The sequence below is a fragment of the Streptomyces sp. NPDC104313 genome, assembly GCF_055583985.1.
In genome coordinates this window covers 558,620-673,449 of sequence record NZ_JBVJMW010000001.1, presented here as the reverse complement: position 1 = coordinate 673,449, position 114,830 = coordinate 558,620, and the positions used below count along the sequence as shown (strand labels likewise).

General features: G+C 70.4%; 98 protein-coding genes, 3 tRNA genes and 4 pseudogenes (2 of these 105 running past the window's edge). 45 read left to right on the top strand and 60 right to left on the bottom strand.

What is annotated here, in order from left to right; all coding sequences use genetic code 11:
* Window positions 1-155, top strand: partial view of a DUF6243 family protein gene (locus ACZ60Q_RS03025; RefSeq protein WP_469627463.1) — the 3' portion only. 67 nt of this gene lie to the left of the window's left edge; the window shows 155 of its 222 coding nt (coding positions 68-222); the start codon falls outside the window, past its left edge; the stop codon is at window positions 153-155.
* A gap of 157 nt (window positions 156-312) precedes the next feature.
* On the opposite strand, the gene ACZ60Q_RS03020 is transcribed toward ACZ60Q_RS03025, so the two are convergent.
* From ACZ60Q_RS03020 to ACZ60Q_RS03000, 5 genes are read right to left on the bottom strand one after another with little or no spacing between them, the layout of a single operon-like run.
* Window positions 313-684, bottom strand: a complete 372-nt coding sequence (locus ACZ60Q_RS03020) for a hypothetical protein (protein ID WP_469627460.1) — start codon at window positions 682-684, stop codon at window positions 313-315.
* Between the two features lie 9 nt (window positions 685-693).
* Window positions 694-1,104: a hypothetical protein gene (locus tag ACZ60Q_RS03015; protein ID WP_469627457.1), complete on the bottom strand. Its 411-nt coding sequence runs from the start codon at window positions 1,102-1,104 to the stop codon at window positions 694-696.
* 29 nt (window positions 1,105-1,133) lie between these two features.
* On the bottom strand, window positions 1,134-1,517 hold the full coding sequence (locus ACZ60Q_RS03010; protein WP_469627454.1) for a hypothetical protein: 384 nt from the start codon (window positions 1,515-1,517) through the stop codon (window positions 1,134-1,136).
* Window positions 1,514-1,765, bottom strand: coding sequence for a hypothetical protein (locus ACZ60Q_RS03005; protein WP_469627452.1), 252 nt, complete (start codon window positions 1,763-1,765; stop codon window positions 1,514-1,516). The genes ACZ60Q_RS03010 and ACZ60Q_RS03005 overlap by 4 nt, the downstream gene beginning before the upstream one ends.
* Entirely contained in the window at window positions 1,762-2,022 is a 261-nt protein-coding gene (locus ACZ60Q_RS03000) for a hypothetical protein (protein ID WP_469627450.1), read from the bottom strand. The genes ACZ60Q_RS03005 and ACZ60Q_RS03000 overlap by 4 nt, the downstream gene beginning before the upstream one ends.
* Window positions 2,023-2,115: 93 nt before the next feature.
* On the opposite strand from ACZ60Q_RS03000, the gene ACZ60Q_RS02995 reads away from it, so the two are divergent.
* From ACZ60Q_RS02995 to ACZ60Q_RS02970, 6 genes and pseudogenes are all read left to right on the top strand, one after another.
* Window positions 2,116-2,955, top strand: a complete 840-nt coding sequence (locus ACZ60Q_RS02995; protein WP_469627447.1) for a helix-turn-helix domain-containing protein — start codon at window positions 2,116-2,118, stop codon at window positions 2,953-2,955.
* Window positions 2,952-3,161, top strand: coding sequence for a DUF397 domain-containing protein (locus ACZ60Q_RS02990; RefSeq protein ID WP_469627444.1), 210 nt, complete (start codon window positions 2,952-2,954; stop codon window positions 3,159-3,161). Before ACZ60Q_RS02995 ends, ACZ60Q_RS02990 begins: the two co-directional genes overlap by 4 nt.
* A gap of 119 nt (window positions 3,162-3,280) precedes the next feature.
* Window positions 3,281-3,490 (top strand): DUF397 domain-containing protein, encoded by a 210-nt coding sequence (locus ACZ60Q_RS02985; protein WP_469627441.1) that lies wholly within the window; start codon window positions 3,281-3,283, stop codon window positions 3,488-3,490.
* A 117-nt stretch (window positions 3,491-3,607) separates the two neighbouring features.
* Window positions 3,608-3,991: pseudogene (locus ACZ60Q_RS02980) on the top strand (UTRA domain-containing protein); the annotation flags it as partial.
* Window positions 3,992-4,342: 351 nt separating this feature from the next.
* Window positions 4,343-4,585, top strand: coding sequence for a hypothetical protein (locus ACZ60Q_RS02975; RefSeq protein WP_469627438.1), 243 nt, complete (start codon window positions 4,343-4,345; stop codon window positions 4,583-4,585).
* A gap of 259 nt (window positions 4,586-4,844) precedes the next feature.
* A complete protein-coding gene (locus ACZ60Q_RS02970; RefSeq protein WP_469627435.1) occupies window positions 4,845-5,054 on the top strand; it encodes a DUF397 domain-containing protein in 210 nt (69 codons plus the stop codon).
* 77 nt (window positions 5,055-5,131) lie between these two features.
* Here the strand turns inward: ACZ60Q_RS02970 and ACZ60Q_RS02965 are convergent, their stop codons facing one another.
* The gene (locus ACZ60Q_RS02965) at window positions 5,132-6,196 is read right to left on the bottom strand and encodes a cobalamin-independent methionine synthase II family protein (RefSeq protein WP_469627432.1); all 1,065 of its coding nucleotides are present in this window, start codon (window positions 6,194-6,196) and stop codon (window positions 5,132-5,134) included.
* Between the two features lie 394 nt (window positions 6,197-6,590).
* On the opposite strand from ACZ60Q_RS02965, the pseudogene ACZ60Q_RS02960 reads away from it, so the two are divergent.
* A pseudogene (locus tag ACZ60Q_RS02960) lies at window positions 6,591-6,701 on the top strand (short chain dehydrogenase); the annotation flags it as partial.
* A 99-nt stretch (window positions 6,702-6,800) separates the two neighbouring features.
* On the opposite strand, the gene tgmC reads toward ACZ60Q_RS02960, so the two are convergent.
* The 4 genes and pseudogenes from tgmC to ACZ60Q_RS02940 form a co-directional block, all read right to left on the bottom strand.
* A complete protein-coding gene (tgmC, locus tag ACZ60Q_RS02955) occupies window positions 6,801-7,970 on the bottom strand; it encodes an ATP-grasp peptide maturase system methyltransferase (protein WP_469627429.1) in 1,170 nt (389 codons plus the stop codon).
* Window positions 7,925-8,470, bottom strand: a pseudogene (locus ACZ60Q_RS02950) (MvdC/MvdD family ATP grasp protein); the annotation flags it as partial. The pseudogene ACZ60Q_RS02950 and the gene tgmC, both read right to left, overlap by 46 nt.
* A 116-nt stretch (window positions 8,471-8,586) precedes the next feature.
* Window positions 8,587-9,351, bottom strand: a complete 765-nt coding sequence (locus ACZ60Q_RS02945) for a hypothetical protein (RefSeq protein ID WP_469627427.1) — start codon at window positions 9,349-9,351, stop codon at window positions 8,587-8,589.
* A gap of 183 nt (window positions 9,352-9,534) precedes the next feature.
* Entirely contained in the window at window positions 9,535-10,428 is an 894-nt protein-coding gene (locus ACZ60Q_RS02940) for an NADP-dependent oxidoreductase (RefSeq protein WP_469627424.1), read from the bottom strand.
* Window positions 10,429-10,498: 70 nt separating this feature from the next.
* Here ACZ60Q_RS02940 and ACZ60Q_RS02935 point away from each other — a divergent pair, with 70 nt between their 5' ends.
* The gene (locus ACZ60Q_RS02935; protein ID WP_469627421.1) at window positions 10,499-11,077 is read left to right on the top strand and encodes a TetR/AcrR family transcriptional regulator; all 579 of its coding nucleotides are present in this window, start codon (window positions 10,499-10,501) and stop codon (window positions 11,075-11,077) included.
* Window positions 11,078-11,090: 13 nt separating this feature from the next.
* Here ACZ60Q_RS02935 and ACZ60Q_RS02930 read toward each other — a convergent pair whose 3' ends face one another.
* Entirely contained in the window at window positions 11,091-12,269 is a 1,179-nt protein-coding gene (locus ACZ60Q_RS02930) for a PP2C family protein-serine/threonine phosphatase (RefSeq protein WP_469627418.1), read from the bottom strand.
* 456 nt (window positions 12,270-12,725) lie between these two features.
* Between ACZ60Q_RS02930 and ACZ60Q_RS02925 the strand changes: the two genes are divergently transcribed.
* Entirely contained in the window at window positions 12,726-13,982 is a 1,257-nt protein-coding gene (locus ACZ60Q_RS02925; protein WP_469627415.1) for an arginine deiminase, read from the top strand.
* Between the two features lie 222 nt (window positions 13,983-14,204).
* Here the strand turns inward: ACZ60Q_RS02925 and ACZ60Q_RS02920 are convergent, their stop codons facing one another.
* Window positions 14,205-14,570, bottom strand: a complete 366-nt coding sequence (locus tag ACZ60Q_RS02920) for a hypothetical protein (RefSeq protein ID WP_097955513.1) — start codon at window positions 14,568-14,570, stop codon at window positions 14,205-14,207.
* Window positions 14,571-14,762: 192 nt separating this feature from the next.
* Window positions 14,763-15,278: a hypothetical protein gene (locus ACZ60Q_RS02915; protein WP_469627412.1), complete on the bottom strand. Its 516-nt coding sequence runs from the start codon at window positions 15,276-15,278 to the stop codon at window positions 14,763-14,765.
* 836 nt (window positions 15,279-16,114) lie between these two features.
* Between ACZ60Q_RS02915 and dusB the strand changes: the two genes are divergently transcribed.
* The 4 genes from dusB (at window position 16,115) to ACZ60Q_RS02895 (ending at window position 22,856) form a co-directional block, all read left to right on the top strand.
* Window positions 16,115-17,263 carry a tRNA dihydrouridine synthase DusB gene (dusB, locus tag ACZ60Q_RS02910; RefSeq protein WP_469627409.1) on the top strand — a complete coding sequence of 383 codons (1,149 nt, stop codon included), beginning with the start codon at window positions 16,115-16,117 and terminating at the stop codon, window positions 17,261-17,263.
* 560 nt (window positions 17,264-17,823) lie between these two features.
* Window positions 17,824-20,535, top strand: coding sequence for a pyruvate, phosphate dikinase (gene ppdK, locus ACZ60Q_RS02905; RefSeq protein WP_469627406.1), 2,712 nt, complete (start codon window positions 17,824-17,826; stop codon window positions 20,533-20,535).
* Window positions 20,536-21,163: 628 nt separating this feature from the next.
* Entirely contained in the window at window positions 21,164-22,216 is a 1,053-nt protein-coding gene (locus ACZ60Q_RS02900; RefSeq protein ID WP_469627403.1) for an ArsR/SmtB family transcription factor, read from the top strand.
* A 232-nt stretch (window positions 22,217-22,448) separates the two neighbouring features.
* The gene (locus ACZ60Q_RS02895) at window positions 22,449-22,856 is read left to right on the top strand and encodes a VOC family protein (RefSeq protein WP_469627400.1); all 408 of its coding nucleotides are present in this window, start codon (window positions 22,449-22,451) and stop codon (window positions 22,854-22,856) included.
* A 75-nt stretch (window positions 22,857-22,931) separates the two neighbouring features.
* Here ACZ60Q_RS02895 and ACZ60Q_RS02890 read toward each other — a convergent pair whose 3' ends face one another.
* Window positions 22,932-24,098 carry an alkaline phosphatase PhoX gene (locus ACZ60Q_RS02890; RefSeq protein WP_469627397.1) on the bottom strand — a complete coding sequence of 389 codons (1,167 nt, stop codon included), beginning with the start codon at window positions 24,096-24,098 and terminating at the stop codon, window positions 22,932-22,934.
* A 222-nt stretch (window positions 24,099-24,320) separates the two neighbouring features.
* On the opposite strand from ACZ60Q_RS02890, the gene ACZ60Q_RS02885 reads away from it, so the two are divergent.
* Window positions 24,321-25,112 (top strand): TSUP family transporter, encoded by a 792-nt coding sequence (locus tag ACZ60Q_RS02885; RefSeq protein WP_469627394.1) that lies wholly within the window; start codon window positions 24,321-24,323, stop codon window positions 25,110-25,112.
* Window positions 25,113-25,124: 12 nt separating this feature from the next.
* Here ACZ60Q_RS02885 and ACZ60Q_RS02880 read toward each other — a convergent pair whose 3' ends face one another.
* From ACZ60Q_RS02880 to ACZ60Q_RS02865, 4 genes are all read right to left on the bottom strand, one after another.
* On the bottom strand, window positions 25,125-25,757 hold the full coding sequence (locus ACZ60Q_RS02880) for a class F sortase (RefSeq protein WP_469627391.1): 633 nt from the start codon (window positions 25,755-25,757) through the stop codon (window positions 25,125-25,127).
* Between the two features lie 82 nt (window positions 25,758-25,839).
* Window positions 25,840-26,385 carry a hypothetical protein gene (locus tag ACZ60Q_RS02875; RefSeq protein WP_469627388.1) on the bottom strand — a complete coding sequence of 182 codons (546 nt, stop codon included), beginning with the start codon at window positions 26,383-26,385 and terminating at the stop codon, window positions 25,840-25,842.
* A 459-nt stretch (window positions 26,386-26,844) separates the two neighbouring features.
* The gene (locus ACZ60Q_RS02870) at window positions 26,845-27,315 is read right to left on the bottom strand and encodes a DUF5990 family protein (protein WP_469627386.1); all 471 of its coding nucleotides are present in this window, start codon (window positions 27,313-27,315) and stop codon (window positions 26,845-26,847) included.
* 79 nt (window positions 27,316-27,394) lie between these two features.
* Window positions 27,395-28,207, bottom strand: coding sequence for an aminotransferase class IV family protein (locus tag ACZ60Q_RS02865; protein ID WP_469627383.1), 813 nt, complete (start codon window positions 28,205-28,207; stop codon window positions 27,395-27,397).
* Between the two features lie 137 nt (window positions 28,208-28,344).
* Here ACZ60Q_RS02865 and ACZ60Q_RS02860 point away from each other — a divergent pair, with 137 nt between their 5' ends.
* The 3 genes from ACZ60Q_RS02860 to ACZ60Q_RS02850 all read left to right on the top strand — a co-directional run bounded on the left by ACZ60Q_RS02860 (window position 28,345) and on the right by ACZ60Q_RS02850 (window position 29,896).
* Complete coding sequence (locus tag ACZ60Q_RS02860) at window positions 28,345-28,974, top strand: NADPH-dependent FMN reductase (protein ID WP_469627380.1); 630 nt, start codon at window positions 28,345-28,347, stop codon at window positions 28,972-28,974.
* A 71-nt stretch (window positions 28,975-29,045) separates the two neighbouring features.
* A complete protein-coding gene (gene cutA, locus ACZ60Q_RS02855; RefSeq protein ID WP_469627378.1) occupies window positions 29,046-29,387 on the top strand; it encodes a divalent-cation tolerance protein CutA in 342 nt (113 codons plus the stop codon).
* A gap of 8 nt (window positions 29,388-29,395) precedes the next feature.
* The gene (locus tag ACZ60Q_RS02850; RefSeq protein WP_469627376.1) at window positions 29,396-29,896 is read left to right on the top strand and encodes a gamma-glutamylcyclotransferase family protein; all 501 of its coding nucleotides are present in this window, start codon (window positions 29,396-29,398) and stop codon (window positions 29,894-29,896) included.
* Window positions 29,897-30,013: 117 nt separating this feature from the next.
* Here the strand turns inward: ACZ60Q_RS02850 and ACZ60Q_RS02845 are convergent, their stop codons facing one another.
* Window positions 30,014-30,850, bottom strand: a complete 837-nt coding sequence (locus ACZ60Q_RS02845) for a SanA/YdcF family protein (RefSeq protein WP_469627373.1) — start codon at window positions 30,848-30,850, stop codon at window positions 30,014-30,016.
* 407 nt (window positions 30,851-31,257) lie between these two features.
* On the opposite strand from ACZ60Q_RS02845, the gene ACZ60Q_RS02840 reads away from it, so the two are divergent.
* The 4 genes from ACZ60Q_RS02840 to ACZ60Q_RS02825 all read left to right on the top strand — a co-directional run bounded on the left by ACZ60Q_RS02840 (window position 31,258) and on the right by ACZ60Q_RS02825 (window position 37,361).
* On the top strand, window positions 31,258-32,607 hold the full coding sequence (locus ACZ60Q_RS02840) for a deoxyguanosinetriphosphate triphosphohydrolase (RefSeq protein WP_469627370.1): 1,350 nt from the start codon (window positions 31,258-31,260) through the stop codon (window positions 32,605-32,607).
* 126 nt (window positions 32,608-32,733) lie between these two features.
* Window positions 32,734-33,993 carry an NAD(P)/FAD-dependent oxidoreductase gene (locus ACZ60Q_RS02835; RefSeq protein WP_469627367.1) on the top strand — a complete coding sequence of 420 codons (1,260 nt, stop codon included), beginning with the start codon at window positions 32,734-32,736 and terminating at the stop codon, window positions 33,991-33,993.
* Between the two features lie 151 nt (window positions 33,994-34,144).
* Window positions 34,145-36,064 (top strand): DNA primase, encoded by a 1,920-nt coding sequence (dnaG, locus tag ACZ60Q_RS02830; protein WP_469627365.1) that lies wholly within the window; start codon window positions 34,145-34,147, stop codon window positions 36,062-36,064.
* A 205-nt stretch (window positions 36,065-36,269) separates the two neighbouring features.
* Window positions 36,270-37,361, top strand: coding sequence for an RNA polymerase sigma factor (locus tag ACZ60Q_RS02825; RefSeq protein WP_469627363.1), 1,092 nt, complete (start codon window positions 36,270-36,272; stop codon window positions 37,359-37,361).
* 19 nt (window positions 37,362-37,380) lie between these two features.
* Here ACZ60Q_RS02825 and ACZ60Q_RS02820 read toward each other — a convergent pair whose 3' ends face one another.
* The 4 genes from ACZ60Q_RS02820 to ACZ60Q_RS02805 all read right to left on the bottom strand — a co-directional run bounded on the left by ACZ60Q_RS02820 (window position 37,381) and on the right by ACZ60Q_RS02805 (window position 43,094).
* Window positions 37,381-39,309 carry an ABC transporter ATP-binding protein gene (locus ACZ60Q_RS02820; RefSeq protein WP_469627360.1) on the bottom strand — a complete coding sequence of 643 codons (1,929 nt, stop codon included), beginning with the start codon at window positions 39,307-39,309 and terminating at the stop codon, window positions 37,381-37,383.
* Window positions 39,309-41,042, bottom strand: coding sequence for an ABC transporter ATP-binding protein (locus tag ACZ60Q_RS02815; protein ID WP_469627357.1), 1,734 nt, complete (start codon window positions 41,040-41,042; stop codon window positions 39,309-39,311). Before ACZ60Q_RS02815 ends, ACZ60Q_RS02820 begins: the two co-directional genes overlap by 1 nt.
* A gap of 228 nt (window positions 41,043-41,270) precedes the next feature.
* Entirely contained in the window at window positions 41,271-42,722 is a 1,452-nt protein-coding gene (locus ACZ60Q_RS02810; protein WP_469627355.1) for an FGGY family carbohydrate kinase, read from the bottom strand.
* A 66-nt stretch (window positions 42,723-42,788) separates the two neighbouring features.
* Entirely contained in the window at window positions 42,789-43,094 is a 306-nt protein-coding gene (locus ACZ60Q_RS02805) for a YtxH domain-containing protein (protein WP_469627352.1), read from the bottom strand.
* Between the two features lie 182 nt (window positions 43,095-43,276).
* Between ACZ60Q_RS02805 and ACZ60Q_RS02800 the strand changes: the two genes are divergently transcribed.
* From ACZ60Q_RS02800 to ACZ60Q_RS02775, 6 genes are all read left to right on the top strand, one after another.
* Window positions 43,277-43,349 (top strand) — tRNA-Asn (locus ACZ60Q_RS02800).
* A gap of 5 nt (window positions 43,350-43,354) precedes the next feature.
* A tRNA-Asn gene (locus ACZ60Q_RS02795) sits at window positions 43,355-43,427 on the top strand.
* Window positions 43,428-43,661: 234 nt separating this feature from the next.
* A tRNA-Ile gene (locus ACZ60Q_RS02790) sits at window positions 43,662-43,735 on the top strand.
* Window positions 43,736-44,992: 1,257 nt separating this feature from the next.
* Window positions 44,993-48,643: a laminin G domain-containing protein gene (locus ACZ60Q_RS02785; protein ID WP_469627349.1), complete on the top strand. Its 3,651-nt coding sequence runs from the start codon at window positions 44,993-44,995 to the stop codon at window positions 48,641-48,643.
* A gap of 206 nt (window positions 48,644-48,849) precedes the next feature.
* Entirely contained in the window at window positions 48,850-55,272 is a 6,423-nt protein-coding gene (locus ACZ60Q_RS02780) for an RHS repeat domain-containing protein (protein WP_469627346.1), read from the top strand.
* Window positions 55,273-55,315: 43 nt separating this feature from the next.
* The gene (locus tag ACZ60Q_RS02775; RefSeq protein WP_469627343.1) at window positions 55,316-55,717 is read left to right on the top strand and encodes a hypothetical protein; all 402 of its coding nucleotides are present in this window, start codon (window positions 55,316-55,318) and stop codon (window positions 55,715-55,717) included.
* Between the two features lie 1,109 nt (window positions 55,718-56,826).
* Here ACZ60Q_RS02775 and ACZ60Q_RS02770 read toward each other — a convergent pair.
* Window positions 56,827-57,684, bottom strand: coding sequence for an NAD(P)-dependent oxidoreductase (locus tag ACZ60Q_RS02770; RefSeq protein WP_469627340.1), 858 nt, complete (start codon window positions 57,682-57,684; stop codon window positions 56,827-56,829).
* Between the two features lie 76 nt (window positions 57,685-57,760).
* Here ACZ60Q_RS02770 and ACZ60Q_RS02765 point away from each other — a divergent pair, with 76 nt between their 5' ends.
* A complete protein-coding gene (locus ACZ60Q_RS02765) occupies window positions 57,761-60,898 on the top strand; it encodes an AfsR/SARP family transcriptional regulator (RefSeq protein ID WP_469627337.1) in 3,138 nt (1,045 codons plus the stop codon).
* A 267-nt stretch (window positions 60,899-61,165) separates the two neighbouring features.
* On the opposite strand, the gene ACZ60Q_RS02760 is transcribed toward ACZ60Q_RS02765, so the two are convergent.
* The 9 genes from ACZ60Q_RS02760 to ACZ60Q_RS02720 form a co-directional block, all read right to left on the bottom strand.
* Complete coding sequence (locus ACZ60Q_RS02760) at window positions 61,166-61,372, bottom strand: hypothetical protein (protein ID WP_469627334.1); 207 nt, start codon at window positions 61,370-61,372, stop codon at window positions 61,166-61,168.
* Window positions 61,311-62,645 carry a condensation domain-containing protein gene (locus ACZ60Q_RS02755; RefSeq protein WP_469627331.1) on the bottom strand — a complete coding sequence of 445 codons (1,335 nt, stop codon included), beginning with the start codon at window positions 62,643-62,645 and terminating at the stop codon, window positions 61,311-61,313. The genes ACZ60Q_RS02760 and ACZ60Q_RS02755 overlap by 62 nt, the downstream gene beginning before the upstream one ends.
* A 93-nt stretch (window positions 62,646-62,738) precedes the next feature.
* Window positions 62,739-62,957 carry an MbtH family protein gene (locus ACZ60Q_RS02750; RefSeq protein WP_469627328.1) on the bottom strand — a complete coding sequence of 73 codons (219 nt, stop codon included), beginning with the start codon at window positions 62,955-62,957 and terminating at the stop codon, window positions 62,739-62,741.
* A gap of 190 nt (window positions 62,958-63,147) precedes the next feature.
* Entirely contained in the window at window positions 63,148-65,484 is a 2,337-nt protein-coding gene (locus ACZ60Q_RS02745) for an MMPL family transporter (RefSeq protein WP_469627326.1), read from the bottom strand.
* Between the two features lie 116 nt (window positions 65,485-65,600).
* Complete coding sequence (locus ACZ60Q_RS02740) at window positions 65,601-65,870, bottom strand: hypothetical protein (RefSeq protein ID WP_469627323.1); 270 nt, start codon at window positions 65,868-65,870, stop codon at window positions 65,601-65,603.
* On the bottom strand, window positions 65,867-66,220 hold the full coding sequence (locus ACZ60Q_RS02735) for an ArsR/SmtB family transcription factor (RefSeq protein WP_469627320.1): 354 nt from the start codon (window positions 66,218-66,220) through the stop codon (window positions 65,867-65,869). The genes ACZ60Q_RS02740 and ACZ60Q_RS02735 overlap by 4 nt, the downstream gene beginning before the upstream one ends.
* Before the next feature lie 89 nt (window positions 66,221-66,309).
* Complete coding sequence (locus tag ACZ60Q_RS02730; RefSeq protein ID WP_469627992.1) at window positions 66,310-66,867, bottom strand: DedA family protein; 558 nt, start codon at window positions 66,865-66,867, stop codon at window positions 66,310-66,312.
* Between the two features lie 196 nt (window positions 66,868-67,063).
* On the bottom strand, window positions 67,064-67,852 hold the full coding sequence (locus tag ACZ60Q_RS02725; protein WP_469627318.1) for a thioesterase II family protein: 789 nt from the start codon (window positions 67,850-67,852) through the stop codon (window positions 67,064-67,066).
* Between the two features lie 177 nt (window positions 67,853-68,029).
* Window positions 68,030-68,791, bottom strand: a complete 762-nt coding sequence (locus ACZ60Q_RS02720) for a 4'-phosphopantetheinyl transferase family protein (protein ID WP_469627316.1) — start codon at window positions 68,789-68,791, stop codon at window positions 68,030-68,032.
* Window positions 68,792-69,039: 248 nt separating this feature from the next.
* Between ACZ60Q_RS02720 and ACZ60Q_RS02715 the strand changes: the two genes are divergently transcribed.
* From ACZ60Q_RS02715 to ACZ60Q_RS02700, 4 genes are all read left to right on the top strand, one after another.
* The gene (locus tag ACZ60Q_RS02715) at window positions 69,040-70,248 is read left to right on the top strand and encodes a GNAT family N-acetyltransferase (RefSeq protein WP_469627313.1); all 1,209 of its coding nucleotides are present in this window, start codon (window positions 69,040-69,042) and stop codon (window positions 70,246-70,248) included.
* 448 nt (window positions 70,249-70,696) lie between these two features.
* Window positions 70,697-70,888 (top strand): hypothetical protein, encoded by a 192-nt coding sequence (locus tag ACZ60Q_RS02710; protein WP_469627311.1) that lies wholly within the window; start codon window positions 70,697-70,699, stop codon window positions 70,886-70,888.
* A gap of 29 nt (window positions 70,889-70,917) precedes the next feature.
* Window positions 70,918-71,598 carry an ABC transporter ATP-binding protein gene (locus ACZ60Q_RS02705; protein WP_469627309.1) on the top strand — a complete coding sequence of 227 codons (681 nt, stop codon included), beginning with the start codon at window positions 70,918-70,920 and terminating at the stop codon, window positions 71,596-71,598.
* Window positions 71,598-74,201: a hypothetical protein gene (locus ACZ60Q_RS02700; RefSeq protein WP_469627306.1), complete on the top strand. Its 2,604-nt coding sequence runs from the start codon at window positions 71,598-71,600 to the stop codon at window positions 74,199-74,201. Before ACZ60Q_RS02705 ends, ACZ60Q_RS02700 begins: the two co-directional genes overlap by 1 nt.
* A gap of 359 nt (window positions 74,202-74,560) precedes the next feature.
* Here ACZ60Q_RS02700 and ACZ60Q_RS02695 read toward each other — a convergent pair whose 3' ends face one another.
* The 5 genes from ACZ60Q_RS02695 to ACZ60Q_RS02675 all read right to left on the bottom strand — a co-directional run bounded on the left by ACZ60Q_RS02695 (window position 74,561) and on the right by ACZ60Q_RS02675 (window position 81,819).
* Window positions 74,561-77,896 carry a S8 family peptidase gene (locus ACZ60Q_RS02695; RefSeq protein ID WP_469627304.1) on the bottom strand — a complete coding sequence of 1,112 codons (3,336 nt, stop codon included), beginning with the start codon at window positions 77,894-77,896 and terminating at the stop codon, window positions 74,561-74,563.
* 290 nt (window positions 77,897-78,186) lie between these two features.
* Window positions 78,187-79,398 carry an ABC transporter permease gene (locus ACZ60Q_RS02690; protein ID WP_469627301.1) on the bottom strand — a complete coding sequence of 404 codons (1,212 nt, stop codon included), beginning with the start codon at window positions 79,396-79,398 and terminating at the stop codon, window positions 78,187-78,189.
* Entirely contained in the window at window positions 79,395-80,189 is a 795-nt protein-coding gene (locus ACZ60Q_RS02685) for an ABC transporter ATP-binding protein (RefSeq protein ID WP_469627990.1), read from the bottom strand. Before ACZ60Q_RS02685 ends, ACZ60Q_RS02690 begins: the two co-directional genes overlap by 4 nt.
* 41 nt (window positions 80,190-80,230) lie before the next feature.
* A complete protein-coding gene (locus tag ACZ60Q_RS02680; RefSeq protein WP_469627299.1) occupies window positions 80,231-81,295 on the bottom strand; it encodes a peptidoglycan-binding protein in 1,065 nt (354 codons plus the stop codon).
* On the bottom strand, window positions 81,292-81,819 hold the full coding sequence (locus ACZ60Q_RS02675) for a hypothetical protein (protein WP_469627296.1): 528 nt from the start codon (window positions 81,817-81,819) through the stop codon (window positions 81,292-81,294). Before ACZ60Q_RS02675 ends, ACZ60Q_RS02680 begins: the two co-directional genes overlap by 4 nt.
* A gap of 125 nt (window positions 81,820-81,944) precedes the next feature.
* On the opposite strand from ACZ60Q_RS02675, the gene ACZ60Q_RS02670 reads away from it, so the two are divergent.
* Together ACZ60Q_RS02670 and ACZ60Q_RS02665 are read left to right on the top strand one after the other, a co-directional pair.
* Window positions 81,945-82,625 (top strand): response regulator transcription factor, encoded by a 681-nt coding sequence (locus tag ACZ60Q_RS02670; protein WP_469627293.1) that lies wholly within the window; start codon window positions 81,945-81,947, stop codon window positions 82,623-82,625.
* Window positions 82,622-83,839, top strand: coding sequence for a sensor histidine kinase (locus tag ACZ60Q_RS02665; protein ID WP_469627290.1), 1,218 nt, complete (start codon window positions 82,622-82,624; stop codon window positions 83,837-83,839). Before ACZ60Q_RS02670 ends, ACZ60Q_RS02665 begins: the two co-directional genes overlap by 4 nt.
* 55 nt (window positions 83,840-83,894) lie before the next feature.
* On the opposite strand, the gene ACZ60Q_RS02660 is transcribed toward ACZ60Q_RS02665, so the two are convergent.
* The gene (locus tag ACZ60Q_RS02660; RefSeq protein ID WP_469627287.1) at window positions 83,895-84,635 is read right to left on the bottom strand and encodes an SDR family NAD(P)-dependent oxidoreductase; all 741 of its coding nucleotides are present in this window, start codon (window positions 84,633-84,635) and stop codon (window positions 83,895-83,897) included.
* 97 nt (window positions 84,636-84,732) lie between these two features.
* Here ACZ60Q_RS02660 and ACZ60Q_RS02655 point away from each other — a divergent pair, with 97 nt between their 5' ends.
* A complete protein-coding gene (locus tag ACZ60Q_RS02655; RefSeq protein ID WP_469627285.1) occupies window positions 84,733-85,353 on the top strand; it encodes a TetR/AcrR family transcriptional regulator in 621 nt (206 codons plus the stop codon).
* A 51-nt stretch (window positions 85,354-85,404) separates the two neighbouring features.
* On the opposite strand, the gene ACZ60Q_RS02650 is transcribed toward ACZ60Q_RS02655, so the two are convergent.
* The 5 genes from ACZ60Q_RS02650 to ACZ60Q_RS02630 form a co-directional block, all read right to left on the bottom strand.
* Window positions 85,405-85,965: a hypothetical protein gene (locus tag ACZ60Q_RS02650; protein ID WP_469627282.1), complete on the bottom strand. Its 561-nt coding sequence runs from the start codon at window positions 85,963-85,965 to the stop codon at window positions 85,405-85,407.
* A 190-nt stretch (window positions 85,966-86,155) separates the two neighbouring features.
* Window positions 86,156-86,716, bottom strand: coding sequence for a hypothetical protein (locus ACZ60Q_RS02645; protein ID WP_469627279.1), 561 nt, complete (start codon window positions 86,714-86,716; stop codon window positions 86,156-86,158).
* A gap of 62 nt (window positions 86,717-86,778) precedes the next feature.
* Entirely contained in the window at window positions 86,779-89,079 is a 2,301-nt protein-coding gene (locus tag ACZ60Q_RS02640) for a hypothetical protein (protein WP_469627276.1), read from the bottom strand.
* A 38-nt stretch (window positions 89,080-89,117) separates the two neighbouring features.
* A complete protein-coding gene (locus ACZ60Q_RS02635; RefSeq protein ID WP_469627272.1) occupies window positions 89,118-89,612 on the bottom strand; it encodes a hypothetical protein in 495 nt (164 codons plus the stop codon).
* Between the two features lie 256 nt (window positions 89,613-89,868).
* The gene (locus ACZ60Q_RS02630; RefSeq protein WP_469627269.1) at window positions 89,869-90,486 is read right to left on the bottom strand and encodes a GNAT family N-acetyltransferase; all 618 of its coding nucleotides are present in this window, start codon (window positions 90,484-90,486) and stop codon (window positions 89,869-89,871) included.
* Between the two features lie 206 nt (window positions 90,487-90,692).
* Here ACZ60Q_RS02630 and ACZ60Q_RS02625 point away from each other — a divergent pair, with 206 nt between their 5' ends.
* Window positions 90,693-91,958 carry an MFS transporter gene (locus ACZ60Q_RS02625; RefSeq protein WP_469627266.1) on the top strand — a complete coding sequence of 422 codons (1,266 nt, stop codon included), beginning with the start codon at window positions 90,693-90,695 and terminating at the stop codon, window positions 91,956-91,958.
* 102 nt (window positions 91,959-92,060) lie between these two features.
* Here the strand turns inward: ACZ60Q_RS02625 and ACZ60Q_RS02620 are convergent, their stop codons facing one another.
* From ACZ60Q_RS02620 to ACZ60Q_RS02610, 3 genes are all read right to left on the bottom strand, one after another.
* On the bottom strand, window positions 92,061-93,443 hold the full coding sequence (locus ACZ60Q_RS02620) for a carboxyl transferase domain-containing protein (RefSeq protein WP_469627263.1): 1,383 nt from the start codon (window positions 93,441-93,443) through the stop codon (window positions 92,061-92,063).
* On the bottom strand, window positions 93,436-95,013 hold the full coding sequence (locus tag ACZ60Q_RS02615) for an acyl-CoA synthetase (RefSeq protein ID WP_469627260.1): 1,578 nt from the start codon (window positions 95,011-95,013) through the stop codon (window positions 93,436-93,438). The genes ACZ60Q_RS02620 and ACZ60Q_RS02615 overlap by 8 nt, the downstream gene beginning before the upstream one ends.
* Window positions 95,014-95,145: 132 nt before the next feature.
* On the bottom strand, window positions 95,146-96,369 hold the full coding sequence (locus ACZ60Q_RS02610; protein ID WP_469627257.1) for a nitrate/nitrite transporter: 1,224 nt from the start codon (window positions 96,367-96,369) through the stop codon (window positions 95,146-95,148).
* Window positions 96,370-96,484: 115 nt separating this feature from the next.
* Here ACZ60Q_RS02610 and ACZ60Q_RS02605 point away from each other — a divergent pair, with 115 nt between their 5' ends.
* Window positions 96,485-96,916, top strand: a complete 432-nt coding sequence (locus tag ACZ60Q_RS02605) for an Lrp/AsnC family transcriptional regulator (RefSeq protein WP_469627255.1) — start codon at window positions 96,485-96,487, stop codon at window positions 96,914-96,916.
* A 44-nt stretch (window positions 96,917-96,960) separates the two neighbouring features.
* Here ACZ60Q_RS02605 and ACZ60Q_RS02600 read toward each other — a convergent pair whose 3' ends face one another.
* From ACZ60Q_RS02600 to ACZ60Q_RS02590, 3 genes are all read right to left on the bottom strand, one after another.
* On the bottom strand, window positions 96,961-98,532 hold the full coding sequence (locus tag ACZ60Q_RS02600; RefSeq protein WP_469627253.1) for a GAF domain-containing protein: 1,572 nt from the start codon (window positions 98,530-98,532) through the stop codon (window positions 96,961-96,963).
* Window positions 98,533-98,581: 49 nt separating this feature from the next.
* Window positions 98,582-99,619 (bottom strand): rod shape-determining protein, encoded by a 1,038-nt coding sequence (locus ACZ60Q_RS02595; protein WP_469627250.1) that lies wholly within the window; start codon window positions 99,617-99,619, stop codon window positions 98,582-98,584.
* Between the two features lie 130 nt (window positions 99,620-99,749).
* Complete coding sequence (locus tag ACZ60Q_RS02590) at window positions 99,750-100,319, bottom strand: hypothetical protein (protein ID WP_469627246.1); 570 nt, start codon at window positions 100,317-100,319, stop codon at window positions 99,750-99,752.
* Between the two features lie 124 nt (window positions 100,320-100,443).
* Between ACZ60Q_RS02590 and ACZ60Q_RS02585 the strand changes: the two genes are divergently transcribed.
* Window positions 100,444-101,289: an SCO2400 family protein gene (locus ACZ60Q_RS02585; protein ID WP_469627243.1), complete on the top strand. Its 846-nt coding sequence runs from the start codon at window positions 100,444-100,446 to the stop codon at window positions 101,287-101,289.
* 28 nt (window positions 101,290-101,317) lie between these two features.
* On the opposite strand, the gene ACZ60Q_RS02580 is transcribed toward ACZ60Q_RS02585, so the two are convergent.
* Window positions 101,318-101,749, bottom strand: a complete 432-nt coding sequence (locus ACZ60Q_RS02580; RefSeq protein ID WP_469627240.1) for a MarR family winged helix-turn-helix transcriptional regulator — start codon at window positions 101,747-101,749, stop codon at window positions 101,318-101,320.
* Between the two features lie 129 nt (window positions 101,750-101,878).
* Between ACZ60Q_RS02580 and ACZ60Q_RS02575 the strand changes: the two genes are divergently transcribed.
* The 4 genes and pseudogenes from ACZ60Q_RS02575 to ACZ60Q_RS02560 all read left to right on the top strand — a co-directional run.
* A complete protein-coding gene (locus tag ACZ60Q_RS02575) occupies window positions 101,879-102,898 on the top strand; it encodes an NADP-dependent oxidoreductase (protein ID WP_469627987.1) in 1,020 nt (339 codons plus the stop codon).
* A 100-nt stretch (window positions 102,899-102,998) separates the two neighbouring features.
* Complete coding sequence (locus ACZ60Q_RS02570; RefSeq protein WP_469627237.1) at window positions 102,999-103,427, top strand: organic hydroperoxide resistance protein; 429 nt, start codon at window positions 102,999-103,001, stop codon at window positions 103,425-103,427.
* 147 nt (window positions 103,428-103,574) lie between these two features.
* The gene (locus tag ACZ60Q_RS02565) at window positions 103,575-104,384 is read left to right on the top strand and encodes an EI24 domain-containing protein (protein WP_469627234.1); all 810 of its coding nucleotides are present in this window, start codon (window positions 103,575-103,577) and stop codon (window positions 104,382-104,384) included.
* Window positions 104,381-104,473, top strand: a pseudogene (locus tag ACZ60Q_RS02560) (LysE family translocator); the annotation flags it as partial. The gene ACZ60Q_RS02565 and the pseudogene ACZ60Q_RS02560, both read left to right, overlap by 4 nt.
* Window positions 104,474-104,552: 79 nt before the next feature.
* Here ACZ60Q_RS02560 and ACZ60Q_RS02555 read toward each other — a convergent pair.
* Window positions 104,553-105,464 carry an SGNH/GDSL hydrolase family protein gene (locus ACZ60Q_RS02555; RefSeq protein ID WP_469627231.1) on the bottom strand — a complete coding sequence of 304 codons (912 nt, stop codon included), beginning with the start codon at window positions 105,462-105,464 and terminating at the stop codon, window positions 104,553-104,555.
* Window positions 105,465-105,864: 400 nt separating this feature from the next.
* Between ACZ60Q_RS02555 and ACZ60Q_RS02550 the strand changes: the two genes are divergently transcribed.
* Complete coding sequence (locus ACZ60Q_RS02550; protein ID WP_469627228.1) at window positions 105,865-106,359, top strand: DUF3145 domain-containing protein; 495 nt, start codon at window positions 105,865-105,867, stop codon at window positions 106,357-106,359.
* Window positions 106,360-106,521: 162 nt separating this feature from the next.
* Here the strand turns inward: ACZ60Q_RS02550 and fabF are convergent, their stop codons facing one another.
* From fabF to ACZ60Q_RS02525, 5 genes are all read right to left on the bottom strand, one after another.
* A complete protein-coding gene (gene fabF / locus ACZ60Q_RS02545; RefSeq protein ID WP_469627225.1) occupies window positions 106,522-107,784 on the bottom strand; it encodes a beta-ketoacyl-ACP synthase II in 1,263 nt (420 codons plus the stop codon).
* A 76-nt stretch (window positions 107,785-107,860) separates the two neighbouring features.
* Window positions 107,861-108,109 carry an acyl carrier protein gene (locus ACZ60Q_RS02540; RefSeq protein ID WP_266733232.1) on the bottom strand — a complete coding sequence of 83 codons (249 nt, stop codon included), beginning with the start codon at window positions 108,107-108,109 and terminating at the stop codon, window positions 107,861-107,863.
* A gap of 63 nt (window positions 108,110-108,172) precedes the next feature.
* Window positions 108,173-109,204, bottom strand: coding sequence for a beta-ketoacyl-ACP synthase 3 (locus tag ACZ60Q_RS02535; protein WP_469627222.1), 1,032 nt, complete (start codon window positions 109,202-109,204; stop codon window positions 108,173-108,175).
* A 9-nt stretch (window positions 109,205-109,213) separates the two neighbouring features.
* Complete coding sequence (locus tag ACZ60Q_RS02530) at window positions 109,214-110,128, bottom strand: ACP S-malonyltransferase (protein WP_469627219.1); 915 nt, start codon at window positions 110,126-110,128, stop codon at window positions 109,214-109,216.
* Window positions 110,129-110,217: 89 nt separating this feature from the next.
* Entirely contained in the window at window positions 110,218-111,417 is a 1,200-nt protein-coding gene (locus ACZ60Q_RS02525) for a PucR family transcriptional regulator (protein WP_469627215.1), read from the bottom strand.
* A 182-nt stretch (window positions 111,418-111,599) separates the two neighbouring features.
* Between ACZ60Q_RS02525 and ACZ60Q_RS02520 the strand changes: the two genes are divergently transcribed.
* A complete protein-coding gene (locus ACZ60Q_RS02520) occupies window positions 111,600-112,259 on the top strand; it encodes a pirin family protein (RefSeq protein WP_469627212.1) in 660 nt (219 codons plus the stop codon).
* 15 nt (window positions 112,260-112,274) lie between these two features.
* Here the strand turns inward: ACZ60Q_RS02520 and ACZ60Q_RS02515 are convergent, their stop codons facing one another.
* The 3 genes from ACZ60Q_RS02515 to ACZ60Q_RS02505 form a co-directional block, all read right to left on the bottom strand.
* Window positions 112,275-112,988 (bottom strand): DinB family protein, encoded by a 714-nt coding sequence (locus ACZ60Q_RS02515; RefSeq protein WP_469627210.1) that lies wholly within the window; start codon window positions 112,986-112,988, stop codon window positions 112,275-112,277.
* A gap of 117 nt (window positions 112,989-113,105) precedes the next feature.
* Window positions 113,106-113,513 carry a hypothetical protein gene (locus ACZ60Q_RS02510; RefSeq protein ID WP_469627208.1) on the bottom strand — a complete coding sequence of 136 codons (408 nt, stop codon included), beginning with the start codon at window positions 113,511-113,513 and terminating at the stop codon, window positions 113,106-113,108.
* A 134-nt stretch (window positions 113,514-113,647) separates the two neighbouring features.
* Window positions 113,648-114,830: the 3' portion of an MFS transporter gene (locus ACZ60Q_RS02505; RefSeq protein WP_469627205.1), read on the bottom strand. 236 nt of this gene lie beyond the right edge of the window; the window shows 1,183 of its 1,419 coding nt (coding positions 237-1,419); its start codon lies off the right edge, out of view; the stop codon is at window positions 113,648-113,650.

Here is a 114,830-nt window from a genome sequence, read left to right as displayed (position 1 = left end):
AGCAGGGCGCGGGTTCCGCGCGAGGCGCCGACCGCAAGGCCGCCGAGGACAAGAAGCAGGAGCTGGTGCGCAAGATGCGCGAGCGCGCCGAGACCCAGGCGGCCACCCCTGCCGCCGAGCCGGGCGAGCAGGACGCGTCGCCCGCGCAGAGCTGACGCCTGAGCATCACCTCGTAGGACGGTGGGCCCGGATCATCCGTGATCCGGGTCCTTCGTCGTGAACCGGACCCGGCCGGCTCCCGTGCGGCTTCTGCCCGCCCGTACACCGGTACGCCCGCCCGCCCGCCTGCCTGCGCGTACGCCCGTCCGTCCGTCACCGGCGGAACAGGTGCGGGTGCCGCCGCGCCAGCTCCCGCGTGATCGCCTCGTCGGTGGGGTCCACGACCTCCCAGTCGTGCCCCGACGGGTGCCCGGCGAACAGGCCACAGGCCGCGTCCGCGTTCCGGGGGTCGCGGACCGCGCACCAGGGGAGTGGCACCAGCCGCACCTGTCCCGCGCGCCACCGCGCCCAGGCGGCGCTTCCCGGCCGCCCGCCCTCGTCCCACAGCATCGTCGCGTGCGCCTCGTCGTGGCCCTCCCCGAGTTCGCAGAGCAGATGTCCGGCCTCCGGGCGGCGAGCCGGGACCGACAGGGCGAGCACATGCTCCGGGGGCGGCAGTGACGCGACGGCGGTGCACTGGTGCATGGGGACGGGTCACCCTTCGGGGGAGTCGCCTGACAGGAGCCGCTCGGCGATCAGGTCGCCGAGTGGGTCGGTCACGTCCCAGGAGTGGGGCGCGGGGTGGTGGTCGGAGAAGGAGCACTGGCGCACGATGTCCGTATCGAGTCGGCGCAGGAGTGCGGGGCACCAGGGCACGGTGTCGGCCCGGTGGGTGCGTTCGGGTCCGTCGCCGGTCCAGAAGAACCACAGGGCGGGTGAGTCGGGTGTCCGGCCCGGCCGGAGGAAGGCGGCGTGTTCGGCGTGCGGGCCGGGATGCCCGCCGGCGTGCTCGCCGAGTTCGCACAGGACGTACGGCTCCGGGTCCTCGGGGTCGTCCACCCCGGGGGCGAGGAGCCGGAGCACGGCATCGGGAGGCAGAAGCGTGACGGCGGTGCACTGGAGCACGGTGTTCAACTCCGGTTCGGGTGGCGGGACTACCGGTCGGCCGGGTGGCCACGCCACCCGGCGAGCGTCAGGCTGAGCCCGACGGCGGGATCGAGAACGGTGAACAACGCGGGAAAACCCGCCTCCAGGGCCCGTATCGCCTGGTCCTGGTGCGCGCCCTCCGTGGCCCAGCGACGCAACTCCTCGGGCGCGCCCGAGCCGTGAAAGCGCACCGGGCGCACGTCGCCGGGCGGCAGCGTCACGGGATCGGTCACGGCAGGCAGCCCATGGCAGTTGGCCAGGCGCAGCGCCTGCCGCCGGAGCCAGAGGAGGACGAGCCGCCGGTTCCGTACGAGGACGACGCCGCCGAGCGAGGCGAGGCGCTGCCCGTCGGACAGGGTGACCTCGGCCGCGTAGACCGCCGCGCGCGTCATGCGGACCGCCCGGGTCCGCCGTGCCGGATCAGTTCCCGCAGCCGGTCGGCTGCCGCCTCGACCTCGGCCACCACGGCGGCACGGTGCGCGAAACGATCCTGGATGGCCGCGTCCAACTCGGCGCAGAACAAGGCCCGGTAGGCGGGGTCGGACTCGATGAGTACGAGTTCGGCGAGCGGCGGGGCGGCGGCCCGGTGACGGCGTCGGGTGAGCCGGACCCGTAACCGGGCGAGGGGGCTCGGGGTCACAGGACCTCACCCCGGCTACGGGCGTTGAGCCGCGCGGTACGGGCGCGAAGCTGCTCTATCAGGACTGCGGGCCGCACCTGGCCCGGCTCGGCCTCCCACTCCGCGCCGCCCCCTACGGGCCGCAGCGACCAGTAGGGGCCGGCGACCCCACGGAACTCCCCCACGCGGTCGGCGCGGCTGGTGTCGACCAGGAGGGTTCCGAGGGCGGGGAGGGCAGGGGGTTCCTGATTATTCGGGCATACGTTCTCGCCGTACATCGATCGCTCCTCTCCGTAGCCATTTGGCTACCGGGGCGATTCAGCGTGACCTAGGGTCGAAACGTCTTCAACGTGGGTATCTAGGAGGGCACGTTGGTAAACATCAAGGAGCTGAACCCCGAGGCCAGCCTGCAAGCGGCCTTCGGTGCTCGTCTGCGCAGGATGCGCGAGGAGCGTGGCTGGATCCAGGACCATGTGGCCGAGCTGGTCGGCTGCTCGGGCAGGCATATCTCGGCGATCGAAACTGGCCGCAAACCGGCGACTCTGCCTTTCGCGAGGAAAGCGGACCGATTATTTGATCTCATCGGTTCGAGCGAGTCGTTCGAGCGCCAGTGGCAGGAGATGAAGCACGGGAACCTGCTGGAGGGCTTCCCGGAGTACGTGGGGTACGAAGGCCGGGCGGTGGAGATCAGGCTGTTCGACGTAGGTCTCATTCCCGGCTTGTTGCAGACACCGGAGTACGCGAGAGCTGTCGCCTACGGGCATGTCCAGCGCGGGTCCATCACCACAGAGCAGGCCAACGAGCGTGTCGCGTTCCTGGCGGAGCGGCAGGCGGCGCTGGTGCGGTCACGACCGCCCATGGTGTTCGTCGTCATGGACGAGAGCTGCCTGCACCAGGCGGTCGGCGGACCGGAGGTCATGGCCGCCCAGCTCCAGCGGCTGGAGGAGATGGCCACGCTGTACAACTGGATCATCCAGGTTGCGCCGTTCAGTCTGGGTGCACGCAGAGCGTTCTACCTGCCGGTCAATCTGCTTACTCTTGCGGACCGGTCCATCGTGGCGTACGCCGAGTCTCAGGCGCAGGGGCGCGTTGAGCGCGAAACCTCGTTCGTGGTGCCCATGCTCACGGCCTACCATCAGTTCCAGGGCGAGGCGTTGTCGAAGGCGGCGTCTGTGGCCAAGATCCGCCAGCTGCGAAAGGGCACTCCGTGATGACCGAATCCCTCCGTTGGTTCAAGTCCTCGTACAGCGACAACGGCGGCAACTGCGTCGAGGTAGCGGCCAACCTCGCCGCCGCGCATGGGTTTGTCCCCGTCCGTGACTCCAAGGTCGCGGGCGGCCCGGTGGTCGCCGTCCCCGTCACCGCCTTCGCGGCGTTCGTCGCGGGCGTTCAGGGCGGGACGTTCGACACCGTCTGAGGAACCGAGCAACCGGATGCCCCACCGTGCCGCGCAGGGTGGGGCATCCTGCTGGGGCCCTCTGGTGCCCGCCAGGCCGCATCGTGCATGGTGGTTCTTCCTGCGCTGAAGGGACACTCGTGACGACCGAATCCCCCCGTTGGTTCACGTCTTCGCACAGCTCGAACGGCGGCAACTGCATCGAGGTCGCCGCCAACCTCGCCGCCTCGTGCGGCCTCGTCCCCGTCCGTGACTCCAAAGTCGCGGGCGGCCCGGTGGTCGCCGTCCCCGTCACCGCCTTCGCGGCGTTCGTCGCGGGCGTTCAGGGCGGGACGTTCGACACCGTCTGAGGAACCGAGCAACCGGATGCCCCACCGCGCCGCGCACGGTGGGGCATCCTGCTGCTCGGAGAGAAGGGGCGCTCTTTGATGACCACCACCGACACCAGCGGGCGTGAGCCCGAACCCCAACCGCTTGTCCGTCGAGGGATTCAACGTCTCGCGTACGAGCGTTGGGGAACTGGCCGCTCGCTCTGGGAAGCGGAGCTCGCAGGGAGAGAGCTAGTGGTGGATCACCTGGAGATGCGCGAGGGTGACGCCTCGGAGAACGCGGCACGCGTGCTCGGCCTTGACGGCGAGCGCGTCTGGATCAGGAGCCGCCGGTTCGTCCTCGACGGGAAGCCGGTGCTGCTCTCGACGTCGTACCTCCCGGCGTCGCTGGTCGAGGGTTCGGCGATCACCGAACCGGACACAGGGCCTGGTGGGATCTACGCTCGGCTCGCTGAACTGGGCCATGGTCCCGTCCACTTCCGGGAGGAGATCCGCTCGCGCATGCCGCTGCCCGAGGAGGCAGCCACCTGACGTGAAGGGCCGCACGCCGTGCCCCCTTTGGGGCGAATGCACTGCTCCGTCCGCTGTGCGGCGGCAGGGTTTGTGAGTCGATCACGGTCTTGTCGGAGGCTGTGCTGGTTTGTGGTCACGGTCATGTCGGGAGGCCGGGGTGAGTTTGTCGCGGGCGGAGCTGTATGCCGCGATCCGGAGGGACAAGCATCTTGATCCGGAGGTGTCGCAGCGGACGTTGGGCGTACCGGTTCACCCAGACCCAGCGCAAGCGGCACCGCAGCTGACCCTCAGTGCCTGTGCGCCACTACTGTTTGCCTGTCGTCGTCCGGGGTGGTCCCGGTCTGACTGAGGGGTGGGGCAGTGGAGAAGACCTTGTTCGAAGAGGTGTTTCGCAGGAGATCGCATCCAGTGCTGCGTCTGCTGGGCAACTTGGCACTCTGGGCGGCTCAGCTCACCTTCGTCTTCATCGTGATCACGCACTTCCATAGCGCGTGGCGGTGGGTTGTCATCCCGCTGACGCTCTTGGCGATGGTGGCCGATGGCCGAGGCGTGGCTTCGGCAGTGCGGGACCTTCGGCGGCGCGGTGCCGCCCCGGCGTCCTGACCGGAGGTCTTGAACACTCACTCACAGATGACCGCGGCGGCCTCCCTGACGGGAGGCCGCCGCAGCCGTTCCTGGTCCGGCCGCCGGGTCCCAGTGCCGGCCGGACCAACACCCCGTTCTCGTCCAGGCACCGCGGGCACTGGTCCGGCCCGGTCATGAAGTCAGAAAACTTTCGTCGACTGGAGCCCAAAAACGTCCTGAGAAACACACGGCCCGTGCCATCGTGCATGGTGATGCTTCCTGCGGTGAAGGGACACCCGTGATGACCGAATCCCCGTGCTGGTTCACGTCCTCGTACAGCTCGAACGGCGGTGCCTGCATCGAGGTCGCCGCCAACCTGGCCGCCACGCGCGGCATCGTCCCGGTCCGTGATTCCAAGGTCGCGGGCGGCCCCGTGGTCACCGTCCCCGTAACCGCGTTCGCGGTGTTCGTGGCCGGCGTCCAAGGCGGGACGTTCGACACCGTCTGACGACGAACCGAGCAACCGGATGCCCCACCGTGCGCGGCACGGTGGGGCATCTCGGCGACGCGGCAGGGCAGGGCAGGTCAGAGACCCAGCGCCTCCCCGGCCAGGGCGGTGCCCCTGACCCGTGCCTCGATCTTGGCGAAAGCGAGTTCGCGTGAGGTGGAGGCGTCGTCGGCGAAGGGGGCGAAGCCGCAGTCGTCGCAGGTGCCCAGCCGGTCCACCGGGATGTAGCGCGCGGCCAGGAGCACCCTGTCCCGTACCTGCTCGGGTGTTTCGACTGAGGGGTCGATGGGATCGGTCACCCCGATGAACACCCGTGCATCCGGGGGCAGGTGCTCCTGGACGGTGCGCAGGACCCGGTCGGGGTCTGCCTCACTGGCCAGCTGGAGATAGAAGTTGCCCACCTTGAGCTGGAAGAGCTTGGGCAGCAGCTCCGCGTAGTCGATGTCGAGGCTGTGGGTGGAGTCCTGGTCGCCGCCGGGGCAGGTGTGCACGCCGATACGGGCGCGTTCCTCGGGACTGAACCGCCCCAGGACCTCGTTGTTGAGGGCGATGAAGTCGTCCAGCACACCACCGCTGGGGTCGAGCTTCAGCGACAGCCGGCCTTCGGTGAAGTCGAGCTGGACGACGTGTGCGCCGGCGTCGAGGCAGCCGCGGATGTCGGCCTCCGCCTCGTCGGCGAGATCACGCAGGAAGTCCTCGCGGGAGTATCCGTCGATGGGTGCCGCCGGGTACAACAGGCTGAGTGCGGACGGCGCGATGACCGCTTGCTTCACCGGCTTGTCGGTGAGCCGCTGCGCCGCGCGCAGGTAGGTCTCTGCCCGCACTTGGTAGCGGAAGGGGCCTTCGGTGATGCAGGGGAGCTGACGGGTGTGTCCGTCGGCGAAGGGGATGACGACGCCGTCCGGTGACAGCGTGCTCAGGCCTGCCACCGGGTACGTGGCGAAACTGGGCTTGCCCTGTTCGCCGTCGACCAGAACGGGGCTGCCCGTCCGTTCCAACTGCGCCAGAGTGTCCGCGACGGCCTGCTCCTGCTGCTTGGCGAGGTCGCTGTCGTCCAACTGGCCCCCCGCGTGCGCGGTGAGGGCTTGCCCGAGTGCGGAGGAGCGCGGAAGGCTGCCGATGGGCTCGGTGGGGATAGTCATGCTCGGTAGGCTAGGAAAGCTTCGGTTCCGGCATCGGCAGAATCTTGGTTCTCCGACATCGCCGACGATTTTGGTGCAGGCTTCCGGAATCACGCAGGCCGAGCTCATCGACCGAGCCGGAACCGTCCGGTCTCACGAGCGCGGAAGGTCCCTGACCGCTGGCGCGGACGCACTCGCCCGCGACTTCCTGACACGTGCCCCGCCGGCGGACCGGTAGACCTGCCGAGTCATGTCACCGGCCGGCAGGGCCCCCTTGTCCAGAGGGCCGTCAGGGGCCCCGAGGTGTCGAACCGGTCCCCGCCGACCCGTGCCGGGTGCGGCGTGATGCGGGTGACCTGCCCGCGCGTCGTGCTGATCCCGATCGTGGCGAAGGGTGTCCGTCCGGGGCGCCGGCAACCTGTCCCACCCGGGAGTCGCGCCCACAAGCCTGCTCGCCGCCCGCCCCGAGGAAACCCTGGGGGTGCACGTCATCCGCGCCCTGTCCGCTCGCGGCGTTCGTCGCGGGCGTTCAGGGCGGGACGTTCGACACCGTCCGACGACGAACCGAGCAGCCGGATGCCCCACCGTGCCGCGCACGGCGGGGCATCCTGACAGCGCCGCCTGATCAGACGAGGTCGTGCTGCCAGCGGAGCGCGGGGTGGCCCTCGATCCAGTAGACGTGGGCCTCCTTCGTGACGCGGAGCCGTACCTCGGTGATGTCGGGGCGGTCCGCGGCCTGCCAGGCGGTGAGGGCCTGCTCGATCGCGTCCCACAGCGCCATGGGGCCGCCTTGGTGGACCGTCCAGGTGCCGTCGTTCTCCGTGAACGAGGCGAAGGACTCGTGCTCCGGGTCGAAGAGGTACAGCAGCCGGTTGCCCTCCAGTGATGTGGCGCGGGTGAAGCGCGCCCCCGGAGAAGCGAGTTGAGCGAGGAACGCGGGCATCCAGTCCTCCAGCAGGAGAGGGGACACCTTGGTCTCGCGCTCACTGTCGGCATAGGCCGTGCGGGCCGACAGGTCACCACCGATGGGCGCCTCCGTCTGGGACCGGGCTTGCATGAAGGAGCTACGGCCGATGATCGCGCCCTCGGCGGTACCGTCCTCAGCGACGGTGACCTTTGCCAGGCCGGTGCCGTAGTGCCAGGAGCCGCCGACCGTGGTGAGGACGATGCCGCCCGGCCTGGTCTGCCTGATCCAGGCGTAGGGGATGCGGCGTACCGCGCAGGTGGCGATGGTGCGGTCGTACGGGGCACGGCGAGGGTGGCCGAGGAGCCCGTCGCCTGTGACGGTCCAGGTCGAGTATCCGGCGGTTTCCAGGGCGGCGTCCGCCCGGGCCGAGACGCTGGGGTCCACTTCGACCGTGGTGACGGAGTCCTCCCCGAGGCGGTAGCACATGAGGGCGGAGGAATAGCCGGTTCCCGTGCCGATCTCCAGGACCTGGTGACCGTCCTCCACCTCCAGCTTCTCCAACATGTCCACGACGGTGACCGGGGTGGTGGACGAGGAGGTCGGGGAGCCGGTCACGAGGTCGCTGACCTGGTCGGCGGTGAGACGTCCGTCGAGCTGGGTGGTCAGGGACTCGTCACGGTAGGCGATCCGTACCCACGCGGCCGGGTCGCTCCCGGCCTCGGTCACCGGCTGCCACCGGCCACCCTCTGCGGGCAGGAACACACCCGGGTTCAGGAACAGCTCGCGGGGAACGGCCTCCACAGCCGCCCGCCATGGGGAGCTGGTGAGGACGCCCGCCTGCGTCAGGCGTCCGGCCAGCGCACGCCGCTCCTGGGCGGTGTCGGACATGGGGCGACTCCTTGCGTCAGCAGTTCAGCGAATGCGGCGGACATCGCGAGGCCGGTGGACTCCTCCAGCCACCCCCACTGTCCGTTCGGGTTCAGCTCCAGCCACCAGAGGCCACCGGCCTCATCGACGGCGAAGTCGAAGCTTCCCGAGACCAGACCGAAGTGGTCCAGGTACGCCAGGAGCGCCTTCTCCACACGATCGGGCAGGTCCACCACGCGGTAGGACAGGGCTGAGTAGTCCTTGCGCCAGTCCAGCATCCCGGACTCGATCCGTACGGTGAACACCTCGCGGCCGACGACCAGCACGCGAAGATCGGCAACCTTGTTCACCACGGCCTGGAAGAGGTGCGGCACCACAGCCACGCGCTCGTCGATCTCTGTCGCCGTCACCAGGCCGGCCCACCCGGTGAGGGGAACACCAGCTCGCTGGTAGGGCGTCCACCGGAGCGTCTTGAAGATCACCTGATCGTGACTGCCGACGAAGGACCGCAACTCGTCCGGGCAGACCGGACTCACCGTCGGACCCGACGCCCCGGCCGTCACCGCCGTACCGCCGTCACCGCCGTACCGCCGTCACCGACGGCTCGGCCCCCGCCGACCCGTCGGGACGGCGGGCCTCACTTCACGACGACGTTGTCCCCGGGCGACGTCGACGGCCCGGTGGTGGTGTTGCCGTAGTACACCCAGCGCCAGGTGCCCGTCTTGGAGGCTTTCACGGTGGTCTTGAGGGCGCCCGAGCCGTTCGCCTGCACCTTCTTCACCGTGGTGTAGGAGGCGGCATCGGAGGGCTTGAACTGGAGGCTCACCGTGCGGTCCGCGTAGGAGGCGTACTTCCTGGTCTCCCAGTTGGCCCGCGTGACCTTTCCGGTCACGGTGATGGTCCTGCCCTTGGAGACCGGTTCGGGCGAGGCGTTGACGGTCAGGCGGGAGTTGCGCTTGACGTGCACCGTCAGACCCTCGTCGTCGGTGTCACCGCCGCCGCCCTTGAAGCGCACCTCGGCCGCGACCTTCCAGGCCCCGGCCTCGCTGTTGCGCATGTCGTAGAGACTCGGGTCGAAATACATCGTCTCCTTGATGTCGCAGACGCCCAAGCTCACCTTGATGCAGTCGCTCGTCTCGATGGCGTGCCACAGTTGGTCACCCACACCCTTGCGGTACAGGTACGCCATCGACCACTTCCACTGGTGCTTGGTCGTGATCCGGAAGGAGGCGGGCACCGCGACCTCCTTCGATGTCCCGATCACGATCGGCTTGCCGCCGTTCACCTGGACACGGGTGAACGAGACCCCACCCTCGGCCGCCCCGGCCGGTACCGCCGCCACCGCCGTGAACACCGCCGCCGCACCTCCGGCCACGACGACTCTCCAGACCTGCTTTCCCACCTGATCCCCGATCTCCGTACGGAAAGGTGCCGAAGACTCATCCCTTCGGCGCCTTACAGACATCCGGCATCCACACAGGGTTGTACACCCGCCATCACCGTGGGGCGTCGGGCAAGCCCGTCTCTCGGATCACGTCTGCTCGCTATCCCACTCCGCTCGCGGCCGACGGTGGAACTCCGGCCGTCAGATGACGATGACGCGGCGGCCCCGCGTGTGCCCCGCCCGGCTGTCGATGTGCGCGGTGGCCGCCTCGGCGAGCGGGTAGGACTTCTCCACCGGGATGTGCAGCCTGCCGCGTGAGATCAGCGCCGCCGCCTCGGCCAGTGCGTCCGGCACGCTCCCCGCCACGCCGGAGAACCGGACGCCGAACTCCGCCGCGTCCAGGTCCGCGATGCTGACCACCTTCCCCGGGTCACCGGTCAGTTCGACCAGTTCGCGGAGCACGCCCGAGCCCGCCAGATCGAGCGCGGCGTCGACGCGGCCGAGCAGCCGCACCCGCTCGACCCAGCTCTCGCCGTACGTCGTGGCGAGCGCGCCCAGGCCGCGCAGGTACTCCTGGTTGGCGGCGCCGGCCGTGCCGATGACCGTGACGCCCCGGTCGCGGGCGATCTGCGACACCGCCGAACCGACCCCGCCGGAAGCACCGTTGACCAGCAGTGTCTGACCGGGGCGGACCCCGACCTCGCGCAGGACGCGCAGGGCGGTCTCCACCACGGACGGGTAGCCGGCCGCCTCCTCGAACGTCAGGCCCTCAGGCATCCGGGCCCACGCGGACAGCACGGCGAACTCGGCGTACGTGGCGGAGCCTTCACCGAACACGTGGTCGCCGACCTCCACTCCCTCCACGCCCTCGCCGACCTCGTCCACCACTCCTGCGGCGTCGAGGCCTACTCCTGACGGCAGTTCGACCGGATGGGCTCCGAGGACCTGGCCTTCGCGGATGCGCCAGTCGACGGGGTTCACCCCCGCGGCGCGTACACGGACGCGTATCCGGCCGGGGCCCGCGTGGGGTTCCTCGGCGTCGATGAGGTGCAGGACGTCCGGGCCGCCGAACGCGGCGAAGCTCACTTTCTTCATGCGCTCGACCGTAACACTAACCGTTAGTATTACGGAGTCGTTGTTGTTTTGTATTTGGTAGCGTTCGCGCATGACCGAGCCGCCCGGACGCCGCGAGCGCAAGAAGGCCGCGACCCGCCAGAAGATCGCCGACACCGCTCTGCGGCTCTTCCTGGAACGCGGGTACGACGCCGTCGGTATCCGAGAGGTGGCGGCCGAGGCGGACGTGGCCGTCACCACGCTCTTCTCCCACTTCGCCTCGAAGGAGGCGTTGGTCTTCGAGCAGGACCAGGGCTTCGAACAGGGCCTCGTCCGGGCGGTCGCGGACCGGACGCCGGACGAGGCGCTGATTCCCGCGCTGCGGCGCGAGGTCCACGCCCTGGTGCGCCACTGCACGGCGCCGGAGGCCGCGCCGGTGTGGAACATGATCGAGTCGTCACCACCCCTGCGGGAGTACGAGGAGTCGATGCGGCTGCGCCACGCGGAGTCGCTGGCCGCCGCCATCGCCGCCGATCTCGGCGTACCGGAGACGTCGACAGCCTGCCGGACCATCGCGAGGTTCGTGATCGACGGCTACGCGCTGGCCCGCGAGGCGGCTGATCCGGGGGCCGCGGTGGACGAGATCTTCCGGATGATCGAGGCGGCATGGGGGGCTGCCCGCCTCGCCTGAGGAGCGTCCGGGCTCAGGCGTCCGACCGGCGGGCCCCGTTGCGAGGGCCGTGCCAGTCCAGACACAGGACGGTGGCGTCGTCCTTCGGTGGTCGACCGCCATAGGCGTCGGCCACCGCGCCGACCAGGGCACGGACGACCTCGCGCGGGTGCTCGGCCGCGGTCCGCAGCAGGAGGCCGGGCAGGTCGACTCTCTCCGCTTCGCGTTCCTGCATTCCGTCGGTGAACAGCACGAGACGGTCACCGGGGCGCAGGTCGATGTCCTGTACCCCGTACGGGCCCTGAGCGGTGAACCCGAACGGCATGTTGACGACCAGGTCCAGCTCCTCGACCGCGCCGTCACGCAACCGGAGCGGCCCGGGGTGGCCGGCGTTGACCAACTGGGCGCCGCTCCCGTCGAGGGCGATGCGGAGCAACTGGCCCGTGGCGTAGGTGTGGCGCCCGTGGTCGAGGAGGGCCTGATGCGTGTGGTGGGCCTGTTCGGCGAGGCCCGATCCGGCGCGGCGGGCGCCGCGCGAGGCGTTCACGACCAGGGTCGCGGTGAGGGAGGCGTCGACGTCGTGGCCCATGGCGTCGGTGACGGACAGATGCAGGGTGTCGTTGTCGAGGCTGTAGTCGTAGGTGTCGCCCGCGATGTCGGATGCCGGGACCAAGGCTCCGGCGAGGGCGAATTCGCCTGCCTCGCAGGAGGCGGCCGAGGGGAGGAGCTGCCGCTGGATCTCCGCCGCCAGACTGACCGACGTCGTGCGGTTCCCCCAGTGGTAGAGGTCGGTGAAGCGACGGTCGGTGACGATGATGTACGCCAGTGCGTGCGCGGCCTCCTCGACCTGTTCCAACACGCCCTCGGTCACGACGTCGAGGAACAGCTCCAGCACGCCGATGGTGTCACCGCGGTTGGTGACCGGTGCGAGCACGCGCCGCCCCAGCTCGTCGTCCTCCGCCAGCACCGGCTTCTGGGCACGCAGAACCTTGTCGTAGACGCCGCTGCCGGCCAGGGGGACTCTCTCGGCCCGGTGCTCCTGGGAGACGCCGGCCGTGTCGTTGACCCGCAGCAGACGGTTGCCGACCACGTCGACGAAGAGGAAGGACACGTACCGCGCCCCGAACCGGGTCCGCAGATTGCGTGCCACGACATCGAGCGAGTCCACCGGGGCCGCGTTCTCCGCCGCCGCCAGCACCTCAGCCAGTCCCATCCGGTCATGCGTCACCACAGCCTCCAAAAGTAGAGAGTGCTTATGCCCGCTGACGCCTCTCTCATTGCCCCGGTCGGGGAATCCGGGTGGCTGCGGCGAGTGGCGGCGCGTGGTGGCGACCGGGGCGCGAAGTCTCGGATGCGCGCGGGACGAACCGAGTTCACCTGCGGTGTGCGGCTCCGCGAGCAGGCCTGGTGCACCACTCCGCCGGTGGCGATATCGGTCGTATCGCGCCATAAGGTTGCTAGCTTTCGCTGGTCGGCTGGGTCGTCGCCGGGTTCGCGGCGCCGGCCACGGGCTCGATCCAGCTCCGGGAGACCCCGCATGTCCAGCTCCGAGCGACCCCGCACGTCCAGCTCCCAGCGACCCCTACGTCCTCGGTCCGGGCGCCCCCCGCGCGTCCTCGCTCCGAGCGACCCCGCACACCTTCTGCCGGCACCGAGCGAAAGGCCCCTCGTGAACAGCACCACCCCCGCTTCCGCCCTCGGCGTCCACTCCGAGGTGGGACATCTGCGCAAGGTCCTGGTCTGCGCCCCCGGACTGGCCCACCGGCGGCTGACCCCGACCAACTCCGGCGATCTGCTGTTCGACGACGTGATGTGGGTGGAGAACGCCCAGCGGGACCACGCCGACTTCGTCGCCCAGCTCACCGGGCGCGGCGTGGAGGTCGTCGAACTGCACGAACTGCTCGCCGCCACGGTGGCTGTGCCCGAGGCCCGGACGTGGCTCCTGGACCGGAAGATCACCGCCAACGAGGTGGGCCTCGGCCTGATCGACGACACCCGCGCCTTCCTGGAGACCCTGACACCGCGGCACCTCGCGGAGTACCTGATCGGCGGGCTCGCCACCGCCGACCTCCCCGACGCGTTCCGTTCGGGGTACGTGGCGCTCGCCCGCGAGGGGGCCGGGGCGCGGGAGTACCTGATGCCGCCGCTGCCCAACACCCTGTACACCCGTGACACCACCTGCTGGCTCTACGGCGGAGTGACGCTGAACCCGCTCTACTGGTCCGCCCGGCGCGACGAGACCCTCCTGATGAAGGCCATCTACACCTTCCACCCCGACTTCCGGGGCAGCGACGTCTGGTGGGGCGACCCCGAGAAGGAGTGGGGCCAGGCCACGTTCGAGGGCGGGGACATCATGCCCGTCGGCAACGGCGTCGTCCTCATGGGCCTGAGCGAACGGACCTCCCGCCAGGCCATCACCCAGGTCGCGGCCGCCCTGTTCGAGCAGGGGGCGGCCGAGCACGTGATCGTCGCCGGGATGCCGAAGCTGCGCTCGGCGATGCACCTCGACACGGTCTTCACCTTCGCGGACCGGGACATCGTCACGCTGTACCCGCGCATCATGGACGGCGTCCGCGCCTTCTCGCTGCGGCCGTCCGACCTGGCGCCCGGGATCGAGATCACCGACGAGGGCAGCACCCCGTTCACCGAGGTCGTTGCCCGCGCTTTGGGCCTTCCCCGGCTCAGGGTGATCGAGACGGGCGGTGACGTCTACGCCTCGGAGCGCCAGCAGTGGGACAGCGGCAACAACGCGGTGGCGCTGGAGCCCGGCGTGGTCTTCACCTACGACCGCAACACGCAGACGAACGCGCTGCTGCGGAGGGCCGGGGTGGAGGTCATCACCATCGTCGGCGCGGAGCTGGGCCGGGGCAGGGGCGGCGGGCACTGCATGACCTGCCCGCTGATCCGCGACGCGGTGACGTTCTGACCGCGGGACCGCCGCACGCCGGGCACCCCGCTTCCTGGCTCGGCCCACCCGGTGGGCCGAGCCAGGTCAGCCGTCCGGCGGTGGACGCCGAGAGCTGCGCCTGCCGGAGCCCTCGCACCGGATCGCACGGGGAGGCCGGGCCCCGGAGGTACCAGGGGCGCACCCGTGAGGGCCCGAGGCGGTTTCCCGTCTCGGGCCCTCACGGGTCCATACCGCCTGCGCTCACCGCCCTGCGGAGGCCCCGAGCTGCTTGATCTTCTCGAACGGGTAGCCGCCGACGATCCCGATGATCAGGGCGTACCCGGCGAAGGCAGCGAGCCCCCAGGTCGAGATCGACCGGCCGCCACCGCTCATGATGACGATGCCCAGGGGAACCAGCGGCGCGGCCCCGAGTGCGGCGACACCGGTACACCAGAACGCCACCAGGTCGTTGGCCCGCTTCCGCAGTGCGGGGTCAGCCTTCACCTCGGCCGGGACCTCGTAACCGACGGCCCCGTCGCACACCTTGCCCCGGTAGCCGGTGCGGGCTGCCAGCGAACTGACGACTACCAGCAGGAAGAAGCAGCCGAAGAGGAACAGGTAGGCCATGTGCACCTCGTGCTCTGTCGTGCCCTGCCGCAGGTCCGTCGCGCTGTTCCCGGCCGACGCGCGACGACAGTTGCGGCACCTCGCCGCGCTGTCGGAACATCCCCGTACATCCAGTATGCGGATGTCCCTGCGGGCTTGCGAGACGCGCGTCCGACGCCGCGCGCTGATCCACCGGGAGCGGCGGGACGGCCCTCAGCGGACGTACTTGATGATGAAGGCGATGACCATGTTGACGGCCTTGTCCTTCACCCACCCGGGCAGGAACTTCCAGACGACGCCGCCGATCTCCCCGCCGATGCATCCGATGACGGCATTACGGACGTAGGTCTTCTTGCTGGACGCCTTGCCCGCCCCGATATCGCTCAGCACGGAGGTGGGAATGGAAGCCAGCGCACCCTTCGCGCACCAGGCGGCGGCCGCGATGGCCGCGGCGGCGATCGGGAACGCGCGGGGCTGCACGCTGCCGGAGGATCCCCGGCTCATGGCCCTTTCCAGTTCGGCCATCGCCTCCGGGCCCATGCCCTCCTCGATGAACTGCCGCTGCTCGGTGGTGAGCGGCGGTACTTCCTCTGCTGCCGCCAGTGCCGTCGCCCGCTGCTGCGCCGGGACGGCGGCCGTGGCCGTAGGCGCCACGGTGGCGAGCAGAGCACCGCTGGTGAGGACGGCGATGGCGGACAGCGCGATGCCGCGCGTGCTGGTTCTGCGCATGAAGATTTCCCCCACTTGTGGATGAACAGGCCCTCGCTGCTTCTCAATTGGCGAGGCTGCCTTTCTTGCGCCGCCCACGGGTCAGGCGGTCGGCGTCGCAGAAATCCTTGCATTGCGGGAGGGTGGCACGGAAAGCGGCCGGGGGTGAAAAGAATCATCGAAGGAGTGGGCAACCCGGCTGCTTTAGATTTCGTCGTCTGGTTGGTCACGGCCGGGAAACTCCGCTTCCTTCGGTGGATACTCCGTCAAATTCCTTACCTGGTCGTCGATATGACGCAGAGAGGGTTCTGTGTGGTCGGGCGGTACGCGTCGCGCTGCCGACGACAGCGGCGACGGGAGTGAAACCGGGCAGCACGGGACAGCCCGTACCGGACCGGATACGCGCGATGCCGCTGATCGCGTCGCCCGGCAGCTCCCAGTGACAGCCCGCCTGCCCGTCCGCACCCGGCCGGAGCGGCTCACCAGGACCGTCCCGGGTCCACCGAGTGCGCCGCGCATCGTCGGATTCCGCCGTCCGTCTGCGCACTCCTTATGCGGCTTGGCGAAGAGATCCGGGAACCTTCTCGCGCCTGGTCAGCCGGGTGATCGCTCTCCGATTCGGGCGGCCCGCACATGTTCAGTTGTGGAGGAGACAGGTGAGCAGGCGAATCGGTGTCCTTCCGTTTGCCCTTCTCGCCTGTGCCGAAGAACTCGGGATCGTCATCCCGTCGCGGCCAGGGCGGGCGATTCCGTCGAAGGCGTTCCGATGACGAGGATCAGGACGATTGAGCCGCCACGGGGCTGCCCTCAGGCATCCGTGCGCCCGCGTCCCGCGCCACGTACGCGACAATGGAGCCATGACCACGCTCGCCCCCGCCCTCCCACAGCTCCGCATCGGCCCGCACACCGTGCTGCCGCCGGTCGTGCTGGCCCCGATGGCCGGCATCACCAACGCCCCGTTCCGGACGCTGTGCCGGGAGTTCTCCGGGGGCAAGGGGCTGTTCGTCAGCGAGATGATCACCACGCGGGCGCTGGTCGAGCGCAACGAGAAGACCATGCAGCTCATCCACTTCGACGCGACCGAGACCCCGCGCTCGATCCAGCTCTACGGAGTGGACCCGGTCACCGTCGGCAAGGCGGTCCGGATGATCGTGGACGAGGATCTGGCCGACCACATCGACCTGAACTTCGGCTGCCCGGTCCCCAAGGTCACCCGCAAGGGCGGCGGCTCCGCGCTCCCGTACAAGCGGCACCTGCTGCGGGCCATCCTCAGGGAGGCCGTCTCGGGAGCCGGGGACCTCCCCGTCACCATCAAGATGCGCAAGGGCATCGACGACGACCACCTCACCTTCCTCGACGCCGGCCGCATCGCCGTCGAGGAGGGCATCACCGCTGTCGCCCTGCACGGGCGCACCACCGCCCAGCACTACGGCGGCACCGCCGACTGGGACGCCATCGCCCGGCTCAAGGAGCACGTTCCGGAGATTCCCGTGCTCGGCAACGGCGACATCTGGTGCGCGGACGACGCCCTGCGGATGATGCGGGAGACCGGCTGCGACGGCGTCGTCGTCGGGCGCGGCTGCCTGGGGCGGCCCTGGCTCTTCGCCGACCTGGTGAGCGCCATGGAGGGCCGCGAGGCCCGGCACGCGCCCGCCCTGCGCGAGGTCGCCGACGTCATGGTGCGCCACGCGACGCTGCTGGGGGAGTGGATCGGCGACGAGGTGCGGGGCGTGATCGACTTCCGCAAGCATGTGGCCTGGTATCTCAAGGGCTTCGCGGTCGGCTCCGAGATGCGCAAGAAGCTGGCGATCACCTCCTCGCTGGAGGAGCTGAGCGGCCAGCTGCGCGAACTGGACCTCGACCAGCCCTGGCCGGACGGCGCCGACGGGCCGCGCGGGCGGACCTCGGGCAACAACCGGGTCGTCCTGCCGGACGGCTGGCTCAAGGACCCGTACGACTGCGCGGGCGTCAGCGCCGACGCGGAGCTGGACACCTCCGGCGGCTGATCCCGCACCGGCCCTCCCCGCACAAGACCTCAGCCCCCTCCCCCCGCATGCCCACGCCCGGCGCGGCGTGGCGCTCCGGCGTGTCCGGAGACCCGGTCCGGCGTCGGAGCCCGCGCGGGCGCGGACCTTCGCCCGTAGCCTGAAGGAGGTGGACCTCGGGGTCCTCGGCGACTGCCCGATCCGTCCGGATCCTGAAATCCGGGGTCCGAAACGAGCGTGATTCACGCCACCCTTGATCGGGGTTGCGCTCAGATGAGCGATTTCGACATGACTGCACTTCCGGAAGGCGTGGCACTCAGTGCCACCTCGCTGAATTCGACAAGTGAACTCACTTGTCGATGAGGCTGCTCACATGAGCGGTCAGGGTCAAGTTTCGGCCATACCGCATTCAGGAGGTGAAGGCGGAACGTCAGATGCTTCGGCCGGGCGAGCCTTTCGATCTGCTGGCGGACGGGTGGTTGCGGCCGTATGACGACCAAGTGGACGTACCCATCCACCTTCGATCTGGGTATGTTCCTCGCCGTCAGGGCAGCCACCGCGTCCTCGAGGAGTCGAGACCCGTGTCGGAAAACAATGATCCCCAGAAGTTCGTCTACGACTTCACCGAGGGCAACAAGGATCTGAAGGATCTTCTGGGCGGCAAGGGTGCCAACCTCGCCGAGATGACCAACCTCGGGCTGCCCGTCCCTCCGGGCTTCACGATCACCACCGAGGCCTGCAAGGTCTACCTGGACAGCGGCGACGCGCCGACCGCGCTGCGCGAAGAGGTGAGTGCGCACCTCGAGGCGCTTCAGGAGCGCATGGGCAAGCGGCTCGGCCAGGCCGACGACCCGCTGTTGGTCTCCGTCCGCTCCGGTGCCAAGTTCTCCATGCCCGGCATGATGGACACGGTCCTGAACATCGGTCTCTCCGACGCCTCGGTGGCCGGTCTCGCCACCCAGTCCGGCGACGAGCGCTTCGCCTGGGACTCCTACCGCCGGCTTATCCAGATGTTCGGCAAGACCGTCCTCGGGGTCGACGGCGACCTCTTCGAGGAGGCGCTGGAGGCGGCCAAGGACGCGAAGAAGGTCACGGTCGACACCGACCTCGCCGCGGCCGACCTCAAGAAGCTCGTCCAGCAGTTCAAGAAGATCGTCGAGTCCGAGGCCGGACGTACGTTCCCGCAGGACGCCCGTGAGCAGATGGACCTGGCCATAAACGCGGTCTTCGACTCGTGGAACACCGACCGGGCCAAGCTCTACCGCCGCCAGGAGCGCATTCCCGGCGACCTCGGCACGGCCGTCAACGTCTGCTCGATGGTCTTCGGCAACCTGGGCCCCGAATCCGGCACGGGCGTCGCCTTCACCCGCGACCCGGCCAGCGGCCACCAGGGCGTCTACGGCGACTACCTCCAGAACGCGCAGGGCGAGGACGTCGTCGCCGGTATCCGCAACACGGTGCCGCTCGCCGATCTGGAGTCGATCGACAAGAAGTCGTACGACCAGCTCATGCAGATCATGGAGACCCTGGAGAACCACTACAAGGATCTCTGCGACATCGAGTTCACCATCGAGCGCGGCCGGCTCTGGATGCTCCAGACCCGGGTCGGCAAGCGCACCGCCGGCGCCGCCTTCCGGATCGCCACCCAGCTCGTGGACCAGGGGCTGATCGACGAGGCCGAGGCCCTCCAGCGCGTCAACGGCGCCCAGCTCGCCCAGCTGATGTTCCCGCGGTTCGACGACGAGGCGAAGACCGAACTGCTCGGCCGGGGCATCGCCGCGTCCCCGGGCGCCGCTGTCGGCAAAGCCGTCTTCGACTCCTACACCGCGATCAAGTGGTCCCGCTCCGGCGAGAAGGTCATCCTGATCCGCCGCGAGACCAACCCCGACGACCTCGAAGGCATGATCGCCGCCGAGGGCATCCTGACCTCGCGCGGCGGCAAGACCTCGCACGCGGCGGTCGTGGCGCGCGGCATGGGCAAGACCTGCGTCTGCGGTGCCGAGGACCTGGAGGTCGACACCAAGCGCCGCCGGATGACGGTCGGCGGCAAGGTGATCGAGGAGGGCGACCTGGTCTCCATCGACGGCTCCACCGGCAAGGTCTACCTGGGCGAGGTGCCCGTCGTACCGTCCCCGGTCGTCGAGTACTTCGAGGGCCGGATGCACGCCGGGGCCGACGACGCCGACGAACTGGTCGCCGCCGTGCACCGGATCATGGCGTACGCGGACCGGGTGCGCCGACTGCGCGTGCGGGCCAACGCCGACAACGCCGAGGACGCGCTGCGGGCCCGCCGCTTCGGAGCCCAGGGCATCGGCCTGTGCCGCACCGAGCACATGTTCCTCGGCGAGCGCCGCGGGATGGTCGAGAGGCTGATCCTCGCGGACACCGACGACGAGCGCGAGACCGCGCTGGCCGCTCTCCTCCCGCTCCAGAAGGCCGACTTCATCGAGCTGTTCGAGTCGATGGACGGACTGCCCGTCACCGTCCGCCTGCTGGACCCGCCGCTCCACGAGTTCCTTCCCGACATCACCGAACTGTCGGTCCGCGTCGCGCTCGCCGAGTCCCGCAAGGACGCCAACGAGAACGACCTGCGCCTGCTCCAGGCGGTGCACAAACTGCACGAGCAGAACCCGATGCTGGGTCTGCGCGGGGTGCGCCTGGGCCTCGTCATCCCGGGCCTGTTCGCCATGCAGGTACGGGCCATCGCCGAGGCCGCCGCCCAGCGCAAGAACGCCAAGGGCGACCCGCGCGCCGAGATCATGATTCCGCTCGTCGGCACGGTCCAGGAGCTGGAGATCGTCCGCGAGGAGGCCGACCGGGTCATCACCGAGGTCCAGGCGGCCACCGGCACCGACCTCAAGCTGACCATCGGCACCATGATCGAGCTGCCGCGCGCCGCGCTGACGGCGGGCCAGATCGCCGAGGCCGCACAGTTCTTCTCCTTCGGCACGAACGACCTCACCCAGACGGTGTGGGGCTTCTCCCGCGACGACGTGGAGGCCTCGTTCTTCACCGCGTACCTGGAGAAGGGCATCTTCGGGGTCTCCCCGTTCGAGACGATCGACAGGGACGGCGTCGGCGCGCTGGTCCGCAGCGCCGCCGAGGCCGGCCGGGCCACCCGCCCGGACCTCAAGCTCGGCGTCTGCGGTGAGCACGGCGGTGACCCGGAGTCCGTGCACTTCTTCCACGAGGTGGGCCTGGACTACGTCTCCTGCTCGCCGTTCCGCATCCCGGTCGCCCGCCTGGAGGCGGGCCGGGCCGCAGCCGAGTCCCGGGGCAGTGACAGCCGCTGACCCGGACTCACCGGGTCGGGGCCGTGGAGACGGCCCGGACCCACCGGTCGGGGCCGCACGAACAGCCCCGACCTCCGGGGCCGCCCGAACCCGAGCCCGGCCCTCACCGGCTCACCGGTCCGACGGCGGCCCCGGAACACCGAGAAGCGGCGGCACCCTGTGCGGGGGTGCCGCCGCTTCGCCTGTGCCGCCCGTTACGGTTCCGTAGGGAAGTGGCGTGTGCGGAAATGACGGGCGGTGCGTGTAAGTCATCAAAAGCGCGCACAAATGTCGTGCGGAGAATGTGGCGCAGAGCACATTGCTTCGTTCAGCTCGCAAAGAAATGCGGGTGACGGGCCGGGGACCGGGGTGCGGTCCATGGATCCCCACCCATGGACCGCACCCGGCTTACCCCCGTCGGGTACGGAGCCGCACCGTCGCCCACCGCCGCCGAACACACAAAGCCCCCCACGGCCTTCACGTGCTCATCCGGTGGGCACCGGATGCGTACCCGACGACGTACAGCTTTTCGGGTGGAGCGGAACGGGGCGAGACCTTTCACTTCTGGCCGAAACCCCGTGGTGACCTCCTGTGACGGTCCGCATACCCTTTGGGTGGGGGCATTGCGGATGCAACAGGTGGGGGAGTAGTGCTGCGTATCCATGTGTCCAGGCTGGACCTTTCGCGGGTGCGGATGGCCACGAGGCCGGACGCGCTGTGGGAAACCATTCTCAGCTTTCACCGGATCAGGGACCGGCGCGCATCGACGGTGTTCGGAAAATGGCGTTCGGAATCCCGGGCGCGGTTGAATGGTGAAGCACAGCTGCTGGCGGCGGTCGTCCCGCCCCGCGGCTATTTCCCGGATTTTCTGACGCCCTCCCCGGAGGGCGCCGAACCTCTCGGGCTCGACATCGGAATGGAGGCGCTGCGCGACACTCCGGCCGACCGCGTCCACGCGGAGCTGAAGCTGCTGGCCGACGGGCGGATACGCCGGCGGGCCGGCCTGCCCGCCGGCCCGCGTCAACGGGACCCCGGAGCGCGGAGAGCGAGCGCGGCGCTGCCCGCCGCGCTCCTGGAGGGCCGTGCCGAGCCGCTCGCCCGGCTCATCGGGGCCCTCCGCAGCTACCACCACGCGGCCGTTGAGCCCTACTGGCCACACATTCGGGCCAGCGTCGAGGCGGACCGGGCCGTCCGCGGCCGGGCCCTGCTGGACGGCGGGGTGGACGGGCTCCTGGCCGCGCTGCCGCCGATGATCCGGTGGCGTCCGCCCGTGCTGGAGGCGGACTACCCATGCGACCGCGATCTGCACCTGGACGGGCGCGGGTTACTGCTCCAGCCGTCCTTCTTCTGCCGGAGCACACCCGTGGTCTACCGCGACCCGTCGCTCCCGCCGGTGCTCGTCTACCCGGTGGCGACCCCCGGAGCCCCGGTCTTCGCCGAGCCGGGCCCCTGGCTCGGCCGGCTCGTCGGACACACCCGCTCGGCCGTCCTCTCCTCCATCGGCAACGGCTGCACCACCAGCGAACTCGCCCGCCGGGCCGGGGTGTCGCTGGCCTCCGCGAGCCAGCACGCCTCCGTGTTGCGCGAGGCGGGCCTGGTCCTGACGCTGCGCCACGGCAGCTCGGTCCTGCACACGCTGACCCCGCTCGGCGGCTCCCTGCTGCGCGGCGGAGCCCCGCTCGCCCTGCCCGAGGGAGCCTGACGGGGCCGAGGGGACCTGACGGGGTCCGAGGAGATACGGCACGCCCGAGGAGACCTGGCGTGCCCGAGGGGGGCCGGCGGCCCGAGAGGCCGCTGTCCGGAAGCCGTTGTCAGTGGTCCGTGCGAATCTTCTGCCGTACGCCGATGAGTTCCGCACGGCTCGGCCGTCCAACCATCGAAAGCGCCGCACGGACCACCGCGGGCGCCACAGCACAGAGGAACAGGAAACGACCATGGCGCAGATGATTTTCGTGAACCTGCCGGTGAAGGACCTGGAGACCACCGTGGGCTTCTTCGGGAAGCTCGGCTTCACGACCAACCCGGCTTTCAGCAACGACAAGACCGCGTGTCTGGTCATCAGCGACACGATTTTCGCGATGCTGATGACGGAGGAGCGCTTCAAGGACTTCACCAAGAAGGACGTCGTCGACGCGTCGAAGGCGACCGAGGTGATCCTCGCCCTCAGCGCCGACAGCCGCGAGAAGGTCGACGAGATCGTCGACGCGGCGCTGGCCTCCGGCGGGTTCCCGGCGGGCGAGACGCAGGACATGGGCTCCATGTACGGCCGCTCGTTCCAGGACCCCGACCACCACATCTGGGAGGTCATGTGGATGGACCCGGCCGCCGTAGGCCAGGCCTGAGCCCGGGACGGTACGCCGGGCCGGCGCGGCAGTTCGCGTCGGCCGGCCCGCCGCCCGATCCGGAAGGCGGGCCCGTCAGCCGCGGAAGGGCCCCTTCACCTCGTACGTGATGCCGCCGGAGGAGCTTCCGCTCGTACCGCGCTGCGAGGAGAAGTAGAGCCGGCCGCCGTCCGGCGAGAACGCGGGCCCGGTGATCTCCGAACCGGACTGGCCGGTGATCCGCAGGAACGGGGCCACCGTGTCGTCCGGCGTGATCAGGCAGATCTCCATGTTCCCGCCGTCCTCCGCGATGTAGAGGTCGCCGGACCCGGACCGGGTGACGTTGTCCACGCCGGTCAGTGGGGCGGAGCCGCCGCTCACCAGGGAGTCGTCATAGGCGAGCGAGATCGACGAGGCGTTCGCGTCGTACGCCCACACCCGGTTGTCGCCCTTGGTGGTGAACCAGCAGGTGCCCGCCGCGTAGAAGCAGCCCTCACCGCCGTTGAACACCTTCGCCCCGGACACCTGGTGCCGGGTCTGGGTGGAGGAGCCGGCCGGGTCGGGCACGTTCGCCCAGGTCACCGGTCCCGAGGCGGAGGTGCCGGCCACCAGCACCTGGAGTGTGCCGCTCGACAGGTTCCCCCAGGTGGCGGGCCGGAAGCGGTAGAAGCGGCCGTCGCTCTCGTCCTCGGTGAGGTAGACGTACCCGTGGTCCGGGTCGGCGGCGGCGGCCTCGTGCTTGAAACGGCCCAGCGCCGGACGCCGTACCGCCGCGTTCACGCCCCAGGGATCGGTCTCGTACACATACCCGCGGGTGACCTCCTCGCAGGACAGCCAGGTCTTCCACGGGGTGGCGCCGCCCGCGCAGTTGTTGTTCGTATCGGCGAGGATCCGGTACGCGGACGTCACCGTCCCCGAGGAGTCGAACCTCACCGCGCTCGCCCCGCCCCCGCTGCCCGGGGACACCTCGGCGTTGGAGACGTAGATCCAGCCCGGGCCGTCCGCGTACGTCGCCCCGCCGTCGGGCGCGCTGTGCCAGCGGTAGGAGGTGCCGGGCACCGTCTGCCCGGAGCGGGCGACGACACGGCTGGTGAAGCCGCTCGGCAGCTGGATCCCGTCGCCGTTGGCCGCCTGGAGCGAGCCGTACGGGCCGGGGGCCGGCTGGGCCGGGTCGGCGAAGGCGGCGCCCCGCCACAGCGTGCCGCCGAAGGCGGCCGCCGAGCTGCCGATCACCGCGGTGCGCAAGAAGGTCCGACGTTCCACGATCACTCCACGCATGAGTGTGGGACCGCCGCTCCGGACGGACCGGCGGGTCACGCCGTCAGGACTGTAGGAGTACGGAGTTGACGGAGCGTCACGTGTAAGTGAACGGGCGGCGGAGGAGTTGCGCAGGCCGCATTCCGGGCGGCGGTTCCGGGGCCCTGTGAGGGGCCAGGCAGAAGGGCCAGCGAGAAGGGATCGGCGACCGGCGTCTAATGTCGGTCCGTGCCTGACATAACCCTGACCATGCTGGTGCTCCTCTGCCTCGCCGCAGCCGCCGCGGGCTGGATCGACGCGGTGGTGGGCGGCGGCGGACTACTGCTCCTGCCCGCACTGCTGCTCGGCCTGCCGAACGTCCCGGCGGCCCAGGTGCTCGGCACCAACAAGGCCGTCGCGATCGTGGGCACCTCGGGTGCCGCGGTGACCTTCCTGCGCAAGGCCCCGGTGCGGGTGGGGCTGGCGGTGCGGGTCGGGCTGATGGCGCTCGCCGGGTCGATGGCCGGGGCGTTCTTCGCCGCCGGGATCAGCAGCGATGTGCTCCGCCCGGTGATCATGGTCGTGCTGCTGGGGGTCGCGGCCTTCGTGCTGCTGCGCCCGTCCTTCGGGGCGCCCGCGGCGGGCGACGGCACGGACCGGCCCGTCACCCGGGCCCGGATCGTCACGGCGATCGTGCTGGTCGGCGGCGGTATCGGCTTCTACGACGGGCTGTTCGGGCCGGGCACCGGCACCTTCCTGGTACTGGCCCTGAGCGCCGTGCTCCACCTGGACCTGGTGACCGCGTCGGCCACCGCGAAGATCGTCAACGTGTGCACCAACGCGGGGGCGCTGGCGATGTTCGCGTACCAGGGCAGCGTGCTGTGGCAGCTCGCGGCCGTGATGGCGCTCTTCAACCTGGCGGGCGGGATGATCGGGGCCCGGATGGCGCTGAGCCGGGGCAGCGGCTTCGTCCGGGCGGTGCTGCTGACCGTGGTGTTCTCGCTGGTCGCCAAGTTGGGCTTCGACCAGTGGAACGCGTAGGGGGCGCCGGCCTCAGCGCACCTCGGTGAGGTGCGCGTACGCCACCACGTTGCCCTGGTAGCCGGTCTCCTTCGAGAAGCCGCCGCCGCAGGTGATCAGCCGGAGCGAGGCGTGCGGCGAGTCGCCGTAGACCCGCTGGTCGGGGAAGTCGTCGTTGTCGTAGACCTCGATGGCGTCGATCGAGAACACGGCCGTGCGCCCGTCCTCGCGGACCACCTCGATCCCGGTTCCCTTGGTCAGGGCTCCCAGGGCGTAGAAGACGGACGGGCCGTCCGCGTTGTCCACATGTCCGGCGACGATCGCGGTGCCCCGCGCGCCGGGCGGGACGCCGCCCTCGTACCAGCCCGCGAGGTTGCGGTCCCCGTCCGGCGGTACGTCGAGGCTGCCGTCCGCGGCCAGCCCCAGCCGCGTCATCGGCGCGTCCACCTCGATGCTCGGGATGCGGATGCGGACCGGCTCGGAGGGGTTCAGCGGCTCGGCGACCGGGGAGCCGGGCTGGAGCTGGGGCCCGGCGGCGAAGGCCTGGGCGCCGGAGGGCTGCGGCGGGATCAGCTGGCCGCCGGGCCCGTTCTGGATGAGCCAGATGCCGCACAGCACGGCGATGCCCACCAGCCAGCCCTTGGCCTTCTGCGCGCTCGGTGACACGGCGTCGTCCTCGGTCGGTGGTCCGGGGCGGGCGGGGCGCGCTCGGGGACGCGCCCCGCCCGGTCAGGGGGGAAGCGGGGGTTCAGCTTCCTTCGGCGCCCTCGGAGCGGCGGCGCAGCAGCCACAGTCCGCCGACCGAGGCCAGGCCGATCACGCCGACGCCGAGCGCGACCTGTGTGGAGTTCGGTTCGACGCTGCCGCCGACCCCGGTCCGTACATGGCCGGACGGGCGGTCGTGGATGGGCTTCTCGTGCTTGCCGCCGCCGATCACTTCCAGGTCGCCGACGGCGTCCTTGCCGTTGTCACAGGAGACGATGATCTCGTAGCTGCCGGGACGGGTGTCGTGCGGCACGGTGAACCGGCCGACCACGACATCCTTCTCGGCGCCGGGGCGTAGCTCGAAGTCCCCGGCGTCCAGGGAGTTCGCGTCGCCGATGCCCGAGCCCTTCTTGCCGCAGGCGGTGGTGTTCACGGTCACGGTGGCACCGGGGGGCGCGGTCGCCGGGGTGATCTCCAGACGGCCGAAGTCACCCGCGTACGCGGACGGAGCGGCGGCGGTGAGACCGAACGCGATGACGGTGAACGCGGCACCGACGGTGCCGGTCACGAGGCGGGCAGGACTGCGCATGGGGATCCTCCGGGCAGACGGCGCGAGCGGGTGTGTCCTGTCCCCGAGCCAACGGGGGCCCGGCCCGCCACGCCTTCTGACGTGCGGTCAGCTTTCACCCGTACGGACCGGCGCGGCACCCTTGCCGGAATGGATCGTCGCAGGTCGTGGCGGTGCGGCTGGGCCGTTCGGTCCGCGCTGCCGGGCCGGGTGCCGATCGGGTGAGGCGCGAACATGAGGTGTGACGCAGGTCACATGAATGACCTTGTGGGCCCCGGGCACACGTAGGACACCCCCCACGGGGCGGATCCCCCCCCCGCCCCCCACGGCACCCGCCCCCTGCGGTCCACTCCCCCCTGGACCGGAGGGGGCGGTGTCGGATCCGCCCCCGGTCGCTCCCGCCTCCGGCGGCTCCCGGGGCCCGGGCGCTCCCGCCTCCGGCGGCTGGTCGCTCCCGGGCTCCACTCGCGCCCGGCTCCCTCAGGCTCCGCTCACCCCGTCCGTGGCGCTCCAGGCGATCTGCGGCGGCCGTACCCGGGCGCACAGCGGCTGCCCCTTGGCGTCGGCCAGCCCGAGCCGCCCGGTGAGGTGTCCGGAGCGCGCGGCGGCTTCGAGGACGTCCGGGTCGATGTCGTCGAACATCAGTTTGGCGCGCCGGAACATGGTGAAGACCCCGGCGTCGTCCACCGTGCCCCACGACAGATAGACGAACCGCCCGCCCAGCCGGTTCTGGACGTAGGGCCCCGCCACCTCGATTCCGTCCGCCGTCGCGGTGGCCGTGCAGTCGAGCACCCACGAGGCGGACGGGGCGTCCCCGGGGTGCAGGCCGAGCAGCTCGCCCGGCCGGTCCTTGCGCTGGACGCCGACGTGGATGTTCGCGTACCCGGGGAAGTCGCTGTCCGGGCCGCAGTCACGGCCGGGGAGGGCTGAGGCCTCGATATGAATCTGCATGCCCCCATGGTCCGGCACGGCCGGAACGGGCGCCCCGCCCTTTGGCGCGGGGCGTCTCGCGCGGGTGCTCCGGGGCGTCTCACACGGTGTCCTCCGGGGCACCGTCGTACACCGCGCCCAACTCCCTCATCAGCTCCTCGTCGACCGTGAACACGGTGCCGTCGATCCGCCGCACCGGCGCGATGCCCTGCGAGTTGCAGACGAAGGCGGCCGGATAGCGGCCCACCCCGGCCGGGCCCTCCAGCGTCACCGGGCGGCGCGCCGACGGCCGTCCGGCCCGCTCCAGCCCCTGCTCCAGCAGGGTCATCGTGATGCCGGCGAGCGCCGGGGCGTCGGGCCACACCACCGAGCTCCCGTCCCAGAAGCCGATGTTGGTGATCGCGCCCTCGGTCACCACTCCGCCCGGCGCGGTCAGCAGCGCCTCGTCGAAGCCCGCCCGCCCCGCCAGGATCCCGTAGTGGGTCTGCCCGAACTCGCCCGGCCGCTTGATGTGCGGGGCCGTGCGCGCGTACGGCACCGACATCAGGCTCCGCGCCCCGGCCGGCCTGGCGGCGGGCTCCCGGGCCGTCACCATCAGGGTCGTGCGCGTCGCGCCGGGCGGCAGATAGCCGTACACCCGCACCGAGGCGTTCCGCACCCCCGCCCCGTCCAGGGCGTGCCGGATCAGCTCCCGCACCAGGTCGCCGTCCAACGGCAGGTCGAACAGCTCCCGGTTCGTGGCGTCCAGCCGGGCGAGATGCAGTCCGAGACCCCGCACCCTGCCGTCCCGCACCTGCATGGCGGTGAAGTGGCCGTAGCCGTACAGCGCGGGGATCCGTAGATCCTCCACGGTGGCCGGGCGGCCGTCGAACTCGATGTGGGGCAGGGGCGTGTTCGGCCGGTGTGTCGTCATGCGGCCACCGTAGACAGACACCGTCCGGACCGGACAGATACCGTCCGGACCGGACAGACACCGTCCGGACCCGGATCGGCAGGCTCAGGACGGGCGCGCTTGACCTCAACCAGGGTTGAGGGGGAAAGGTCGGCGCCATGGACATCACCGCCGTATCCACGTCATCCGTATCCACGTCATCCACCGAGCCCGCCCCCCTCAAAGTGGCCGTCATTCTCGGCAGCAACCGCGACGGCCGCTTCGGACCCGTCGTCGCCGACTGGTTCCTGGCCCGAGCGGCGAGCCACCCCGGCATCGAGACCGAGCTGGTCGACGTCGCCGAGGCCGGCCTCCCCACCGAGATCACCTTCAGCCCCGGACCCGAGGAGGCGGCGCGGCTCGGCGCGGTCTCCGCCCGGCTCGCGGCGGCCGACGCCTTCGTCGTCCTCACCCCCGAGTACAACCACTCGTTCCCCGCACCACTGAAGTCGCTCATCGACTGGTACGACGAGGAATGGCGGGCCAAGCCCGTTGCCTTCGTCAGCTACGGCGGTATCTCCGGCGGGCTGCGGGCCGTCGAACATCTCCGGCAGGTCTTCGCCGAACTGCACACCGTCACCGTCCGTGACACCGTGTCCTTCCACAACGCCGGCGCCCTCTTCGACGACGAGGGACGCCACCTGGACCCGGGGCCCGCCGGCGCGGCGGCCAAGACGCTGCTGGACCAGCTGGTGTGGTGGGGCACCGCCCTGCGCGACGCCCGGAATCTCCGTCCGTACGGCGCCTGACCCGCCGTGGGACGACAATCGCACCGAAGGCCCATGGGCAAGGAGCCCGCCGAACTCCGAGGAGAGTGACGATGACAGCGCCGCCGGCATGGCTGACCGTACTGACCACGACCGACAGCGAGGACAAGGCCCGCGCCCTGGCGCAGTCGGCGGTGGAGGCCAGGCTGGCGGCCTGTGCGCAGGTCTCCGCACCCGTCACCTCCGTCTACCGGTGGCAGAACGCCATCGAGACGACAGAGGAGTGGCAGGTGTTCTTCAAGACGACGGCGCAACGCTACGACGAACTGGAGGAACACCTCCAGCGGGAGCACGACTACGAGACGCCGGAGATCATCGCCCTGCCGGTGATCCGGGGCAGCGCCCGCTACCTCGGCTGGGTGACCGCGGAGACGGCGCCCCCGGCAGCCCTGTGACGGCGGCCATGACCACGACCGCCCCCGGCGGCCCCGTCGCCGCCGGGCTGCCCTTCTTCGTGTACGGGACGCTGCTGCCGGGCGAACCCAACCACGACCTGTTCCTCCGGGGCCGAACGGTGGGGGAGCGGCCGGCCGTGCTGCCCCGGGCCCTGCTCTACGAAGGTCCCGGCTACCCGTACGCGATCGAGGGTCACGGCCGCGTCCACGGCACGCTGCTCGTCGCCGCGCCCGGGGTGTACGGCGAACTGCTCGGGCTGCTGGACCACCTGGAGGAGTTCCTCGGCCCCGGCCACCCGCGCAACCTGTACGAACGCGTCGTCCGCGAGGTCGAGCTGCCGGGGCGGGAGGGGGCGGAGGCCGGGGAGTCCGTGCGGGCCTGGGTCTACCTGGCCGCGACCGCCGTCACCCGCTCGCTGCGGACCGGCGGGGTCCGCATCCCCGAGGGGCGGTGGACAGCCGGAGGTGCGGCGGGCGCCTCCCAGGGGGCGGCCCGGCCGAGCCGCTGACGCCGGACTCCACCCGCCCGGCGCAGACATCCGACGGCCCGCCCCGGGCCGTCAACGCGCCTCGCACCGTGCTCGGGGCTGTCGGCCCCCGCGCCCCGTGCCGTGCCCCGGGGGCCGTCAGCGCGCCCCGGTGGCCAGCGCTTCCGTCACGCCCTGCTCCTTTGGCCCCAGGAAACGCGGGTCGGGCCGGAGCAGGGCGTCCAGCGCGGCCTTGCCCGAGGCCGCGAGCTCCCGGGCGCCGCCGTAGTACCAGGTGGAGTCCCGTGGCTCGTCGACCCCGACGCCGTACGCGTCGATCCCGGCGGACCGGCACAGAGTGACAGCCCGGTGGATGTGGAAGCCCTGGCTCACCAGCACCGCCCGGTCGACCCCGAAGATCTTCTTGGCCCGGACGCAGGAGTCCCAGGAGTCGAACCCGGCGTAGTCGCTCACGATCCGCTCGTCCGGCACCCCGCGCCCGGTGAGATACGTGCGCATCGCGTCCGGCTCGTCGTACTCCACACGGCTGTTGTCCCCGGTGACCAGGACGACCTTCACCTTCCCGGTCCGGTACAGCTCGACCGCCGCGTCCAACCGGTGTGCGAGGTAATCGGTCGGCCGGCCCTTCCACAGTCCGGCACCGAACACCACGGCGACCTCCCGCGCCGGAGCCTCGGCCGTCGTGCCCACCCGGTCGCCGGCCTCCAGCCGCATCCAGGTCGCGGGCACCAGGGCCAGCACACAGGCGGTCATCAGCCCCTGCGCCAGCCGCCGTTGCGCCCGCCGGGTGCGCGGCAGCCGCACCACCGGCCACGACGGCGACCGGAACCGGGCGGACAGCCGCGACCGGGCCGGCAGCCGCAGCCGCGGTACGGACCGGGCTCCCGGTACGGACCGGGCCTGCCACCGGTGCTCCTCCAGCCACCGCCCGAGCGCTTTGCGTCTCCCCCCGGCCTTCCCGCTCTTCCCACGCACCAGAACCCCACCCGTCTGTCTGTCCGTCAGTCCGTTCGCCCGCCCGTCGCGCCGGCTGCGCGCGGGCCGTGTGCCCCCACCCCACCTGACGACCGGGATGCCGCAAAGGTTCGCCGGCCGCCCCGGATGTGGCGTCCGACACCGGCGGGGAGAGGACCGCACGGGCCCGCACCCACCGCACCCGCACCCACCGTGTACCGCCCGCCCGGCTCGGCGCCCGGCTCGGCCTCGCCTCCCGGAACGCCACATCGAACTGAACCGGCCGCTGTTCGGGACCCCGCCGAGCAGGCGCGGTCGGCCCCGGGAGGTGCCCTGGCCCCGGCCGACGCGGTGAGCCTGCCCGCTTCCGCCTGACATCCCGGCCCGCTCGCACCACGTTGTCCGTCCCGGTCGCTACTGTCGGAACCATGGACGGCACACAGGGCGCACACGGGGCAGAGCGGACACACGGAGTGCGGGGCGCACCGAGCGCACGGGAGGCGAGCCCCTACGGGTCCGCCGACACCGAGCGCTTCGACACCGAGGAGGACAAGCGCCCCGGCCGCACCGCCTTCCAACGCGACCGGGCCCGGGTCCTGCACTCCGCGGCCCTGCGCCGGCTCGCCGGAAAGACGCAGGTGGTCACCCCCGGCACCCGCTCCCTCGTCTGGGACGCCAGCCCCCGCACCCGGCTCACCCACTCCCTGGAGTGCGCCCAGGTCGGCCGCGAGCTGGGCGCGGTCCTCGGCTGCGACCCGGACCTGGTGGAAACGGCGTGCCTGGCCCACGACATGGGCCATCCGCCGTTCGGCCACAACGGCGAACAGGCGCTCAACGACTTCGCCTCCGACTGCGGCGGCTTCGAGGGCAACGCCCAGTCGCTGCGCCTGCTGACCCGCCTGGAACCCAAGCGCTTCGTCCGCGACCCGCGCACCGGCGACCTGGTCAGCGTCGGCCTCAACCTGACCCGGGCCGCCCTGGACGCCGCCACCAAGTACCCCTGGCCGCGCGGCGCGCACCCCACCGACCCGCTCTCCGCCAAGTTCGGGGTGTACGCGGATGACGTCCCCGTCTTCGCCTGGGCCCGCGAGGGCGCCCCCGAGGGCCGCACCTGCTTCGAGGCCCAGGTGATGGACTGGTCCGACGACGTGGCGTACTCGGTGCACGACTTCGAGGACGGGCTGCACGCCGGGCACATCGACCCCAACTGCCTCTATGCCGAGCCGGAGCGGGAGGAGATCTGGGCGGTCGCGATCGGCCGCTACGTCCCGGCCGGGACCGACCCGCAGGAGCTGTCGGAGGCCCTGGACCGGCTGATCGACCAGGACTGGTGGCCGCACGGCTACGACGGCTCCGCCGTGGCCCAGGCCCGCCTGAAGGACGCCACCAGCCAGCTCATCGGCCGTTTCTGCACGGAGGCCGAGACCGCCACCCGCGCGGTGTACGGCCCCGGCCGCCTCGGCCGGTACGGCGCCGAGCTGGTCGTCCCGCGCGCGGTGCGCCACGAGTGCGCGGTGCTCAAGGCGGTCGCCGACCGTTACGTGATGCAGCGCGCCGAGCAGGAGGCCCTCCGCGCCGACCAGCGTGTCGTGATCGCCGAGCTGGCCGCCGCCCTCACCGCCCGCGCCCCCGAGGGCCTGGAACCGCACTTCCGCGCCCTGTTCGAGCAGATGTCCGACGACCACGCCCGCAAGCGGGTCCTCGTCGACCAGATCGCCGCGCTCACCGATGCCTCCGCACGATCCCTGCACGCCGCACTCACCGCCCGTCGCGGGTGACCGGCAGACTGGAACCCTGACCACCGGGGGTGACCTGTCCCGGGCACCCCCTCTTTCGCCATCACGCTGCGTGCGGGACGCTCGCAGCTGGGGGCGCCGCGCAGCACAGCACTGAGGAGGCATCAAGTGGTCGACGCACACCAGACGTTCGTCATCGTCGGAGCAGGACTCGCAGGGGCGAAGGCGGCCGAAACACTGCGCGCCGAAGGGTTCACCGGCCGGGTGATCCTCATCGGCGACGAGCGCGACCACCCCTACGAACGGCCGCCGCTCTCCAAGGGCTACCTGGAAGGCAAGGCCGAACGCGACAGCGTCTTCACCCACGAACGCGCCTGGTACGCGGGCGCCGACATCGAACTGCACCTCGGCCAGCCGGTCACCGCGCTCGACCGGGACGCGAGGACCGTGCAGCTCGGCGACAACACCGTCATCCACTACGACAAGCTGCTGCTGGCCACCGGCTCCGAACCGCGCCGCCTGGACGTCCCCGGCACCGACCTGGCCGGCGTCCACCACCTGCGTCGCCTCGCCCACGCCGACCGGCTGCGCAACGTGCTCGCCGCCCTCGGCCGCGACAACGGCCACCTGGTCATCGCCGGAGCCGGCTGGATCGGCCTGGAGGTTGCCGCCGCCGCCCGCGGCTACGGGGCCGAGGTCACCGTCGTCGAAACCGAGTCCACCCCCCTGCATCAGGTCATCGGCCCCGAGCTGGGCCAGATCTTCACCGAACTGCACAGCGCGCACGGTGTCCGCTTCCACTTCGGGGCCCGCCTCACCGAGATCACCGGCCAGGACGGCATGGTGCTCGCCGCCCGCACCGACGACGGCGAGGAGCACCCCGCCCACGACGTACTCGCCGCGATCGGCGCCGCCCCGCGCTCCGCCCTCGCCGAGGCCGCCGGCCTGGAGATGGCCGACCGCGCCCACGGCGGCGGCATCGCCGTCGACGCCTCCCTGCGCACCTCCGACCCGGACATCTACGCCGCCGGGGACGTCGCCGCCGTCGCCCACCCGCTGCTCGGCACCCGGCTGCGCGTCGAGCACTGGGCCAACGCCCTGAACGGCGGACCCGCCGCCGCCCGCGCCATGCTCGGCCAGGAGGTGAGCTACGACCGCGTCCCGTACTTCTTCTCCGACCAGTACGACCTGGGCCTCGAATACTCCGGCTGGGCCCCGCCCGGCTCCTACGACGAGGTGATCATCCGGGGCGACGCCGGGAAGCGGGAGTTCATCGCGTTCTGGCTGAAGGACCGCCGCGTCCTCGCGGGGATGAACGTCAACGTGTGGGATGTCACCGAAACGATCCAGGAGCTCATCAGGGCCCGCCGGCAGCACGACCCGGAAGCCCTCGGGGACCCGTCGGTCGCGCTGGACTCCCTGCTCTGAGGCGCTCGACCGGGGCGCGGGCATCAGGGCCCGCACCCCGGGCCGATCCCCGTCGGGCGTCCGGCTGCCCTCAGGGGGTGCCCGACCATCCCGCGTGGGCGGGCGACGCCCGATTGTCAGGCACCCCCCGCCCCACCCGTAGACTTCACGCGTGGCTGGCAGGATCAATGACGACGACGTGAAGGCGGTACGGGACGCGGTCCCGATCGACTCCGTCGTGTCCGAATACCTCCAGCTGCGCAACGCGGGCGGCGGCAACCTCAAGGGACTCTGCCCCTTCCACGACGAGAAGTCCCCCTCCTTCCAGGTCAGCCCCGGCAAGGGCCTGTTCCACTGCTTCGGCTGCCAGGAGGGCGGCGACACGATCGCCTTCGTGATGAAGATCGACCACCTCTCCTTCTCGGAGACGGTCGAGCGCCTGGCCGCCAAGGCGGGCATCACCCTGCGCTACGAGGAAGGCGGCTACAACCCCTCCCACCAGCGCGGCGAACGCATCCGGCTGATCGAGGCCCACCAGGCCGCCGCCGAGTTCTACGTACGCGCGCTGGAGAGCCCCGAGGCCGAGATCGGCCGCAAGTTCCTCGCCGAGCGTGGCTTCGACCAGGACGCCGCCGCCCACTTCCGCGTCGGCTACAGCCCGGCCGGCTGGGACCACCTCACCCGCCATCTGCGCGGCAAGGGCTTCAGCGACAAGGAACTGATCACCTCCGGCCTCTCCCAGGACGGCCGCCGCGGCCCCATCGACCGCTTCCGCGGCCGGCTGATGTGGCCCATCAGCGACACCGCCGGGGAGATCGTCGGCTTCGGCGCCCGCAAGCTGCGCGAGGACGACAACGGCCCGAAGTACCTCAACACCCCCGAGACCCCGGTCTACAAGAAGTCCCAGGTGCTGTACGGCATCGACCTGGCGAAGAAGGACATCGCCAAGGCCAGCCGCGCCGTCGTCGTCGAGGGCTACACCGACGTCATGGCCTGCCATCTCGCCGGGGTCACCACCGCCATCGCCACCTGCGGCACCGCCTTCGGCAACGACCACATCAAGATCCTGCGCCGCCTCCTCATGGACAACGGCAGCGCCCGCGTGATCTTCACCTTCGACGGCGACTCGGCCGGCCAGAAGGCCGCCCTGCGCGCCTTCGAGGACGACCAGAAGTTCGCCGCCGAGACGTACATCGCCATCGCCCCGGACGGCATGGACCCCTGCGACCTGCGGCTCGCCAAGGGCGACGACTCCGTACGCGACCTGGTCGAGCCGCGCACCCCGCTCTTCGAGTTCGCCCTGCGCCAGATCGTCGGCCGGTACGACCTGGAGACCCCGGCCGGCCGCGCCGCCGCCCTCGACGAGGCCGCCGCCGTCGTCGCCAAGATCAAGACGAGCAGCGTGCAGCGCGAGGTCGCCGTCCAGCTCGCCGGACTCGTCGGCATCCTCGACCAGGAGTTCGTCGTCCACCGCGTCGCCCAGCTCGCCCACTGGGCCCGCGGCAAGGGCGGCGACCACGGCGGCCGCGGCGGACCCCAGGGCCCCCGGAGCCCGCGCGGCGGCGCCCCGCAGCAGCCCGCTCCCGCCCCCGGCTTCTCCGGACCCGCTCTCAACCTCCGCAGCCCCGCCCACCGCACCGAACGCGAACTGCTCAAGCTCGCCCTCCAGAAGCCCGCCCTGGTCTCCCCGGCCTTCGACGCGTACGGCCTGGACGAGTTCACCGCCCCGCCCTACGCCGCCGTGCGCCGCTGCATCGAGGAGGCGGGCGGCGCCGAACAGGGCCTCGCCGACAACCGCGAGTATCTGGTCGCCGTCATGGACGCCGCCCCCGACAACACCGTCCGCAGCCTCGTCACCGAGCTGGCCGTCGAGGTGTTCCGCGGCAAGAACATCGACGAGACCTACGCGGGCATGCAGCTCGTCCAGGTCCGGCTGCGCGCCGTGGACCGCCGCATCGACGACGTCCAGGGCAGCCTCGTCCGCCTCGGCAGCCACGTGGCGCCCCAGGACCTGGCCGCCGCGCAGAACGAGGTCTGGGTGCTCCAGCAGTACGCCCAGTCCCTGCGCGCCCACGGCGCCGCCGCGCTGTAGGCTCTGTCGCCGTCAGGGCGGTAACCGCCGGGTGACGGACCGGAACCAGAAAGTCACCGCACGCCCCTCGTGACAGCCGTGTGCCGTACCCCACACTGGGGAATGGCTGAGTCATCGGAGCACACCGGTCCGCAGGAGAGCACCTCGGGGCCGGACAGACCTCCACCCCCCGTCATCCGGCAGCGATCACCTGGAGGTCGCCCCCGTGCAGACCCGGACCGTGACGACCACGACCGAGACCATCGCGGCCATCCCGGCGCAGGACAGGTCCAGGCACCACCCGGAGACCACAGCCGGCCCGCCCGGATACGCACCCGAGGCGGTCATGGTGGAAGCGACACACCTCCCCGACCCCCCGGAGCCGCGCAACCGGGCGGACTCCGGCGGCCCCACCTCCGACCTGTTCCGGCAGTATCTGCGCGAGATCGGCCGCATCCCCCTGCTCACCGCGGCCGAGGAGGTCGAACTGGCCCGCCGCGTCGAGGCCGGGCTCTTCGCCGAGGAACGCCTCGCGGGCACCCCGGACCTCGACTCCCGCCTCGCCGGGGACCTGGACCGGCTGGTCGTGATGGGCCGCACGGCCAAACGCCGCCTCATCGAGGCCAACCTCCGCCTCGTCGTCTCCGTCGCCAAGCGCTACGTGGGCCGCGGACTGACCATGCTCGACCTGGTCCAGGAGGGGAACCTGGGACTGATCCGGGCCGTGGAGAAGTTCGACTACGCCCGGGGCTACAAGTTCTCCACGTACGCGACCTGGTGGATCCGGCAGGCCATGTCCCGCGCGCTGGCCGACCAGGCCCGCACCATCCGCGTCCCGGTCCATGTCGTGGAACTGATCAACCGCGTGGTGCGGGTCCAGCGCCGGATGCTCCAGGAACGCGGCGTCGAGCCCAGCGCCGAGGACGTCGCCGGCGAGCTCGACCTGACTCCCGAGCGGGTCACCGAAGTCCTCCGCCTGGCCCAGGAGCCCGTCTCCCTGCACGCACCCGTCGGCGAGGAGGACGACGTCTCCTTCGGCGACCTCATCGAGGACGGCGACGCCGCGTCACCCGTCGAGTCCGCCGCCTTCCTCCTGCTGCGTGAACACCTGGAGGCGGTCCTCTCCACCCTCGGCGAGCGCGAACGCAAGGTCGTCCAGCTGCGGTACGGCCTGGAAGACGGACGGCCCCGCACCCTGGAGGAGATCGGCCGGATCTTCGGCGTGACACGCGAACGCATCCGCCAGATCGAGTCCAAGACCCTCAGCAGGCTGCGGCACCACGCCTTCGCCGACCAACTACGCGGCTACCTCGACTGATCCGCGGGAGACCGGCACCTCACTCCACCTCGGACAGCGCCTCCGCGAACTGCGCCGCGTACAGCCGCGCATACGCACCCCTGGCCGCCAACAACGCCTCGTGTGTGCCCTGTTCGACGATCGAACCGTTCTCCATCACCAGGATCACGTCCGCGTCCCGGATCGTGGAGAGCCGGTGCGCGATCACGAACGACGTACGCCCGTGGGCCAGGCGCGCCATCGCCTTCTGGATCAGCACCTCGGTCCGGGTGTCCACCGAGCTGGTCGCCTCGTCGAGGACCAGGATCACCGGGTCGGACAGGAACGCCCGCGCGATGGTGATCAGTTGCTTCTCGCCCGCGCTGACCCCGGAGCCGTCGTCGTCGATCACCGAGTCGTACCCGTCGGGCAGCGTCCGGATGAACCGGTCCGCGTGCGCCGCCCGGGCCGCCTCCTCGATCTCCTCCCGGGTGACCTCGCGCGAAGCGCCGTACGCGATGTTCTCGGCTATGGAACCGCCGAACAGCCAGGTGTCCTGGAGGACCATCCCGATCGAGGACCGCAGATCGTTCCGGGACATCTTCGCCACATCGACCCCGTCGAGCGCGATCCGTCCGCCGGTCACTTCGTAGAACCGCATCAGCAGGTTGACCAGCGTCGTCTTGCCGGCCCCGGTGGGACCGACGATCGCGACGGTCTGCCCCGGCTCCACGCTCAGCGACAGCCCCTCGATCAGCGGCTTCTCCGGCTCGTAGCGGAAGGACACCTTCTCCAGCGAGACCCGGCCCTCGACACGCTCCGGGCGCTCGCCGTGCTCCGGATCCGCGTCCTGCTCCTCGGCGTCCAGCAGCTCGAAGACCCGCTCCGCCGAAGCGATGCCGGACTGCACCAGGTTGGCCATCGAGGCGACCTGCGTCAGCGGCATCGAGAACTGCCGCGAGTACTGGATGAACGCCTGCACGTCACCGATCGACAGCGCGCCCGAGGCGACCCGGAGCCCGCCGACCACGGCGACCAGCACATAGTTGAGGTTCGAGATGAACATCATCAGCGGCTGCATGATCCCGCTGGCGAACTGGGCCTTGAACCCCGCCTCGTACAGCGCGTCGTTCTGCTCGGCGAAGTCCCGCGCGGACTCCTCCTGCCGGCCGAAGACCTTCACCAGGGTGTGCCCGGTGTACATCTCCTCGATGTGGGCGTTGAGCTTCCCCGTCACCCGCCACTGCTGCACGAACTGCGGCTGCGACCGCTTGCCGACCCGCGTCGCGACGACCACCGACAACGGGATCGTCACCAGCGCGACCAGGGCCAGCAGCGGCGAGATCCAGAACATCATGACCAGTACGCCGACGATCGTCAGCAGGGAGTTGATGAGCTGCCCCATCGTCTGCTGGAGCGTCTGCGAGATGTTGTCTATGTCGTTCGTCGCCCGGCTCAGCACCTCACCGCGTTTGGACCGGTCGAAGTACGACAGCGGCAGCCGCGCCAGCTTCGTCTGGAGGTCCTCGCGCAACTGGAACACGATCCGGTTGATCACCCGGATCGACAGCCGTGTCGACACCAGCATCAGCAGCCCGGCCCCGACGTAGATCACCAGGGCGACCAGCAGGACGTTGCCCACGGCGCCGAAGTCGATGCCCTCGCCCGGGGTGAAGTCCACCCCCGAGAGCATGTCGGCCATGGAGCCACTGCCCTTCTCGCGCAGCCCCTCGATCGCCTGCGCCTTCGTCGTGCCGTCGGGCATTCCGCGCCCGACCACACCGGCGAAGATCAGGTCGGTCGCCTTCCCGAGGATCTTCGGCCCGGCCACCGACAGCGCGACGCTCACCGTCACCGCGGCCAGCATCAGCCACAGCGAGGACTTCTCCCGGCCGAACCGCTTCAGCAGCCGCTTGCTCGACCCCTTGAAATCCATCGACCGCTCGGTGGGCGCGCCCCCGGCCATCATCCGTCCGCCCGGACCGGCCATTACGCGGCCTCCGCTTCCGTCAGCTGGGAGAGCACGATCTCCCGGTACGTTTCATTGCCGTCCATCAGCTCGTGATGGGTGCCGGTCCCCACGACCCGGCCCTCGTCCAGCACCAGGATCCGGTCCGCGTCACGGATGGTGGACACCCGCTGTGCCACGATCACCACGGTCGCCCCGGCCGTCTCCCGCCCCAGCGCCGCCCGCAGCGCGGCGTCGGTCGCGTAGTCCAGCGCGGAGAACGAGTCGTCGAACAGATAGATCTCCGGGCGCTGCACCAGCGTCCGGGCGATGGCGAGCCGCTGCCGCTGACCGCCGGACACATTGGTACCGCCCTGCGCGATCGACGCGTCGAGCCCGTGCTCCAGCGCCTCGACGAACTCCTTCGCCTGCGCCACCTCCAGCGCGTGCCACAACTCCTCGTCGGTGGCGTCCGGATTCCCGTACCGCAGGTTCGTCGCGACCGTCCCCGAGAAGAGGTACGGCTTCTGCGGCACCAGACTCACCGTCTTCGCCAGCAGCACCGGATCCAGCGTCCGCACGTCCTCGCCGTCGACCAGCACCTCGCCGTCCGTCACATCGAACAACCGGGGTACGAGCCCGAGCAGCGTGGACTTCCCACTGCCCGTCGACCCGATGACCGCGGTCGTCTCCCCGGGCCGGGCCACCAGCTCCACCGCCCGCAGCACGGGCTCCTCCGCACCCGGATAGCGGAACTCGGCGCCCCGCACCTCCAGATGCCCGTGCCGCCGCAACTCGGTCACCGGCGCGACGGGCGGCACGACACTCGACCCGGTCCCGAGCACCTCCTCGACGCGCTCGGCGCACACCTCGGCGCGCGGCACCATCATGAACATGAACGTGGCCATCATCACGGCCATCACGATCTGCATCAGATAGGCGAGGAACGCGGTCAGCGCACCGATCTGCATCCCCCCGCTGTCGATACGGTGCGCGCCGAACCACACCACCGCGACCGACGACAGGTTGACCACCGTCATCACGGTCGGGAACATCAGCGCCATCAGCCGACCGGTCGCCACCGACACGTCGGTCAGTTCGGTGTTCGCACCCCGGAACCGCTTCTCCTCGTACCCGTCCCGGACGAAGGCGCGGATGACCCGGTTGCCGGTGATCTGCTCGCGCAGCACCCGGTTCACCGAGTCCAGCCGCTCCTGCATGGTGCGGAACAGCGGCCGCATCCTCTTCACGATGAGGCCGACCGAGACACCGAGCACCGGCACGACCGCCAGCAGCACCGCGGAGAGCGGCACGTCCTGCCCGAGCGCCATGATGATGCCGCCGACGCACATGATCGGGGCCGAGACCATCAGGGTGAACGCCAGCAGCACGAGCATCTGGATCTGCTGGACGTCGTTGGTGGTCCGGGTGATCAGCGAGGGCGCCCCGAAGCGCCCGAGCTCACGGGCCGAGAAGGACTGCACCCGGTCGAAGACGGCGGCCCGTACATCGCGTCCGAGGGCGGAGGCGGTCCGGGCCCCGTAGTACACGGCCCCCACATTGCAGAGCACCTGAACGACACTGACGGCGATCATGAGACCGCCGAACTCCAGGATGTAGCCGGTGTCGCCCACGACGACACCGTTGTCGATGATGTCGGCGTTCAGGCTGGGCAGATACAGCGTGGCGCAGGTCTGGAGCAGCTGGAGGAACACCAGCAGCACGATGGGTTTCTTGTACGGGCCCAGATGGGTCCGCAGGAGTTTTATGAGCACGCGGGTCTCTCGGAATCGGCGGAAGGCAGAAGCCGCCCCAGTTTCGCGTACGCCGTACTCCGAGAGCGAACCTTTTTCGCCAAGCCCAGGTCAAACCTGGAGCGCGCGGAGAGACCCCACGCGCTCCGGAATCACCCGCTCACTCCGGGTACGCGCTGTGCGCGACGCGCATCGGGGTCCGGGCCTGCCTCGCGGGGCGCTGTGTCGCGACGCGCACCGGGTCCGGGCCTACTCCGGGTGCGCGCCGCGGAAGGCTCCGGGGTGGATCTGGTCCCGGGTCGCCGCGTACTGCTGACGCACCGCGCCGCCGACCGCCAGCTCGTCGCCGGGCTCCAGCACCTGGGCCGCCGCGCCCTGCCAGGCCGGGGGAGTGCGCGGGTCGAGGGAGCCCTGCGAGACCCCGAGCGCCCATGCCGCCTGCCGGGCCGCGCCGATCGCCGCGTACTGGGCGGGCTGCGGCACCACGACCTGGGTGCCGAACACCGCCGGAGCCAGGGCCTGCACGGCGGGCAGCTCGGCGGTGGCACCGAGCAGGAAGACCCGCCGCACCGCCACCCCCCGTCCACGCAGTACGTCAAGGGCGTCGGCCAGCGAGCACAACATCCCCTCGAACGCGGCCCGCGCCAGATGCTCCGGCTTCATCGACTCGCGCCGCAGCCCGCTCAGGGTGCCCGCGGTGTGCGGGAGCTGCGGGGTGCGCTCGCCCTCCAGATACGGCAGCAGCACCAGCCCGGAGGCCCCCGGCGTCGACTTCAGCGCCAGCGCGGACAGCTCTTCCAGCCCCTCCACGCCCAGCATCTCGGCGGTCCCGCGCAGTGCGCGCACGGCGTTGGAGAGGTACACCACCGGCAGGTGCATCCCCGTGGCGTCGGCGAACGAGGTGATCATCCCGTTCGGGTCGGCGAGCGCCTCGTGGTGCACCGCCATCACGGACCCGGAGGCCCCCAGCGACACCACCGCGTCGCCCACCGCGACCCCGAGCCCGAAGGCCGCGGCCATGGTCTCGCCGGTGCCCGCGGAGATCAGCAGCCCCTCCGGCGTCATCCCGGCGGAGTCGGCGGGGCCGAGCACCTCGGGCAGCACGGCGGAGTGGCCGAGGGCCAGTTCGACCAGATCGGGCCGGTAGGAAGCGGACCCGGCCGACCAGTAGCCGGTGCCCGAGGCCGCGCCCCGGTCCGTGGTCCGCCGGGCGGGCCGGCCGAGCAGCTGCCACACGAGCCAGTCGTGCGGCTGGAGTACGGCGGCCACCCGCTGGGCGTTCTCCGGCTCCGTCCGCGCCAGCCAACGCAGCTTCGCCACCGGCTGCGCGGCCCCCGGCACGGCCCCGACGGCTTCCGCCCAGGCCCCCCGTCCGCCCAGCGCGTCGACGAGGTCGGCCGCGGCGACCTGCGCCCGCCGGTCGTTGCCGAGCAGAGCGGGACGCACGAGGTTGCCCTGCTGGTCCAGCGGTACGAGCCCGTGCTGCTGCGCGGAGACCCCGATGGCCTGCACGCCTTCGAGCAGCCCGCCGGAGGCCGCCTCGCCGAGCGAGAGCAGCCAGGCCTGCGGATCGACCTCGGCGGCCTTGGCCTCGACCGGATGGGCGGCGTACCCCTCCCGGAGAACGGCGCCCGAGTCCGTGTCACAGACGACGATGTGAGTGAAGGCGGAAGAACTGTCCAACCCCGCGACTATGCCCATGGGGAGATTCTGCCGCACCCCGCGACTCTCCCGTAACCGCCGCCGTACGCGACGAGGCCCCGGACCCTAGGTATTGGTGGTCCCCCAGTCGTCCTCGAAGCCGTTCCGGCTGCTGCGCTCCCGCAACGACCGGACCCGCTCGGCGACGGAGGCGGGCACCTTGTCCCCGACCTTGTCGCTGACCGAGTGGTACGCCTTGCCCGCGAAGTCCCGTCCGCTGTGCGCGGCACTCTCGGCGGCGTTGCGCACGGCGGGGTTCTCCGTGAACTGCCGGGCCGACTTCTTCAACTGCTCGTAACGCTCGCGCCCGGCTCGCGTGCCGAGCACGTAACCGAGGGCCACTCCGGCGATGAACGTGAGCCGGTACCGCATGGCTGCCACCCTTCCTACGCTTGGTGCGACGTGTGCAGCCCGCCTACCCACGACCACCCGAGATCACCCCGGACGATACCGATTGGCGGAGCACCCCCCTGCTTGCGCTAATGTATGTGTCGCAGCGAACACGCGCCGCCCGGCAGCCGCCAGGCAGGTAAGATTTCGCAGCGACGCAGCATTCCCCTGTAGCTCAATTGGCAGAGCAGCCGGCTGTTAACCGGCAGGTTACTGGTTCGAGTCCAGTCGGGGGAGCGCGATCCCCTGTAGCTCAATTGGCAGAGCATTCGGCTGTTAACCGGAGGGTTACTGGTTCGAGTCCAGTCGGGGGAGCGGAACGGAAGAGGACCCTTCGGGGTCCTTTTTCGCGTGCCCGGCCGATGTCTTCCCGGGGCGCCCGAGGGCCCCGGAGTGACTCTTTCGGGTCTCCTTGTCCTCGCCCGCAACCGGGCAGCACGCAGCGCCGTCCTCAAGATCAGGCGAAGTCGGCCATCCGAAGCGAGAGATCGTATGACCGGCTATGCTGCGGCAGACGGTGCGCACACTTGTACGCGCCACGCCGAAAACGGGGCGGTAGCTCAGCCGGTTAGAGCAGCGGACTCATAATCCGTCGGCCGTGGGTTCGAGTCCCACCCGCCCCACCGAGCGTCCCCAGGCAGAATCGTTCTGACCTGGGGAAACGTGTTTTTTGGGGGCGCTTTGCGTGTGGCGTTCGCCTCGTAGGGTGTGGCGAACGTAGGGATTTTGGCATCCTCGATGCGCTCAGCACGGCCGTGACCTGGGCTTTTTGTGGTTCCATGGCCGTGGGAGGGTTATGAACGCTCCCACGGCCTCTCGGTGCGGTGTCCTGGGAGCGAGGTGCGGGGCTGCGGCCTCGGCGAGGTCGGCGTGTCCTGCCAGCGGCTCTGGTGCCCCGCCGGTGATCTCTACCCGGTGTAGGTAGCGGAGTCGGGTTCGAAGCTTGCGACACCCGGGGGCGACAGGGAGCCAGGCTGAATCTCCGTAGTGTGGTCACGGGCCTTTGTCCGCATCGGACTCCGGGCCGCAGGCGGTCGATGCCCTCCGGATCCGCGGATCCGCAGGGTGTGCAGGATGGCAGCCCTTGTCCGCCTGCCCCGGCCCGAGGGCTGCCGTGGGCGTGTTCGGGATGCGCGGCCAGTGTCGAGCGCGGAGGCGTCCTCGACTTCCCCCAGACCGACGCTCGGCGCCACGTCGACGTTGCTACGGCAAGGACGGCACCTGCTGGCATTGCCGGGGCGCCTACCTGCTGTTGCTGCCGCCGGTGGACCAACTATTGGGGATAGCCTGTCCGTCGACCTCGTCGGAGCCCGCCTTGGCGCGTTGACACCGCCGATCGAGGCAATGGTTGGCTTACCCGGAGCCGGTGGGCGGTTGGGGCAGTCCTTGGCAAAATGCCGGGCTGCCCGGCGGAGGATCTTCCGTTCCAGCTGCCATTCCTTCTCGGCCTTGCAGCCGGGCTACCTCGGCCTCCTGGGATCCGCTCTGCCTCGAACCTCCCGCCGCGTCCTGGACCACCGCCATCGTCGTCCGCCTCCTCCACCACTGCGAGGTTTTCGTCATCAATGGCACCAGCTACCGGCCGAAGAACGGCGTCATCATCGATGCGCCATCGTGAGCTGACACAACCTCAAACTCTGTACACCAGACCGTATGCACCTCTGCACTGCTGCACATGCGCCGACTCCGCGACCAGAGTTCCCTCGTGCCTGGGGGGCCTCGGTGGCTTGATCATGCACTTGACGGGTTGCGGTCAATTTTGGTTGGATCTCGCTTTCTTCGTGAAGGTTTTGTGAGGGGGCGCTGTGCGCAGGGAAGGGTGGTCGTTCTATGTGTCGGCCACATGCGGGGGAAGACGAAGATTCGGGCGCTCAACCGCAGTGGCGGTTCTGACGACGGCGCTCGTGACGGTCGCCTCGGGCACGTTGTCGGCGTCGGCCGCTCAAGCCGGTTCGCTCGTGAACCGAGCTGCCAGCGACGAGCGGAAGGCCGCGGCACCCGCTTCGACGGAGGAGGAACGTCTGCTGCGGCAGGCGAAAGACTCGGGGCAACGTGTCGAGGTGACCGGGGAACGCACCGCCTATTCGACGGTGTTCGCGAATCCGGACGGAATGACCTTCACGCTGGAGCAGTCCACGGTGCCCGTACGCGCGGCGAAGTCCGGCGGCTGGGCGGAGCCGGACGCCACTTTGGTGCGCCGCGAGGACGGAACTGTCGGTCCCAAGGCGTCCGCCGCTGCCATGTCCTTCTCGGGGGGTGGGAAGACGGCCCCTCTGGCCGTGATCGTCGACCAGGGGCGTTCCCTCGCCGTCGACTGGCCCGAGCCCTTGCCGGAACCGGTACTGGAGGGGCCCACCGCGCTCTACCGTGATGTCCTCGATGGTGTCGACCTGCAGGTCAATGCCACCGCGGAGAGCTTTCAGCACATCCTAGTGGTGAAGACTCCGGAGGCAGCGAAGGATCCGCGCTTGGAGGAGCTCACCTTCGGTCTGCGGACAGAAGGGTTGACCATCCGTAAGGGCGTGGATGGGAATCTTACGGCCGTGGACGGCACGGGTCGGACGGTGTTCCGCGCGCCGCCGGCTCAGATGTGGGATTCTGAAGGTTCGGCCGAGCCCGAGCGGGTGAAATCGCCTGCCCCGAGTGAAGCGGCCGAAGCGAGCAGTTACGCCGGTCCGGAGGCCTCCGACTCGGGCAAGGGCGTCGAGCCCGGCCAGGGCGACAAGGTGGTGCGCATGGACGCGCGCGTCGCGAAGGACTCGCTGACCGTGGTGCCGGACGCCGCCATGCTGAGCCGGACCAAGCCATCCGCCTTCCCGCTGTTCATCGACCCGCTCGTGACCTGGGGGGAGGGTGAGCGGACCCTGCTGCGTTCAGACGGGTACGAGTCCTACGACTGGTCGAACGGTGACGACGGCCTGGGCAAAGGCGTCGGCAAGTGCGGCACGTGGAACGGCTATTACTGCGGCCCTGGATACACCCAGCGTCTCTATTTCGAGTTCTCGCCCGCTTCGCTGAAGGGCAAGCACGTCCTCGACGCGACCTTCGCGGTCACCGAGCCCTGGGCCTTCCAGTGCGAGCCGAGGTGGGTGGACCTGGTCCGCACCGACAACATCTCCGCGTCCACCACCTGGTCCTCCCGCCCGAAGGAGCGGGACCTGATGGTCGACCGGCATGTGTCCGCGGGCCGGGGATCGCTCTGCGACCCCGACTCTCCCGACGCCGCCATCGAGTTCAACGATAATCCGGACGAGTCCAACGAGAACCTCACCCCCACGGTGCGTGACTTCGCGGCCGGCAAGTTCGCCCGGCTGACCCTCCAGCTCCGTGCCCACGACGAGGGCGACACGGCTGCATGGAAGCGGTTCAAGAACGACGCCGTGCTGTCGGTCAAGTACGTGGGCAAGCCTGCCGTTCCCGTGAACGTCGGAATCACCTCGGGGACCGGCACGGTCTGCTCGCCGAACTCCGCCGACCCCGCCGTCATCAGCGATCCGACCCCACAGCTGGTCGGCAAGCCGAAGACCATGGCCGGTGGTGAGTCCCAGGCCAATCTGCGGATCCGCTGGCGCACCGAGCGCTGGGACGGAAGCGCCTGGGTACTGGCACAGACCGATATCGACAGCCCGACATCCGGCTACGTGGGCAATCTCAACGTACAGTCCAGGAGCTTGCCGACGGCGCTGACCGAGGGCGTTGGCTATCGCCTCAAAGCCCTGACGCTCTCGTACTACGAAGGGGGTACGAACCGGCTCAACACCGGTTACAGCGCACCTTGTTACTTCAAGATCGACAACACTTCGCCCAAGGCTCCGACCGTGAAGCTGCAGGCTCCCTACTCCCAGTGTCTGCCGAACGCGTGCGCGGCAGGAGGCGGGCCGGGAGTCGTAGCGAAGGTCCGGTTCGCTCCGGCGGCCGTGGACACCAACGTCGTCGACTTCCAGTACCGGCTCACCGAGAGCGAGGCGTGGAAGACGGTGTGCAAACCCGGTTCCCCCTGCATTTTCGAAGCCGCCATCACCCTGGTGAAGTCCGGTACTCAGCGCCTCTACGTCAAGGCGAAGGATTCACTCGGACGTTGGGGCGAGCAACAGGTTCTGGACTTCCTGGTGGCCTCGGGTGAGGGGCCCGTCGCCCGCTGGCGCTTCGACGAGGCCACGGGGGTGGCGAAGAACAGCGTGGCAGGCGGCTCCGCGCACGACGCATCGCTCGTCGGCGCGGCGGTCCGTGACGACCGGGGTCGCCGGGGACTGATCACTCACGACGCGAATGGAGTGCCGCTCGCCAGCCCGGTCACGGACCGGGGCCTGTCCCTGGACGGCAGCGGGGCGGCCGCCGCGACCGCCCGGTCGGTCGTGGAAACCCGGTCGGCCTACACGGTCTCCGCATGGGCGCGGCTGAACACCCGCGACAAGGACGCCATCGTGCTGTCCCAGGACGGAGCGAAGTACAGCTCCTTCCTCATGTGGTATGAGACCAGCTACAACTCCTGGGTCTTCGGAGTGAAGGAGAGGGACGAGGACAACGGCCAGGCCTACCTCGGCATCGTGGGCAAGGCGCCGGCCGTGACGGGCGCGTGGACTCACCTCGCCGGTACCTACGACCCGGCCACGAAGGAACTGAAGCTCTACGTCAACGGCGTACTCCAGGGCACCCGGGTGACGCCCAGCGGCTGGTCCTCGTCCGGCCCCTTCAACGTGGGCCGCTACCTCTGGAACGGTCAGCGGAACTGGAACTTCAACGGGTCGATCGACGAGGTCGCCGTCTGGCAGCGCCGACTGGAGGACTCCGAGATCGCGGACGAGGCCAGGCTGCTTACGTCGGAGGGTTTCGCAGGCGCCGAACTGGTCGCCGACTGGTCGCCGGCGGGCGGCAGCGGGACGGCGGTCACGGACAGCACGTCCGGCTACGGCCGAACGCTGAATCTGACCGGCGGTGCGGCTGTCCAGGACGGAGAGATCGTCTTCGACGGTGTGGACGACGTCGCCACGTCCAGCGGGGCGCCGCTGGACGACACCGGCTCCTTCACTGCCACGACGACCGTTGCCCTGGACAAGGAGCGGGTGCTGTCGAAAAGCGTCGGCTACACCGGCCAGGTCTTCGGGCAGCGCACGGCGAGCGGGTCGTCCTGGGGCTTCTGGTACCAGATGACAGGGAAGGACACCGTCCTCGACCCCGAGACCGGTCTGGAAGTGACTGAACCGGTCGGCAAATGGCACTTCGGGCGTCTCAACGCCGACGGGACCCTGACGTCGGTGGTGTCCGACGAGATCGTGTCGCTGGACAGCGTGGTCCGGCTGACCGGGACGTTCGACGCCCAGGCCGGGACGATAAGCCTATACACGGGTCACAACCAGAACGGTGACGACAAGGCGTACACGGCACAGGCGGGTGCCGGGGACCTCGCCGTAGGCGCTGCCCAGATCGGCGGCGTCTGGAAGAACCACCTCCCGGCCCGGGTCTCGGAGATCCGCCTGTGGGTGGGCGCCATGGCCGGATCGGCCCAGATCGACGCCCACGTGGGCGACTGAACCGACCCATCGTCGAGGGCGGTGCCACGTCTGGCGCGACACCGCCCTCGCTCTCACGGCCCGACGGCCGTATGACCGGCGCCCAGGTGGGAAGCCGGCCTCTCGAACTGGAGTGCATGGACATGTTCGGCACTGGCACAAGACGACGGGGGAGTGGGGGCTGGAGGCTCCGTCCCAGAGCTCTGGCCCTCGCGCTGACCCTGGGCATGGTGGCACCGCTGGCGCTGGTTTCCGGCGCCGAAGCTGCCCAACGCGGCCTCGGCCGGCCCGACGTACAGGAACAACGAGTCAGCAAGGTGAGGGCCGTCGACACGGCGGCGGGCAGGAAGGCCCGCAAGCAGGTCGCGGCAGATCTGGAGGCCAACACCCGGCAGGCGGGGCGGGCGGACACCGAGCGGCGTGACGCCGTCTGGCCGAAGCCGGGAACGGCCGAGCTCCCGGCGGCGGAGGGCAGGACGGCGGAGGCCGTCGTCGGCGGGCTGCCGCTGGCCCTCTCGCGACGGGACGCACGGAACGCCGGGACGGCCGACGACGTGCGGTCGACCGTCACCGTCCTCGACCAGAAGGCGGCCGACCGGCTCGGCATCACCGGAGTGGTGCTCACCGCCGATGTGCCGGTCGGCGGACCGGCCGATGTGGCCGTGGAGTACGGCGGGTTCGCCTCCGCGGTGGGTGGCGGCTGGGCCGGCCGGCTGGAGCTCGTACAGCTTCCGGCCTGCGCGCTGACCACACCGCGGAAGCCGGCCTGCCGAGAGAGGACCCCCCTCGGATCCGACAATGACGCGCGCCGGCAGAAGGTCTCCGCGACACTGCCGTCGAAGCCCGCGTCCGCTTCGGGAGGCGCAGGCCGGGCGCCGTCCGCCGCCGGTACGGCCGTCCTGGCGCTCACCGCGGCCGGAGCAGGCGCCGGTGAGTCCCCGAAGGGCAGCGGAGACTACTCCGCCACCGAGCTTGCCGAGTCCTCGTCGTGGTCGGCGGGCAGCAGCTCCGGGGCTTTCACCTGGAACTACGACCTCAAGCTGCCTTCCGCCGCCGCGGGACCGACGCCCACGATGTCCCTGTCCTACGACTCCGGGAGCGTGGACGGCCGCACCGCCACCACGAACAACCAGGGCAGCCCCGTCGGCGAGGGCTTCGGCACTACCGAGTCCTACGTCGAGCGCAGTTACGGCAGTTGCGACGAGGACGGCCACGAGGACGTCTTCGACCTCTGCTGGAAGTACGACAACGCCAGGCTGGTACTGAACGGCAAGTCCAGCACCCTGGTCAAGGACAAGACCACCGGGCAGTGGCGGCTGCAGGGTGACGACGCCTCGTCGGTCACCCGGTCCACGGGCGCGGACAACGGCGACGACAACGGTGAGCATTGGACCGTCGTCACGGGCGACGGGACGAAGTACGTCTTCGGTCTGGACAAGCTCGACGGGGCCGGAAGCCAGCGGACCAACTCTGTGTGGACGGCTCCCGTCTTCGGCGACGACAGCGGTGAGCCGGGGTACACGGGCGGGGACTCCTTCGCGAAGCGCTCCCTGACCCAGGCGTGGAGGTGGAACCTGGACTACGTCGAGGACACCCGGGAGAACGCGGCCACCTACTGGTACACGGCGGAGGCCAACTACTACCGCAAGAACAAGGCCGACAAGGCGAACACCTCCTACATCCGCGGCGGATACCTCAACGAGATCCGCTACGGGCTGCGCAAGGGCGCCCTCTTCACCGACGCCGCCGACGCCAAGGTCACCTTCGCCCACGGCGAGCGGTGCACCGTGGCGGACTGCGTGACCTTGAAGAAGGAGACGGCGCACAACTGGCCGGACGTACCGTTCGAGTCGCTGTGCTCCAAGGACGACGCGGACTGCGAAGCCCTGGCGCCGGCCTTCTTCACCCGCAAGCGCCTGACGTCGGTCAACACCTTCTCCTGGTCCGCGGCGACGTCGGAGCACACCCCGGTGGACTCCTGGGCGCTGACCCAGAAGTACTTGGACGGCGGCGACATCGGCGACACCTCCGACCAGGTCCTTACGCTCACCTCCCTCAAGCGCACAGCGAAGGCGGGAACGGCCGTCGAGTTCGAACCGGTCGGATTCACCTACCACATGCGCCCCAACCGCGTGGACGGCACGGACGACATCCTTGCGCTGACCCGGCCCCGCGTCTCGACCGTCACCTCGGAGACGGGGGCGGTCACCACCGTCACGATGTCGGCGCCCGAGTGCGTCCGCAGCGAGGTCCTCGGCAAGCCTGAGGACACCAACACCCGCAACTGTTTCCCGCAGTTCTGGAACATCAACGGTTCCTCGGTAGCGTCCGTGGACTGGTTCCACAAGTACCGCGTGGTGGCCGTGGTGACGTCCGACCCGGCAGGGCAGAACGACACGGTCGAACAGGAGTACACCTACAGCGGAGCCGCCTGGCACTACAGCGACTCGCCCTTCACTCCCAAGGACGAGCGGACCTGGTCGGACTGGCGCGGATACCGGCAGGTCACCGTTCTCAAGGGCGCCAAGGCCACCACTCGTTCGAAGACCGTCTCCCTCTACCTCCAGGGCATGGACGGGGACCCCAACAAGGACGGCACCACCAAGTCCGTCAGCACATCCGCGCTTGCGGTCACCGGCCTGAACCTCGCGACGATGACCGACTCCGGGGCTTTCGGTGGGCAGCTGCGACAGCGGATCACCTACGCGGGGAACTCCCCGATCGGTGTGGTGGTCAACCAGCCGTGGCAGAAGGAGACCGCGCGCCAGGACGTGCCCGGCGCGGGCGACCACGTGGCCCGCTACGTCCGCACGCAGAAGACCACCACGTACACCTATCTGACCGTCCCCAAGTCCTGGCGCGCCCGGACCGTCTCCACCGACCACGACGACTACGGCATGCCGTACCAGGTGCAGGACAACGGTGACGACGCGAAGAGCGGCGACGAGATCTGCACCCGCACCTGGTTCGCCCGCAGTGACGAATCCGGCATCACGAGCCTGCCCTCGCGTACCCGGACGGTGGGGCGGACCTGCGCGACGACCGACGCGTCCCTGGACCTGCCCGCCGACTCCACCCGCCGCGGTGACGTCCTGACCGACTCGGCGATCGCGTACGACGGCGCCGCCTGGTCCACCACGCAGAAGCCCTCCAAGGGGCTGCCGACCTGGACGGGACGCGCCGCCTCCTACACCGCGGCCGACGCCCCCGGCTGGCAGAAGACCAGCACCACGTCCTACGACACGCTCGGACGTGCCCTGATCGTCACCGACGCCGACGACAAGTCGACGGTGACCGGCTACACCCCGACCACCGCGGGCCCGCTGACCGGGACCGTGGTCACCAACGCCAAGGGCTTCAAGACGTCGACGTTCTTCGACGCACGGCGCGGGGTGCCGCTGCGCACGTACGACGCCAACTCCCGCAAGACGGAGCTGACCTACGACGCCGTCGGCAGGCTGACGGACGTATGGCTCCCCAACCGCAACCGGGCGGCGGGTGAGAGCCCCAGCCAGAAGTTCCGCTACGCACTCAGCAACAGCAAGCCGTCGGCGGTCTCGACGGCGGTGCTGCAGAAGGACGGGGTCAGCTACAACACCACATACACGATCTACGACGCGCTGCTGCGGCCGCTCCAGACCCAGTCGCCGACCCCGCAGGGAGGCCGACTGCTCACGGATACCCGCTACGACTCCCGAGGCCTGGCCTACGAGACGCACGCGGACATCTTCGACAGCGCGGCGGCGCCCAACGGCACCTACACACGCGCGGAGTACGGCGAATCGCCCACCCAGACCGAGATCGTCTTCGACGGCGCCGAGCGGGAGACGTCGAGGTCGGTGCTCTTCTTCGGCGTCAAGCGCTGGACGACGGCCACCGAACACACCGGTGACTCCACCGGTACGAGCGCCCTCGCCGGGGGCACCGCGAACCGGGTGATCGTCGATGCCCGCGGCCAGAAAACCGAGACCCGCACGTACGCTGGCCCGCAGCCGACCGACCCCGCGTACGGGGGCGGCCTGGGCGTTCCCTACACCTCGGCGTCCACGGAGTACTCCCTGGACGGCAAGACGATCGTTTTCACCGGTCCGGACAAGGCGCGCTGGAGCTACGAGTACGACCTGTTCGGCCGGCAGACCGCCGCCGTGGACCCCGACAAGGGCCGGGCGACGACCGGGTACAACAAGCTCGACCAGGCGATCCGGGTCACGGACGCCCGACAGCGCTCGGTGCTGACGAAGTACGACGAGATCGGCCGGATCACCGGCACCTGGGACGGTGCCGAGATCGACGCGAAGCGCCTCACCGAGCACCTCTACGACGGGGTGACCAAGGGCAAGCCGTCCTCGTCGATCCGGTACGTCGGAGGCAAGGCCGGTCAGGCGTACACCCGTGAGGTCCTCGCGTACGACACGCTCGACCGCCCGTTGAGCAGCCGGATCAAGCTGCCGGCCGACGACCCGCTGGTCAAGGCGGGCGCCCCGGCGACCATTGATTCCACGAGCGCCTACAACAACGACGGGACGCGCCAGAACACCAAGGAACCGGCGCTCGGCGGGCTGCCGTCAGAGGTGGTCGAATACGGCTACACCGCCCTCGGACAGGTCAAGTCCGTCGTCGGCAGCACCGGTTACCTGCTCGACACCGACTACTCGGCCCTCGGTCAGCCGCAGCAGCTCATCCTGGGCGTGGCCAACACCGAGGCGCACAAGAAGGCCTACGTCACTCACACCTACGAGGAGGGCACCGGCCGCATCACCCGCAGCCACGTCACGGACCAGACCCACCCGTACATGCTGCAGGACCTCAACTACAGCTACGACCAGGCGGGGAACGTCACCGCGATCGCGGACCCGACCACCCTCGGCGCCACCGGAAAGGCGGACGCCCAGTGCTTCGCCTACGACGGTTTCCGTCGCCTGACCGAGGCGTGGACCCCCTCCTCGCAGAAGTGCTCGGACCCCCGCGACGCGTCGAAGCTGTCGGGACCCGCGCCGTACTGGACGGGGTACACCTACGACACGGCCGGACAGCGCAAGACGGAGACCCAGCACAAGCCGGCCGGGGACACCACCGACACCTACTGCTACCGGGGCGGCGACAAGCAGCCGCACACCCTCGCAGGCGTCAGCGCCAAGGGCAACTGCACCCAGCCCGAGCGCTCGTACACCTACGACGACGCGGGAAACACGGACTCACGGCCGGGAGCGACCGGGAAGCAGGTGCTGGAATGGGGCGCCGAGGGCAAGCTCGCCAAGCTCACGGAGGGAACCCGCACCACTGACTACCTCTACGACGCGGACGGCAACCTCCTCATCCGCGGCGAGAAGAACGGTGAGCGGGTGCTGTACGCCGGCGCCACCGAGCTGCACCTCAAGAGCGACGGCACCTTCTGGGCCCAGCGCTTCTACGGATCCACCGAGCTGTCCGTCGCCGTGCGCACCAACCAGGCTGGCACTAACAAGCTCTTCTACCTGGCCGGTGACCAGCACGGCACCTCCAGCCTGGCGATCGCCTCCGACACGCAGGCGGTGACCAAGCGCTATCTGTCCGCCTTCGGCGTGGAGCGGGCGGGCGCCGTCGGGTCCTGGGTGGACGACCGGTCCTTCCTGGGCAAGACACGCGACCGGTCCACCGGTCTGACCCATCTCGACGCACGCGAGTACGACGCGGAGCTGGGCCGGTTCATCAGCGCCGACCCGCTGCTGGAACCGGAGAAGCACCAGTCACTCGCCGGATACGGCTACTCCGAGAACAACCCAGTTACCCTTTCCGACCCGTCCGGTCGCGGAAGCTTCTCCTGCACCATGGGCGTGGACTGCCCGACAGGAGCGGAGAAGGTCGAGGAGACTGTCTCCCCGCCGCTGTGGGGCGCCAGTAGCACCGGCACGTCGGGTACTTCCTGGACCGGGCCGCTCGGCTACACCGGTATCCCGACCCTGCCGCTGGTGCAGCAGCCGCCGTTGCTCATGGGCCCCGACCCGATGCCGTTGCTGTTCACCGGGCCGATCAGCCCTGAGATGCAGAAGCTGCAAAAGATGTTCATGGAGGCACAGGCGATGTGCAGTGTGCCGTCGGGCAGTCTGGCGAACAACGAGCACGGGGGTGACGGCAAGGTCAACAGCGATGGGCCGTGGTCACTGGCGTTCCGCTGGGCATGGGGTAGTTCTGAGTTGCAAAACAGGATCTCGGACGTCTCCTATGACGGCGACGACGAGTTGACCCAGAGCCTCATCAAGAGCACCAGCATGAAGGACGCGCGGGAGCACGTGGCGGATCAGTTCCAGGAGAAGGGGAAGACCAAGGGCCAGAAGAAGTACAGCGTCACCAAGAACTCCGACGGCGACGATCTCAACCTCGCCCAGATCGTCGGTGTGTACGCTTCTGACTTCGGCGGACTGCTCGTCGGGAAGGACAGCCGGGAGGCCCAGGGAGTGCTCGGCTCCTACGATCTCACGTACAAGATCACCGAGAGTAAGGGCAGCACGCTTACGGTGGAGTACGAGGCGTGGACGGACATCGACAACGAATCGTTCGCGCCGATGCAGTGGAAGTGGCAGAAGGTCTTCAACGGGACCCCTCAGTACACCGGAGGCTACTTCGCCGGTTATCGGGTCGATGTTCGTTGGCAAGAGACCATCTACAAGTAGGCGGGCCGGGAGCATGCCAGTAGTAAGAAGGCGATTTGCCGCCATGTCCCTTGCCCTGGGACTGGCCTTGAGCCTGGGCGGGTGTTCCAATGTCGGCACGACGGCCGTGGACACCGCCGGGCTGCCGGGTGTCTGGACGGGAAGTGGCGGCGGCCGGGTCGAGTTCCACGCCGACGGCCGGTTCAGCATGGAAAGGATCCCCACCGAGTCCATTGGTTTCGCTTTCGGCGAGCCGCCTGCTGAGGACAGAGTCGCCGGCGCGGGAACCTGGGAGCGGGAAACGGACGAGGACCGCCTCAACCTGATGATCGACGCCGGCGGCTCGTTCGCGGACGCCGACCAGATAGCCGTTCTCATGGTCGCGGAGGACGGTCCGCCCCAGGTGCTCTTCTTCAGCACGAACGTCGACAAGCCGTACGGCTACGAGATCAAGAAGAACCCGTAGCGACTTCGGACGCCTCGACAGGTTCCCCGGGCCGCAGGCCCGGGGCCTGGCAGCCCGGGCCGGACACGATCCGGCCCGGGCCTGGCGTTTGACGACCTGATGCGTAATCGCTCGGGGACGTGGAGCTGCCGATGTTCTGGCCGGAGACGAGGCCGTCGACGGCCCAGCAGCGAGCTCGGCACCGTAAGCGGCGAGACGTCGAGAGAGGGTGCTCGGCCTCTTGTGTGCGGTCTTCGGCGCGGTCCTCCGCAGCCGACGGAGGAAATGAGGAAGCCCCCACCGCCAACGCGTGGACGCCTGAGCCCAAGAGTTCGATATTACGCAGCGTAACTGTATGCAGGGGGCGGACATGGGCCAGGGTGGGGGGAGCCCATGATGACCTACGCGGTGGTTCGGGGATGTCGGCGGGCTTTAGTCCTCCTAGGCTCCGCAGATGCGGAAGGCGTGCGGGGCGCAGGGGGGAAGCGGTGTGGCGAACGCCTAACCGATCCCCTTCCGAGCGGGATCGAGGGGGATGCAGCCGGATGGAAACGGGTGGCTATGTCCGTTTTTTGGCATCGTTGCAGGTGAGAGGCGTCACTCCTATAGGTTCGAGTCCCACCCGCCCCACCGAGCGTCCCCAGGCAGAATCGTTCTGACCTGGGGAAACGTGTTTTTCGCGGTCATATTGCGTTAGGTGTTCGCCTCACGGTGGTGTGGCGGACGAGGGTCTTCACGTGTCGGGGGTGCTTCCTGCGCGGCTGTGACCTGGGCTTTTCCGTTCTCGCGGTCGTGGGAGGGTGAAGAGCGGTCCCACGGCCTCTGGGGGCCGACCAACCCAGCCGCTTCGAGGTCGCGCCCCGTGCGTGACTTGTAGCTGCCGGCCACTTCGCCGGTTTCCTGCTCTTCGTCTCGGACCTGGACCGGCCGCGAACTCACCTTCCCGGTCCTGCAGACGATCACGGTCAAGGCTCGGCTGATCGTCGAGATCCGCCGTTTCTACTGGGTCACTTCGTATCGCGTGGCCACGGCCCGGTGGCGCTTCACGCGGCACACGTGCCGTGCGTGCGTCCGCGCCGGTCGGGGGTGGATCAATGATCCACCCCCGACCGTTCACAGGGCGCTCTCGACTACGCCTTGCCTCGGAAGACCTCGATGAGGCTGGCGTAGCTCGCGCCGGTGTGGCCCGCGTCGATGGCGCGTTCGGTCAGGGCTTGGAGGCGGGCGGGCCAGGCGGTGTCGATGCCCGCGGCCGCGCTCTCGCGTACCAGGTACTTCATCGTGGCCAGGTGGGTTTCGAGGGTGGCGTCCTCGGCCGGGTAGGCGCCGCGGTCGATCTGCTCGGCGTAGGCGCTGACGAACCCGGTCACGCTGGAGACCCACTGGTTGGCGAACGGGGCGAAGGCGGACGCGTCGACCTTGGCGGCACTCAGGAGAGCCGCGCCGTGCAGGAAGGCGTTCAGCGTGCCCCACATGACGCCGAGCAGGGCGACGTCGTAGAGGGAGGCCAAGCCCGGGTCCACGCCGAAGAAGACGGCGTCGCCGAGCTGCTTGAGGGTCTCCTCGTGCGTGTCGAACGCGCCGGGTGCTCCGCTGAACAGCAGGAACGCCTCGGGACGGCCGATCACCTCGGGGACGGCCATGATCGCGCCGTCCAGGTACGCGCTCGCCCACGTGGCGATCTCGCGGGCCTCCTCGGAGGTGCCGGAGGTCAGGTTGACCAACGTGCGGCCGGCCAGTTCGGCCCGGTGCGGGCCGACCGTGTCGCGGACGGCGGCGGAGTCGGTCAGGCAGACCACGACCAGTGGGCTTGCCCGGATGGCGTCGCCGACGGTGGGAGCGAGGACGGCTCCTTGTGCTGTCAGGTCTCGCGCCTTGGCGGGCGTGCGGTTCCAGACGGTCGTGGGGTGGCCGGCGTCGAGAAAGGCGGTGGCGAGGGCTTTGCCCATCAGCCCCAGTCCGATGACAGTGACGGGTGCGTTGTTCATGGGACGACTGTGCGCGAGGGAGGTTCCGATCGGTCTCCGGAAAGGTTGTGCCGGCGCTGCGGGTAGCGTGGCCCGTATGCGTTTCGGGGTGCTGGGTTCGCTGGAGGTGTGGACGGAGGACCGGCGGGCCGTTCGGGTGCGCGAGACCAGGATCCGTATGCTGCTCACCGCGCTGTTGGTGCGGCGAGGGCAGGTCGTTCCGGTGGACCGGCTCATGGACGATCTGTGGGGCGACACGCCTCCGGCCGGCGATGTCCGCACCCTGCGGTCCAAGGTGTCGCTGCTGCGACGGACTCTGGAGGACGCCGAGGCGGGCGGCCGTGACCTGGTGGTGTCCCAATCACCGGGGTACGTGCTGCGGGTGCACGGCGACGCGGTCGACGCAGGGCGCTTCGAGGCGCTCGTGAAGCGGGCCCGGGGGCTCACCGGCGACCCGAGTGTGACGGCCGGGCTGCTCACCGAGGCGATGGGGCTGTGGCGGGGACCGTCGGCCTTCGCCGACTTCGCGGACGAACTGTTCGTTCGGCCCGAGGCGCGACGGCTCGAAGAACAGCGGTTGGTCGCCCTCGAAGAGCTCGCCGAGGCACGGCTCGAACTGGGTGAGCACGCTCTCCTGGCAGGCGAGCTGGGGGAACTGGTCGCCGCGTATCCGCTGCACGAGGGGCTGCGGTCCGCGCAGGTCCGTGCCCTGTACCGGTCGGGCCGGCAGGGCGAGGCGCTGGCAGGCCTGGAGGAGATCCGCGACCGCCTCCGCGACGATCTCGGCCTGGACCTCGGTCGTGAACTGGCCGAGCTGCACCGGTCGATCCTGCGACAGGACAGCGCTCTGGCCCCAGCGAGGGTTCCCGTACCGCAGCCGCGGGGCAACCTGCCCGCCCCGCTCACCGATCTGATCGGCCGCACCGAGGAGGTGCGCCGAATCGGCGGACTGCTGGAATCCGAGCGGCTGGTGACACTGACCGGGGCGGGCGGGGTCGGTAAGACCCGGCTGGCACTGGAGGTGGCCGTGAGGCGGGCCGAGGAGTTCCCGGACGGAGCCTGGCTGGTGGAGCTCGCCGCGACTCGCACCGGCGCCGACGTGCGGGAGGCCGTCGCAGCGGTGCTCGAACTGCGTGACGACGGCCATGCCCCGGCCAGGTCACTGACCGATCGGCTCACCGACGCCGTCTCGGGGCGGCGCATGCTGCTCGTGCTCGACAACTGCGAGTACGTCGCAGAGCCGGTCGCCGAGCTGGCGTCGCGGCTGCTGCGCGCCGCGCCCGAACTGCGGGTTCTGGCCACGAGTCAGGAGACACTCGCGGTCGTGGGTGAGCACGCCTGGCCCGTCCTGCCACTGGACCTGCCCGAACCGGGCGCCGAGCGGCCGGGCAAGTCGAACGCGGTGCGGCTTTTCGTGGCCCGCGCGGCGGCCGCCGTCCCCGGCTTCGCCCTGGCACCTGACAACGCGGAGGCCGTGGCGGTGGTCTGCCGCCGCCTGGACGGAATCCCGCTCGCTCTGGAGATGGCCGCCGCCCGGCTGCGCGTCATGCACGTGGGAGACCTCGCCGACCGTCTGGACGACCGCTTCCGGCTGCTCGCGGTGAACCTGCGCGGCGTACCGGCACGGCAGCGCACGCTGCGCGCGACGATCGACTGGAGCTGGGGCCTGCTCCCCGAGAATGAGCAGGTGGTGCTGCGTCGCCTGGCCGTGCCCGCGGATGGCTGCACGCTGGAGGCCGCCGAGGCGGTGTGCGCGGACGAGGGCGTACGGACGCAAGACGTCCTGGATCTGCTCGGACGGCTCGTCGACCGCTCCTTGGTCGTCCACCACAACGGCAGGTACCGGCTGCTGGAGTCGGTCGCGGCCTACTGCCTTGAGCGGCTCGGCGAGTCCGGGGACGAACAGAGCGCACGCGACCGCCACCTCGCCTACTACGCAGACCTCGCCGAACACGCCGATCCCCTGCTGAGGGGCCACGGGCAGCGGCTCTGGCTGGAACGTCTGGACGCCGAGGCCGCCAACCTGCGCACCGCCCTCGCATACGCCGTGCGCCGGGACCGCGCGGACGCGGCGCTCCGGCTGGTGAACGCGACAGCCTGGTTCTGGTTCCTGCGCGGCCGGTTCGCCGAGGCCAGGCGCTCACTCGATCTCGCCCTGTCGACCGGGGGTGCTCCCGGGCCGAGGGCGTCGGCCCGGGCATGGCAGGCGGGAATGTCGCTGCTGCTTCTCGACACTCCCGACAACGAGAGCCGGACCGTTCTCAGGTCCTACGACCGGGGCGGCGATCCCGTAGGCCGAGCGCGGGCCCGGTGGTTCGTCGCGTTGGGCAAGGTTGGGTACGGCGACCCGGAGGCGACGTTCGACCTCGCCGACCAGGCCGGCGCAGCGTTCCAGGCCCTGGGGGACCGTTGGGGAACGGCGGCCGCGTTCTCCGTCCGCGCCGAGGTCGCGCTGTACCAGGGGAGGCCGGACGCCGCGCGTGCCGACGCGGAGCACGCCGCCGCTCTGTTCCAGGAGCTCGGTGACGGGTGGGGCGAGTTGCAGACGGCCTTCATCCTCGGTGACCTGGCCGAGATCACCGGCGACTACGCCGAGGCCGGACACCTGCGGCGGTCGGGACTTCGGCTCGCCGAAGAGCTCAAGCTGTGGAACGAGGTGTCCAAGATGCTGGCACGGCTCGGACGTACTGCACTGCTGACCGGCGACCTCGACCGCGCCGAGGACCTCCACAGACGCGCCCAGCACCTTGCGGCGACGCATTCCTACCAGCGCGGCGAGGCGTTCGCCGAAATCGGCCTGGCCCTGGTCGCGCGGCGCCAGGGCAGGCTGGACGACGCGGAGGCCCACCTGCGCGCGTGGCTCGACTGGTGCCGCCGATGGGAGGGCGATCCCGGAGTGGCGTTCATCCTGGCCGAACTGGGCTTCATCGCCGAACAGCGGGGCGACGCCGGCGCCGCGCTGACGTTGCACCGGGAAGGAATGGACTACGCCCGGCGCACGGGTGACCGCAGGGCGCTCGCACGCGCCTTCGAGGGCATGGCGGGCGCCCACGCCCTCGAAGGAGACCATGAGGCAGCCGCCCGGCTGCTCGGTACGGCCGCCGCGACACGCGAGGTGGTCGGCGTGCCGCTGCCCACCGCCGAACGCGGCGACGTCGATCGCATCACCACCACAGTCCGCCGGGCACTGAAGCCGTCCTCCTTCGATGACGTCTACAAGCTCCGCTCCATCTGATGGCCGAGCCCACACTACGGAACGTGACTGTGCGCAGTGGGCGAGCGTGGGCCAGGGCGTTGGGAGCACATGGCAGGCACGGCCGGGGGCTGGGCTTGCGGGCCCAGGACCCGTTCCAGGGACGCGTAATCCGCGTCAGTAGACCCCGCAGGCGTCGCAGTCGCTCTCTTGCTCCTGGATGTCACACCCGGTGCTGGTGGAGGGGGGCCCGGAAGATGATCGGCGAAGTCCTGGAGAAGACGGGCCGGGATGGTGGGCCGGTCCGGCTCAGGTGAGCGGCCCCGGGGTAGGTGACACGGTCGGTGAGCAGTCGTGCGGGGTTACCGGTTCGCCCATCGCCACGAGGATCTTGCGGCTGCCGCGGTAGGCGTCGCGCCCGTGCGCGGAGAGGATGGTGTCGACCAGCATGAGATCACCCGGCTGCCGGCTCTCCCGCCGGGTGGCGGAGTCGTAGGCCGCGTTGAGGACGTCCACGTCCTGGGCCGCCAGCGCACTGCCGTCGCCGAACGCCGTGTCGAACGGCAACCCGTCCGTGCCGAAGGTCATCTTCGCTGCCGCGCTCATGGAGGGTGAACGCCACCTCGTACAGCGGGGTGCGGGACATGTCCCGCTCCGGCTGCAACTCGTCGACCAGGAGGGCGAAGGGGACGGCCTGGTGCTCATAGGCCTGGATCAGGTTCTCGCGGGCCTGCTCGATCAGTGTGGCGAACGTAGGGTCGCCTTCCCAGCGGGCTCTCATCACCAGGTTGTTGATGCCATAGCCGATGAGACCCTGGAGTTCGGGGCGGGTGCGGCCGGAGACCACCGTGCCGACGGGGATGTCACGCCGGGCGGTATAGCGGGCGAGCAAGGCCTGGAAGGTGGGGAGCAGCACCGCGAAGGGGGTCGCGTCGTGCTTCAGCGCCAGTTCGCGGACCTTCTCGGAGAGTCCGTCGGGCAGGACGAAGGGCACGTTCGCGCCCTCATGGCGCCGGTGGGCGGGACGTGGCAGGTCGGTGGGCAGATCGAGCGGCGTGATGCCGGCGAGCTGTTCCCGCCAGTGGTCCAGGTGGTGGGCGAAGGCCGCACCGCTCTCCTCGGCGCGCTGCCATGCCGCGTAGTCGGCGTACTGCACCGGGAGGGCCGGCATGGACGGCTCCCTGCCGTTCACGAATCCCTCGTACAGGGTCACGAGTTCGGACACGAGAACGTTTGTGGACCAGGCGTCGAATGCGATGTGGTGGAGGGTGACGCTCAGGATGTGATCGTCGTCCGCGAGCCGCAGCAGACGTGCCCGGACGGGCCACTCGCGCTCCAGGTCGAAGGGGGTGACCGACATCCGCGCCACGAACTCGGTGGCGCACCGCTCCCGTTCGTCGGCGGGCCGGGCGGTCTCCTGATCCAGAGGGAGCCCGACGGCCGCGGGCGGGTCGATGATCTGGGCCGGTTCGCCGTCGAGGAGCCCGTACCGGGTGCGCAGCACTTCATGCCGCGCGATCAGTGCCGTCCACGCCCGTTCCAGAGCCGAGATGCCGAGCTTGCCCCGCACTCGGAAGGCGAGCGGCACCAGGTACTCGGCGCTGTCCGGCTCCAGCCGGTTGAGGAACCACATCTGCTGCTGTCCGAACGACAGCCGCAGGGCCCCGGACCTGTCGACGGGAGTGACGGCCGAGCGGCGGCCGCGGGGACGTCCGCTGCCGAGCCGCTGACGGAGGAGCTTCTCCTGAAGGGCGTCGATGTCTGTCCGCTTCTTCTTCCCGACGCTCATCTGTTCCAGTCCTCCCGCTGCCGCCGCTGATGAGTGACCAATCGGTGTCCGATGTTCCGTCGGACGTTTCTGAGCTGTGCCGGGCAGCGCGAATCAGCTCCCCGCTGACTGCTCCATACGGCGACGCAGGCTCGCGGGGCGCATGTCCGTCCATACCTCACCGATATGGGTGAGGCATTCAGCGCGCTTTCCCTCGATGCCCTCCGCACGCCAACCGGCAGGGAGATCTCGGTCCGCCCACCAGATGGAATACTGCTCCTCGTCGTTGACCACGACACGGTAGATCTGGCCGTCATCCTGCTCGTCAGCCATGACAAAACCCTTTCAGGAAGCCGCCGGAAAACGGCATTCGGGTATTCCATATCTGTTCGATCAGTTTTCTCGGCGACCCGATACTCCGTCTATATCGGAGCTATCCGCCGAGAAGCCCTCCGGCCCGGGACCCGATCGACGTCGGGTCCCGGGCCGGAGGGCTTCGGGTGTGTGTGCCGCGGAGCCCGGCCTAGCCGGCGGGTCCGCCGGTGGTGGCGGCGACGGGTGCCGGCTGCGGCTGGTCGCTCATGCCGGGCAGTCGCCTCAGCAGACCCGGCAGGGCCCAGGCCCGTTCGCCGAGCATGGCCACGGCGGCAGGGAGCAGCACGCCGCGCACGATGGTCGCGTCGATAAGGATGGCCACCGCCATACCCACGCCCATCATCTTGTTCTCGATGGCGGAGAGTGTGATGAAGATGGTGAACACCGCCGTCATGATGACGGCCGCGCTGGTGACGACGCCCGCACTGGAGGCGATGCCGTCGACGACGGCCTCCCGTGTGGTGGCTCCGGCCAGCCGGCGCTCCCGGATCCGGCTGAGGATGAAGATGTGGTAGTCCATGCTCAGGCCGAACAGCACGACGAACATGAACAGCGGCAGCCAGCCGGCCACGCCTCCGTACGGGGTGAAGCCGAGCAGTGAGCTGAAGGCGCCGTCCTGGAACACCCAGGTCAGCACCCCGTAGGCGGCACCGATGGACAGCAGGTTCAGTGCGATGGAAATCAGCGGAATCGCCAGCGAGCGGAACACCACCAGCAGCAGCACGAACGCCAGGACGAGGACGAACCCGACGACGAGCGCCGCCCGTGAGGTGAGCTGATCCTTGAAGTCCTCGGCGAACGCGGTCCGGCCGCCGACCGCGTAGTCGATGCCCTCGACCTTGCCGAGGGTCGCCGGGAGGGTGTCCTCGCGCAGTGTCTTCAACGCGGCGTTGGAGACCTCGTCGGTGCCGCTGCCGGCCAGCGGAACGCGCACCATGAGGACGTCGTCGATCTGCACGGTCGAGACCGGGCCCGCCAGTCTGCCCTCACTGTCCGCGATGTGCTGGTGGAGCTCGTCGACAGCCGCCTTCACCTGGGGGGTGTCCGAACTCCCGCCGTCGACGCCCCAGACCGCGATCCGCGTGGGGGTCGGGGCACCGGGGAAGGCTTCCTGCATGCGGACCGCTGCGTCCACCGTGGGCGCGCTGCGCGGAAGGCTGTTGACGACGGCGGCGTCCTGCAGGTGCATGCCGGCCGCCGGAGCCGCCATCACGAGCAGCGCGACCACTGCGGCTCCGCCCCACACCTTCGGGCGCTTGACGACGGCGCGTGCCAGCTTCTGCCAGGTGCGGGACTCGGACATGGTCGTGCGGCGCTTGCCGAGCCAGGGCACGCGGCCCTTGTCGACGCGGTGCCCGAGTGTGGCGAGCAAGGCCGGCAGCACCGTAACCGAGGCGATCATGGCCAAGCCCACCACGAGAGCGGTGCCGAGCGTGAGGCCGCGGAACACACCGAGGCCGCTGAGGAGAAGGCCGCACAGGCAGAGGATCACCGTCACGCCGGAGACGATGACGACATGGCCCGAGGTGCGGGAGGCGATACGTAGCGACTCGGACACACTGTGTCCAGCGGCCCGCTCCTCGCGCTCACGCCGCAGGTAGAAGAGCGAGTAGTCGATGCTCACCGCTATGCCGATCAGCAGAATCATCGAGGTGGCGGCGCTGTTGACGGCGACCCACCGTTCCAGGATGGCGATGAGGCTGAAGGTGCCCACGACGGTGGTCGCCGCCAGCAGTAGCGGGATCGCCGCCGCGACCAGAGCCCCGAAGACGATGAGGAGGATGACCAGGGTGATCGGCAGCGCGGTGCGCTCGGCGCTGGCGAAGTCCTTCTTGACGGCGTCGTCGACGGCGCGGGAAAGGCTCGTGTCTCCGGCCTGTACGACGCGCACGTCGCTGTTCCGGTCGGCGACCCGGTCCACCGCTTCGACCACCGAGTCGAAATGCGCGGTCATCTCCTCGTTCGGGCCGGCCACGAAGAAGGTGACCAGTCCGGAGCGGCCGTCCTTCGAGATCTGTTGCTCCGACCCCGGATTCATCGGGGTGCGCAGGCCGGTGACGGCTCCCGGGGTCTTGTCGAACTCGGCCACGAGGTCCTCGGCGGCCTTGACGAGCGCCGGGTCGTCCATGAACTTGCCGCCGCCGTCGCGCGGCTGGATGAGGACGTTCTCCAGGACCGGCTCGTAGTTCGTCTGTGAGTGGAGCACCTGCTTGACGTCGCCGGACTCACCCGGGTCCGGGGTCCTGGCGCTGGACCCGGAGAGCACGGCGCTGGCGAGCAGCGACACGACGACGAGTGCCAGCCAGCCGCCGATCGCCAGGGCACGGTGCTGTATCGACCAGCCGGCGATCCGCTCGATGAACGCACCCTGGCCTCCACCAGCGTTTAAGCCACCCCTCGCGACGTCTCCCGGTGTCTCCTGGTCCAGGGTTTCCGTGACCGCTGGGCCACCCTGCGTACTGGACTGTTTACGCTTGCGCGACATGAACTAAGGTCCTTCCCGAAAGGGGCGATGCGTTGAAGACTCGCCATCGGCGAGGTGTTGCTTCCTTCTGCCGGGCCGTCAAGTTGCCGCTTGGCGGCCCGGTTCCGCTATTTTTTTTACTCGATCTCCTTGAGGACGCGCTCGACCGAATGCATGCGGGTCCGCAGATCGGCGAGGTGCTCGTCGATAGCGGTCAGCCTCTGCTCGATGGCGCTCTCGTTCCGAACCGCTTTCTCTGCGAGTGTCCGGTATTCGTAATCACGGGCAAGAATGGCTCTGGCCCGCCAGGTCGCAGCCATGTTCCAGACGACGATCGTGACGATCACGATGATCATGCCGAAAATCCCGACTGCTCCGATGACTTCTTGCCAGCCCCGGGAGTTCATGAAGGAGGTCCTTTCTCGCCGTCCGGTTGGGCGGCATCGCCCGCGCTGAGCGTCAACACCGCGGCTGCGATGGTTTCCGGTGTGAGGTCGTGCGCGAAAGGAACAACCTCGTAGAACTTCATAGCTTTTCCGTCGCTCGATATTTCGAGGTTGGCCGAGACGAGGCCTGCGGCTTCCAGCTTCCGCAGATGGGCCTGGAGCAGGGCGCGGCTGATGCCCAGCTCGCGGGCCAGCTGGCTCACGTAGTTGCGTCGACGGGACAGGGCGGCCACCACCCGGAGCCGGTGCGGGCTGGCCAGTGTGGCCAGCACACGCACCATGTCGTCCCCGTCACGGAAGGAGGTTCTCACAGCGACACACCGGACATGCCAAGCGACGCTAGCAGGTACATGGAGGGGTTTCCAGTCATGTCGATCAAGCGCTCCCATCACCAACTCGCTCATAAAGAAGGCCTGTTGGGGCGTCGGCGTGATACCTGCTGCACCAGTACGACACCGCTCGCCACGAGCAGCGACATCGCAGGTCCGATGAGGAACGGGGGGATGTCGTCCGGGAGGGCGCGACCTCCCAGGTAGCCGAAGCCGATGGTGTACGAGAGGAACATGGCCTCGGCGGCCCCCGCGCCCGCCAGGTACTTGCGGACCGGGTATCCCGAGATTCCGGCGGCCAGCCCGCCTATGCCGCGCCCGGTGGGCACAAAGCGCATGGCGATCACCGAGGGCACTCCGTAGCGCTGGATCCGCTGTGTCGTCCACTCCAATGTCGAGCGGCGCCGCGCGTCCCGTGAGAGCCAAACCAGTGCGCGACCGCGTGACCTGCGGCCTATCCAGAAGACCCCGAGGTCTCCCAGGACGGCGCTGGTCAGCAGGATGGGCGCCAGAGCCGCAAGGTCGAGGCTGCCCGTCGCGGCGAGGGCGCCGGCGCTCGTTAACAGCGCGGAGTTCGGCACCATGGGTGGCATCGTGACGAGGATGAGGAGTACGTACATCCAGTGCATGCTGTCCACGACCACCAACTCCCCTGTCTGTCGTACACCTGTCTGCACCCGCATATAAATGTTGGCAGGTGCTAAGCCGGGTATCAACAGCAGCCGGGAGGGACCAGGGGTATCTGGGAGCCAACCCCTAGGGGTTTGACGCCGAGCGGCCCCGGAACCGCTGAGGGGATCCTCCGGGCCCCCGGTCCTGGGCGAACTAGGTTCGCTGAAAAGCAAGTTGAGCCAGTGTCGAGGCCAGGATCCCGATCACCCGAGGCAGCGACCCGTCGAAGTAGAAGTGCCCCCCGTCGACCACGTGCATCTCGGCACCGCCGATGGCGTAGTCCTTCCACAGTTCCAGGTCGGCGGGCGCGACCGAGAGGTCCCGGTCGCCGCCCAGGGCGATCAGCGGGCACGTCAGTGGAGCGCCTGCGGTGTATTCGTAAGTCTCGACCACGCGCAGGTCCCCGGAGAGCACGGGAAAGGCGAGCTGCCACAGCTCCTCGCTCTCCTCCATCCTGCGCGCGCCCTCTCCACCCAGCTCGCGGAGGTAGACCCGCAGTTCGGCCTCGTCGAACGACAGGCCGCGCGGGGTGCGCTCGGCGGGTGCCTTGCACGCGGATACGAACAGACCGGTCAGCGGCGAGGGGAAACGCGGATGGAGCCGACGGGCGGCCTCGAAGGCCACCAAGGCCCCCATGCTGTGCCCGAAGAACGCGGTGGGACGGTCGAAGGGCATCTCGATGCCCCGCACGATCTCCTCCGCCAACTCGGGCACCGAATGTGGCATGGGGTCGCGGTCGCGGTCCTGCCGCCCGGGGTACTGGACGGCGATCAGCTCGACCGTCTCCGGGAGCAGGTGCGCCCAGCTGTGAAATGTGCTCGCGGCGCCCCCCGCGTGCGGGAAGCAGTACAGCCGCATCCGCGCACGGGGGCGCGGCAGGAATCGTCGGAACGGGCTGTGCGTCGACATGGTGTGCTCCTGCGCCTCGAGTGCGGTCATCATGCCGCCCATCTTGTTCTCCGCCCGCGCTCACGGGACCGTCGAGCATCGGTGGAGGCCTGTCACCGGGGCTGGTCCGCCCGGCGGGCCGACCGGTCCTCCTCGTCCACCCGGTCGAGCCGCACCGGACCGTGCGCCTCTCCCGGGACCCCGCCGCGCGTCGCCGCAGTGCGCTGCGGCTCATGCGATGACCGTCCCCTTCCGCACGTCGCCCCAAGCGCGCAGTACGACGGGTGCGGTGCCGCGGGTCGCCTCCCTGGCCAGCGCGGCGACCAGGCCCGTGCCCAGGTTCACCTCCTCGACCAGCCATCTGCGGCGGGGGCCGGGCCCGGTGTGCTCGACGACCACCGGACCCGCTTCGGCGGGCAGTACTTCCAGAGCGCGCATATCCGCGACGATGCCGATCCCGACGGCCTTCAACAGGGCTTCCTTCCGCGTCCAGGAGCGGAGGAAGAACTCCCGCCGGTCCTCCTCGTCCTCCATCGCCCGCATCCGGGCGAGTTCGAGGTCGGACAGGACCAGTTCCGACACGCCTCCCGGAGCGAAGTCGTGCGTGCTCTCGATGTCGACGCCGATGTTCCCGCCGGCGGTGACGGCCAGCGCCCAGTGCGGACCCGACCGGGAAAGGCCGAACTCCAGACGGGTGGCGGGCCGGACGATCCGGGGCCGGCCGTGGGACGTGTCCTCACAGGCCGGGCAGCTGTGCCGACCGAAGCGGATCGAGCCGGGTGAAACGCCGAGGTACTGCTCGGCGAGCAGACGACGCAGCGCGGAGTGCGCACCGGCGTAGTGGGCGTCGAACGGAGGACGTCTACTGCGCACGACGCGGAGTTCGTCGTCATCGAGGAGGGCGAGGCCGTCCGGGGCGAGCTCGTCCGAGGCGCGGCCGTACCAGACGTGGACCGCGCCTGTCGCGGCGAGAGGGCCGCCGCTGTCGTTCATCGTCCGGTCGCTCGGCTCGACGGGGAGTGCACGCTCGACTCCAAACGTAGAGAGGGGAAGCGGAAGCCGTGGCCCGCGGTGGCCTTCCCTCTGTGCCGCGACGGCCACGACGGCGTTCTCACGCTGGGCCCTGCGGCTATACCCGCGCTATACGCCGCCCGGCACGGCGGAAGCCGCGCGTATAGAGGGGCTATAGCGGGTGGACGAAGCGTTGCGCGCAGCAGCGTCGAGCGCGGAGAGGGCGGCTCATGGCAGAGGTCGATGTCCGAGTCCTTGCGAAGTCAGAACATCGAGCCGCACATGACCTGGCGAGAGGGGCGCACCACTCCTCCCCGGTCTCCGACGGGGAGTGGGCCTACGCACAGGATCTTCATGAGCCCGGGCTGGCTTTGGGGGCGTATCTGAGTGGGGAACTGGTCGGTACGGCCCATCTCCTGCGCTCACGCCTCGCGTTGCCCGGCGGCGGGACCGTGCCCATGGCGGCGGCGACCGGGAAGGGCGTACGCGCCGACCGCACGCGGCGTGGAATCTTCACACGGCTGGAGCGTGAATGCCTGGACCTGGCCGTTGAACAGGGGTTCCCCGTGGTGGGCAGCCGGGTGAGCGAGGCGACCATCTACCGCCGCTTCGGGCACGCGGTCGGCAATCGGTCCCGCGCGGTGCGGCTGTACCCGCGGGAAGCCCGGTTGCGGCCCGAGGTGCCCTGCGGTGGCGACGTGCGGCTGGTCGACGGTGCGTCGTCGGTCAGCCTGCTGCCCCGGCTGTACGAACGGCTCGGCCCCTACCGGCCCGGTGTGATCGGACGTTCCGCGGGCTGGTGGAAGGCCACATGGGAGCCATTGGCGCAGTCGGGCAGGAGCCCCGTGGTCGCGGTGCACTCCGGACCGGACGGCGACGACGGCTTCGTCGCGTACCGGACCATGCAGAGCGGGGAATCCGGTGCCCGTGTCACGCTGATGGTCACGGACTTCCACGCGGCGAATCCGCAGGCCGTCGCGGGCCTGTGGCGCTTCCTGCTCGGCGTGGACCTGGTCGAAGAGGTGTGTGTACGCCGTCGGCCCACCGACGAGCTCGTCGAGGGAATGCTGGACGACTGGCGAGCCTGCCGCACCCACTCCCTGGACGACGACCTGTGGCTGCGGCTCGTCGACCTGCCGAAGGCGCTCGACGCGCGCTCCTACGGTGACGGTGACCCGTTGGTGCTGAAGGTCACCGACGAGCTTCTGCCCGCCAACTCCGGAAGCTTTCGTATCTCGCCCGACGGCGTGGAACCGACGTCGGAACAGGCACAACTGTCGTTGGGCGTGGATGCGTTGACCATGGCATACCTCGGCACCACGAGCTTCACGGTTCTGGCCGGAATCGGTGGTCTGCGGGTGATCGACGGCAAGGCGCTGCCGAACGCGGACCGGCTGTTCGGCGCCTCCCCGGCAGCCTTCTGCGGAACCACTTTCTGACGGGGTCTCGTCGAAGTCGTCGCGGATCTCCCAGCGGATCTCCCAGCGGATCTCGGTCAGTGTCATCACGCGTCACATCACGGTGTCCAAAGGAGAAACGGTGACGAGCCCGACGGCCGAGGCCCGGACCGGTGCACCCTGCCGACTCGGCCCCGACGCTTCCGCCGTACAGTCGTCCGCTACGTAACGCAGCCGCGCGCGGTGAGTAGTGATGAGGCCGGCGGCTCATGAAATACGTCGCAGCCCAGGGGTGATCCGTCGGCCCTGGAAACCGAGCCTCCCGTACTCCTCGGGCGCATTGGTTGTGTCGGGCGGAGGGAAGATGGGTGTGGCGAACGCCTAACCGATCTCCGTCCGAGCGGGATCGAGGAGGATGCAGCCGGATGGAAACGGGTGGCTGGGTCCGTTGTCTCGACATCGTCGATGCGCCGGTGAGTACCGGCCTCAGGTGGGGCGAGGCGACAACGACAACGCGATGGACTCGTGGTCCAACGAGTCGGGCACCCACACCGGTTGTATGTATGGCAGGAGGAATGGCACCGGTGACAGGCAGGCGATGGGCCGGGAAGACCAGGACCGCGACGTCTCGCCGCTGAACAGCGACGAGGTCACCTCCTGGCGTACCACGTACGGCTGCTGAACCGATCAGAGAGCAGAAGGGGTGACGCTATGACCGGAGCGCCGCTGATCCGAACGCGCGACCTGTGCAAAGCCTACCGATCGGCAGTGGAAACGGTCTGGGCCGCACGGGAGGTGAACTTCTCGGCCGGGGCCGGCGAGTTCATCTGCGTATACGGAGCCAGCGGCTCCGGGAAGTCGACTCTGCTCAACCTGCTGGCCGGTCTGGATGTCGCCGATTCCGGTGACATCCAGGTCGCCGGAATCGACGTCGGTGCGGCGGATGAGACGCGGCGCGCGCGCCTGCGGTTGGACGCCGTCGGCGTGGTCTTCCAGCACCACCGGCTGGTGGAGGAGTTCACGGCCGCTGAGAACGTCGCGTTGCCGCTGGAGGCACGCGGGGACGCACCGGCTGCCGCCCGCGCGAAGGCCCTCGTACAACTTGGTCGGGTGGGCTTGGTCGGGCTGGAGAACCGACTTCCGGGTCAACTGTCCGGAGGCCAGCGGCAGCGAGTGGGCATCGCCCGCGCACTGGCCGGTGACCGCGCCGTGTTGCTGGCTGACGAGCCGACCGGGGCACTGGACTCGGCCGCCACGCGAGAGATATTCACCCTGCTGCGGAAGTTGTGCGATGAGGGGGTGCTTGTGGTGGTCTGCTCACATGATCCCCGCTGCAGGGAGTTCGCCGACTCGGTCTACGAGGTCGTCGACGGCCGTCTGGAACAGCGCTGATGGCGCGGCAGCCGAAGCAGAGGGACAAGGGGGCATCAACCCTGACGCAGGTACGACTCGCAGGGCGGCTGGCATGGCGGCTGGGCCGGCGCCCCGGCCAGTGGGTCGGCGCCACTTCGACGGTGTTCGTGGCGGGCCTGTTCGCGATGGCCATGTTCATCGTGTTGTCGACGCTGTCACTCTCAGGTGCGCAGGAGGCCGACCGCGATCTGGGCCGCTTCGACGCCCTCGCGAGCGCCCACCTCACGATCCCTCCCGGCAGCGAGACTCCCGTACCGGCGATGACCGGGGCGGCGCGGCAGGCCGATGCGGAAGATGCCGCCGCCTTCCTCGTCTCTCTCGACGCGCAACTCGCCGTCACTCCAGCGCGGAACGTGACGCTGCTGGAAGGGGACTGGAAGCTCGATCCGTACCCGGACGTCTACGAGTTGACCGCTGGGCGCTGGCCTCAGCGGCCTGGCGAGATCGTGGTGAGTGACCCCGAGGACGTCAAAACCGCGCCAGGTCAGAGGCTCACGCTGCTCGGCGACGTTCGGCTGCGCGTGGTGGGCGTCGCAGAGAACCACTACGCGAGCACCTCGTACCTTCTCGCCGCTCCGGGCACCTGGCAGAGTCTGGACCCGAAGCTTGTTGAGGGTTACCCCGCCCTGGTCGCGCAGCCCTACCTGCTGTGGACCGGAGGTCCCGAACAAGCGGTCATGGACGCTGTGACGAAGTCGCTCACGCCGTACAGCCAAGGCTCCGGCTCGGCAGCCGCCGGTGACGGGGGATCTCTTCTCCCCGGCCCGCCGACCCTGCGGGCACAGCTGGAGACGAAGGCGGCCGACTACTGGATCGAGAAGGCCCCGGCCGGATACGCCATCCCTGCCGTTCTGGTCCCCATCGGTGCTGTGCTGCTGGTCTTCGGGTTGATCAACCGGCGTTTGCGGCGCACGGCGGAGGCCATGGTGGCCTCGGGGCTGCGACCTGCCACCACCATGGCGGCCGTGAGCTCCGCCGGTGTCGCTTGGTGCCTGGCTGCCGCCGCCGCCGGTGTTGCTGCCGGAATCGCCTCCGGCTGGTCCCTGCGGCCCCTCCTGGTGTACTTGCAGGACCGGCCGGGGGGAGACATCGACGGGGTGGCAGACGCGGCAGCGCGGCTTCTGGCTCTGGTCGCGGTGACCGGAGCACTGGCCGGTGCGGGGCTGTTCCTGACCCGCCGGACCCGTATGGCGCAGCCTCTACACGCCAACCCGTCACCGCCGCACCAGCCGACGGCGAAGAGAACGGGTGGTGCCTGGAGAGACACGACCATGGTCCGCGATGTCCGCCGGCCGGCCGCACTGGGCGCCTGGTGCACCTGTGTGGTCTTCACGGCGACGCGCCTGGACTCCCCGTCCGAGGGCATGTACCTGACCGCCCTGATGACCGCCGCCGTAGTGCTGACGTTGCCGGAGTTCTTCGGACTCGCGACCCGTCTCCTTCCGGAGCGCGACGCCCGCCGAAGACTGGCCCGACGCCAGTTGCAGGCCGACCGGCGACGGGCACAGGCCGCCCTCGCCGTCCTTACCGTGATCATCGGGGCCGGCTTGGGCATGCTCGCCCTTCTCGACACCTTGATCCGCAGCAGCGAGAACACCGTGCAGCCGGACGTCCTGCCCGGCCAGGTCCTGTTGGCGCACCGGGCCGGCGGAGCCTTCCCGCCACCCGAGCGGATGCTTTCCGTGATGGAGGAAAGCAAGATCCTCGACGGGCTTCCGCGGGTTGAGTTCCACCGCCTCTCGAAAGAGTCCGTGAACCAGAGCGGCCCCGCCCCCAGCACGACTCGGGACGGCAGCGACGGCGGCATCGTAGCTGTCGACTCCCCCGACGATGTCCCCGTCCTGACCGGCCGCTCCCTCACCTCCGACCAGCGTGCTCTGCTCAACGGTGGCGGACTTCTGGTCTGGTCCGACCGCGACAACCCTCCGCCCCCCGAAGGCCGGCCGACCCGACTTGTCGTGGCCGAGAACGACAACGTCCTCAGCAGAACCCCTCCCTTGCCGTCCAAGCCGCTGGAGCCGCCGAGGGCGGGCTGGCGCGCCGGCACGGACGGGATCCTCCTCACCGACACCGCCCGCCGCCTCGACCTCCCCATCGCCGCGCGGGGCCCCATCATGGTTTCCGGCGTCGACGAGGGCCAGGGCACGCGCGTGCAACAGATCCTTCAGGATCACGCGCTCGACGCGCGCGCGGCCCACATCTACGTCGAGCCGGAACCGCCGGTTCCTGACACCGCGCTCTACGTCTCCGCCGCGGCTCTTGCCCTGCTCGCGCTCACTGTCGTCCTCACCGCTCTCCGCAGCCAGACCCAAGCGCTGAGGAACTACGTCGACAGCCTTGTCGCGCTTGGTATCCCTCCCTCTTGGGGGCGCCACATCATCCTCTGGCAGTTCGCCCTGCTCCTGGGAACCGCCACCCTCCTGGGCCTCTTCATCGCCATCGTCCCGACCATGGCTCTGGCCACCCGGATCTCCGGCTTCCAGCTCGGCATTCCCTGGGAACAGATGACCCTGCTCCTCGCCGCCCTCGTCCTGGCCTCCTCGCTCGCCGCGACCCGATCGGTTCTCGCGCTACGTCGGTAGGGCGGTGGCCTTCGTTCCCTGGACATCGCGATGCCTTATGAGGCACGAGTACTACGGAAGGGAACACGAGTACTAGTGAAGGGAATCAGCGCGCGGCGGGCTCCTTCCGACCCGGCACCGCGTTCCGGAACGGGGGGTTTGTGCCTCCGGCGGATCCTCCTTGGAGGGGGTGGGGGCTGGTCGGTCGGGTGTTGTCGCGCCCCGCGAACAACGAGAGGCGGCCCACCGGTTCTCCGGTGGACCGCCTCCGTGAAGCGATGAAGCGATGAGGCGATAGAGCGGGTTCGGGGTGTCAGCAGGGTGCGGGCGTCCTCACGGCCGGGCCGCTCGGCCCCCGCGGGGACGCCCGCGTCACTGTGTCACTTGCCGTGGTAGGCGTTGAACAGGGTGACCGTTCCCTTGTTGCCCTTCTTGTCGGCGACGTCCGCCTTGAAGGAGACCGCCTTGCCCTTGGCGGGGTTCTTGACGCTGACCTTGCCCTTGCTGACGGTCAGCTTCCTCCAGGTCTTGCCGCCGTCGTAGGAGACCTTGACGGCCAGCGACTTGAGGTTCTTCCCGGCCGCCGGGCCCTGCACGGTGACGGGCACCGTCTGGGTGGCGCCGGCCTTGACGGTCCCGTCCAGGGCGACCTTCGCACCGAAGCGGGCCGTGGAGACGGCGAGCTGCGTCACCTTGTCACCGGACGGCTTCTTGGACCGGAAGGTCCAGGAGGCGTCGATGCGGCTGCCGGCCTTGGCGACTTCGGCGCTGCGCGAGACCGAGGTCTTCAGGGTGTATTCGGCGTCGGCGGCGCCGACCGTGAACGGCGCTTTGCCGGAGAGCGGGTCCTTGTTCTCGCCGACCTTCGTCTTGCCCTTGTGGAGCGTGGTCTTCACCGAGGAGAAGTCCGACGAGCCCGCGTTCCCGCTGCCGTCGGCGAACACCGGCAGGGAGCCGGTGATCTTGTTGCCCTCGCGGAAGACGCCGTGGTCCTTGCCGACCGCCGGGCTGAAGACGGCGGTGTTGAAGTTCTCCGTGTACGACTTGCCGGCCTTGTAGGACTTGTTCGCGACGAATTTGTAGAAGGCGTCCTTGACCGGCCAGCCGCCCGAGTTCACTCCGGAGGTCTGCTGGTAGGTCATGTCCCACTCGGACTGTTCGGCCGACAGGTGCAGCGTGCGGGTGCCGGGCGCCTTGCGCGGGACGGTCTCTATGAGGCCCACGTGGCTGTTGGGCGCGTAGCCGAAGACCGTGAGACCGCCCTTCTTGGCGGTGCTGCCGGAGGCGCCGAGTCCGACCTTCACGGTGGCCAGTTCGCTCGCCTTGTAGTTCTTGGTGAAGCCGGTGTAGAACTTCTTGGCCTTGCCGCCGGTGACCACGTGGTAGTCGGACGCCTTGGTCTCCCAGCGGGCGTTCAGGGAATGGCTGAACGAACCGTCGGTGACCTCGGGGCCGACGTGCGTGGTCCGGACGTTCTGGAGCGACGACAGGACCCAGCCGCCGTTCAGATAGCTGTCCTTCTTCTGCACCGCGAAGCCGACCACGGCGGAGGTCTCCTTGGCCGTGGCGTCCGGGACGCCGAGGGAGACGGGCTTGGTCGTGCGGGCGTCGACGGTGAGCGTGGTGTTCTTGTCGATGCTCAGAGTCGGCTGGACCAGCGCGTCAAAGCCCTTGGACCAGTCGTCCGGGTCGGTCGCGCCGCTGGAGCTGAGGGTGTAGTCGCCCTTCGGCAGCCGGGCCTTGGAGGTGCCGGACGGGTCGCTCAGATAGTGCCAGCCGCCGGCGTGGCCGACCAGCCACGAGCTGAGGTTCCCGTCGGCCGCGCCGTCCCTGCCCAGGTGCTTGACGGTGACCTCGTACGACTCCACCTCGCGGTCCACGGCGGCGGCGGTGCGGACGGTCTGGCCGTCGGCGGTGGTGGCGATGACGGTGGCGGAGTAGTGGCCGTCGTCGTCGCCGCCGATGCGGGTGTCGGCGGTGACGTCGACGGTGGCGGTCCCGTTCCCGGGGATGGTGATCTTGTTCTGTCCGAGGGTGAAGAAGCCGGCCGGGGTGGGCTTGCCCTTGGGGCCGAAGGTGGTGGCGGTCAGGTCGAGGGTGACGGGCTTGTCGCCGAGGTTGCGGTAGGTGATCTGTTCGGTGACGGGCTTGTCGTCGGTGTGCGGCCACAGCTGGGTGCCGAAGCTGACCGGGCCGGACTCGGCGATGACGGTCTGCTCGATCGCCTTGTCGACGGCGATGCGGCCGGAGCCCTGCTGGAAGGCGCTGTAGTCGCCGCCCTTGGTGGAGGAGGTCAGGACGGCCTTGAGTCGGTCGGCCTTCCAGTCCTTGTGCTGCTGCTTGAGGAGGGCGGCTGCGCCGGCGACGTGCGGTGCGGCCATGGAGGTGCCGGAGATGGTGAGGTAGCCGGCGGGTTTCTCGCCGCGTTCCTCGGCGAATTGGCTGCCGGAGGCGGAGGCGGCGGTGGTGTCGACGCCGGGGGCGGTGACGTCGGGCTTGATCGCGCCGCCGCCGGTGCGGGGGCCGACGCTGGAGAGGTCGGCGACCTTGTCCTTGTCGTCGACCGCGCCGACGGTCAGCGCGGCGTCCGCACTGCCGGGCGAGCCGATCGTCCCCGCGGTCGGGCCGCTGTTGCCCGCCGACACGGCGAACAGCACGCCCTTCTCGGCCGTCAGCTTGTTGACGTGGATCTCCAGCGGGTCCAGCCCGGGGGAGTCGTATCCGCCGAGGCTGAGGTTGATGATGTCGGCGCCCTGGGCGACGGCCCAGTCCATGCCGGCGATGATGTCGGAGTCCTCGCCGCCACCATGGTCGTCCAGGACCTTGCCGTTGAGAACGTCCGCCTCGTACGCGACGCCCTTGTACTTGCCGCCGGACTTGGCCCCCGTGCCGGCCGCGATGGACGCGACGTGCGTGCCGTGGCCGACCCGGTCCTTGGTGTCGGGCGACGAGGAGAAGTTCCGGGCCCCGGTCACCTGGCCCTTGAGGTCCGGGTGGGTCGCGTCGACGCCGGTGTCCAGGACCGCGATCTTCACGCCCTTGCCGGTCAGCTTCGACGACCAGGCCTTCGGGGCGCCGATCTGGCCGACGCTGGTGTCGAGGTTCGCCCGGCGGATCCCGTCCAGCCAGACATGGCTGATCCCGGACGCGGTGGAGCGCGCGGCGGAGCCGGTGGAGCGGGTCAGTGCCTCCCACAGCTCGGTCGTGTCGGAGACGGGCGTGGTCACGGCGTCCGCGTTCAGGGACGCCAGAGTCCTGCGGACCTCGGTGTCGCCCGCGGAGCGGACCTCCGTCTTCGCCGTCTTCGCCGCGCCGCGGTAGCCGACGATGACCTTCAGGCCGTCGCGGTACGCCCTGCGGCTCTCGGCGCGGCTCAGCTCCGTCACATCGAAGAGCCGCCGGTCGAGCTTCCCCTCGGCGATCAGCCGCTGGGCGTCGTGCGGGACGACATGGGTGCGCCCGTCGGTGCTCAGGGTCTGAACCGGAATCCCCTCACGGCCCTTGGCGGGCTGGAACTGGACGACGCGGCCCTTCGCGTCGACCAGCACCCGGTCACCCGTGATCAGGGTGATCCGGTGCTCCGCCTTGCCCGCGCCGCGGAACGAAGCCGCCCCGTCGGCGGCCGGACCGGTCCGGCGCTCTGCCGCTGCCGGGCCGGTCATGCCCGCGGTCAGTGCCACGGCCGCCGCAGCGGCGATCGTGGATATGCAGGCCATTTTCACTTGTGTGCGCAAGTCTCCTCCTGGAGTTGAGTGAGGGACGAACGAAGTTCGTTCATCCGTAGGGAGGGTTGGTCGTAGAACCGTTCGACTCCGCCCCCGGCATACTTGGTATGCAGGGAGAGTGCGGAAGGACTCAGGGGTTGCTTATGCGGCCGGTTGGGTGGCCTGACGCTGTCGTGTCGTACGTGTCGTACGTGTCGTACGTATCTGGGCCGGGCCTGGCGGGAGGCCTTGGCGCCCCGGCCGCACACGCACCGCTTCGTGGGGTCCGCGGCGGCCGGGGCCTACGCGGCGTGCAGCGCCAGCGTCGGCGACAGGCGGGACGCCCGTACCGCCGGATAGAGGCCCGCGACCGTACCGATCACCAGTGTCGCGCCGAACCCACCGCCGACCGCCCAGAGCGGAACCACCCACGGCAGCCCGCTGCTCGCCGCGTACGCGCCCGTCGCCGCCGATCCGAGGACGATGCCCGCCGCGCCGCCGAGGCCGGACAGCAGCAGGGACTCGGTGACGAACTGGCTCCGGATCTGACCCCGGGTCGCGCCGATGGAGCGGCGCAGTCCGATCTCGTACCGTCGCTCCAGCACTGAGATGATCATGGTGTTGGCCACCCCGACACCGCCCACCAGCAGTGCCACTCCACCGAGGCCGAGCAGCAGATTGCTGAACGCGCCCTCGGTCGCGGCCTTCGCCTGGAGGCCGGACGACGGGTCCGTGACACGGACGTTGCGCGGGGTCTGCGGGTCCACGGTCCGGGCGACGAGGCTCCGGACCTTGCCGACCGCGGCGTCCGCGGAGCGTTCGTACAGCGTCGTCGGGTGGCCGTCGAAGCCGAGCCCGCTCTGGGCGATGTCCCACCCGACCAGCGCCGAGCGCGCGATCTCGGGGGAGAGCGGCAGGTCGTCGAGGATTCCGAGGACGGTGAAGTACCGGCCGTCGATGTGCACCCGCTGGCCCGGCCGGGAGATGCCGAGGCGGTCCGCCGCGACATCGCCCAGGACGACCGCCGGATATCCGCCGGTGGCCTTGTTGAGCCAGGTCCCGGTGCGGAGCTTCGCGCGCAGGGTGGCCGGCAGGTCCTCGGTGGCGGCCTGGACCGTGATTCCGCCGGTGATGTCCTCGGAGATCTTCTCCGAGCGGCGGACGGAGTGCTCCAACAGGCCGGTGCCGCCGACGTGTTCGACGCCGTCGATCCTGGCCACCTTGCCGACCGCGTCCTTGGCCATCGGGGGGCTCTTCCCGGTCAGCAGATCTTCGCCGGGGGTGATCATCAGCATGTTGGTCCCCAGCTTGTCGAGCTCTTGGAGGAGCTTCTTCTCGCTGGAGGCCGAGATGCCGACCACCGAGATCATCGTGGCGATCCCGATGGCGATCCCGAGGGCGGACAGCACCACCCGCAGGGGCCGGCTGCGCATCCCGGCCGAGCCGGTGTGCAGGATGTCGCGCGGGGTCAGCCGGGCCGCCTTGAGTACCGGCCGCCGCCGGTCGGTGCTCATGGGGCGTCACCCTCGACCCGCGCGGATACGTTTCCTCGTGCCGGGCTTCCCTGCGCCGCGTCTCCTCGTGCCGCGTTTCCCCGCGCCGGGCCGGCCTGCCCCGCTCTGTCCTGTACGACCTGCCCGTCCCGGATCCGCACCTGCCTCGGCAGCATCTCGGCGATCTCCGAGTCGTGGGTGATGACGGCGATGGTCGCGCCCTCCTGGTTGAGGTCGTGGATCAGTTGCATGACCGCTTCGCCGGACGAGGTGTCCAGGGCGCCGGTCGGTTCGTCCGCGAGCAGCAGATCGGGTTCGCCGACGACCGCGCGGGCGATGGCGACGCGCTGCTTCTGGCCGCCGGACAGCTCGTGCGGCCGGTGTCTCATCCGGTTGCCGAGGCCGACCCGGTCCAGGGCGAGGGCGGCCTGTCTGTGCCGTTCGGCGCGCGGCAGCCCGGAGTAGAGGAGCCCCTCGGCCACGTTCTCCTGGGCGCTGATGCCCGGCACCAGGTGGAACGCCTGGAAGACGAAGCCGATGTGCTGGGCGCGCAGTGCGGAGAGCTTGCGGTCGGAGAGCCGGCTGACGTCGTGTCCGGCGACGGCGACCGAGCCGGCCGTGGGCCGGTCGAGGGTGCCGACGATATGGAGGAGGGTGGATTTTCCGGAGCCCGAGGGGCCGACGATCGCCAGCAGTTCGCCCGCGTTGATCGTCAGGTCCACCCCGCGCAGCGCGGCGACCCCGCCCGGGTACTCCTTGGTCACCCCGGCCAGCTCGACCACCGGGACCGGGACCGGGGAGGCCGGTGCCATCGGGCCGGACCCGGCCGCGCGCGGGTGCGGGAAGGTGCCGCTCATGACGTCGGCACCCCGACCTTCATGCCCGCGCCCAGTCCGTCGCCCACCACCTCGACCCGGCCCTGCGCGAAGAGACCGAGCCTCACCTTGACCTCGCGCGCCCTGCCGCCCTCGACGACCTGGACGCCGAACGAGCCGTCGTCCAGTGCGAGCAGCGCGCCGACCGGCACACTGAGCACGTTCTGACGCGTCTCACCGCGGAATCTGACGGTGGCCGGGGACTTGTCGAAGCCCTTGACCCGGTCCGCGTCGTCGAAGGTGACGACGATGCCGACGCGCGGGGTCTTGTCGTTCGGGTCCGAGCCCGGCTTCGTCACGGAGGCGACCGAGGTGACGGTGCCCTTGGTGACGGTGCCGTCGGGCAGCTCCACGTCGACCTTGCCACCGGTCTTCGCCAGTGAGGCCTCGGAGACCTTGGCGTCCAGCTGGACGACACGATCGGAACCGGTGGTGGTCAGGATCGCCTGGCCGGGTGCCGTCCGGTCACCGGCCGCCGCTTCGGCGCTCTGGATCCGTACGGGCCCCGCGGAGAAGGCGATCTGCTCCGGGCCGATCCGGCCGGTCTGCTTCTGTTCGTGCGCCTTCTGCCACCGTTTGACCGCCGTGGCGGTGCCGGAGGTGTACGTGCCGTCGATGGCGAGCCCGGTCCCGTATCCGAGCTCGCGGAGGTTCTCCTCCAGCTGGAGTACGTCGGTGCCCTTGGAGCCGGTTTCCAGCATGCGGTACATCGGCTCGGCGCCGTACATCAGCCGGACGTCCTTGCCGTTCACCGCGTACAGCCTGCCATCGCGTTTGATCTTGGAGCCGCCGGAGGTGATCCAGGTCAGCACGCCGGCCGCGCCCGCGTTGAGCTTGTGCTGCCGGGAGTAGCCGAGGGTTCCGTCGATGCCGGTGCTGTTGCTCAGATCGCCCTTGACCACGGGGGCGGTGGCGGGCGGGAGGGCGGTCCGGGCCTGCCCGCCCTCCCCGGTCCGCGGTTCGCCGAGAGCGGTGACGGCGAAGCCGCCGCCCGCGACGGCCGCGATCAGCGCGACCGAGACGGCTATGGTGCGGCGCCTCACGCGGCGCACTTGTTCATGGCTGCCATGAACTTGTCGCGGTCGGCCCCCTCGGGAATGCGGAAGCCCTCGCTCATACCGTTCTTGGCGGGCCTAGGGTCGGGCATGGTGAAGCCCTTGCCGCGCAGACACTGGACGATCTTGAGCTGCTGGTCCGCCTGCTGCTGGTCCGCGGCGCCTTCACCGCCGCCGCCCGGTGCTGAGATCCCGCACTCTCCCAGCGCCTTCTGCCACTTCTCCGGAGAGGTGCCGTCCGGCTCGACGAGCGTCTGCGAGCGCGGGTCCGCGCCCGGCGGAAGATCGGCGATCTTGACGCCCTTCTCCCGAAGGCACTTGCGCAGCTTCTGGTCCGCGTCGACGACGTCCGACGGGACGCTGTTTCCGCCCGAGCCGCCCTCGGGCGCGGCCGACTCCTCGGCGGCCGACGACTTCACCCCTTCGCCGGAGGAGTCGGAGCAGCCGGAGGCGAACAGGGCCAGACCGGCGATGCCCGACGCGACGGCCAGGGTGAGCTTGCGATTCCTCATGGTTCCACTTCCCTTACGGACTCACCTGAGTACGGACGGGAGGAACAGTGACCGAAGCAGCCGTGTCGCTTCTCTTACCGAGCGCGTCACAGCGCCGTAATGCCACCATCGGGTAGACAGGGCGGATGCGCGTACTACTGGTGGAAGACGAGGCAATCCTGGCCGAGATGATCGCCGAGGGGCTGCGCCGCGACGCGATCACGGTGGACATCGCCCACGACGGCGCCATCGGTCTGCGCAAACTCCAGACCAACGACTACGACGTACTCGTACTCGACCGCGACCTGCCCGGTATGCACGGTGACGAGGTCTGCCGCCGCGCCGTGGCACAGCGGCTTCTCACCCGGGTCCTGATGCTCACGGCGTCCGGGACCGTACGGGACCGGGTCGAGGGGCTCGGCCTCGGCGCCGACGACTATCTCACCAAGCCGTTCGCGTACGACGAACTCCTCGCCCGGGTGCTGGCACTGGGCCGCCGGGCCCAGCCCGCGCTGCCGCCGGTGCTCGAACGGGCGGGCATCGTGCTGGACATCCCGCGGCGGCGGGCCAGCCGGAACGGGCATCACCTGAATCTGACCCGCAAGGAGTTCGCCGTACTCGAAACCCTCATGCGGGCCGACGGCTCCATCGTCAGCGGCGAGGACCTGATCGAAAGGGTGTGGGACGAACACGCGGGGTACGACACGAATCCGGTCCGGGTCGCGCTGAGCCGGCTGCGGGGGAAGCTCGGGGAACCGCAGGTGGTGGAGACGGTTCCCGGGGCGGGGTACCGCATCGCGTACGGCACGGCAGGGGCCGGCCGTTGACCGCGCGTCCCCTCGCGCGCCTGGTTCCGTGGCGGGTTCCGCGGGTACGGCTCGCGAGTGAGCGGGCCCGGCTCACCGCCCTCTACGGAGGCCTGCTGGTGATGGCCGGCTGCGTCCTGGTCACGGTCATCTACCTGCTCGTCCAGGACGGGCTCGACACCCGAATCGGCGGTGCGGTCGATCTGTTGCCGGAGGGCGAGCGCACCGGCGCGCACATCATTCCCGGAGAACTGATCTCGCCGGAGGAGATCGACAGCCATACGGTGACCGAGGCCGTGCGGATAGGCGCGGACACCACGCTCCACCGGCTGCTCACCGTCTCCGCGATCGCCCTCGCCGTCTTTGCCGCCTTCTCGGTGTTCCTGGCCTGGTGGATGGCGGGCCGGGTGCTGCGTCCCGTCGGCCTGATCACGGCCACCGCGCGCAAGCTCTCCGGTGAGAACCTCCACCAACGCATCGACCTCAAGGCCCCGCCGGGCGAGCTCAAGCAACTCGCCGACACCTTCGATCAGATGCTGGGCCGGATCGAACAACTGGTGGGCGCACAGCAGCGTTTCGCCGCCAATGCCGCCCATGAGCTGCGCACACCACTGGCGGTCCAGCGCTCGCTTGCCGAGATCGGCCTGGCCGATCCCGACCCCAAACCGGAACGCATCCAGTGGATCCGGAACCGGCTCATCGACGCGGCCGACACCAGCGAACAGCTCATCGAGTCGCTCCTCCTGCTCGCCGCCAGCCACGGAGGTGACCTGGAGCGCCGCGAACCGGTGGCGCTCGGCGAGACCGTCGCGATCGTCGCGGCCGGATTCGGCGACGAGGCCCGGGAACAGGGCATCACCCTGCGGATCCTGGCGGAGCCGATGACCGTGGAGGGCGATCCCGTCCTCCTCACCCATCTGGTGAACAACCTGATGGGCAACGCGATCCGCTACAACCATCGCGGCGGCACCATCGGGATCACGGCCACGGCCACGGCGGCCGGGTGCCACAGCCTGGAGATCACCAACACCGGACCGGTCGTGCCCGCCGAAGACGTGCCCCTGCTCTTCGAGCCCTTCCGCCGGCTGAACGCGCGCCGGCACGCGCCGGGCGAAGGAGTGGGCCTCGGCCTCTCGATCGTCACGTCCATCGCCCGAGCCCACGGCGCCGAGGCGACGGCTGAGGCGAACCCGGGCGGCGGCCTGGCGGTCCGGGTGGTGTTCCCGGCGCCTTAGAGGTAGTCCGGTTCGTGTAGTTCATGGGTGATGGTGATCTATGTGTCCCGCCAGGTCAGGCGGTGTAGCCACCGTCGACCGCCAGTGAGGTGCCGGTGATCCACTGGGCGTCCGGGCCGGCGAGGAAGGCCACGGCCTTCGCGGTGTCGGCCCCCGCGCCCAGAACCTTCGCCGCGGTCCGCAGGCGCTCCGCCTCGGCCTCGTCCGTGCCGTCCGGGTTCATGTCGGTGACGGTGGGCCCGGGGTCCACGATGTTCGCGGTGATCCCCTTGGACGCCACGTCGTGGGCCAGGCCCTTGGTGAAGCCGATCAGCGCCGACTTGCTCATGGCGTACAGCGTCACATCCGGGACCGGCACACGGTTGGCCCAGCAGCTGCCGATGCTGATGACGCGGCCACCGTGTCCCAGGTGGGGGATGGCTGCCTGAGTGGCCAGGAAGACGGCGCGCACGTGGACGGCCAGCGTGCGGTCGATCTCCTCCAGCGTCACATCCCCGATCGGCCCGTAGGGGAAGATTCCGGCGTTGTTGACCAGGATGTCGAGCCGGCCCAGCTCCGTCGCGGTCCGCTCGACGGACCGGACCACGGCCGCCGGGTCCGTGCTGTCGGCCTGGATGGCCAGGCCCCTGCGTCCGAACGCCTCGATCGCCTTGACGACCTCCTGGGCCTTGTCGGCCGCGCTCACATACGTCAGGGCGACGTCCGCGCCCTCCTCCGCCAGTCGGAGGGCGGTCGCGGCACCGATACCGCGGCTTCCCCCGGTCACCAGTGCCACCTTGCCCGCAAGCCGATGCATCTCGCTCCCTTCACGTTAAGGTTTATCTAGGTCGAGCGATCCAAAAATACTGACAGGCAGGATGACCGGAGGTCAACCCATCTCCGAGGAGGCAGACATGGCCGAAAGAGGCCGACCGCGCGCATTCGACCGGGCCGCGGCGCTGCGGCGCGCGATGGAGACGTTCTGGGAGTTCGGGTACGAGGGCGCGAAGCTCACGGACCTGACCGCCGCCATGGGCATCAACTCCGCCAGCCTGTACAACACATTCGGCTCGAAAGAGCAGTTGTTCCGCGAGGCCGTCGCGCTCTACGACCGCACCGCCGGCTCGGCGACCAACCGCGCGCTGCGCGAGGCGCCGACGGCGCGGGCCGCGGTGGAGGCCATGCTGCGCGGCAACATCGACACCTTCGCCGACCCGGGGACTCCCAGCGGCTGCATGATCGTGCTGTCGGCCACGAACTGTTCGCACCAGAACAGGGAGGTCGCCGAGCATCTGGCCGGGTGGCGGCGGACTTCGGTCTCGGAGCTGGAGAAGCGGCTGGAGCGGGCCGTGGAGGAGGGGGAGTTGGCACCGGGGACGGACGTCGGCGCGATCGCCGCCTTCTACGCGACCATCCTGCACGGGCTGTCGATAGAGGCCCGGGACGGCGTGTCCCTCCAACGGCTCCGCTCGACCGTGGACCACGCCGTGGCCCTGTGGGACTCCCTGGTGCGGCAGCCGGCCGGACAGTACTGAGGGGGGCCCGGCCGCATCAGGGCCGGACGCCCCCTTGTACGCCGGGCGGGGTCATCCGCAGGCGGCTGACCCTTCGACCGCCTTGGTGTAGGCGACGAGCAGTTTCTCGATGGCGTCCGGGTCGTCGACGCCCGAGTCGCGGGTCTCAACCACCGTGTAGAGGTCCTGCTCGGGGTGCTCCGAGACCTTGCAGGAGGCAACGGTCTGGCCGACGCCCGCTTTCCCGGTGTGGACGAAACGGAGGTCGTCCGACAACTTCCCGTCGTCCGTGTTGGCGTATCCCTGTGCGACTCCTGCCGCGCTGTCCCTGTCCCCCCACCATGCCTGGGCGAGGCTCAGGGCCTCCTTGCCGTCCACGGACAGGTTGCAGCGGACTGTTCCGTCGTTCGGCTTTGTGGTGGCCGTGGTGAGGGAGTCGCCGCCGGGCAGTACGGCCTTCACCAGTGCGGGGTCCACGGTGATCCCGCACAGGGAGGTGGGCACGGTGTACGCCTTCTTGGGCGGTTCGTCGCCGGAGCACGCCGACAGGGTGGCGGCGAGAGCGACGGCGGTTGACACGGCGACGACCCTGCCGATGAACCGACGACGCCGAGGAGTTCCACTGACAGACAACGCGAGAAGCCTTTCGATGCTGGGGCGGGGAAGACGCGGCAGGCGCTGTCCCCGGGCATGCGGTCAGATGTCCGTCTTCACATGGGGGGGCATCTGCTCGGCGACTTCCTGGTGCGGCAGCCGGCCGGACAGCGCTGAGGGGGCGCCCGGCCGCATCAGGGCCGGACGCCCCCTTGTACGCCGGGCGGGGTCATCCGCAGGCGGCTGTCCCTTCGACCGCCTTGGTGTAGGCGACGAGCAGTTTCTCGATGGCGTCCGGGTCGTCGACGCCCGAGTCGCGGGTCTCAACCGCGATGTAGAGGTCCTGCTCCGGCTGCTCCGGTACCTTGCAGGAAGGGACGGTCTTGCCTACGCCGGCTTTCCCGGTGTAGACGAAGCGTTCGTCTACCGACATGGTCCCGTCGCCCGTGTTGGAGTATCCCTGTGAGACCGTTGCCGTGGTCTGCCCCTGAGTCCACCAGGTCTGGGCGAGGCTGAGAGCCTCCTTGCCGTCCACGGACAGGTTGCAGCGGACTGTTCCGCCGTTCGGCTTTGTGGTGGCCGTGGTGAGGGAGCCTCCGCCGGGCAGTACGGCCTTCACCAGTGCGGGGTCCACGGTGATCCCGCACAGGGAGGTGGGCACGGTGTACGCCTTCTTGGGCGGCTCGTCGCCGGAGCATCCCGACAGGGTGGCGGCGAGAGCGACGGCGGCCGACAGGGAGACGACCCTGCCGATGAACCGGCGACGCCGAGGAGTTCCACTGACAGACAACGTGAGAGGCCTTTCGATGTGGGGGTGGGGAAGCCGCGGCGGGCGCCGCCTCCGGCATGCGGTCAGATGTCCGTCTTCAAGTGAGGATTCAGCTGCTCGGTGTTCGTACCGGCGGCCCGGAACCCGTCCTGGGTGGACGCTCGCGCCTTCTCGTCGATGCTGTTGTCCATCAGGTCGTCGCGGCCGTGCGCCTTCGCCGCTGCCTCCACGGCCTTCTCGGTGTACTCCGAGTTCTTGTCGACGCCGCTCTCCCACCGCTCGCCCATGACAGGGCCGGCGTTGTCTTTGGCCTTACCCTCGGCGTCCTTGAAGAAGGAGTCGAGGATCATGCTGCTCGCCGTCTCCGCCACACCGCCGGCCACCGCGCCGCCGACCGGGCTGGCGACGAACGACGTACCCACGCCGATACCCGTACCGATGCCCCCCGAGATGGCGTTCTTCCACTGCGCCACGGACTGCTCATACTTCTTGTCGGCTTCCTCGGCTTCGCCGGCGACCGCCTCCTGACGGCCCATGGCCAGCGTCCCGGACACCTCGCCCGAACCGTTGGCGACCTCCAGGACGGCGAACTCGGTGTCCTTCGAGTAGACCTTGTCCGCCGGCAGATCCGGGTTCATGTGGTAGTCCATGAGGTTCGCCATGTACTGCTTGTTGGCCACCTCCACGGCCGCGTACCCCTCGGCATTCTGTCCCACGGTAAGCAACAGGGCGTTCACTTCTCGGTGGTTGAGCGTGGCTGAGCTGCCGGCGACGGGGAACAGGTTGTCCGTTTCGCCGTCCGAGTCGTTGGTCATGGCCCGGTTGATGTCCGGCAGGTACTCCGAGGTGATCTGCCCGATGCTGTCGCCCATGTAGTTGTGCTTGGTGAGCCGTTCGTTGTCGTCCGCGACGGAGGCGACGATCGACTCGAAGAGCTTGGTCTGCCCCTCGTTGTGGGCCGGAGTGTCCGCCGTCGGCAGCTCGCCAGCAGGGTGCCCGGTCGTGGCGGCTTCCAGGGCGAGGGCGAGGTTGTTGCGGCCGGTGTTGTCGTCGTCGCCCTTGAAGTTGGTCTCCTGCGGCCACTCCCGCTCCTCGAAGAGGTACTGGAAGTTGGAGAGCGGGATCTTCCCGTTCTTGCCGTTGCCGTCCGTGTCGCGTTCGAAGGGGGAGTCGTCCTTGGCGACGTACTCCTGGTTGAAGAAGTCGGTGGCCGCGTCCGGGCTGTTGGACAGCCCCTTGAGATAGCCGGTCAGCGGGTCGTCGCCGCTGTCCTCGCCGATCCGGTTGAGCCACGGGTCCGGGCCCAGGTGCTGCCACGCCATGTTGTCGTGCTCGCCGTTGCCGGTGAGCTTGCGTTCCGTCTCCATGAGCTTGGTGCCGTAGCTCTTGAGGAACTGGTCGTCGTAGTCGCCGGTCCGCATCAGGTTGCTCATGACCTGGAAGCCCATGGGGCCGCCGCCGTCCCGGCCGATGGGCTGCTCGCCCAGCTTGATCATGTTGCCCTTCCAGCTCGTCATGTCGGCGGAGTCGCTCTGTGTGGCGGTGGCGAGCGTGAGGCCGAGATTGCGCTGGAGGTCGTCGAGCTTGTCGAGCCGTTCGCGGCCCACGTGCGGGTTCACGGCCGGGTCGTTGATGCCCTGCCAGAATTCGAGGGTCTTCTGAGGCCCGAGCTGTGTGGCGAAGCGCTCGGCGAACAGCGGGTCGTCCTTGTACTTGTCCAGACCGTTGTTGATCTTGTCGAAGTCGGCGGGCGTGAGGTCCTCGGGGTTCTTCGCCGCGATCCTGGCGAGGTCCTCGGCCGTCTTGACGGCCTCGACCGCGGAGTCACGGTCCTTGTAGGAGGCGTCCGAGAAGCCCATCGTGGACTGGTCGGCAATCGCGGTCAGTACCTTGCTCGCCGACGTGTCGCTCTCCGTGGCCTTCTTGAGAATCCCCTGCACTTCGTCGCGCAGCGCGGTGACATCGCTCTGGTCGTGCTCCGGGACGGAGGTGCCCTTCGCCGCTCGATCCGGGTGGATGTTCATCGTGACGGTGAAACCGCCGCCGCCGTTGTCGACGACGGTCAGATTCTTCTTGGCTCCGCGACTGATGGCCTCCTCGACGTCCTTCTTGTGCTGCCGGAGCTCGTCGCGGGTGTCGGTGAGGATCTTGCTGATGGTGTTGGCCTGGGTGTGGGCGTCGGCGAACTCACCGGCGGTCTTGCCGACGAACTCCTTGGTGACCTGGGCGTTCAGGCCGGCCCAGTCGGCCGAGTTGGCGGCCTTGCGCAACCCCTCCTCGGCCTGCTTCTTCAGTTGTGTGAGGTTGCGTACGAGCAGGCCCCAGTCGGAGACGGCTTCGTCGAGCGTCGCGAAGTTGCCGAAGCGCAGCGCGTCGAGATCCATGAGTGGTCGATTCTCCCTGTACGTCTGTGGTCGCGCTGCTACTTCTTCTGCTCGTACGCCGGGTTCTGCTTGCCCGGCTCGCCGACCCGCTCGTCGAATCCGGCGTCCAGGGTGTCGATGCTGCTCATCTGCCGCTGGATGTAGTGGTCGTCACCGGCGTGCACCTTCTTGGTGACCTGCATGTGGTTGGCGATATGGGCGCACGCGTCCATGAGCGACTTCAGCTGCTCGTCCCACCGCTTCGACACGTGCTTGAGCCCGCCGCCCAGCGCGAAGCCCTGACCGCTCAGGTCACCGGCCGCTTTGTCGCTGCTGGGAACGGCCACCCGGGCCTTGCCCCACAGCTCGTCGTAGAGTCCGTGTGCCTGGCTGCCGATCTTCACCAGATCGCCGTTGGTGACCTTGAGGTCACCGGTCTGCCCGGGCAGGGCCGCCGAGCCGCCGCCCCCGGGGTCGAGCTGGTTCAACCGCATCCCGGCGGGTTGCCGATGGACGGCGTCGGCCTTCAGCTGTTCCCACTCGTCCCATGCCATGGAAGACCCTTCCCCCGTGCGGCCGCTGCTTTCCGTCGCGGCTGGTGAGCGCCTTTGCTTCAGACCAAGCTAGCAACTCGACCACGTGTTCAAGCGGGGCGGAGCTCGGTCCTCGGACTGTGGTGGTGACCGTCTGGTGGAGACTTCGGGACCGGCGCCGTCCGATGTCCCGGGATCAAGTGGTTGGTCTGCTTTCGCGCTCTGCTGGGCCCGCCGGTACGCCCCCGGCGGGCCCAGCAGAGCGGCCTGAGGGACCTCAGGCGGCCGGGTGCCGTGCCTCCGGCCGCCCGCCGCGAGGTGCCGCGACGCCCGGCCGCTCGGACGCGGAGGCGGGCAGGGCGCTGGAACGGGGACACACGTGGAGGGCCGCCTCCTTGTGGGGCAGCCGCACCGTTTTCACCCAGGACATCCCGGCCCGCTCCATCACCCTGCGGCAGGCCAGGTTACGTACGTCGGGCTCGGCGGCGACGCGTTCCGCCTCGGGGAAGTACCGGAACAGCGTCCGCACCAGGTCCGACACGAACGCCGTGCCCAGCCCCCGCCCGGTCAGCGCCCGGTCGACGATCGCCAGGTGGAACCCCAGGTCGTGCCGGCTCCAGGACTGGAAGGACGCGATGTTGGAGCGCAGCGGCCGGTAGACCTCGATATAGGCGAACCGCCTGCCCTCGTACGTGATCAGGAACGGCCCGGCCTCCTCGCTCGTGTGCAGGCGGCGCAGTTCGTCACTCCAGCGCTCCGCGGGCCAGTCCTGGTGCCAGGTCTCCACCAGATACTCCTGGCCCATCCAGCCGGACAGCAGGCGGCCCTCCTCGGTGGTGCCGCTGAGCGGACGGGCGGCCCAGGGTGCGGGCAGATCAAGTCGGTCGGCGATCACAGCTCTCCTCTCTCCTGTACGGGGGTGTGCTCCCTCGGCCTCCGTGCCGACCAGCCTTGATCAAGAGGCAGGGCCCGTCAAGAAGCGGCCGAATCCGGTACCCAGGGGGCGGAGCACCGCCCGCGCGGTGCTCCTGCCCCGTGGATTTCGGCCGTACCACGAGGTGAGTGCGGGTGGTCCCGCGCCGGGCGCGGCTACCATCCCCTGTGACCGAAACGACTGAACCGCCCGGGCGCCGCACCCTCATATTCGCCGACCTCACCCCGCTGCGGCTCTCGCCCGACTACCGGCGGCTCTGGTTCGGTAACACCGTCTCCTGGGTCGGCCAGGGCATGACGTCGCTGGCGGTCTCGCTCCAGGTCTACGACATCACCGGGTCCGCGTTCTCCGTGGGACTCATCGGGTTCTGCTCACTCGTGCCGCTGGTCGTCTTCGGGCTCTACGGCGGGGCCGTCGCGGACACCGTCGACCGGCGCAAACTTGGCCTGTTCAGCGCCGCCGGGTCGTTCTTCCTGTCCGTCGTCCTGGTGGCGGCGACGTTCGCCGGCGTCGAACGGGTCGGGCTGCTGTACGCGGTCGTCGCCCTCCAGGCCGTCTGCTTCGCCCTCAACGCACCGGCCCGATCCTCGATGATCGCCCGGCTGCTGCCGGCCGAGCAGCTGCCCGCTGCCAACGCGCTGAACTCCATCACCACCACGACAGGCATGCTCGTCGGGCCGATGCTGGGCGGTCTGATCGTCGGCTGGTGGGGCTACCGCTCCGCGTACACCGTGGACGCGGTCTGCTTCACCGCCTCCCTGTACGCCATGTGGCGGCTGCCCTCGATGCTGCCCGAGCGGCAGGAGGGCGACACGGGCAAGCGGGCCTCCGTCCTGGACGGGCTGCGTTTCCTCGGGACCCGGCCGAACCTGCGGATGAGCTTCTTCACCGACCTGTGCGCGATGATCCTGGCGCATCCCCGCGCCCTCTTCCCGGTCGTCGCCGTCCTCTGGTACGGGGGCGACGCGCGGACCACCGGACTGCTCGTCGCCGCCCCGGCCCTCGGCGCGCTGCTCGGCGGCGTGTTCTCCGGCTGGCTCGGCCGGATCCGGCGGCACGGACTCGCGATCCTGCTGGCCGTCGGTTCCTGGGGCGTCGCCATCGCCGTCTTCGGGCTCACCCGCAACCTCCTGCTCGGGGTGCTGTTCCTGGCGCTCGCCGGATGTGCGGACACCATCTCCATGGTCTTCCGCAACACGATGCTCCAGTCGGCCGTGCCCGACGAGATGCGCGGCCGGCTCCAGGGTGTCTTCATCGTCGTCGTGGCGGGCGGCCCCCGCCTCGGGGACTTCCTGGCGGGCTCGGTGGCCGACCTCACCACCCCCACCGTCGCCGTCACGGGCGGCGGCATCCTGTGTGTGACCGGCGTGGTCCTGCTCGCGCTGAAGTGGCGCGCCTTCGCCCGCTACGACGCCCACGACCCGCAGCCGTAGTCCGTAGCCCTGGCAAGCAGCCCCGGCCCCGGCCCCGGCCCCGGCCCCAGCCCCCGGCCCCGGTTCCGGCCCTGGTCCTGGCCGGGTCCGGGCGCCGCCCGTTCAGCTCACGATCGAGCGGGCGAACCCGAGCTCCAGGAGATCCTGTGGGCGCAGCCGCAGCTGGTCGGCGGTGGCGCCGGCCTCCGACGGCGACCGTTTGAGGATCGCGGCGGCCAGCTCCGGGGCGATGACGGAGAAGTAACTGTCCGCCGTCACATGGGTGTTGCCGGGCGCCGCGAGAGCCAGTGCTCCGCCCGAGCCGCCCTCGCCGATCACCAGCGTCGTCACCGGTACCCGGGCCGCCGCGACGGCCGCGAACGTGTCGGCGATGGCCGCGCCCGCGCCCGCCCGTTCCGCCTCGGCGTCGTTGGCCGCACCCGGGGTGTCGACGAGGGTGAGGACGGGGACGCCGAGCCGGTCCGCCAGCCGGATGGTGCGGGCCGCCGCGCGGTACCCGGCCGGGCGGGTCGGCGTCCCGCACTGGGCGACGTACGCGACGGGCAGCCCGTCAGCGCGCAGCCCGAAGCCGCACAGCAGCCCCGGGTCCGTGGAGCCGCACCGGTCTCCGTGGAGCGGGAGCCGTACGGCGAAGTAGTCGGCCAGATACGTCTTCGCGCGGGGCCGCCGAGGATCGCGGGCACCCGCCACCGCCTCCCGCCCGGTCTCCGGGAGCCGGGCCGCCGACAGCGCGCGGGGCAACGGCGCGGCGGCGATCGCGCCCGGCGCGTCGGCCCGGAGCGCGCCGGTCACCGTGTGCGGGCCGAGCGCGCGCAGCCAGTGCGTCACCGTGCGGGCCAGTTCGCCGGGCGGGACGACCGCGTCCACCTGGCCCGCCGCGAACTGCCCCTCGGCGCTGTACGCGTGAGGGTCCGCGTCCGCCGGCCGCACCCGGGAACCGGCGAAGCCGACCTGCGCGCCGGGCAGCGCCAGCACCACATCGGCCCCCGCCCCCACCGTGGCCCAGCCCCCACCGGTGCTCGGGTCCCGGACCACCGCGATCTGCGGGAGCCCGGCCGCGCGCAGCCGGGTGGAGGCGGCGGCCACCCGCTGGAGCTGGGTGAGCGCGACCATGCCCTCCTGTATCCGGCTGCCCCCGGTGGCGACGAGCGCGAGCAGCGGCAGCCGCCGGGTCAGGGCCAGCTCGTACGCGGCCGCCAGCCGGTCACCCGTCAGCCGGCCCAACGAGCCTCCCAGGAAGCCGAATTCGAAGGCGAGCAGCACGCAGGCGCGGTCGCCGACGACCCCGGTTCCGTACACCACGGACTCCTCCTCGCCGGTTCGTGTCGCGGCCCGCTCCCGCGCCGCGTCGTATCCCGCCCAGCCGAGCGGACCGTCCGGCTGCAGGGGGTGCGACGGCGGGCGGTGCTCGGTGAAGCCCGCCGCACCGGTGAGCAGCGCGATCGTCTCCCGGGCCGTCGCCCGGGCGGGGTTCTCGTCAGACATGGAGCGACCTCTTCATGATCTTCCCCAGGTCGTTGCGGGGCAGGGCGTTGAGGAAGTGCACGGTGCGCGGGCGCTTGTGCGGGGCCAGCTGGGCCGCCACGTGGTCCGCCAGTTCCTCGGCGGGGGGCGGGGAGCCGGGGTCTGCCGCGACCACCCAGGCCACGACCCGTTCGCCCAGGTCCGGGTCCTCCTCGCCGGTCACGGCGGCTTCCCGGACCCCGGGGTGCGCGAGCAGCACGTTCTCGATCTCGCCCGCGCCGATCTTGTAGCCGCCGCTCTTGATCAGGTCGGTGGCCTTGCGCCCGACGATCGTGACGTACCCGTCCTCGTCGACCGTGCCGACGTCCCCCGTACGGAACCAGCCGTCCGCCGTGTGTGCGGCGGCGGTGGCGTCGGGCCGGTTGAGGTAGCCGGTGAACAGGTTCGGGCCCCGGACCTGGATCTCGCCGATCGCCCCGGGCGCCTCCAGCGCGGTGCCGTCCTCCTCCGCCAGGCGCAGCTCCACCCCGGGGAGCGGTGGGCCCACCGTGCCGGGGCGCGGGGCGCCGTCCGCCCGGATCCCCGTGTTCATCAGGGTCTCCGTCATCCCGTACCGCTCGATCACCCGTCGCCCGGTCGCCGCCGCGACGCGTTCGTGGTCGTGCGCGGGCAGCGCCGCCGATCCGGAGACCAGCAGCCGGGCCCCGGCCAACGCCCGTGCCAGCGCGTCCCGTTCGACACCGGCCGCCGACGCGTCCCGGTCGACACCGCCCGCCGGGGTGCGGTGTCCGCTGCCGTCCGCCGGGCCGTCCAGCGCCTCCGCCAGCCGGTGGTACATCGTCGGCACCCCGAACAACATGGTGCCGCCGGAGGTCAGCTCACGGGCCACGCCCTCGGGCGAGAACCTCCCCAGGTGGCGTACGGAGCCGCCGCGTCGCAGCGGGCCGAGGACGCCCAGGATCAGCCCGTGCACATGGAACAGTGGCAGTGCGTGGACCAGGACGTCGTCGCCGGTCCATCTCCAGGCGTCCTCCAGCGCGTCCAGGGACGCGGCGATGGCCCGCCGGGGCAGGACGGCGCCCTTGGGCGGGCCGGTGGTGCCGGAGGTGTAGACGATCAGGGCGGGGGACTCGGGGCCGGCCTCACCCGCCGTCGTGGTCAGGGGGCCGGGGCCGGCCCCGGCCGCCGCGTACTCCCCCGCAGGCCCCTCCGGGCCGCTGGCCTCCGCCCGTGCGTCCACGGTCACGCGCCGCAGCTTCTCCAGTGCGGGCGGCAGCGCGTCGTCCGGTCCCGCCAGCACGGCCGTGGGCTCACTGTCGGCGAGGATGTGTGCCAACTCGCTTTGTCCGGTACGGGGGTTGAGCGGCACGGCCGGAACTCCGGCCCGCAGCGCCGCCACCACCGCGATCACCGTCTCCGGCGTCGGGGTGGCCCAGACGGCGACCCGGCCCGCGTCCACGATGCGGGCGGCGAGCGCGTCGGCGGCCCCGGCGAGCCGGCCGTAGGTCAGGGACAGGTCACCGAAGCGGACGGCCTCCCGGGAGGCCGCCGGGCCGGCGGGGGACTGGAGCGCGGGAAGAAGGAGGGTCACGCCGGGCAGCCTAGAGCTTCCGGACGGGCCCCGTCCGGACCCGGGCGCCGATGAGGGCGGGGTCACCCCGAGCCGGCGCGGCACAGGGCCCGCCCTGCCCCTCACATCGCCGCACGGGACACCGATCGGGTCTCACCCGTCGCGCCGGATCGTCCGCATCCGCCCGTACGCGTACACACACCCCGCCAACGCCAGATCGGACAGCAGCATGAAGCCGATCGCGTACGAGCCCTTGGCGCTGTAGATCGCGCCCATCACCAGCGGTGGAACGAAACCGCCCAGCCCGCCCATCGCCCCGACGATGCCCGTCACACTGCCCACCTTCGGCTCTGGCGTCACCTGCGAGACCAGGGCGAACACACTGCCGCTCGCGGTGCCGAGCCCGGCCGCCATGGCCAGCAGCGCGATCGTGCCGACCGGGTTCAGCGGCGGCTCGAAGGCCTGCACGATCGCCATCAGCGCGGCCAGCAGCAGGGCCGCCGAGGTCACCAGTGCCGGATGGGCGCGGTCCGAGAGCCAGCCGCCGATCGGCCGGAAGACGACCGTGACCAGGGCGAACCCGGCCGCCTTGGTGCCCGCCTCGGTCGGCGACATCTCGTACCAGGTCTTCAGATACGTCGGCAGATAGACCCCGAACGCCACGATGCCGCCGAAGCCGATCGCGTACAGCGCCGACAGCTCCCAGGTCACCCGCAGCCTCCCGGCCGCACCGAGCCGGTGCGTCAGGGTGTCCGTGGGGATCTTCCGCCCGGGGTGGTCGCTGACCAGGACGGCCGCCAGCAGCGCGAACACCACCAGCGCGCCCGCGACCACGAGGAACGGCAGGTTGTCGCCGTGCTTCGCGATGCGCGGGGTGAAGTAGCCCGACAGGGCCACCCCGCCCATGCCCATCCCGAACACACCCAGGGCGAAGCCCCGTTTGGCCGGCGGGAACCACGAGTTGACCAGCGGAACGCCGATCGCGAACGTCGTCCCGCCGAGCCCCAGCAGAAAGCCGACCGCGAGCATCGCCCCGTAGGAGTTCTTCGCCGGGATCAGCAGCAGCACCGGCACGACCGTCAGCGCGGAGACCAGCGGGAACATCAGCTTCGCGCCGTACCTGTCCGTCAGCGCCCCCACCGGGATCCGGCCGAGAGACCCGACGAGCACCGGCACGGCCACCAGGAAGGACTGCTGGAACGAACTCAGCCCGAGGCGGTCCTTGTAGTCCCCGGACATCGGAGCGATCAGGTTCCACGCCCAGAACGTCAACGCGAACCCGACCGTCGCCACGACGAGATTGCGGTACGCGGCCGGGGGCGGTGCGGCTGCCGCCGGGGCGGGCGGCTCGGGGGGCTGCTTGACGGAGGTGTCCACAGAGGCCAGTCAAGGGCGCGGGGTACCGCACGGCCCGCCGGACTGCGCCGACCGGGGGACGGAGGTTCCCCGGGTTCCCTCAGCCAATATCGCCGCAAGCTGGGACAATCGTCCTATGGATCGGCTGGACAGGGAAATCCTCGGCATTCTCCAGGAGGACGCCCGGATCTCGTACCGGGATCTGGGCGTACGCGTGGGGCTCAGCGCCAACGCGGCGGGCGACCGGGTCCGCCGGCTGCGCCGTGACGGGGTCATCCGGGGCTTCACCGTCATCGTCGACCCGGCCGCCGACACCCGTTCGGGTCTGGTCGTCTTCATCGATGTGTCCCTGCGCCTGGACACGACGAACGAGGAGTTCGAACGCTCGGTGCTGATGCTGCCCGGAATCACGGAGGTGGTGCACGTGACGGGCGGCCACGACTATCTCGTACGGGCCACCGCCGCCGACCCGGGGGCGCTGGACACCCTGCTGCGCCGGCTGAAACGGGAGGCGGGCATCGCCCACTCCAACACCCGGATCGCCCTGCGGGCGGCCCCGAAACACTGAGCCGGGCGCCCCGGAAGCGGGGCCCCGCCCGCCGGACGTCCGGGTCAGACCGGGGCCTGCCAGGTCACCGTCGTCGGGCGGCCGTCCTCGCCGCGCCCGTCATCCGCGACCACCAGCCGCACCCCGCTCCGCCCGTCCGCCGACCGGAACGTGGCGTCCACCTCCACCTCGATGGCCGACACCCCGGGCCTGCGGTGCGCGGCGGCCAGCGCCCCGCGCAGGGCAGCCAGCAACTCCCGCCCCGTCTCCTCGCCCACCAGCGCGTCCACCGCCCCGGTGAACCGCACCGACGGCGGGAAGCCCAGCAGGGCCGCCGCGCCCCCGGTCTCCCGCAGCACCCGGCCCCGGAAGGTGCTCGGGGCCCCGGCGGGCGGCTGCTGGAGGGCGAAGATCGCGGTGCGTACCTCCTGGATGGTGGAGTCCAGCTCGTCCACGGCCCGCCCCAGCAGCTCACCGGCCTCCGCCTCTCCGCCGCCGGCCTCCTCCGACGCGGCCCGCCGCCGGGTCGACTCCAGCATCATCTCGGTGGCGAAGAGCCGCTGGACCACCAGATCGTGCAGGTCACGGGCGATCCGGTCGCGGTCCTCGTACACCGCGAGCTGCTCCCGGTCGGCCTGCGCGTCCGCCAGCACCAGGGCGAGGGCCGCCTGTGAGGCGAACTGGGTCGCCAGCAGCCGGTCCATCTCCGTGTAGGGCCGCTCGCCGCGCCGCCGGGGCAGGGCGAGGGTGCCGATGAGCCGCCCGCCGCTCTGCAACGGCAGCATCATGCTCGGCCCGAAGCGGGAACGTACGCCCGTGGTCATCCGGGGGTCGGTGGCCGAGTCCTCGATGAAGACCGGTTCGCCGCCGAGCAGCTGCACCAGCACCGCGGAACCGGGCTCGATCACCGTGCCGACGATGCCCGCCGGATCCTCCAGCGTGGACGCGGTGACGATCGCCATCCCGCCCTCCTCCGTCGGCTGGAGGATCACCCCGGCCGACGCACCCGCCAGCACCCGGGCCCGCTCGGCCACCGTCATCAGCGCGTCCGCCGCGTCGGTACCGGTCAGCAGGGCCGTGGTGACGGCCGCCGCTCCCGTGATCCAGCGCTCGCGCTGCCGGGCCGTCCCGTACAGCCGGGCGTTGCCGATCGCGATGCCCGCCTGGGCGGCGAGGACCCGCAGCAGGGCCAGGTCCGTTTCGCTGAACGGCCCCGACGGTTTCTCGGCGAGGCAGAGATGCCCGAAGACCTCGGTGTGGACCAGGACAGGTGCCCGTAGGAAGCCGGGGAGGCCGCCCGCCAAAGGACGGCCGGGCGGACGGTCCCGCCGGTCCCGCCGGTCCCGCCGGGCCTCCTCGACCGGAGCGGCCGGCCCCTCGGGGCAGTCGTCCGGGAAGCGGGCGAGGCTCTGCCGCTCCGCATCCGTCATCCCGGCGGTGTACAGCTTCTCGACCTGGTCCCGGTCCGGTTCCAGCACCCCGAGCGCACCGTGGCGGGCCCCGGTGAGGGCGGTGGAGGTGTCCACGATCTGCTGGAGGGTGGAGCCCAGTTCCAGGTCGCTGCCGACGTCGAGGACCGCCTCCAGGAGCATCGGCAGCCGCCCGGCGGCCGGGCCGGGCTCCACGGGCCCCTTCATCCGCGCTGTCCGCGACGGCCGGTCCACCGCCCGGTCCGTGCCGACGCGCTCACCCCGCCAGCGGGTTGAGGACCATCGGCCGGATCTTGCCGTCGAGCATCGCGCCCAGACCGAGCACCGAGCAGACGTCGGGGCGCTCGGCGATCTGCACCGGCATTCCGGTCGCGTCGCGCAGCATCTGGTCGAGGCCCGGGAGCAGTGCGCTGCCGCCCACCATCATGATTCCCCGGTCCGCGAGGTCGGCCACCAGGTCCGGCGGGCAGTCGCGAAGCACCTTGCCCACCCCGTCGAGCACCGCGGTGAGCGGGGTGTGGATGGCCTGTCGTACGGCGGCGGTGTCGACCTGCGCCGAGCGGGCCAGTCCGGTCGCCACGTCGCGGCCGTGGATCTCGGTGAGGGCGGGGCCGGTCAGCTGGAGGCCGTTGCCGTGCAGTGCCAGCTGGAGCGGGCGCACGGACTGGCTCGGGAGCAGCAGTTCGTGGTGCTGGCGCAGATGCTGGATGATCGCGTCGTCGATCGCGTTGCCGCCCACCGGGATCCGGACGGCGGTCACGATCGAGCCCAGCGAGAGCACCGCGATCTGGGTGGTGGCGGCCCCGCACACCATGATCATGGTGGCGGTCGGCTGCTCGACCGGCAGCCCGCAGCCCACGGCCGCCGCGATCAGGGTGTCCACCAGCTCCACCCGGCGGGCGCCGAGCCCGACCAGGGTCTCCACCGTCGCGCGCTGGGCCAGCGGATCGGCATCGTGCGGGGTACAGGCGGCGGCGCGCAGCCGGGGCTTGCGGCGCAGCTGGCGGCGGAGCTTGTCGCCCAGCAGATGGCGCAGCATCCGCTGGGCCATCTCGATGTCGACGACGGTGCCGCCGGAGACCGGGCGGGCCACCCGGATGTACTCGGGGGTGCGGCCGGTCATCTGCTCGGCGAGCGCGCCGACGGCGATGAGGGAGCCGGTACGGGTGTTGACGGCGGCGACGCTCGGTTCGTCGACGACGAGCCCGAGCCCCTTGACGTACACCCGGGTCCTCGCGGCCCCGAGATCGACGGCGACATGGCAACGCTGCAACTGCTCAAGGCTGACGGTCACGGCGAGTTCTCCCGAGAACGCGGACGGTGGCACCGGCGGCGGCCGGTCTCTCCTTGCATGCTCGCGCTCTCCCGCCCTTCGCGCGCGCTGGGATGCGCCGTAAGGGGACAGGAGCTGACGGTTCCTCAGGTCAGTGCTCCGGAAGCAGCCGCTGGAACAGGCCCCAGGTGAACTCCGCGACCCGTTCCCGGCCGGTGACCGGGTCGGTGACGGCCAGCGACCAGCGGGTCGGGGCGCTGCCCTCCATCGGCCGGGCCGGGGGAAAGGCGCGGGCCGCCTCGTCCACGGTGCACGACCACGGGAGCAGCGTGTCCGGAGAGGCGGGCTCCGGTCCGGCCGCGCCCGGGGCCCGCACCAGCCACTCGTTCCACACGGTCCCGCCGGTCCCGGCCAGCACCTCGAACCGCAGGTCCGGCCAGAGCGGCACCGGCCACAGCAGCGCCTCGCAGTCCAGGTCCCCGACCCGGCGCGGCAGGGCCCTCTCCGGTTCGCCGAGCACCGAGCGGTAGCGCCGCAGCGACCCCCGCCCCCGGGGTGCCCGGACCATGGCCTGCCAGCGGCGGTTGGCCTCCCGCATATCGGCGAGGGAGGCGCTCAGCTCGTGCCGGGCCTCCTCGACCAGGCCGGGCTGGTGGTCGGCCATCCGGCGCAGCAGGACGAGCTGGAACTGGAGGGGGCCGAAGGGGGCCGGAGCGGTCATGCCGCCCATCCTCCCGCGTGTCAGGCGTATCGGACCGGCCGTCACCGGAATCCGGTCTTCCTCACAGGATCCTCACCTGTGCGGCTTCCCTGGTTGTTCCGCACACGCCTAACCTGCGGGCGCCATGGATTACTGCCACCCGTGCCGACGGCATCTCAACGGAGCCCTGGCCTGCGCCGGGTGCGGTACGCCCGCCGAGGCACTGGGTCCCTGCTCCGTGCCCGGGCCCGCCGGCCCCGCACGGGACCTGCGTGACGCGCCGGACGGGACCGCCGCGCCCGCCGTCGCGGAAGACCCTCGACGTGATGGCCGACGTGGCACCCGGCGCGATGCCCGGCTCGACGCCCGACGGGATGCCCGGAGCGGTGCCGGTGCCGGAGGCCGGCCCGGCGCCCGCCCCGCTTCGCGGCGGCGGGCCCGCGGCGGCCATCGTCGGCGCGGCCGGACCGTCCTGCTCGGAGCCCTCGGGCTGCTCCTCGCGGCGGGCGCCCTGAGCCTGGCGGAACTGGCCGTGGAGCCCGGGCGGGACGACACCGGCGCCGACTACGTACGCGAGTCGCCGTCCGGCCCGTCCGGGGCCACGCCCGAGGAGCCGTCCGCCGACGAGCCCCGTGATCCCGGCCCGGCCGGCTCCCGGGCCGGGGCGACCACGGAGCCCGCGACGGATGCCTCACCGTCCGGCACGCACAGGGGGAACCCCTCACGGGCGCCGGACCCCGAAGCCTCCGCCGCGGACGGGCCCACCGCCTCCTTGGACCCCGGCGACGCGGACCCCGGCGACGCGGACCCCGGCGACGCGGACCCGTCCGGCGCTCCCGACAGCCCGCCCGCCGATCCGCCGGAACCGGACGACCCGCGGGATCCGACGACGGCGCCCGCACCCCCGCCCCCTCCGCCGTCCCCGACGGAGCCGACGCCCGCCCCGACGCCGTCCCCGACCTGCACCCGCTTCCTGTGGTGGTGCATGTGATCAGGGGCCGGGGGCCGGAGGACCGGAACTAGGCCGGCGGCTCGCCCAGCATCCGGCGCAGCAGGTCCCGCAGGACCGTGCGCTCGGCGTCGGAGAGGCCGGCCAGCGGCTCCCGGGCGAAGTCCAGCGCGTCCCGCAGCTCACGGGCCGTGCGCCTGCCCTTCTCCGTGACGGCGGCCAGCTTGATCCGCCGGTCGGCCGGATCGGGCCTGCGCTCGACCAGCTCCCGGGCCTCCAGCCGGTCGATGATCCCGGTGACGTTGGACGGCTCGCACTTCAGCCTGAGGGCGATCTTCCGCATCGGCAGGGGATCCAGCGAGAGCAACCCGAGCACCCGCGCCTGCGCCCCGGTGAGGGAGTGCTCGGCGGCGGCCCGGTCGTACTCCTCGTAGTAGCGCGCCACGACGGTGCCGATGAGCTGGACGACCTCAAGGGTCAGCGGGTCTGCGCGAGTGGCCATGGGTCACAGCGTACCGATTTACTTGACATCATGAAATATTCAGGCGCATGGTTGTTTTATGTCATAAAGCTTTTTATGCCATCGGGCACAAAAGCACACCCCCCCGTAGGACATTGAGGAGAACCCGCGCTGATGTCAGCACTTCCCACCTCCAGCCGTGAATGGCACCTGGTCGCCCGCCCGCACGGCTGGCCCAAGGCCGAGGACTTCGCGCTGCGCGAGGCCGAGGTAGCCGCTCCGGCCGAGGGCCGCGTCCTCGTCCGCAACAAGTACTTCTCGGTCGACCCCTACATGCGCGGCCGGATGAACGACGTGAAGTCCTACACCCCTCCGTTCGAGCTCGACCAGCCCATGGACGGCGGTGCGGTCGGCGAGGTCATCGCCTCGAACGCCGAGGGCTTCGCCGTCGGCGACCACGTCCTGCACGGCCTCGGCTGGCGCGAGATCACCGATGTGCCGGCGAAGCACGCGGTCAAGGTCGACCCCGACCTCGCCCCGCTCTCCGCCTACCTCGGCGTGCTCGGCATGACCGGACTCACCGCCTACGCGGGCCTGTTCGACGTCGCCTCCTTCAAGGAGGGCGACACGGTCTTCGTCTCCGGCGCGGCCGGCGCCGTCGGCAGCCAGGTCGGCCAGATGGCGAAGCTCAAGGGCGCCTCCCGGGTCATCGGCTCCGCGGGCTCCGACGAGAAGGTCAAGCTCCTCGTCGAGGAGTACGGCTTCGACGCCGCGTTCAACTACAAGGACGGGCCCGTCCGCGACCAGCTCGAAGAAGCCGCCCCCGACGGCATCGACGTCTACTTCGACAACGTCGGCGGCGAGCACCTGGAAGCCGCGATCTCCTCGTTCAACGTCCACGGCCGCGCCACCATCTGCGGAATGATCGCCCAGTACAACGCGACCGAGCCGACCCCCGGCCCGAACAACATGGCGCTGATCATCGGCAAGCGGCTGCGCCTGACGGGCATGCTCGTCACCGACCACGCCGACCTCCAGCCGCGGTTCGTCCAGGAGGTCGCCGGCTGGCTGGCCTCGGGCGAGCTGAAGTACCGGGAGACGGTGGTCGAGGGCATCGAGCAGGGCTACGACGCCTTCGTGGGACTGCTGCGCGGTGAGAACACCGGGAAGATGATCGTCTCCCTGGTCTGACCGCTCCCTGCCGGTCACGGTCACGCGTTAGGCTCGGCCGCAGGCCGTCGCGATCCGTGGGTGCGAGTCGCGGCGCACCAACAGGAGGAATCCTCACACCATGACCATCCAGAAGATCGACGTCGCCTACACCGCCGTCGCCACCGCCGAGAACGGCCGCGACGGACGGGTCTCCTCCGACGACGGTCGGCTCGATGTCGTCGTCAACCCGCCGACGGCCATGGGCGGCAGTGGCGCGGGCACCAACCCCGAGCAGCTCTTCGCGGCCGGCTACAGCGCCTGCTTCCAGGGCGCGCTGGGCGTCGTCGCCCGCCAGGAGAAGGCCGACATCTCCGGCTCGACCGTGACCGCCTCGGTCTCGATCGGCAAGACGGAGGCCGGTGGCTTCGGCCTGAAGGTCGCGATCAGCGCCTCCATCCCGAACGTCGACGCCGCCACCGCGCAGGCGCTCATCGAGAAGGCCCACCAGGTCTGCCCGTACTCGAACGCCACCCGCGGCAACATCGACGTCGCGCTCTCGGTCGCCTGACCGCAGCACCGCAGCACCGCAGCACCGCAGCACCGCAGCACCGCAGCACCGCAGCACCGCCGCCGTCGAAGGCAGCACCACGCGAGGACCGTACCCACGCCGGGGTGCGGTCCTCGCGGCTTTCCGTACGCCAGTACGCTGACGCCCATGAGTGATCTCGGGGCGGGTTTCGGCTACTTGATGAAGGGGCAACGCTGGGTTGCCCAACACGGACGATGGTTCGGTTTCGGGCTGCTGCCCGGACTCGTCACCCTCGTCGTCTACGCCGGAGCTCTGATCGGACTCGGCTACGGAGCCGACGACTTCGTCGGCTGGGCGACCCCGTTCGCCGACGACTGGTCCTCGCCCTGGCAGGGACTCCTGCGCACCGGGCTGACCGCTCTCGTCTTCGTCTTCGGCCTGTTCCTCGCGGTCATCACCTTCACCGCCGTCACCCTCCTGGTCGGCCAGCCCTTCTACGAGTCGCTCTCCGAGGAGACCGACCGCAGCGAGGGCGGCGACGTCCCCGAGTCCGGACTGCCGCTCTGGCGGGAACTGTGGATCTCCGCCCGCGACTCCGCGCGCATCCTGGTGCGCGTCGCCCTGTACGGGATCATCCTCTTCGCCTGCGGTTTCCTTCCCGTCATCGGGCAGACCGTGGTCCCCGCGATCGGCTTCTGCGTCTCCGGCTACTTCCTGGCCGAGGAGTTGACCGCCGTCGCCCTCCAGCGCCGGGGCATGGTCCTCAAGGACCGCCTCGCCCTGCTGCGCGGACGCCGGATGCTGGTCCTCGGCTTCGGCGTCCCGCTGACCCTGGCCTTCCTCATCCCGGTGGTCGCGGTGTTCCTGATGCCGGGAGCCGTCGCCGGGGCCACCCTCCTCGCCCGCGACCTGGTGGGCCCGGACGCGGCGTCGGACCCGGGCCCCGGCACCGCCGACAGCGGTGACACACCGGCCCCCCGGGCCTGGACCGCATGACCGAACCGCCGACGGTCGCCGCCATCACCGTCCTCGCGGTCATCCCGCCGGGCGCCGACTTCGCCATGGCCCGGCGCGACAGCGATCTGTAGGCGCACCACCGGCGCCCGTCCGCGCAAGCGCCGAAGTCTTCCGTGCGCGTCACCGTCTCCGCCCTGGTGATCACGGTCACCGAGGCTGCGCGGTCGGCTCCGGGGCCGTGATGTTGCGGTAGGCGATCTCCGCCAGCCGGGCCTGGCCGTCGCGGCTCGGGTGGAACCAGTCCCACTGGCTGAGCTGCGTCCCGGTGAAGCGGAAGTCGAACACCGCCCCGCCGTCGTACCGGCAGTACCGGTCCTTCGCGCACACGTCCCGCAGCACCCCGTTGTACGCGACCACCCGCTCCCGCACCGCGTCGCGCCGGGCCACGGCCGCCGGACCCAGATCGTCCGCGTCGGCCAGCATCGACTGACAGATCCCGAGCTGCCAGATCTTCTTGCCCAGCTCGTTCACCCGCCCCGTCGACCAGAGCCGCTTCAGGTCGGGCACGCTGGAGACGTACACCTGCGCCTTCGGGGCCCCGGCCCGCAGCTGCCGCATCGACGCCTCGAACGACGCCCGGAAGTCCGCCACCGGCGTCATCAGCCGCACCGAGTCCCGGCACGCGTCGTTCGCGCCCGTCATCACCGTCACCAGCTCCGGCCGCTCCTTCGCCGCCAGCGCCATCTGCTCGGGCAACTGCACCATCCGGGACCCCGACACCGCGTGGTTCCAGCTGCGGTCCGCCGCCCCGGACGGGCCGAGCAGCCGGACCGCGAGACTGCGCACCGCGTCGTCCGACCCGGTCGCCCACGACACCTCGGGACAGTCGGCCAGCACCGAACACGCGTCGAAGCCCCGGGTGATCGAGTCCCCGACCGCCGCGACCGATCCGGGCCGCGGGTTCCAGTCGGGTGTGGGGGAGGGGGTAGGCGAGGCACCACGCGTGGCCGCGGGCGCGTTCCGCGACACGCCGCCCTCCGTCCCGTCCGCGCCGCACCCGGCCAGCGCGGCGACGCCGACGCACGAGAGCGCCGTCAGCACAGCGGCGGTGGTACGCATACGAGGGCGTGTCGTACGCTCCGGCATCACTCGGATCCCCTCCGGTCAACCCTTGGCTCATGCCTCTGGACATGCTTCTGGCAAGCACACGATCCCCAGGTCGGGGCTGTGCGCGCCCTGCCGGGTGAAAGCCGGCGAATCAGGGGCCCGAGACCGACGGTACGTCACACGGACGGCCCCGGCGCACGGTAGCTTTTCCCCGTCGGACCAGTGGCGTCCCGCCCGCGCGCGCCCACACGGGCGGCTCCGGTACATTACGTCACGTCACATACTGTCCCTTTTCAGGAGATAAACTCCCGATGCTGTTTACTGATGACAACCTCGGGAGCCGGCCGGAAAGAGGCGGTACGGGCGCGAGGCCGCTGGGGAAGGCGTACCTCGTCCCACACGGGAGGTTCCGGTGACGACACGTGGAGTCCTGTACGTTCACTCCGCACCGCGCGCGCTGTGCCCACATGTCGAGTGGGCAGTGGCGGGCGTCCTCGGTGTGCGGGTCCAGCTGGACTGGATCAGACAGCCGGCCGCCCCCGGCACCTGGCGGTCCGAGTTCTCCTGGAAGGGCCGTGCCGGCACCGCCTCGCAGCTCGCCTCCGCCCTGCGCGGCTGGGACCTGCTGCGCTTCGAGGTGACCGCCGAGCCCTGCCCCACCGCCGAGGGCGAGCGCTACAGCTCCACCCCCGGCCTCGGCATCTTCCACGCCGTCACCGGCATGCACGGCGACATCCTGATCCCCGAGGACCGGCTGCGGGCCGCGCTGGCCCGATCGGTGCGCGGCGAGAGCGACCTGGCGGCCGAGATCGCCTCGCTCCTGGGCAAGCCCTGGGACGACGAGCTGGAGTCCTTCCGCCACGCGGGCGAGGGCGCTCCGGTCCGCTGGCTCCACCAGGTGGTCTGAGCCGCTCCGCGACCCCTCACCCAGCGGCGAGAGGTGGCGGATCAAGCCCCTCCGGCGATCGAGGAGCTGGGGTCCGGGGCGGGGCCCCGGAAGAACGGTGAAGCCCGCCTCCCGGACGAACGGGAAGCGGGCTTCAGCCGTACAGCGCCGGACGGCCCGGTGTCAGACGGACCGGAACGCCAGCACCACGTTGTGCCCGCCGAATCCGAACGAGTTGTTGATCGCCGCGACCGGCCCCTCGGGCAGCACCCGCGGCTCACCGCGCACGATGTCCGCGTCGATCCCCTCGTCGAGCTCGTCGATGTTGATGGTCGGCGGAGCGATACGGTGGTGCAGCGCCAGGACCGTCGCCACGGTCTCGATGCCGCCCGCGCCACCCAGCAGGTGACCCGTCATCGACTTCGTCGCGGAGATCGCGACATGGTCGAGGTCCTCGCCCAGCACCTTGCGCAGCGCCTTGATCTCGGCGAGGTCGCCCTGCGGCGTCGAGGTGGCGTGCGCGTTGAGGTGGACCACCTCGGACGGCTTGAGGTCGCTGGTGTCCAGCAGGTGCTGCATCGCGGCGGCGATGCCCCGGCCGGTGGGCTCGGGCTGCGCGATGTGGTGGGCATCGGCCGACAGGCCCTGGCCCAGCACCTCGCAGTAGACCTTCGCGCAGCGCTTGGCGGCGTGCTCGGCGGACTCCAGGATGACGACGCCCGCACCCTCGCCGAGGACGAAGCCGTCCCGGCCGGTGTCGTACGGACGTGAGGCCTTCTCGGGCTCGTCGTTGCTCTTGGACATCGCCATCATGTTGGCGAACGCGGCGATCGGCAGCGGGTGGATCGCCGCCTCGGTGCCGCCGGCGACGACCACGTCGGCACGGCCGGTACGGATCATCTCCACGGCGTAGCCGATCGCCTCGGCGCCCGAGGCGCAGGCGGAGACGGGCGTGTGGACACCGGCCCGGGCGTTGACCTCCAGGCCGACGTTGGCCGCCGGGCCGTTGGGCATGAGCATGGGAACGGTGTGCGGGGAGACGCGGCGTACGCCCTTCTCCTTCAGCACGTCGTACTGGTCGAGCAGGGTGATCACGCCGCCGATGCCGGAGGCGATGACCGTGCCCAGGCGCTCGGGGACGATGCTCTCGTCCTCGCCCGCCTTGGCGGTGAACCCCGCGTCCGCCCAGGCCTCGCGGGCCGCGATCAGCGCGAACTGCGCCGAGCGGTCCAGCTTGCGGGCCAGCGGGCGGGGAAGGACGTCGCCCGGGTCGACGGCCGCGAGGGCGGCGATCCGGACGGGCAGTTCGGCGAAGCGCTCGCCTTCGAGAGGCCTGACGCCGGACCGGCCGGCCATCAGACCTTCCCAGGTCGATGCGGAGTCGCCACCCAGCGGAGTGGTTGCGCCGATACCGGTGACGACCACGGTGCGATTGGTCGAGTTCACTGGAAAATCTTCTCCACGTGTAGAGGGTCGTGAATCAGCGGCGCCACCGCCGGGTGGCGACACAGCCGGGCTGGGATCAGCCCTGGTGCTTCAGGATGTACTCGGCGGCGTCGCCGACCGTCTTGAGGTTCTTGACGTCTTCGTCGGGGATCTTGACGTCGAAGCGCTCTTCGGCGGCGACGACGACCTCGACCATGGACAGCGAGTCGACGTCGAGGTCGTCGGTGAAGGACTTGTCCAGCTGGACGTCCTCGACCGGGATACCGGCGATCTCGTTGACGATCTCGGCGAGACCCTTGACGATCTCTTCCTGCGTGGCGGCCATCTTGGCGCTCCTTCGGTGGGTTTCTTCGGTGTTCATACGTACGGACCCAAAGGTCCGGTGTGCCTAGGGGAGGGTAACGACCGTCGCGGCGTAGACGAGACCCGCCCCGAAGCCGATGACGAGCGCGGTGTCGCCGCTCTTCGCCTGACCGGTCGCCAGGAGCCGCTCCATCGCGAGCGGAATCGAGGCGGCGGACGTGTTGCCGGTGGACTCGACATCACGGGCGACCGTGACGTGCTCCGGCAGCTTCAGGGTCTTCACCATCGAGTCGATGATCCGCATGTTGGCCTGGTGCGGAATGAAGACGTCCAGGTCTTCCGGGGCGATCCCGGCCGCGTCCAGCGCCTGCTGGGCGACCTTCGCCATCTCGAAGACGGCCCAGCGGAAGACCGCCTGGCCCTCCTGTGTGATGGCCGGGAACTTGATCTCGCCCTTCGAGTCGAGCGGCAGCTTGGAGACATCGCCGATGTGCAGGTCGTTCCAGGCCACCGTCTGCTTGATGGTCTCGGACTTGTCGCCCTCGGAGCCCCACACGGTCGGACCGATGGCCGGCTCCTGGGCGGGGCCGACGACGACGGCGCCCGCGCCGTCACCGAACAGGAAGGCCGTCGCGCGGTCCTCCAGGTCGGTCAGGTCGCTGAGCCGCTCCACGCCGATCACCAGGACGTACTCCGCGGAGCCCTCGACGACCATGCCCTTGGCGAGGGTGAGGCCGTAGCCGAAGCCCGCGCAGCCGGCCGAGATGTCGAAGGCGGCGGGCTTGCCCGCGCCGATCCTGTGGGCGATCTCGGTCGCGACGGCCGGGGTCTGCTTGAAGTGCGAGACGGTCGAGACGACGACCGCGCCGATCTGCTCGGGGTCGATGCCCGAGGCGGCGATGGCCTTGCCGGACGCCTCGATCGACATCGCGGCCACGGTCTCCTCATCGGAGGCCCAGTGGCGGGTGACGATGCCGGAGCGGGAGCGGATCCACTCGTCGGACGAGTCGATCGTCTCGAGGATCACCTCGTTCGGCACGACCCGGGTCGGGCGGTAGCCGCCGACCCCGAGGATCCGTGCGTACGGGGCGCCCTTGCTGGGCTTGATCTTCGACATGCTCGCTCCTTAGGCGCCTGCGTGCTCGGAAATGAGCGCGCGGGCCGTGTCGAGGTCGTCGGGGGTCTTGAGCGCGAGTGTCTTCACACCGGGCAGCGCGCGCTTGGCGAGCCCGGTCAGTGTGCCGCCGGGGCTCAACTCGACGAGTGCGGTGACGCCCAGCGACTGGAAGGTCTCCATGCACAGGTCCCAGCGGACCGGGTTGGCGACCTGCCCGACCAGCCGGGCGATGACCTCGGTGCCGGTGGCCACGGTATGGCCGTCGGCGTTGGAAACGTAGCGCACGGCCGGGTCGGAGACCGTGAGGTCGCCGACCGCCGCGCGCAGCTTCTCCACGGCCGGGGCCATGTGGTGCGTGTGGAACGCGCCGGCCACCTTCAGCGCGACGACCCGGCGCACGCCCTCGGGCTTGTCGGCCTCCAGGGCGGCGATCTGGGCGGCGGTGCCCGCGGCGACGATCTGGCCGCCGCCGTTGACGTTGGCCGGGGTCAGACCGAGCTTCTCCAGGTGCGGGACCGTCACGTCGGGGTCGCCGCCGAGGAGGGCCGCCATGCCCGTCTCGGTGGCCGCGGCGGCCTCGGCCATGCCGAGCCCCCGGGTGCGGACGAAGCGCAGCGCGGCCTCGTCGTCGATGACACCCGCGAGCGCGGCGGCGGTGATCTCACCGACGCTGTGGCCCGCGATGACGGACGGCGAGGCGTCCAGGGCGGCTGCCGAGAGCAGTCCGGCGGCGACCAGGAGCGGCTGGGCCACGGCGGTGTCGCGGATCTCGTCCGCGTCGCCGCGCGTGCCGAAGTGGGCGAGGTCGAGCCCGATGGCATCCGACCAGGCAGCGATGCGGTCGGCGGCACCGGGGAGGTCGAGCCAGGGGGTCAGGAAGCCGGGCGTCTGAGCGCCTTGGCCGGGAGCGACGAGTACGAGCACCCTCACACTCTCTCTTGTGAACGGCTCCGCACGCCCGTGGGGACAGGGACGAAGAACCGTCGGGGGAATTGTTGAAGTCCCACAAAAGTCTAGGACTGAGGATCCGCTGCGGCCAAGCGCCCCAGAATCAGGGCGATCCTCAGCGTGAACGCGGAGCGCACATCGGAAGGGGACCATCCGGTGACGTCGGTCACACGTCGTAGCCGGTAGCGCACGGTGTTGGGGTGCACGAACAGCATCCGGGCGGCGCCTTCGAGGCTGCTCGCCTGTTCCAGATAGACACTCAGAGTCTCCAGCAGCGCCGAACCGGCCTCTTCCAGCGGTCTGTAGATCTCCTCCACCAGCTGGTCCCGCGCGGCCGGGTCTCCGGCCATCGCCCGCTCCGGGAGGAGATCGTCCGCCAGGACCGGCCGGGGCGCGTCCTGCCACGCCGAGCACGCCTTCAGCCCGGCCGCCGCCGCCTGCGCGGACCGGGTCGCCGCCAGCAGGTCCGGCACCACCGGTCCCGCGACGACCGGCCCGGCGGCGTACGGTCCGATCAGGCCCTTCGCGACCTGGAGCGGGTTGTCGCTGCCGCCCGCGATGACGACGAGGCGGTTGCCCAGGACGCCGGTCAGGACCTGGAGTTTGGCGTGCCGGGCGGCACGCCGGATCGCCTCCACGGTCAGCTCGCTGTCCCCGTCGGGCGCGGTGCCGAGGATCACGCACACATGCTCGGGCGAGTTCCAGCCGAGCGCGGCGGCCCGGGACACGGCCCCCTCGTCGGCCTCGCCGGAGAGCACCGCGTTCACCACGAGGGATTCCAGCCGGGCGTCCCAGGCGCCCCGGGCCTCGGCGGCCTGGGCGTAGACCTGGGCGGTGGCGAAGGCGATCTCGCGCGCGTAGACGAGGAGGGCCTCCCGCAGCAGCGACTCGTCGCCGGGGGCGGCCACCTCCTCGATCGCGGCCTCCATGACCTCGATCGTGGTGCGGACCATCTCCACGGTCTGCCGCAGGGTGATGGCCCGGGTCAGTTCGCGCGGCGCGGTGCCGAACACATCGGTCGAGATGGCCTGCGGGGTCTCGGGATGCCGGAACCACTCGGTGAACGCGGCGATACCGGCCTGGGCGACCAGGCCGATCCAGGACCGGTTCTCCGGAGGCATCGCCCGGTACCACGGCAGCGATTCGTCCATGCGGGCAATCGCGTTCGCGGCCAGCCGGCCGGAGGACTGCTCCAGCCGTTTCAGGGTCGCGGCGTGCAGGTGGGCGTCGTGGGCGGGGGGCAGCTCAGGATCGGGTCGGGGCACGAGGACAAGACTGCCTTATCGGGCCGGTGGATCGGTGGGCCGGGGCGACCGTGCCCCGTACCGGCGGGTAGACGAACATCTGACGCAACCGTTCCCGCTCCCCGCGGCCGTACGGTGGGCGCCCCCCCGTCCGCTCCCGCCGCCCGGAGCCGCACGGCCGTTCCCCGGGCTACCGTGGCCGGGTGATTTCCGTGCACCGGTCCGATGACCGCTACCGGGGCGGGGACGAGGCCGCCGGGATCGTCACCCGGCACGCCCTCTCCTTCGGTCCCCACTACGACCCCGACAACCTCCGCTTCGGCCCGGTCCTGGCCTGCAACGAGGAACACCTCGTCCCCGGCGCGAGCTTCGAGGAACACCCGCACAGCCATACGGAGATCGTCACCTGGGTCGTCGAGGGGGAGCTGACCCACCGCGACTCGGCCGGCCACTCCACCGTCGTCCGCGCCGGGGACGTGGCCCACCTGAGCGCCGCCTCCGGGGTCCGCCACGTCGAACGCAACGACGGCACGGACCCGTTGGCCTTCCTCCAGATGTGGCTGACCCCCCTGGAGCCGGGTGGCGAACCCTCGTACACGGTCGTCCCCGGCATCGCCGACTCCACCCCGTACGCCCTGCCCGGCGCGGGCGCGACGCTTCATGTCCGCCGCCTGGCCGGGGGTGAGCGCACGGCGGTCCCGGACGCGGTGCGCCTGTACGTACATGTGGTGCGCGGCCGGGTCGCCCTGGACGGCGAGGAGTTGGGCCCCGGCGACGCCGCCCGGATCACCGGAGCGCGGCGCCTGGAGGCGGTCGCGGTGGCGGGGCCGGCGGAGCTGCTGGTGTGGGAGCTGGCGGGCTGAGGTCCCGGCGCCCGTCTACGAGGACCGGCCGGCCCGCCACAGGTCGCGGAGCAGCGCGATCTCGGCCATGTGGTGGATGAGCTCCAGATTGGCGTTGGCCAGCACGCTGATGTACGGGTCGTCGGGGTCGGAGCCGTACGGATACCGCGAGAGGCCGACCGTGTCGAGCTGCTCCTCGGTGAGGGTGGCGATGCTCGCGCGGTGGCGGTCGATCGTCTCCCGGAACCGGTCCAGCGCGAGGCGGGCGGACGGCGTGAAGTCGACCAGCAGACGCGGATCCCGCCGCCTCTCGCCGAAGGTCCACTCCCACCGGCCCGCGAAGTCGGAGTGCAGATGACCCAGCCGCCACGCGATGGTGGTGATCGGCACGATGTCGGGCTCCGGCTCACCGGTGAACGAGAGGACCTCCTCGACCCGTTCGGTGCTCACGCTCCAGTCCTCGGCGATCTTCACCACGGACATCCCGCCCGCCGCCTGCCGCGCGACCTCCGCGTACTCGCTCGCCGGGATCCGGGGCGCCCCCTTGTCGATGACCCACGCGCCGGGCCCGTACGCCCGTGGCGTCACTGCGTCCTCCCGGCGTCGGATCGACCAGGAGCCGGGGGCCGGCTCCCACAGGTACTCCTCGTCCCCGAGGCCCTTCAGCCGGACCTCGGCCATCTCCCGCGCCTGGTCGAACTGCTCGATCAGCAGGCCCAGTCGGCCGGTCCGCGGACTCTGATCGCTCATGCGTGGCTCCTCGTCGTCGCGCCCCGGCGGGTCCACGGCGTTCGGAGGGAAGCTAACGTCTCAACGGGCGGGGCGCTACCGTATTCCCGGGCGGCCGGTACCGGTCGGGAACAAGGGTCAGGCCTCGGCGCGCTTCTCCCGCTCGTCCGCGATCCGGTCCAGCTCGCGCATGGCCTGGGAGTGCCCGCTCATCCGCCGGCTCACACTGCCGGTCGTGAACAGCGCCGTTCCCACGAGCGATACGGGAAGGGAGAGCCCCAGGACGGCCAGCGCCTCGGGCCAGTCGCGTTCGTCCGCGCAGTAATCACCGCTCCATATGCCCTCGTTGGCCGTGCCGCCCTCCGTGAACAGGCGCGACGCGCACGCGTCGGTGTTGCCGTTGCGCTTTTCGACCTCGTAATCCGTCAGAAGGAGATTCGCGCACCAGCCCCACAGCAGGGCCGACAGGAGCAGCAGACCGGCCCCCCAGTCGCGCATACGGGTGGACCGCTCCCGGAATTCGAGGTCAAACTCGCGTGATCGCATGGCGGACGAATCTAGCAGCGCGTGATGAGGCTGATCCGCCTCACGGCAACATCCGGGTCAGCCACACCACTTCGCCGTTCTCCTCCAGGCAGACGTGGGCCCACTCTGCCCCACCGGTCCACCCCGCGAAGGTGTCAGGCGACGTCCTTGCGTGCGCGGACGGCCAGGACGGCGACCAGCAGCGTCGGTACGAGCAGGAGCGAGAAGGTGATCGCGTAGCCGCTCAGCCGGCTGGTCCCCGCGGCCAGCCCGGCGTTGAGCACGGCGGTGGCGAACGCCAGGACGACGACCTGCCCGAGGTTCATGTTGGTCTGCATCGCGCTGGTGGTGTGGCCCAGCCGGTCCGGTGCGCTGTGGGACAGCGACAGCACCGTGACGCAGGGATCGAGCATCCCCATCCCGATCGCCGCCAGCGGCATGGCCGCCATCGCGAGCAGCGGGGAGACCCCGGAGAAGCTGCCCGCCACGGCGAAGGCGACGGACGCCGCCATGATCAGGCCGCCGACCGTGACGAGCCGGTGCCGGGCGACGTCCTGGAGGAGCTTGCCCTGCGCCCACGACGCGACCGCCCACAGCACGGCGGAGGCGGTGAACGCCACGCCGACCGTCACCGCCGCCACCCGCCGCTCGGTGATCAGCATCAGCGGCACCAGCGCCTCGACGGTGAAGTAGGTACCGGAGGTCAGCCCGCGCAGCAGCACCGCGGTGGGCAGGCCCCGGGCGCTGCGCCAGGTGCCCTTCGGCAGCAGGCGGGGCGCGAAGACCACCAGGAGCGCTACGCCGACGACGACGAACAGCAAGTGGCGCACGTCCCATCCCGAGACGCCGTACTGGCCGAGCGCCGCGCCCAGACTGAGCATCCCCGCGACCACCAGCGGCGGCCGGGAAGCGCGTTCCCCGGCGGGCGGGAGGTCGGCGGGCGGGGCCTGGGCCCCATCGTCGGCGGGGGCCTTCCTCAACACGGCGACCAGGGCGATCGCGGGCAGTGCGGTCAGCACGGCCAGGCCGTAGAAGACCGTCCGCCAGGACCACACCTCGGCGACCACCCCGGCGACCGGCGGCCCGACCAGGGACGGGATGATCCAGCTCGCGCTCATCATCGCGAGCATCCTGGGCCGCAGATACTCCGGATACGACTGGCCGATGGCGGTCGTCACCGACACCGCCACCATCCCGGCCGCCAGACCGTCGACGAAGCGGCCGACCACCAACTGCCAGACCGAGACGCTGGACGCCGATACCAGCAGCGTCACCACGGAGAGGATCATGCCCAGGGCCAGCGGACGCCGGGCGCCCGAGCGGTCCGCCCAGTGCCCG

Coding starts and splice junctions, on each gene's coding strand:
- ACZ60Q_RS03020 (WP_469627460.1), bottom strand. CDS start 684: ATGCACCAGTGCACCGCCGTCGCGTCACTGCCGCCCCCGGAGCATGTG.
- ACZ60Q_RS03010 (WP_469627454.1), bottom strand. CDS start 1,517: ATGACGCGCGCGGCGGTCTACGCGGCCGAGGTCACCCTGTCCGACGGG.
- ACZ60Q_RS03000 (WP_469627450.1), bottom strand. CDS start 2,022: ATGTACGGCGAGAACGTATGCCCGAATAATCAGGAACCCCCTGCCCTC.
- ACZ60Q_RS02965 (WP_469627432.1), bottom strand. CDS start 6,196: ATGACTATCCCCACCGAGCCCATCGGCAGCCTTCCGCGCTCCTCCGCA.
- tgmC (WP_469627429.1), bottom strand. CDS start 7,970: ATGTCCGACACCGCCCAGGAGCGGCGTGCGCTGGCCGGACGCCTGACG.
- ACZ60Q_RS02940 (WP_469627424.1), bottom strand. CDS start 10,428: ATGAAGAAAGTGAGCTTCGCCGCGTTCGGCGGCCCGGACGTCCTGCAC.
- ACZ60Q_RS02935 (WP_469627421.1), top strand. CDS start 10,499: ATGACCGAGCCGCCCGGACGCCGCGAGCGCAAGAAGGCCGCGACCCGC.
- ACZ60Q_RS02930 (WP_469627418.1), bottom strand. CDS start 12,269: ATGGGACTGGCTGAGGTGCTGGCGGCGGCGGAGAACGCGGCCCCGGTG.
- ACZ60Q_RS02920 (WP_097955513.1), bottom strand. CDS start 14,570: ATGGCCTACCTGTTCCTCTTCGGCTGCTTCTTCCTGCTGGTAGTCGTC.
- ACZ60Q_RS02915 (WP_469627412.1), bottom strand. CDS start 15,278: ATGCGCAGAACCAGCACGCGCGGCATCGCGCTGTCCGCCATCGCCGTC.
- dusB (WP_469627409.1), top strand. CDS start 16,115: ATGACCACGCTCGCCCCCGCCCTCCCACAGCTCCGCATCGGCCCGCAC.
- ACZ60Q_RS02895 (WP_469627400.1), top strand. CDS start 22,449: ATGGCGCAGATGATTTTCGTGAACCTGCCGGTGAAGGACCTGGAGACC.
- ACZ60Q_RS02875 (WP_469627388.1), bottom strand. CDS start 26,385: ATGCGCAGTCCTGCCCGCCTCGTGACCGGCACCGTCGGTGCCGCGTTC.
- ACZ60Q_RS02870 (WP_469627386.1), bottom strand. CDS start 27,315: ATGCAGATTCATATCGAGGCCTCAGCCCTCCCCGGCCGTGACTGCGGC.
- ACZ60Q_RS02865 (WP_469627383.1), bottom strand. CDS start 28,207: ATGACGACACACCGGCCGAACACGCCCCTGCCCCACATCGAGTTCGAC.
- ACZ60Q_RS02860 (WP_469627380.1), top strand. CDS start 28,345: ATGGACATCACCGCCGTATCCACGTCATCCGTATCCACGTCATCCACC.
- cutA (WP_469627378.1), top strand. CDS start 29,046: ATGACAGCGCCGCCGGCATGGCTGACCGTACTGACCACGACCGACAGC.
- ACZ60Q_RS02850 (WP_469627376.1), top strand. CDS start 29,396: ATGACCACGACCGCCCCCGGCGGCCCCGTCGCCGCCGGGCTGCCCTTC.
- ACZ60Q_RS02840 (WP_469627370.1), top strand. CDS start 31,258: ATGGACGGCACACAGGGCGCACACGGGGCAGAGCGGACACACGGAGTG.
- ACZ60Q_RS02820 (WP_469627360.1), bottom strand. CDS start 39,309: ATGGCCGGTCCGGGCGGACGGATGATGGCCGGGGGCGCGCCCACCGAG.
- ACZ60Q_RS02810 (WP_469627355.1), bottom strand. CDS start 42,722: ATGGGCATAGTCGCGGGGTTGGACAGTTCTTCCGCCTTCACTCACATC.
- ACZ60Q_RS02805 (WP_469627352.1), bottom strand. CDS start 43,094: ATGCGGTACCGGCTCACGTTCATCGCCGGAGTGGCCCTCGGTTACGTG.
- ACZ60Q_RS02780 (WP_469627346.1), top strand. CDS start 48,850: ATGGTGGCACCGCTGGCGCTGGTTTCCGGCGCCGAAGCTGCCCAACGC.
- ACZ60Q_RS02775 (WP_469627343.1), top strand. CDS start 55,316: ATGTCCCTTGCCCTGGGACTGGCCTTGAGCCTGGGCGGGTGTTCCAAT.
- ACZ60Q_RS02770 (WP_469627340.1), bottom strand. CDS start 57,684: ATGAACAACGCACCCGTCACTGTCATCGGACTGGGGCTGATGGGCAAA.
- ACZ60Q_RS02765 (WP_469627337.1), top strand. CDS start 57,761: ATGCGTTTCGGGGTGCTGGGTTCGCTGGAGGTGTGGACGGAGGACCGG.
- ACZ60Q_RS02755 (WP_469627331.1), bottom strand. CDS start 62,645: ATGAGCGTCGGGAAGAAGAAGCGGACAGACATCGACGCCCTTCAGGAG.
- ACZ60Q_RS02750 (WP_469627328.1), bottom strand. CDS start 62,957: ATGGCTGACGAGCAGGATGACGGCCAGATCTACCGTGTCGTGGTCAAC.
- ACZ60Q_RS02745 (WP_469627326.1), bottom strand. CDS start 65,484: ATGTCGCGCAAGCGTAAACAGTCCAGTACGCAGGGTGGCCCAGCGGTC.
- ACZ60Q_RS02740 (WP_469627323.1), bottom strand. CDS start 65,870: ATGAACTCCCGGGGCTGGCAAGAAGTCATCGGAGCAGTCGGGATTTTC.
- ACZ60Q_RS02730 (WP_469627992.1), bottom strand. CDS start 66,867: ATGCACTGGATGTACGTACTCCTCATCCTCGTCACGATGCCACCCATG.
- ACZ60Q_RS02725 (WP_469627318.1), bottom strand. CDS start 67,852: ATGATGACCGCACTCGAGGCGCAGGAGCACACCATGTCGACGCACAGC.
- ACZ60Q_RS02720 (WP_469627316.1), bottom strand. CDS start 68,791: ATGAACGACAGCGGCGGCCCTCTCGCCGCGACAGGCGCGGTCCACGTC.
- ACZ60Q_RS02715 (WP_469627313.1), top strand. CDS start 69,040: ATGGCAGAGGTCGATGTCCGAGTCCTTGCGAAGTCAGAACATCGAGCC.
- ACZ60Q_RS02705 (WP_469627309.1), top strand. CDS start 70,918: ATGACCGGAGCGCCGCTGATCCGAACGCGCGACCTGTGCAAAGCCTAC.
- ACZ60Q_RS02700 (WP_469627306.1), top strand. CDS start 71,598: ATGGCGCGGCAGCCGAAGCAGAGGGACAAGGGGGCATCAACCCTGACG.
- ACZ60Q_RS02695 (WP_469627304.1), bottom strand. CDS start 77,896: ATGGCCTGCATATCCACGATCGCCGCTGCGGCGGCCGTGGCACTGACC.
- ACZ60Q_RS02690 (WP_469627301.1), bottom strand. CDS start 79,398: ATGAGCACCGACCGGCGGCGGCCGGTACTCAAGGCGGCCCGGCTGACC.
- ACZ60Q_RS02685 (WP_469627990.1), bottom strand. CDS start 80,189: ATGGCACCGGCCTCCCCGGTCCCGGTCCCGGTGGTCGAGCTGGCCGGG.
- ACZ60Q_RS02675 (WP_469627296.1), bottom strand. CDS start 81,819: ATGAGGAATCGCAAGCTCACCCTGGCCGTCGCGTCGGGCATCGCCGGT.
- ACZ60Q_RS02670 (WP_469627293.1), top strand. CDS start 81,945: ATGCGCGTACTACTGGTGGAAGACGAGGCAATCCTGGCCGAGATGATC.
- ACZ60Q_RS02660 (WP_469627287.1), bottom strand. CDS start 84,635: ATGCATCGGCTTGCGGGCAAGGTGGCACTGGTGACCGGGGGAAGCCGC.
- ACZ60Q_RS02655 (WP_469627285.1), top strand. CDS start 84,733: ATGGCCGAAAGAGGCCGACCGCGCGCATTCGACCGGGCCGCGGCGCTG.
- ACZ60Q_RS02640 (WP_469627276.1), bottom strand. CDS start 89,079: ATGGATCTCGACGCGCTGCGCTTCGGCAACTTCGCGACGCTCGACGAA.
- ACZ60Q_RS02635 (WP_469627272.1), bottom strand. CDS start 89,612: ATGGCATGGGACGAGTGGGAACAGCTGAAGGCCGACGCCGTCCATCGG.
- ACZ60Q_RS02620 (WP_469627263.1), bottom strand. CDS start 93,443: ATGTCTGACGAGAACCCCGCCCGGGCGACGGCCCGGGAGACGATCGCG.
- ACZ60Q_RS02605 (WP_469627255.1), top strand. CDS start 96,485: ATGGATCGGCTGGACAGGGAAATCCTCGGCATTCTCCAGGAGGACGCC.
- ACZ60Q_RS02600 (WP_469627253.1), bottom strand. CDS start 98,532: ATGAAGGGGCCCGTGGAGCCCGGCCCGGCCGCCGGGCGGCTGCCGATG.
- ACZ60Q_RS02590 (WP_469627246.1), bottom strand. CDS start 100,319: ATGACCGCTCCGGCCCCCTTCGGCCCCCTCCAGTTCCAGCTCGTCCTG.
- ACZ60Q_RS02585 (WP_469627243.1), top strand. CDS start 100,444: ATGGATTACTGCCACCCGTGCCGACGGCATCTCAACGGAGCCCTGGCC.
- ACZ60Q_RS02580 (WP_469627240.1), bottom strand. CDS start 101,749: ATGGCCACTCGCGCAGACCCGCTGACCCTTGAGGTCGTCCAGCTCATC.
- ACZ60Q_RS02570 (WP_469627237.1), top strand. CDS start 102,999: ATGACCATCCAGAAGATCGACGTCGCCTACACCGCCGTCGCCACCGCC.
- ACZ60Q_RS02565 (WP_469627234.1), top strand. CDS start 103,575: ATGAGTGATCTCGGGGCGGGTTTCGGCTACTTGATGAAGGGGCAACGC.
- ACZ60Q_RS02555 (WP_469627231.1), bottom strand. CDS start 105,464: ATGCGTACCACCGCCGCTGTGCTGACGGCGCTCTCGTGCGTCGGCGTC.
- ACZ60Q_RS02540 (WP_266733232.1), bottom strand. CDS start 108,109: ATGGCCGCCACGCAGGAAGAGATCGTCAAGGGTCTCGCCGAGATCGTC.
- ACZ60Q_RS02535 (WP_469627222.1), bottom strand. CDS start 109,204: ATGTCGAAGATCAAGCCCAGCAAGGGCGCCCCGTACGCACGGATCCTC.
- ACZ60Q_RS02515 (WP_469627210.1), bottom strand. CDS start 112,988: ATGAGCGATCAGAGTCCGCGGACCGGCCGACTGGGCCTGCTGATCGAG.
- ACZ60Q_RS02510 (WP_469627208.1), bottom strand. CDS start 113,513: ATGCGATCACGCGAGTTTGACCTCGAATTCCGGGAGCGGTCCACCCGT.